This window comes from Streptomyces sp. NPDC050674 (genome assembly GCF_040654575.1).
GTDB lineage: Bacteria > Actinomycetota > Actinomycetes > Streptomycetales > Streptomycetaceae > Streptomyces.
Map to the genome: position 1 here is coordinate 455,867 of NZ_JBFAIG010000001.1, position 96,062 is coordinate 551,928.

At 72.3% G+C, this 96,062-nt stretch carries 96 protein-coding genes, 1 tRNA gene and 1 riboswitch (1 of these 98 cut by a window edge); of the genes, 33 read left to right on the forward strand and 64 right to left on the reverse strand.

All coding sequences use genetic code 11. The features are described 5' to 3' along the window. On the forward strand, positions 1-68 hold the 3' end of the coding sequence (locus AB0I06_RS01835; protein WP_363116741.1) for an MDR family MFS transporter. Its footprint begins 2,008 nt before the window's first position; the window shows 68 of its 2,076 coding nt (coding positions 2,009-2,076); the start codon falls outside the window, past its left edge; the stop codon is at positions 66-68. Between the two features lie 5 nt (positions 69-73). On the opposite strand, the gene AB0I06_RS01840 is transcribed toward AB0I06_RS01835, so the two are convergent. Then, the gene (locus tag AB0I06_RS01840; protein ID WP_363116742.1) at positions 74-814 is read right to left on the reverse strand and encodes a cobalt-precorrin-6A reductase; all 741 of its coding nucleotides are present in this window, start codon (positions 812-814) and stop codon (positions 74-76) included. An 86-nt stretch (positions 815-900) separates the two neighbouring features. On the opposite strand from AB0I06_RS01840, the gene AB0I06_RS01845 reads away from it, so the two are divergent. After that, positions 901-1,701 (forward strand): HAD-IIA family hydrolase, encoded by an 801-nt coding sequence (locus AB0I06_RS01845; RefSeq protein ID WP_363116743.1) that lies wholly within the window; start codon positions 901-903, stop codon positions 1,699-1,701. 2 nt (positions 1,702-1,703) lie between these two features. Here the strand turns inward: AB0I06_RS01845 and AB0I06_RS01850 are convergent, their stop codons facing one another. Together AB0I06_RS01850 and AB0I06_RS01855 are read right to left on the reverse strand one after the other, a co-directional pair. Then, positions 1,704-2,477: a sulfite exporter TauE/SafE family protein gene (locus AB0I06_RS01850; RefSeq protein ID WP_363116744.1), complete on the reverse strand. Its 774-nt coding sequence runs from the start codon at positions 2,475-2,477 to the stop codon at positions 1,704-1,706. A gap of 72 nt (positions 2,478-2,549) precedes the next feature. Beyond that, positions 2,550-3,737 (reverse strand): thiolase family protein, encoded by a 1,188-nt coding sequence (locus tag AB0I06_RS01855; protein WP_363116745.1) that lies wholly within the window; start codon positions 3,735-3,737, stop codon positions 2,550-2,552. 172 nt (positions 3,738-3,909) lie between these two features. On the opposite strand from AB0I06_RS01855, the gene AB0I06_RS01860 reads away from it, so the two are divergent. The 4 genes from AB0I06_RS01860 to AB0I06_RS01875 are packed head-to-tail and all read left to right on the forward strand — an operon-like array spanning position 3,910 to position 5,687. Beyond that, the gene (locus tag AB0I06_RS01860) at positions 3,910-4,167 is read left to right on the forward strand and encodes a WhiB family transcriptional regulator (RefSeq protein ID WP_363116746.1); all 258 of its coding nucleotides are present in this window, start codon (positions 3,910-3,912) and stop codon (positions 4,165-4,167) included. Further along, positions 4,164-4,640 (forward strand): DNA starvation/stationary phase protection protein, encoded by a 477-nt coding sequence (locus AB0I06_RS01865; RefSeq protein WP_363116747.1) that lies wholly within the window; start codon positions 4,164-4,166, stop codon positions 4,638-4,640. The genes AB0I06_RS01860 and AB0I06_RS01865 overlap by 4 nt, the downstream gene beginning before the upstream one ends. Before the next feature lie 51 nt (positions 4,641-4,691). Then, positions 4,692-5,036: a DUF3140 domain-containing protein gene (locus AB0I06_RS01870; protein ID WP_363116748.1), complete on the forward strand. Its 345-nt coding sequence runs from the start codon at positions 4,692-4,694 to the stop codon at positions 5,034-5,036. Between the two features lie 3 nt (positions 5,037-5,039). Next, positions 5,040-5,687: an endonuclease gene (locus AB0I06_RS01875; RefSeq protein WP_363116749.1), complete on the forward strand. Its 648-nt coding sequence runs from the start codon at positions 5,040-5,042 to the stop codon at positions 5,685-5,687. Between the two features lie 28 nt (positions 5,688-5,715). Here AB0I06_RS01875 and AB0I06_RS01880 read toward each other — a convergent pair whose 3' ends face one another. From AB0I06_RS01880 to AB0I06_RS01910, 7 genes are read right to left on the reverse strand one after another with little or no spacing between them, the layout of a single operon-like run. Next, positions 5,716-6,405: an SDR family oxidoreductase gene (locus AB0I06_RS01880; protein WP_363116750.1), complete on the reverse strand. Its 690-nt coding sequence runs from the start codon at positions 6,403-6,405 to the stop codon at positions 5,716-5,718. Beyond that, the gene (locus AB0I06_RS01885; RefSeq protein WP_363116751.1) at positions 6,402-7,283 is read right to left on the reverse strand and encodes a cupin domain-containing protein; all 882 of its coding nucleotides are present in this window, start codon (positions 7,281-7,283) and stop codon (positions 6,402-6,404) included. Before AB0I06_RS01885 ends, AB0I06_RS01880 begins: the two co-directional genes overlap by 4 nt. Next, positions 7,280-8,650: an amidohydrolase family protein gene (locus tag AB0I06_RS01890; protein ID WP_363116752.1), complete on the reverse strand. Its 1,371-nt coding sequence runs from the start codon at positions 8,648-8,650 to the stop codon at positions 7,280-7,282. The genes AB0I06_RS01885 and AB0I06_RS01890 overlap by 4 nt, the downstream gene beginning before the upstream one ends. Positions 8,651-8,691: 41 nt before the next feature. Beyond that, positions 8,692-9,672, reverse strand: coding sequence for a pyruvate dehydrogenase complex E1 component subunit beta (locus tag AB0I06_RS01895; protein ID WP_363116753.1), 981 nt, complete (start codon positions 9,670-9,672; stop codon positions 8,692-8,694). Beyond that, positions 9,660-10,637 (reverse strand): thiamine pyrophosphate-dependent dehydrogenase E1 component subunit alpha, encoded by a 978-nt coding sequence (locus AB0I06_RS01900; protein ID WP_363116754.1) that lies wholly within the window; start codon positions 10,635-10,637, stop codon positions 9,660-9,662. Before AB0I06_RS01900 ends, AB0I06_RS01895 begins: the two co-directional genes overlap by 13 nt. Beyond that, positions 10,637-11,962, reverse strand: a complete 1,326-nt coding sequence (locus AB0I06_RS01905; RefSeq protein WP_363116755.1) for a Xaa-Pro peptidase family protein — start codon at positions 11,960-11,962, stop codon at positions 10,637-10,639. The genes AB0I06_RS01900 and AB0I06_RS01905 overlap by 1 nt, the downstream gene beginning before the upstream one ends. A gap of 52 nt (positions 11,963-12,014) precedes the next feature. Beyond that, entirely contained in the window at positions 12,015-12,761 is a 747-nt protein-coding gene (locus AB0I06_RS01910; RefSeq protein WP_363116756.1) for an XRE family transcriptional regulator, read from the reverse strand. Between the two features lie 182 nt (positions 12,762-12,943). On the opposite strand from AB0I06_RS01910, the gene AB0I06_RS01915 reads away from it, so the two are divergent. The 5 genes from AB0I06_RS01915 (at position 12,944) to AB0I06_RS01935 (ending at position 17,917) form a co-directional block, all read left to right on the forward strand. After that, positions 12,944-13,762 (forward strand): hypothetical protein, encoded by an 819-nt coding sequence (locus AB0I06_RS01915; RefSeq protein ID WP_363116757.1) that lies wholly within the window; start codon positions 12,944-12,946, stop codon positions 13,760-13,762. Positions 13,763-13,913: 151 nt separating this feature from the next. Beyond that, a complete protein-coding gene (locus AB0I06_RS01920) occupies positions 13,914-14,726 on the forward strand; it encodes an SAM-dependent methyltransferase (protein ID WP_363116758.1) in 813 nt (270 codons plus the stop codon). A 45-nt stretch (positions 14,727-14,771) separates the two neighbouring features. Then, complete coding sequence (locus AB0I06_RS01925; protein WP_363116759.1) at positions 14,772-16,175, forward strand: glutamine synthetase family protein; 1,404 nt, start codon at positions 14,772-14,774, stop codon at positions 16,173-16,175. Position 16,176: 1 nt separating this feature from the next. Further along, positions 16,177-17,304, forward strand: a complete 1,128-nt coding sequence (locus AB0I06_RS01930) for an amidohydrolase family protein (RefSeq protein ID WP_363116760.1) — start codon at positions 16,177-16,179, stop codon at positions 17,302-17,304. Between the two features lie 85 nt (positions 17,305-17,389). Beyond that, the gene (locus AB0I06_RS01935; RefSeq protein WP_363117016.1) at positions 17,390-17,917 is read left to right on the forward strand and encodes an NUDIX hydrolase family protein; all 528 of its coding nucleotides are present in this window, start codon (positions 17,390-17,392) and stop codon (positions 17,915-17,917) included. Positions 17,918-18,050: 133 nt separating this feature from the next. Here AB0I06_RS01935 and AB0I06_RS01940 read toward each other — a convergent pair. Then, a tRNA-Pro gene (locus AB0I06_RS01940) sits at positions 18,051-18,124 on the reverse strand. A gap of 135 nt (positions 18,125-18,259) precedes the next feature. On the opposite strand from AB0I06_RS01940, the gene AB0I06_RS01945 reads away from it, so the two are divergent. After that, a complete protein-coding gene (locus AB0I06_RS01945; protein WP_363116761.1) occupies positions 18,260-18,964 on the forward strand; it encodes a transketolase in 705 nt (234 codons plus the stop codon). A gap of 30 nt (positions 18,965-18,994) precedes the next feature. Next, positions 18,995-19,906, forward strand: a complete 912-nt coding sequence (locus tag AB0I06_RS01950; RefSeq protein ID WP_363116762.1) for a transketolase — start codon at positions 18,995-18,997, stop codon at positions 19,904-19,906. Between the two features lie 13 nt (positions 19,907-19,919). Here AB0I06_RS01950 and AB0I06_RS01955 read toward each other — a convergent pair whose 3' ends face one another. The 11 genes from AB0I06_RS01955 to AB0I06_RS02005 form a co-directional block, all read right to left on the reverse strand. Further along, positions 19,920-20,276: an MmcQ/YjbR family DNA-binding protein gene (locus AB0I06_RS01955; RefSeq protein WP_363116763.1), complete on the reverse strand. Its 357-nt coding sequence runs from the start codon at positions 20,274-20,276 to the stop codon at positions 19,920-19,922. 30 nt (positions 20,277-20,306) lie between these two features. Then, positions 20,307-20,834, reverse strand: a complete 528-nt coding sequence (locus tag AB0I06_RS01960; protein WP_363116764.1) for a GNAT family N-acetyltransferase — start codon at positions 20,832-20,834, stop codon at positions 20,307-20,309. Continuing rightward, positions 20,831-21,403, reverse strand: coding sequence for an XRE family transcriptional regulator (locus AB0I06_RS01965; RefSeq protein ID WP_363116765.1), 573 nt, complete (start codon positions 21,401-21,403; stop codon positions 20,831-20,833). The genes AB0I06_RS01960 and AB0I06_RS01965 overlap by 4 nt, the downstream gene beginning before the upstream one ends. Before the next feature lie 46 nt (positions 21,404-21,449). Beyond that, complete coding sequence (locus tag AB0I06_RS01970) at positions 21,450-22,352, reverse strand: LysR substrate-binding domain-containing protein (protein ID WP_363116766.1); 903 nt, start codon at positions 22,350-22,352, stop codon at positions 21,450-21,452. A gap of 35 nt (positions 22,353-22,387) precedes the next feature. Beyond that, complete coding sequence (locus tag AB0I06_RS01975; RefSeq protein WP_363116767.1) at positions 22,388-23,581, reverse strand: glycine C-acetyltransferase; 1,194 nt, start codon at positions 23,579-23,581, stop codon at positions 22,388-22,390. Between the two features lie 36 nt (positions 23,582-23,617). After that, positions 23,618-24,646, reverse strand: a complete 1,029-nt coding sequence (gene tdh / locus AB0I06_RS01980) for an L-threonine 3-dehydrogenase (RefSeq protein ID WP_363116768.1) — start codon at positions 24,644-24,646, stop codon at positions 23,618-23,620. Positions 24,647-24,825: 179 nt separating this feature from the next. Next, complete coding sequence (locus tag AB0I06_RS01985; protein WP_363116769.1) at positions 24,826-25,398, reverse strand: GAF domain-containing protein; 573 nt, start codon at positions 25,396-25,398, stop codon at positions 24,826-24,828. Between the two features lie 61 nt (positions 25,399-25,459). Further along, on the reverse strand, positions 25,460-26,089 hold the full coding sequence (locus tag AB0I06_RS01990) for an ATP/GTP-binding protein (protein ID WP_363116770.1): 630 nt from the start codon (positions 26,087-26,089) through the stop codon (positions 25,460-25,462). Then, complete coding sequence (locus AB0I06_RS01995) at positions 26,067-26,438, reverse strand: DUF742 domain-containing protein (RefSeq protein ID WP_062930368.1); 372 nt, start codon at positions 26,436-26,438, stop codon at positions 26,067-26,069. The genes AB0I06_RS01990 and AB0I06_RS01995 overlap by 23 nt, the downstream gene beginning before the upstream one ends. A 2-nt stretch (positions 26,439-26,440) precedes the next feature. Then, positions 26,441-26,872, reverse strand: a complete 432-nt coding sequence (locus tag AB0I06_RS02000; protein ID WP_030840841.1) for a roadblock/LC7 domain-containing protein — start codon at positions 26,870-26,872, stop codon at positions 26,441-26,443. Positions 26,873-26,940: 68 nt separating this feature from the next. Then, positions 26,941-29,208, reverse strand: coding sequence for an ATP-binding protein (locus tag AB0I06_RS02005; RefSeq protein WP_363116771.1), 2,268 nt, complete (start codon positions 29,206-29,208; stop codon positions 26,941-26,943). 141 nt (positions 29,209-29,349) lie between these two features. Here AB0I06_RS02005 and AB0I06_RS02010 point away from each other — a divergent pair, with 141 nt between their 5' ends. After that, the gene (locus AB0I06_RS02010) at positions 29,350-29,487 is read left to right on the forward strand and encodes a hypothetical protein (RefSeq protein ID WP_363116772.1); all 138 of its coding nucleotides are present in this window, start codon (positions 29,350-29,352) and stop codon (positions 29,485-29,487) included. Positions 29,488-29,908: 421 nt separating this feature from the next. On the opposite strand, the gene AB0I06_RS02015 is transcribed toward AB0I06_RS02010, so the two are convergent. After that, positions 29,909-31,174, reverse strand: coding sequence for an MBL fold metallo-hydrolase (locus AB0I06_RS02015; protein ID WP_363116773.1), 1,266 nt, complete (start codon positions 31,172-31,174; stop codon positions 29,909-29,911). Between the two features lie 128 nt (positions 31,175-31,302). Here AB0I06_RS02015 and AB0I06_RS02020 point away from each other — a divergent pair, with 128 nt between their 5' ends. Together AB0I06_RS02020 and AB0I06_RS02025 are read left to right on the forward strand one after the other, a co-directional pair. Then, positions 31,303-32,481 carry a Glu/Leu/Phe/Val dehydrogenase dimerization domain-containing protein gene (locus AB0I06_RS02020; RefSeq protein WP_363116774.1) on the forward strand — a complete coding sequence of 393 codons (1,179 nt, stop codon included), beginning with the start codon at positions 31,303-31,305 and terminating at the stop codon, positions 32,479-32,481. Positions 32,482-32,578: 97 nt separating this feature from the next. Continuing rightward, entirely contained in the window at positions 32,579-33,193 is a 615-nt protein-coding gene (locus AB0I06_RS02025; RefSeq protein ID WP_363116775.1) for a TetR/AcrR family transcriptional regulator, read from the forward strand. Between the two features lie 157 nt (positions 33,194-33,350). On the opposite strand, the gene AB0I06_RS02030 is transcribed toward AB0I06_RS02025, so the two are convergent. From AB0I06_RS02030 to AB0I06_RS02045, 4 genes are all read right to left on the reverse strand, one after another. After that, positions 33,351-34,136: an SGNH/GDSL hydrolase family protein gene (locus tag AB0I06_RS02030; RefSeq protein WP_363117017.1), complete on the reverse strand. Its 786-nt coding sequence runs from the start codon at positions 34,134-34,136 to the stop codon at positions 33,351-33,353. Positions 34,137-34,281: 145 nt separating this feature from the next. Beyond that, on the reverse strand, positions 34,282-34,992 hold the full coding sequence (locus AB0I06_RS02035; RefSeq protein WP_363116776.1) for a DUF6250 domain-containing protein: 711 nt from the start codon (positions 34,990-34,992) through the stop codon (positions 34,282-34,284). Positions 34,993-35,181: 189 nt separating this feature from the next. Continuing rightward, positions 35,182-36,096 carry a peptidoglycan DD-metalloendopeptidase family protein gene (locus AB0I06_RS02040; RefSeq protein WP_363116777.1) on the reverse strand — a complete coding sequence of 305 codons (915 nt, stop codon included), beginning with the start codon at positions 36,094-36,096 and terminating at the stop codon, positions 35,182-35,184. A 4-nt stretch (positions 36,097-36,100) separates the two neighbouring features. Next, positions 36,101-36,262: riboswitch (cyclic di-AMP (ydaO/yuaA leader) on the reverse strand. Between the two features lie 311 nt (positions 36,263-36,573). Next, on the reverse strand, positions 36,574-38,649 hold the full coding sequence (locus AB0I06_RS02045; RefSeq protein ID WP_363117018.1) for an alpha-galactosidase: 2,076 nt from the start codon (positions 38,647-38,649) through the stop codon (positions 36,574-36,576). A 179-nt stretch (positions 38,650-38,828) separates the two neighbouring features. Between AB0I06_RS02045 and AB0I06_RS02050 the strand changes: the two genes are divergently transcribed. After that, positions 38,829-39,626, forward strand: a complete 798-nt coding sequence (locus AB0I06_RS02050) for a tyrosine-protein phosphatase (RefSeq protein ID WP_363116778.1) — start codon at positions 38,829-38,831, stop codon at positions 39,624-39,626. 19 nt (positions 39,627-39,645) lie between these two features. Here the strand turns inward: AB0I06_RS02050 and AB0I06_RS02055 are convergent, their stop codons facing one another. From AB0I06_RS02055 to AB0I06_RS02150, 20 genes are all read right to left on the reverse strand, one after another. Next, a complete protein-coding gene (locus tag AB0I06_RS02055) occupies positions 39,646-39,765 on the reverse strand; it encodes a DUF6126 family protein (RefSeq protein ID WP_361300521.1) in 120 nt (39 codons plus the stop codon). Continuing rightward, entirely contained in the window at positions 39,762-40,406 is a 645-nt protein-coding gene (locus AB0I06_RS02060; RefSeq protein ID WP_363116779.1) for an XRE family transcriptional regulator, read from the reverse strand. The genes AB0I06_RS02055 and AB0I06_RS02060 overlap by 4 nt, the downstream gene beginning before the upstream one ends. A 67-nt stretch (positions 40,407-40,473) precedes the next feature. Further along, on the reverse strand, positions 40,474-41,889 hold the full coding sequence (locus AB0I06_RS02065) for an aspartate aminotransferase family protein (RefSeq protein ID WP_363116780.1): 1,416 nt from the start codon (positions 41,887-41,889) through the stop codon (positions 40,474-40,476). Then, positions 41,886-43,781 carry a 1-deoxy-D-xylulose-5-phosphate synthase gene (gene dxs / locus AB0I06_RS02070; RefSeq protein WP_363116781.1) on the reverse strand — a complete coding sequence of 632 codons (1,896 nt, stop codon included), beginning with the start codon at positions 43,779-43,781 and terminating at the stop codon, positions 41,886-41,888. The genes AB0I06_RS02065 and dxs overlap by 4 nt, the downstream gene beginning before the upstream one ends. Before the next feature lie 29 nt (positions 43,782-43,810). Next, entirely contained in the window at positions 43,811-44,968 is a 1,158-nt protein-coding gene (ispG, locus tag AB0I06_RS02075; RefSeq protein WP_363116782.1) for a flavodoxin-dependent (E)-4-hydroxy-3-methylbut-2-enyl-diphosphate synthase, read from the reverse strand. 4 nt (positions 44,969-44,972) lie between these two features. Continuing rightward, the gene (gene hpnH, locus AB0I06_RS02080) at positions 44,973-45,995 is read right to left on the reverse strand and encodes an adenosyl-hopene transferase HpnH (protein WP_363116783.1); all 1,023 of its coding nucleotides are present in this window, start codon (positions 45,993-45,995) and stop codon (positions 44,973-44,975) included. Positions 45,996-46,000: 5 nt separating this feature from the next. Further along, a complete protein-coding gene (locus AB0I06_RS02085; protein ID WP_363116784.1) occupies positions 46,001-46,642 on the reverse strand; it encodes a 1-hydroxy-2-methyl-2-butenyl 4-diphosphate reductase in 642 nt (213 codons plus the stop codon). Next, positions 46,639-48,780, reverse strand: a complete 2,142-nt coding sequence (shc, locus tag AB0I06_RS02090; protein WP_363116785.1) for a squalene--hopene cyclase — start codon at positions 48,778-48,780, stop codon at positions 46,639-46,641. Before shc ends, AB0I06_RS02085 begins: the two co-directional genes overlap by 4 nt. A 122-nt stretch (positions 48,781-48,902) precedes the next feature. Next, positions 48,903-49,970, reverse strand: a complete 1,068-nt coding sequence (locus tag AB0I06_RS02095) for a polyprenyl synthetase family protein (RefSeq protein WP_363116786.1) — start codon at positions 49,968-49,970, stop codon at positions 48,903-48,905. Between the two features lie 65 nt (positions 49,971-50,035). Beyond that, positions 50,036-51,448 carry a hydroxysqualene dehydroxylase HpnE gene (hpnE, locus tag AB0I06_RS02100; protein WP_363116787.1) on the reverse strand — a complete coding sequence of 471 codons (1,413 nt, stop codon included), beginning with the start codon at positions 51,446-51,448 and terminating at the stop codon, positions 50,036-50,038. After that, on the reverse strand, positions 51,445-51,759 hold the full coding sequence (locus AB0I06_RS02105) for a DUF6380 family protein (RefSeq protein ID WP_363116788.1): 315 nt from the start codon (positions 51,757-51,759) through the stop codon (positions 51,445-51,447). Before AB0I06_RS02105 ends, hpnE begins: the two co-directional genes overlap by 4 nt. Beyond that, entirely contained in the window at positions 51,756-52,706 is a 951-nt protein-coding gene (gene hpnD, locus AB0I06_RS02110) for a presqualene diphosphate synthase HpnD (RefSeq protein ID WP_363116789.1), read from the reverse strand. Before hpnD ends, AB0I06_RS02105 begins: the two co-directional genes overlap by 4 nt. Further along, on the reverse strand, positions 52,703-53,605 hold the full coding sequence (gene hpnC / locus AB0I06_RS02115) for a squalene synthase HpnC (RefSeq protein WP_363116790.1): 903 nt from the start codon (positions 53,603-53,605) through the stop codon (positions 52,703-52,705). The genes hpnD and hpnC overlap by 4 nt, the downstream gene beginning before the upstream one ends. A gap of 360 nt (positions 53,606-53,965) precedes the next feature. Then, positions 53,966-54,754: an ABC transporter ATP-binding protein gene (locus AB0I06_RS02120; RefSeq protein WP_363116791.1), complete on the reverse strand. Its 789-nt coding sequence runs from the start codon at positions 54,752-54,754 to the stop codon at positions 53,966-53,968. Further along, positions 54,747-55,676: an ABC transporter permease gene (locus AB0I06_RS02125; protein ID WP_363116792.1), complete on the reverse strand. Its 930-nt coding sequence runs from the start codon at positions 55,674-55,676 to the stop codon at positions 54,747-54,749. The genes AB0I06_RS02120 and AB0I06_RS02125 overlap by 8 nt, the downstream gene beginning before the upstream one ends. A gap of 108 nt (positions 55,677-55,784) precedes the next feature. After that, entirely contained in the window at positions 55,785-56,657 is an 873-nt protein-coding gene (locus AB0I06_RS02130) for a glycosyltransferase (RefSeq protein WP_363117019.1), read from the reverse strand. A gap of 5 nt (positions 56,658-56,662) precedes the next feature. After that, positions 56,663-57,442, reverse strand: coding sequence for a CDP-alcohol phosphatidyltransferase family protein (locus tag AB0I06_RS02135; protein WP_363116793.1), 780 nt, complete (start codon positions 57,440-57,442; stop codon positions 56,663-56,665). After that, positions 57,420-58,481 carry an iron-containing alcohol dehydrogenase family protein gene (locus AB0I06_RS02140; protein WP_363116794.1) on the reverse strand — a complete coding sequence of 354 codons (1,062 nt, stop codon included), beginning with the start codon at positions 58,479-58,481 and terminating at the stop codon, positions 57,420-57,422. Before AB0I06_RS02140 ends, AB0I06_RS02135 begins: the two co-directional genes overlap by 23 nt. Then, on the reverse strand, positions 58,469-59,221 hold the full coding sequence (locus AB0I06_RS02145; protein WP_363116795.1) for a phosphocholine cytidylyltransferase family protein: 753 nt from the start codon (positions 59,219-59,221) through the stop codon (positions 58,469-58,471). The genes AB0I06_RS02140 and AB0I06_RS02145 overlap by 13 nt, the downstream gene beginning before the upstream one ends. Continuing rightward, positions 59,218-61,032, reverse strand: a complete 1,815-nt coding sequence (locus AB0I06_RS02150) for a DUF5941 domain-containing protein (RefSeq protein WP_363116796.1) — start codon at positions 61,030-61,032, stop codon at positions 59,218-59,220. Before AB0I06_RS02150 ends, AB0I06_RS02145 begins: the two co-directional genes overlap by 4 nt. A gap of 277 nt (positions 61,033-61,309) precedes the next feature. Here AB0I06_RS02150 and galE point away from each other — a divergent pair, with 277 nt between their 5' ends. The 3 genes from galE to idi all read left to right on the forward strand — a co-directional run bounded on the left by galE (position 61,310) and on the right by idi (position 64,223). Then, positions 61,310-62,281, forward strand: coding sequence for a UDP-glucose 4-epimerase GalE (gene galE / locus AB0I06_RS02155; RefSeq protein ID WP_363116797.1), 972 nt, complete (start codon positions 61,310-61,312; stop codon positions 62,279-62,281). 147 nt (positions 62,282-62,428) lie between these two features. Next, on the forward strand, positions 62,429-63,364 hold the full coding sequence (locus AB0I06_RS02160; protein WP_363116798.1) for a cation diffusion facilitator family transporter: 936 nt from the start codon (positions 62,429-62,431) through the stop codon (positions 63,362-63,364). A 265-nt stretch (positions 63,365-63,629) separates the two neighbouring features. Beyond that, positions 63,630-64,223 (forward strand): isopentenyl-diphosphate Delta-isomerase, encoded by a 594-nt coding sequence (gene idi / locus AB0I06_RS02165; RefSeq protein WP_363116799.1) that lies wholly within the window; start codon positions 63,630-63,632, stop codon positions 64,221-64,223. 21 nt (positions 64,224-64,244) lie between these two features. On the opposite strand, the gene AB0I06_RS02170 is transcribed toward idi, so the two are convergent. Then, complete coding sequence (locus AB0I06_RS02170; protein WP_363117020.1) at positions 64,245-64,748, reverse strand: ATP-binding protein; 504 nt, start codon at positions 64,746-64,748, stop codon at positions 64,245-64,247. A 218-nt stretch (positions 64,749-64,966) separates the two neighbouring features. Here AB0I06_RS02170 and AB0I06_RS02175 point away from each other — a divergent pair, with 218 nt between their 5' ends. Further along, positions 64,967-65,722, forward strand: coding sequence for an enoyl-CoA hydratase/isomerase family protein (locus tag AB0I06_RS02175; RefSeq protein WP_363116800.1), 756 nt, complete (start codon positions 64,967-64,969; stop codon positions 65,720-65,722). Here the strand turns inward: AB0I06_RS02175 and AB0I06_RS02180 are convergent. Next, a complete protein-coding gene (locus AB0I06_RS02180) occupies positions 65,709-66,344 on the reverse strand; it encodes a DJ-1/PfpI family protein (RefSeq protein WP_363116801.1) in 636 nt (211 codons plus the stop codon). The two genes, AB0I06_RS02175 and AB0I06_RS02180, sit on opposite strands and share 14 nt — an antisense overlap. A gap of 33 nt (positions 66,345-66,377) precedes the next feature. Further along, a complete protein-coding gene (locus tag AB0I06_RS02185; protein ID WP_363116802.1) occupies positions 66,378-67,337 on the reverse strand; it encodes a GlxA family transcriptional regulator in 960 nt (319 codons plus the stop codon). A gap of 114 nt (positions 67,338-67,451) precedes the next feature. Here AB0I06_RS02185 and AB0I06_RS02190 point away from each other — a divergent pair, with 114 nt between their 5' ends. From AB0I06_RS02190 to AB0I06_RS02205, 4 genes are all read left to right on the forward strand, one after another. Continuing rightward, the gene (locus tag AB0I06_RS02190; RefSeq protein ID WP_363116803.1) at positions 67,452-68,327 is read left to right on the forward strand and encodes a hypothetical protein; all 876 of its coding nucleotides are present in this window, start codon (positions 67,452-67,454) and stop codon (positions 68,325-68,327) included. Between the two features lie 66 nt (positions 68,328-68,393). Then, positions 68,394-68,519 carry an LPFR motif small protein gene (locus tag AB0I06_RS02195; protein WP_346010761.1) on the forward strand — a complete coding sequence of 42 codons (126 nt, stop codon included), beginning with the start codon at positions 68,394-68,396 and terminating at the stop codon, positions 68,517-68,519. 99 nt (positions 68,520-68,618) lie between these two features. Further along, complete coding sequence (locus AB0I06_RS02200; protein WP_363116804.1) at positions 68,619-71,027, forward strand: Tex family protein; 2,409 nt, start codon at positions 68,619-68,621, stop codon at positions 71,025-71,027. 81 nt (positions 71,028-71,108) lie between these two features. Next, on the forward strand, positions 71,109-71,657 hold the full coding sequence (locus AB0I06_RS02205) for a putative glycolipid-binding domain-containing protein (RefSeq protein WP_363116805.1): 549 nt from the start codon (positions 71,109-71,111) through the stop codon (positions 71,655-71,657). Here the strand turns inward: AB0I06_RS02205 and AB0I06_RS02210 are convergent. Beyond that, a complete protein-coding gene (locus AB0I06_RS02210) occupies positions 71,654-73,294 on the reverse strand; it encodes an ABC-F family ATP-binding cassette domain-containing protein (RefSeq protein WP_363116806.1) in 1,641 nt (546 codons plus the stop codon). The two genes, AB0I06_RS02205 and AB0I06_RS02210, sit on opposite strands and share 4 nt — an antisense overlap. A 28-nt stretch (positions 73,295-73,322) precedes the next feature. After that, on the reverse strand, positions 73,323-74,342 hold the full coding sequence (locus AB0I06_RS02215; RefSeq protein ID WP_363116807.1) for an oxidoreductase: 1,020 nt from the start codon (positions 74,340-74,342) through the stop codon (positions 73,323-73,325). Positions 74,343-74,408: 66 nt separating this feature from the next. Between AB0I06_RS02215 and AB0I06_RS02220 the strand changes: the two genes are divergently transcribed. Further along, on the forward strand, positions 74,409-75,359 hold the full coding sequence (locus tag AB0I06_RS02220) for an FAD-dependent oxidoreductase (protein ID WP_363116808.1): 951 nt from the start codon (positions 74,409-74,411) through the stop codon (positions 75,357-75,359). A gap of 72 nt (positions 75,360-75,431) precedes the next feature. Here the strand turns inward: AB0I06_RS02220 and AB0I06_RS02225 are convergent, their stop codons facing one another. Together AB0I06_RS02225 and AB0I06_RS02230 are read right to left on the reverse strand one after the other, a co-directional pair. Further along, positions 75,432-77,156, reverse strand: a complete 1,725-nt coding sequence (locus tag AB0I06_RS02225) for a BCCT family transporter (RefSeq protein ID WP_363116809.1) — start codon at positions 77,154-77,156, stop codon at positions 75,432-75,434. Between the two features lie 227 nt (positions 77,157-77,383). Next, positions 77,384-79,339 carry a Xaa-Pro dipeptidyl-peptidase gene (locus tag AB0I06_RS02230; RefSeq protein ID WP_363116810.1) on the reverse strand — a complete coding sequence of 652 codons (1,956 nt, stop codon included), beginning with the start codon at positions 79,337-79,339 and terminating at the stop codon, positions 77,384-77,386. A gap of 210 nt (positions 79,340-79,549) precedes the next feature. Between AB0I06_RS02230 and AB0I06_RS02235 the strand changes: the two genes are divergently transcribed. Both AB0I06_RS02235 and AB0I06_RS02240 read left to right on the forward strand, forming a co-directional pair. Next, complete coding sequence (locus tag AB0I06_RS02235) at positions 79,550-81,064, forward strand: M1 family metallopeptidase (protein WP_363116811.1); 1,515 nt, start codon at positions 79,550-79,552, stop codon at positions 81,062-81,064. A 159-nt stretch (positions 81,065-81,223) separates the two neighbouring features. After that, entirely contained in the window at positions 81,224-82,165 is a 942-nt protein-coding gene (locus tag AB0I06_RS02240; protein WP_363116812.1) for an arginase family protein, read from the forward strand. Positions 82,166-82,331: 166 nt separating this feature from the next. Here the strand turns inward: AB0I06_RS02240 and AB0I06_RS02245 are convergent, their stop codons facing one another. Then, positions 82,332-83,798 (reverse strand): amino acid permease, encoded by a 1,467-nt coding sequence (locus tag AB0I06_RS02245; RefSeq protein WP_363116813.1) that lies wholly within the window; start codon positions 83,796-83,798, stop codon positions 82,332-82,334. Between the two features lie 272 nt (positions 83,799-84,070). Between AB0I06_RS02245 and AB0I06_RS02250 the strand changes: the two genes are divergently transcribed. Continuing rightward, positions 84,071-84,793, forward strand: coding sequence for a MerR family transcriptional regulator (locus tag AB0I06_RS02250; RefSeq protein ID WP_363116814.1), 723 nt, complete (start codon positions 84,071-84,073; stop codon positions 84,791-84,793). Here the strand turns inward: AB0I06_RS02250 and AB0I06_RS02255 are convergent. The 4 genes from AB0I06_RS02255 to AB0I06_RS02270 all read right to left on the reverse strand — a co-directional run bounded on the left by AB0I06_RS02255 (position 84,779) and on the right by AB0I06_RS02270 (position 89,866). Further along, positions 84,779-86,965 carry a 3-hydroxyacyl-CoA dehydrogenase NAD-binding domain-containing protein gene (locus AB0I06_RS02255; RefSeq protein WP_363116815.1) on the reverse strand — a complete coding sequence of 729 codons (2,187 nt, stop codon included), beginning with the start codon at positions 86,963-86,965 and terminating at the stop codon, positions 84,779-84,781. The genes AB0I06_RS02250 and AB0I06_RS02255 overlap by 15 nt on opposite strands. A gap of 34 nt (positions 86,966-86,999) precedes the next feature. Continuing rightward, positions 87,000-88,214: an acetyl-CoA C-acetyltransferase gene (locus tag AB0I06_RS02260; RefSeq protein ID WP_363116816.1), complete on the reverse strand. Its 1,215-nt coding sequence runs from the start codon at positions 88,212-88,214 to the stop codon at positions 87,000-87,002. A gap of 11 nt (positions 88,215-88,225) precedes the next feature. Then, positions 88,226-89,371 (reverse strand): CaiB/BaiF CoA-transferase family protein, encoded by a 1,146-nt coding sequence (locus AB0I06_RS02265; RefSeq protein ID WP_363116817.1) that lies wholly within the window; start codon positions 89,369-89,371, stop codon positions 88,226-88,228. Between the two features lie 108 nt (positions 89,372-89,479). Continuing rightward, the gene (locus AB0I06_RS02270) at positions 89,480-89,866 is read right to left on the reverse strand and encodes an MmcQ/YjbR family DNA-binding protein (RefSeq protein WP_363116818.1); all 387 of its coding nucleotides are present in this window, start codon (positions 89,864-89,866) and stop codon (positions 89,480-89,482) included. A gap of 91 nt (positions 89,867-89,957) precedes the next feature. Between AB0I06_RS02270 and AB0I06_RS02275 the strand changes: the two genes are divergently transcribed. After that, a complete protein-coding gene (locus AB0I06_RS02275) occupies positions 89,958-91,136 on the forward strand; it encodes a saccharopine dehydrogenase NADP-binding domain-containing protein (protein WP_363116819.1) in 1,179 nt (392 codons plus the stop codon). Between the two features lie 15 nt (positions 91,137-91,151). On the opposite strand, the gene AB0I06_RS02280 is transcribed toward AB0I06_RS02275, so the two are convergent. After that, on the reverse strand, positions 91,152-91,298 hold the full coding sequence (locus AB0I06_RS02280) for a hypothetical protein (protein ID WP_363116820.1): 147 nt from the start codon (positions 91,296-91,298) through the stop codon (positions 91,152-91,154). A gap of 179 nt (positions 91,299-91,477) precedes the next feature. Here AB0I06_RS02280 and AB0I06_RS02285 point away from each other — a divergent pair, with 179 nt between their 5' ends. Further along, positions 91,478-91,672 (forward strand): hypothetical protein, encoded by a 195-nt coding sequence (locus AB0I06_RS02285; RefSeq protein ID WP_363116821.1) that lies wholly within the window; start codon positions 91,478-91,480, stop codon positions 91,670-91,672. On the opposite strand, the gene AB0I06_RS02290 is transcribed toward AB0I06_RS02285, so the two are convergent. After that, the gene (locus AB0I06_RS02290) at positions 91,660-92,352 is read right to left on the reverse strand and encodes an endonuclease V (protein ID WP_363116822.1); all 693 of its coding nucleotides are present in this window, start codon (positions 92,350-92,352) and stop codon (positions 91,660-91,662) included. The genes AB0I06_RS02285 and AB0I06_RS02290 overlap by 13 nt on opposite strands. Before the next feature lie 61 nt (positions 92,353-92,413). On the opposite strand from AB0I06_RS02290, the gene AB0I06_RS02295 reads away from it, so the two are divergent. Beyond that, a complete protein-coding gene (locus tag AB0I06_RS02295) occupies positions 92,414-92,707 on the forward strand; it encodes a YciI family protein (RefSeq protein ID WP_363116823.1) in 294 nt (97 codons plus the stop codon). Between the two features lie 10 nt (positions 92,708-92,717). Here AB0I06_RS02295 and AB0I06_RS02300 read toward each other — a convergent pair whose 3' ends face one another. Both AB0I06_RS02300 and AB0I06_RS02305 read right to left on the reverse strand, forming a co-directional pair. Next, positions 92,718-93,041: a plasmid stabilization protein gene (locus tag AB0I06_RS02300; protein ID WP_363116824.1), complete on the reverse strand. Its 324-nt coding sequence runs from the start codon at positions 93,039-93,041 to the stop codon at positions 92,718-92,720. 70 nt (positions 93,042-93,111) lie between these two features. Beyond that, complete coding sequence (locus tag AB0I06_RS02305; RefSeq protein WP_363116825.1) at positions 93,112-94,158, reverse strand: oxidoreductase; 1,047 nt, start codon at positions 94,156-94,158, stop codon at positions 93,112-93,114. A gap of 306 nt (positions 94,159-94,464) precedes the next feature. On the opposite strand from AB0I06_RS02305, the gene AB0I06_RS02310 reads away from it, so the two are divergent. Continuing rightward, positions 94,465-94,881 carry an SsgA family sporulation/cell division regulator gene (locus AB0I06_RS02310; RefSeq protein ID WP_031135075.1) on the forward strand — a complete coding sequence of 139 codons (417 nt, stop codon included), beginning with the start codon at positions 94,465-94,467 and terminating at the stop codon, positions 94,879-94,881. A 1-nt stretch (position 94,882) separates the two neighbouring features. Here the strand turns inward: AB0I06_RS02310 and AB0I06_RS02315 are convergent, their stop codons facing one another. Continuing rightward, a complete protein-coding gene (locus AB0I06_RS02315) occupies positions 94,883-95,713 on the reverse strand; it encodes an isocitrate lyase/phosphoenolpyruvate mutase family protein (protein ID WP_363116826.1) in 831 nt (276 codons plus the stop codon). Between the last annotated feature and the right edge of the window lie 349 nt (positions 95,714-96,062).

Here is a 96,062-nt window from a genome sequence, read left to right on the forward strand (position 1 = left end):
TGGTGGAGGACCTGAGCCACGGACTGCCGGGCAGCCCCGAGAAGTCCCTCACGGCCGGCTCGGTCTGACCGGGCTACGCCGGTGCGAGCCGTTCCAGCACACCCTCCACGTCGGGTACGGCCGTCACACCGTCCGGCAGCGGCGGCCGCCGTACGACCACGACCGGCACGCCGAGGTCCCGGGCCGCCGTCAGTTTGGCCGCCGTCGCCGCTCCCCCGCTGTCCTTGGTCACCACGACGTCGACGCGGTGCTCGCGCAGCAGGGCCGTCTCGCCGGGGACGGTGAACGGGCCGCGCGCCAGGAGCACGTGGGTGTCGGGCGGCATCGGCGGCTCGGGGGGATCCACGGACCGTACGACGAAGTGGATTCCCGCCAGGTGCGCGAAGGAGGCAAGGCCCAGGCGTCCGGTGGTGAGCAGCACCCGGTGGCCCAGCCGCGGAAGCAGGTCGGCGGCCGCGTCCAGTGAGGGGACCTCGTGCCACCGGTCCCCCGGTCCCGGCCGCCACCCGGGGCGGCGGAGCACCACCGCGGGTACGCCGGTCTCGGCCGCGGCGCGGGCCGCGTTGGCCGTGATCGACTCGGCGAAGGGGTGTGTGGCGTCGACGAGCGCGTCCACGCCCTCTGCCCGCAGCCACCCGGCCAGTCCCCGGGCCCCGCCGAAGCCCCCGACGCGCACCTCCCCCTCGAGCGACCCGGGTTCGGCGACCCGCCCCGCGAGGGAGGTCGTGACGCGGACGCCGGGGCGGGACGCCAGCACGGCGGCCAGCGCACGGGCCTCGGTCGTGCCGCCGAGGATCAGGACGTGAGGGGACACGGCGTCGAGCGTACGAGGTCCCGTTCCGCCGGGGTCCTGCCGGGTGCCGACCGGCGATCACGCCCCCCGGTCGTTATCGTCCTGCCATGGAGTCCGTGCGTGCCGTGCTCGTGGACATCGACGGAGTGCTGACCGTGTCCTGGCGGCCGTTGCCCGGGGCCGTCGAGGCGTTGCGGGAGATCCGGGAGGCCGGGCTCGGCGTCCTGCTGGTCACCAACACCACCTCCCGCACCCGGGCGTCGATCGCCCGGGCGCTGGCGGACGCGGGGTTCGCGGTGTCCGCCGAGGACATCCTCACCGCGCCCGCCGCCACCGCCGCGTACCTCGCCGAGCACTGCCCCGGCGCCCGGTGCGCGCTGCTGAACAGCGGTGACATCGCCGAGGACCTCGACGGTGTCACCGTCGTCGGGGCAGGCGACACCGGCAGCGTGCCGGACGTCGTCCTGGTCGGCGGGGCCGGTCCCGAGTTCGGTTACGAGGCGCTCGACCGGGCCTTCGGGCATCTCCAGCGCGGCGCCCGGCTGGTGGCGATGCACCGCAACCTGTACTGGCGTACGGCGGAGGGTCTGCGGCTGGACTCCGGGGCGTTCCTGGCCGGGCTGGAGCGTGCCGCCCGGGTGGAGGCGGAGATCACGGGCAAACCCGCGCGGGCGTTCTTCGCGTCGGCGCTGACCCGGCTGGGTGCGGACGCGGACCGGACGGTGATGGTGGGGGACGACGTGGAGTCCGATGTGCTGGCGGCGCAGCGGGCCGGCATCACCGGGGTGCTCGTGCGGACCGGGAAGTTCCAGCCGGAGACGCTGCGGGCCGCCGACGGCACTCCCGACCACGTGATCGACTCCTTCGCGGACCTTCCGGCGCTGCTGCGGGAGTCGGCGCGGCGGTAGTTTCAGCGCAGCAGCAGTTGCAGACCGCCCACGACGGTCGCCGCGATGACGAGCTGCTCGAACAGCCGCTGGTTGATCCGGTGCACGGCCCATGTGCCGAGCAGCGCGCCGGGCACGACGAAGGTCACCAGGGCCAGGTCCAGGAGCAGCGAGCGGCCGTCGATCAGGCCGAGGCCCGCGCTGAAGGGCAGCTTGGAGACGTTGACGATCAGAAAGAAGAAGGCCGAGGTGCCGAGGAAGCCGAGCTTGCGGAAGCCCGCGGAGAGCAGGTACATCGACATCACCGGGCCGCCCGCGTTGGCCACCATGGTGGTGAAGCCGCCCAGGACGCCGTAGGAGCGGGCCTTGAGCCGGCCCGGGCGGGTGGTGACCGACTCCGGCTCCTGTTCCTTGCCGTCGGTGCGGCGGCGCCACACCGTCACGGCCGCCATCAGCAGCAGGATCGCGCCGATCGAGGTCCGCACGACGGCGTCGTCCGCCCAGAGCAGGAACACCGTGCCGACGACGACGCCCGCGGCGACCGCCGGGAACAGCCGCCACAGCGTCGGCCAGTGGGCGTGCCGCCGGTAGGTGGCGACGGCCAGGAGGTCCCCGGCGATCAGGATGGGCAGCAGGACGCCGGTGGAGGCGCGGGCGGGCAGCACCGCGGCGAAGACGGCGAGACTGACCGTGTTGGCCCCGCTCACGGCGGTCTTCGAGAAGCCGACGAGCAGGGCCGCGAAGGCGAGGGCGGCGAACTCCCAGCCGGTGATGTGCCAGAGCGTCATGGTGTTCATGCGAACACCGATGCTATGTGCAACGAACAGGGCCCGTAAGCGCTGTCTCGCCTGGTGGGCCGCCCGGGTCCGTCAGGGCCGTTCGACGAGGATCGCGCTCCCCTGTCCCACTCCCACGCACATGGTGGCCAGTCCCCGTCCCGCTCCGGTACGCCGCATCCGGTGGAGCAGCGTCGTCAGGATGCGGGCGCCCGAGCAGCCCAGGGGGTGGCCGAGGGCGATGGCGCCGCCGCTGGGGTTGACCAGGTCGGGGTCGATGCCGAGCTGGTCCACGCAGGCCAGGGCCTGGGCGGCGAAGGCCTCGTTGAACTCGGCCTCCTCCAGGTCGCCGACGCTCCAGCCGGCGCGGGCCAGGGCCTTGCGGGTGGCGGGGACCGGGCCGATGCCCATGACGTCGGGGTGGACTCCGGCGGAGGCCCCGGCGACGTAGCGGCCCAGAGACTCCAGCCCCAGTTCGTTCAGGGCCTCCTCGCTGACCAGGAGCAGGCCGGCGGCCCCGTCGTTCATCGGCGAGGCGTTGCCGGCGGTGACCGTGCCGCCGTCGCGGAAGACCGGCTTCAGCCGGGCGAGCTTCTCGTGGGAGGTGTCCTCGCGGACGCATTCGTCGGTGTCGACGACCATGCCGTCGGGGCGTTCCACGGGGAGGAGTTCGTCGTCGAAGTGGCCGTTCTTGCGGGCCAGGGCGGCTAGCCGGTGGCTGCGCAGCGCGAAGTCGTCCTGTCGTTCACGCGGGATGCCGTACCGCGTGGCGACCTCCTCGGCCGTCTCGCCCATGGCCAGCAGGCCGTGCAGTTCGCGCATCGCCGGGTTGACCAGCCGCCAGCCGAGGCGGGTGTCGACGGTCTCCATGCGGTGCGGGAGGGCCTCGTCGGGGCGGGGCAGGACGAAGGGGGCGCGGCTCATCGACTCGGAGCCGCCCGCGATCACGACGTCGGCCTCGCCGGCGGCGATGGTGCGGGCCGCCGTGGTCACGGCCTCAAGACCCGAGGCGCACAGGCGGTTGACGGTGGCACCGGGCACGGACTCGGGCAGGCCCGCGAGCAGGGCGGCCATGCGGGCCACGTTGCGGTTGTCCTCACCGGCCTGGTTGGCGGCGCCCCAGTAGACGTCGTCGATGCGCGCCGGGTCGAGCGCGGGCACTGCGGCGACCAGGGCGCGGACGACGGTGGCGGCCAGGTCGTCGGGCCGTACCGGGGAGAGGGATCCCCGCAGCTTGCCGATGGGGGTGCGGCGGGCGGCCGCGAAGTGGACGGGACGCACGAGAGGCTCCTCACACGGCGCATTAATTAGCACTGCTAGTTTCGGACTATAGACCCTCGACCTGCCGCCTGTGAAGATTCTGCGCCTTACGGCACTCCCGGCGGATCGAATCGCAGGCCGGACGACTCATGCGTCGCGTTTGCACCAGTGCGCCCGGGGCACCCGCGCGTTCATGGAGTGGTTGCGGAGCGCCGCCTGCGTGGACGAGGACCCCGAGTTGTTCTTTCCCGTCGGCACCGCCGGCCCCGCCCTGCGCGATGTGAGCGCCGCCAAGCGGATCTGCGCGCGCTGCCCGGTGACCGACCAGTGCCTGAGCTTCGCGCTGGGCAACGGCCAGGCCTCGGGCGTGTGGGGCGGCACCTGCGAGGAGGAGCGCGACGCACTGCTCCGGACGACGAGGAACGACGCGAGAAGGAGAAGTGCCCTATGACGGCTGTGAGGAGCACACTGCCCGACGACGCCCGCAAGGTCGCCTGCGAGGCGCTCCAGGACACCCTGGTGGATCTGCTCGGGCTCTCGCTCGTCGGCAAGCAGGCGCACTGGAACGTCGTCGGACCGCGGTTCCGGTCCATCCACCTCCAGCTGGACGAGGTGGTGACCACGGCGCGGGACTTCGCCGACACCGTGGCGGAGCGGTCCGCCGCGCTGGGCGTCCCGCCGGACGGCCGCCCGGAGACCGTGGCCAAGGCCTTCACGCTGCCCGCCCCTCAGGAGGGCTGGGTGCGCGACTCGGACGCCGTGCAGGTCATGGTGGACGCGTTGCAGGAAGCCGTGGGCCGGCTGCGTGAGCGCATCGACACGACCGAGAAGGCGGACCCGGTCACCCAGGACCTGCTGATCGGCATCACCGCGGAGCTGGAGAAGCAGCGGTGGATGTTCGACGCCGAGAACTTCCCCCGCTGACCGGCGGGAGAACGGCACCGAGCATCGACGTACGCACGGAAGGGGCAGACGATGACCGACGCCCTCGAACTCGACGCGCTGTGGGAGGACTTCCACCGCGTGGTGAACATGACCTCGCAGGAGCTCGCGGCCTGGCTGCGGGTCCGTGACGCCGGCGAAGCCACCGAGCCGCTGCCGGACCAGGCGGGTTCGGCCACCGGGCAGCATGTGCTGGCCATCCTCCAGAAGCGGCGCACCGACCTGACCGAGGACGACCTGCGCGTGATGCGGAAGGTCGTGGACACGGTCACCGACCAGGTGGACCTGGAGAACGAGCCCGAGCCCGAGGTGACGGCCGAGGACACCCGCCGCCGGCACCGGCTGATGACGGTCGGGCACGACCCGCTCAAGGGATAGGCGTTGGGCCGCCAGGAGCGCGTGGTACGGGAACTCGTCGGCGCGCACGGCCGGACCTACGCCGCCGAGGCCGGCATCGAGCTGAAGGACACCCCGCAGCCGCTGTACCGGCTGCTGGTGCTGTCCCAGCTGCTCGGTGCCCGCATCCGCGGCTCGATCGCGCTGGCCACCGCCCGTGCCCTGCACGAGGCGGGGCTGCGCGATCCGCGGCGCATGGCGCGGTCCGGGCGGCGGGAACGGGTCGGCGCGCTGGGCCGGGGCGGCTACCGGCGCTACGACGAACGCACGGCCACCCAACTCGGGGAAGGCGCCGTGCTGTTGAACGAGCGGTGGGCCGGCGACCTGCGGCGGCTGCGCCGCGAGGCGGACGGCGAGGTCTCCGAACTGCGCCGTCTGCTCCAGGAGTTCCCCGGGGTGGGGCCGGCCGGAGCCGGCATCTTCCTGCGCGAGGCGCAGGGCGTCTGGCCGGAGGCGGCGCCCTACCTGGACGCCAAGGCCCTCGACGGCGCCGAACGGCTGAATCTGCCGAGGGACCCCGAGCGCCTGACCGAACTGGCCGGGGACACCGGCCCGGCCGTCCTCGCCGCCGCGTTGGTGCGGGCGGCGATGGACAGGAAAGTCGTGGAGGACACTCTGCGGCGCGCCGGGTGACAGCCGGCTTTCCCGCACCGGCAGGCCCTCACCCGAGCAACCACCCCCCGTCCACCGTCAGTTCCGCCGCGTTGACCGACCGGTTGCGCAGCAGGAAATCCACCGCGTCGACCACGTCCGCCATCGCGGCGAGCCGCCCCGTCGGTGTCTCGGTACGCAGCGCGGCGAGCACCTTCTCCGGCTTGGCCTGCCAGTACGGGCTGTCGCCCACGACACCGGGATGCACGGCGTTGACCCGGACGGGAGCGAGCTCCACGGCCAGGGAGTTCATCAGGCCGCGCACCCCCGCGTTGACCGTCGCCACCGTCGTCGCGCCCGGGTAGGGGCGCTCCTTGGCCTGGCCGCCGAACAGCACGATGGCGCTGTCCTCGTGCAGCCGGCCGCGCAGCGTGTGCACGACCTCGGTGTAGCCGACGAGTTTGAGGGTGACCAGGCGCAGGGCGGCGTCGATGTCGTACTCGCTCACCTTGTTGTCGTCGCGGGAGACGCCCGCGATGACCAGATGGTCCACGCGCCCCAGGCCGGCCAGGGCCGCCGCGATCTCCAGCGGCCGGGCCAGGTCGAGGGCGAGTCCACGGGCGCCCACCTCTTCGCCGACCGCTTCGGCCCGCCGGGTGTCGCGGCCGGTGAGAACGACGTCGTCTCCGTTCGCGGCCCGCGACCGGGCGAACTCCAGCCCGATCCCGGACGTTCCGCCGACGACGAGCACACTGCTCATGATTTTCCCTCCAGTGCCGCGCGCAGGTAGTCCCAGTCCCGCGTGAACCGGTACGAGTGCCGGGCCGGAGGTTGCGGCGCCTGGGTTTCCAGCCAGCGCAGCGGCCCCTGCCCGGCGTTGACGAAACCGTGCACGCAACCGACGCCCGCCCAGGCCAGATCGCCGGGTTCCAGCCGGTACCGCTCGCCGTCGAGACCTGCCTCGGCCACACCCTCCAGGATCAGATAGGTCTCCTCGAAGGGGTGGTCGTGGGTGCCGATGACCCCGTCGGACGCGTACTGCACCATGAACATCGTCGAGGCGACCGCGCCCAGATCGCCGTCGATCATCATCTTCACCGTGATCCCGCTGTAGACCAGCAGCGCGGTCCGCATGCTCGCGGTGACGGCCAGCAGGTCCTGCGACTGCTTGCCGGGGTCCATCTGGTCGGGCTCGAAATGGCCGAAGGAACGGGTGCGCGGGTCGCGGACGTCCACCCGGACCGGCTCGCGCGCGGGCAGGTCCGGCACGGCCCGGGTGTCGTGTCCGTAGCGGGCGCGCGGCACCGGGGCCAGCATGTCGGCCCAGCGGCCGCCGGTGCCCCCGGCTCCGCGCCAGGAGTGCGGAACACCGGTCGGCAGCAGGCCGTAGTCGCCTTCCACCAGCAGGTACGAGCCCTCGGGCACATCGAGGACCACGGCTCCGTCGAGGACCAGGAAGGTCTCCTCGTAGGAGTGCACATGGGCGGGTATCCGGCCGTCCGGGAGCAGTTCGCACAGGCCGAAGCCGGTGTGGACGCTGCCGTCCTCCTCGCCGACCAGGGCCCGGCGCCGGTGCCCCCGGCCGTCGTGGGGCGTCTCCGGCAGCTCGGCCGCGTGGCGCACCAGGTGATGCGTCATGCCGGTGCCTTCGCTCCCTCGGCCCCCTTGGCCTCCTTCGCCGCGAGGAGCCGGTCGCGGGACTCCCCGACGAGCCGCAGGGCGCGTGCGGTGTCACCGAGGAGCCTGCCGTCGCGCTTGCGGATGACGCCGTCGACGAGGACGGTGTCCACGTTGGACACGTCGGCGCACAGGGTCACGGCGGCCGTCGCGTCGTGCACGGGGGTGACGTTCGGGGCGGTGGCGTCGATCGCGACGACGTCGGCGCGCTTGCCGGGGGTGAGGGAGCCGGTGCGGTCCTCGAGACCGGCGACGTGGGCGCCGTTGACCGTGGCCATCTCCAGCATCTGACGTGCCGTCAGCATGGTGTCGGGGGCCGGCATGTTGGCCTGCCAGCAGTCGGCGTTGAGGCGGGCGCGTTCGGCACCGAAGGCCGCGCGGATCTGGGTGAACATGTCGCCGGGCACCGTGGTGACGACATCGACGCTGAGCGAGGGCCGCAGTCCGTGCTCGATCGCCTCCATCACGGGCGGCCAGCCGTGTCCCATCTGGAGTTCCACCTGCGGCGCGACCGACACCGTGCCACCGCTGTCGGCGACCATCCGCCACTCCTCGCCGCTGAGGTAGCAGCTGTGGACGTAAGTGGTGTCCGGGCCGAGCAGCCCCAGGTCGTGCAGTCGCCGCACCATGCCGAAGCGGCCGGCCAGCCGTCCCATGGCCACGTGCACGGTGATCGGCAGGCCCAGCTCGCGCGCCATGGCCCACTCCGCCGTGACGACCTCGTCGACGCAGAAGCCGGGTCCGCGGGTGGCCAGCCCCATGGTCAACAGCCCGTCGTCGGAGGCGAAGTGCGCCGACCTGATCCGCCGTACGTCGTCCGCCGGAAGGGCGATCGTGCTGTCGAACCAGTAGTCCGCCAGTGAGGTGTTGGCGCTGCCGTACGCGTACCGCGCCCGGATGCCGGACTCCGCCAGGCCCTGGATCGCCGCGTCGGGGTGTTCGGGGGTGTTGTTGATGTGCGACCAGTCGACGAGGGTGGTGATGCCGGCGTTCAGGCACTCCAGCGCGCCCGCGAGGTTGCCGGCGTAGACGTCCTCGGGTGTGTACAGCGGGGCGAAGGTGTCGAGGATGTCGACGAAGTAGTCGTCGAGGGTGGCGTCGGGGGCGACGCCCCTGATGGGGGCCTCCCAGGTGTGGCGGTGGGTGTCGACGAAGCCGGGGATCACGATGTGGCCGGTCATGTCGAGGATCTCGGCGTCGGCGCTGATCTCGGGCTCGACGGCCGCGATCCTGCCGTCCTCGACGAGGACGTCCCCCTGGGGCAGGTCCCCGATGTCCGGGTCCATCGAGATCACGTGACCGGAGCGCAGCAGTGTCCTGGTGGTCATCGCGCTTCCTCCCATGGGGTGTGCGGTGGCGGGTGTGCGGCTCAGTAGGCGGCGAGGCGGCGGACCTCCGCGACGAGCTTGTCGACGGTGGGGACGACCTGCTCCTCCAGCGCGTCGGCGAAGGGCAGCGGCACGCACTCCCCCGCCACCCGCCGCACGGGCGCGTCCAGCAGGCCGAATCCCTCGTCGGCGACGACCGAGACGACGGTGGCGCCCCAGCCGCCCTGGTACGGGTTCTCCTCGACGGTGACGAGCCGGGACGTCCTGCGCAGCGAACCGAGGACGGTCGCGGCGTCCAGCGGGACCAGACAGCGCAGGTCGACCACCTCCGCCTCGATGCCCTCCTCCGCCAGCACCCCGGCGGCCGTCAGGGCCAGGGGGACCGTCGAGGCGAGCGCGACGAGCGTGACGTCACCGCCCTCACGGACGACCGCGGCCCGGCCCAGTTCGACGAGGTGACCGGGCGGCGGCGGTGGGCCCTTGGTCGCGAGCAGTGCCTTGTGCTCGAAGAAGACCACCGGGTCGTCGCTGCGGATCGCCGCCGCCATCATGCCGATGACGTCGGCGGGTGTCGCCGGCGCCGCGATCTTCAGCCCCGGGACGGTCAGCGCCCAGTTCTCGGTGGCCTGACTGTGCTGCGCGCCGAAGCCGAGCCCGCCGCCGTTGGCGGTGCGCACGACGAGGGGCACGGTCACCTGGCCGCCGGTCATGTAGCGGACCTTGGGGATCTCGTTGGCGAGGTAGTCCCAGCAGCAGGCCAGGAAGTCGGAGAACATGATCTCCGCGACGGGCCGCATGCCGGTCATGGCGGCGCCCATCGCGGCGCCCATGATGGCCTGTTCGGAGATGGGCGTGTCCCGGACGCGCTCGGGACCGAACTCCTCCCAGAGCCCGGTGGTGGTCTTGAACACCCCGCCGGCCGCCCCGATGTCCTCGCCCAGGCACACCACCGACGCGTCCCGCCGCATCTCGCGCGCGATGCCCTCGGCGACCGCTTCCCGGTAGGTGATCACGTCCGCCATGTGGCACCTCCGTCCGCCCACACGTCGGTCAGTGCCGAGCGCGGATCCGGCGGCGGCGCCGCCTTCGCCGCCTCCACGGCCCGCTCCACCACGGCCCGGGCCCGCTCGTCGGCCTCGGCGAGCGTCTCCTCGGCCACGCCCAGTTCGGCCAGGCGTCCCCGCGCGAGGTCCAACGGGTCGTGCTTGAGCCACCGTTCGACCTCCTCGGCCGGACGGTAGGCCGCCGGGTCGGCGCGGCTGTGCCCGAAGTGCCGGTAGGTCTCGGCCTCCAGCACGGCGGGCCCGTCTCCGGCCCGGGCCCGCCGCGCGAGCCGGCCCACCGCCTCCTCGACCGCCACGACGTCGTTGCCGTCGACGACCTCGCCCGGGATGCCGTGCGCGGGGGCCCGGTCGGCGGCCGGACGGGGCACGGAGGTGACGTCGGCGATCGGCGTGTATTCCATGTACAGGTTGTTCTCGCACACGAACAGCACCGGCAGTCTCCACACGGCGGCCAGGTTGAGCGACTCGTGGAAGGCGCCGATGTTGGTCGCGCCGTCACCGAAGAAGGCCACCGCGAGTTGCCCGGTGCCGCGCAGCCGGGCCGACCAGGCCGCTCCCACCGCCATCGGCAGGTGCGAGCCGACGATGGCGTACGAGCCGAGCATGTGGGTCGTCGCCTTGGTCAGGTGCATGGAGCCGCCCTTGGCCTTGCACAGGCCGGTCGCCCGGCTCATCAGCTCGGCGAGGCACTCCTCGGGCGTGGCGCCCCGGGCCAGGGCGTGGTGGTGGCCCCTGTAGGTGGCGAACACATAGTCGTCCGGGCGCAGCGCGGCACTCGCGCCCACGGCGATCGCCTCCTGCCCGGCGGCCAGATGCGTGGTGCCCTTCACGAGGCCTCGCAGGAACAGGTCGTGGGCGGCCTTCTCCGTCCGGCGGATGACGTTCATCCGCTCGTACCGGTCGAGAAGGGCGGTGGCGTCCATCAGCGGTCCTTGGTGTTGAGGTGGGACTGCGCCTCGCGCCGCGTGTTCAGCTCGCCGCCCACGGTCCAGTACTTGCGGCCCGCGACGAGCAGTTCCTCCGCCGGGAACTTGGTGATGACCTCGCACCCGTCGGCGGTGACGACCAGCTCCTCCTCGATGCGGGCGGCGGACCAGCCGTCGGCGGCCGGCCAGTACGTCTCCAGGGCGAACACCATGCCCTCTTCGAGGACTTCGGGGTGGTCGAGGGAGACCAGGCGGCTGAAGATCGGCTTCTCCCAGATGGACAGGCCCACGCCGTGGCCGTACTGGAGGGCGAAGGCGGCGGTCTCGTCGGCGAAGCCGAACTCCTCGGCGCGCGGCCAGACCCGCACGATGTCGGCGGTGGTGGCGCCCGGCCGGACCAGCGCGATCGCCTCGTCCATGTACTCCCGGCAGCGCACGTAGGCGTCCCACTGCGCGGGCGAGGCGCTGCCCACGGCGAAGGTGCGGTAGTAGCAGGTGCGGTAGCCGAGGTGGCTGTGCAGGATGTCGAAGAAGGCCGGGTCGCCGGGGCGGATCAACCGGTCGCTGTAGACGTGCGGGTGTGGTGAACAGCGCTCGCCCGAGATGGCGTTGACGCCTTCGACGTACTCGCTGCCGAGGTCGTACAGCACCTTGCTGACCAGGCCGACGCACTCGTTCTCCCGCACCCCCGGGCGCAGATGCCCGTACAGCTCCTCATAGGCCGCGTCGACCATGGCGCAGGCCTGGGTGAGCAGGGCGATCTCGTCGCCGGTCTTGACGCGGCGGGCTTCCAGGAAGACCTGCTGCCCGTCGACGACGTCGATGCCCTCGGCGCGCAGCGCTGCCAGGACCGGCATCTCGGCGACGTCGACCCCGAGGGGTTCGTCCGCCAGGCCGTGCTCGCGCAGCTCGGCGGCGATCTTGGCGGCCACGTCCTCGGCGATGCCCGCCTCCGGGTGGAAGGCCCCGCGCAGGGTGGAGATGCCGGCGCGGGCGCCGGTGGGCGGGCCGCCCTTGCCGTCGCTGTAGTCGAGCCACGGGTTGTACAGCTGGTGGTGGCGGGCGGCGGAACCGAAGTCCCAGACGACCGGTTCGCCGTCGCGCACCAGCAGGGCGAAGCGGATCAGCTTGTCCATCGCCCAGGTGCCGATGTGCGTGGCCGTCATGTAGCGGATGTTGGCGAAGTCGAAGCCGAGCACCGCGCCGAGCTCCGAACGGTTCAGCGACTCGTGCAGCCGGGCCAGCCGCTGTCCGCGCAGCCGGTCCAGGTCGACGCGCTCTTCCCAGTCGACGGCGTTGGGTCCATATGTGCGGATCGCCATGGCGACCACCCCCACTTCGGAGTGAACGCCCGAGTGCGGTGGGTGTCAAGTGTCACTGAACATCATGGGAGACGAACCAGACGCCCACGGCCGGTACCTCTCCATCGTTGCGGTAACGGTGGGGGGTCGTCGACTCGAAGCAGACGGCATCGCCCGGCCGCAGCGTGTACTCCTCGAAGGCGAGGGTGAGGATCAGCTCGCCGGCGGTCAGATAGCCGTACTCGGTGCCGGGGTGCCGCATCAGCGCGCCCGAGCCGGAGGACGAGCCGCCGGGCCGGTACGTCACCAGCAGGAAGTCGGCCTCCGCGCCCGGAACCCGCCCGAGCCGCTCCCACACGACCCCCGAGTCCAGCTCCAGCGTCTCGCGCCCGCCGGCGCCGACCAGGGGCCCGATCCGCCGCCCCGGATCGGCGGCGAAGGCGGCCAAGGCGTGCGGCACGGGGGCGGGGACGTGCCGCAGGGCGACGGGGGACGCGCCGGCGGGAGAGGCCCCGGCTCCCGCCCGGACCGGCTCGGCGGCCCTCTGGCCTACTCGCTCACCGGCTGCCTGGCCGGCACCGTCCCCGGCGGCGTCCCCGGCATCCTCGTGGGCATCGAAGAGCGACTCCACGGAGATCCCCAGCGCCGTGGTGATCGCATACAGCGTGCTGACGGACGGCTGGCTCTTGCCGGTCTCGATCTGCGACACCAGACTCGCCGACACACCGACCTCACGGGCCAGCGCGCGCAGACTCGTACCGCGCTCCAGGCGCGCCTGCCGGATGCGCGCGCCGACGGGCGGCACGACTGCGGACGACACGGGCGGCTCCTCTGCTCGGGCGACTGTGCAGCTCCATTGAACAGCGCGCGTGAGCGCTTGCGCCAGGAGCCGGTGGGATCCGTGCCGTGGCGACCTCACCCGAACGGTCCGACGCCGGTGGTGGGCCATGGGCGGCGGTGATGCCCTGAGGGCACGCGTCACGCTCTCAGGAGGCACTCCCGATGACCCGTCGTCCGGCCAGGCTCGTCCGCGTTCTCTCCTCCACCCTGGCGGCAGGCACGCTGCTCTCCACCGCCGCCTGCTCGGACGACGCGGGGGCGGAGGGCACGCGCGTCCAGGGCGTCACCGCGTCCCGGGCCGCCGCGCAGCGGCAGACCCCCTCCCCCACCGCCACGCTCTCCACGGACGGCGCCCGGACCGCGCTGATCACCGAGGCGGACATCGAGGACGACTGGACGCAGGTGAAGGACACGGAGGCCAAGAGCTGGCACGACAGCCTGCTCATCGGCACGGTCGACGTCTCCGACTTCCTCACCGCCAAGGCCCAGGCCTCCGACTGCCAGCGGCTCCTCGACTCCCTGTTCGACGACGATCTGCTGGGAAGGCCGTCGGGCGCGTCCGAGCTGCGCGGCTTCCGGCAGGGCGACTCGCGCCTGCTGTACCAGGTGGCCTCCTACGACCGGACCGACCCGCAGGACTCCCTGAACTGGATGGCGACCCTGCCGGAGAAGTGCGACCAGTTCACCGTGACCGACGGCAAGGAGCGGCGCACCGTCCAGGTCGTCGAGATCTCGCTGCCCCAGGTGGGCGACGCCCGTCAGGGCCTGCGCGTGACGGTGCAGGGCTCGACCGGTGGTGACGAGGCCACGCTGACCCTGGACGTCGCAGCCGTCCGGGTCGGCGACGACGCGATCACCGTCACGGCGGGCGGACTCGACGGCGACGAGAACGACTCGGCCCAGCAGGCGGTGCGGCAGGGCACCCAGCGTCTGAAGGACGTCCTGGCCGGGAAGTCGCCCGCCGCGAGCCCCACCGACTGAAGCGGCTGGAACGGCAAGGCACCTTTCCCGCACCCGCACCGACCTCCGGGTCCGCTCCGCCGATTCGCGGGACAGCGTGATCAATGGAGCGGCACAATGGCGGCGATGACCGGTTTCGGTCGTTCGTGCGAGTGCGAGGAGAGGACGAGTCGTGAGTGATGGCCACACCCCTTCAGGCGGGTCGGCGAGGCTGAACACCGGTGTGGCGCACAACGCGCGCGTGTGGAACTACTGGATCGGCGGCAAGGACAACTACGAGGTCGACCAGCGGATCGGCGAGCAGGTCGCCGGCATGTTCCCGATCATCCGGGACATCGCCCGCGCCGACCGGGACTTCCTCGGCCGGGCCGTGTCGTTCCTCGCCGGTGAACGCGGTGTGCGGCAGTTCCTCGACATCGGCACGGGACTGCCGACGGCGGACAACACCCACGAGATCGCCCAGCGCCTCGCCCCCGACTCGCGCATCGTCTACGTGGACAACGACCCCATCGTGCTGGTGCACGCCCGCACCCTGCTGACCGGCACCCACGACGGCGTCACCTCCTACATCGACGCCGATGTGCACGACCCCGAAGCCATCCTCGAACGGGCGGGGAAAACTCTCGACTTCACGCAGCCCGTCGCCGTGATGATGCTGGGCATCCTCAACTTCGTCCTGGACGCCGACAAGGCCCGTGACATCGTGCGCCGGTTGATGGCCGCGGTGCCCTCCGGCAGCTTCCTGGTCCTCACCCATCCGACCTTCGACGACGAGCTGGGCGGCGCGGGCCAGATCCCGGCCATGAAGTTCTGGAACGAGAACGCCACTCCCCCGATCACCGCCCGCTCCGGCACGGACATCGCCGCCTTCTTCGAGGGGCTGGAGGTGCTGGAGCCGGGCATGGTGTCGTGCGGGCAGTGGCGCGCCGAGCCCGGCTCGGCCGTGCTGGTGCCGCAGTACGGAGCGGTGGCCGTGAAGCCCTGACGCGCGCCGCCCCCACCGCAGGACCAGGAGAACCGCGGAGGACGCATGACCACCCTGGCCGATCCCGTGCCCGGCGGCAGGCCCGGCGACGTCGAGCGTGCCACCGCGCTCGGCGGCGAACTGGCCGGCCGGGGTGTGCACGGCGTCGTCCTGGCCTACGTCGACACCGCGGGCATCGGCCGGGTGAAGACCGTCCCGACGGCCCGGCTGGCCTCCACCGCGGCCTGGGGCGTCGGCATGTCACCGGTGTTCGACACCTTCCTGGCGAACGACTCCGTCGCCACCACCGACGTCCTCGGCTCGCCCGACGGCGACCTGCGCCTCTACCCGGACCTGGACCGGCTCGTCGTCCTGGCCGGGCAGCCCGGCTGGGCGTGGGCGCCGGTGGACCGGATCACCCAGGACGGCGCGCGGCACCCCGGCTGCTCCCGCACGTTCCTGCGCCGGATCGTCGCCGAGGCGGCCGAGCGGCACGGCCTCACCTTCAAGGCCGCCGTCGAGGTCGAGTGGACCGTGGCCCGGGGCGACGCCCCCGGCGACACGTTCGTGCCCGCCGCGACCGGACCCGCGTACGGGGCGGCCCGGCAGATCGAGCTCGGCGATTTCACCGCCGGTCTGCTGGCGGCGTGCGCGGCCCAGGGCATCGACGTCGAGCAGGTCCATCCCGAGTACGCGGCCGGGCAGTTCGAGATCTCGGTGGGTGCCCTCGATCCGGTGGCGGCGGCCGACCTCAGCGTGCTGGTCCGGCAGACCGTCCGGGCGGTCGCGGGCCGGCACGGGCTGAAGGTCTCCTTCGCCCCGGCCGTCGTGGGCCAAGGCGTCGGGAACGGCGGGCACGTCCATCTGTCCGCCTGGCATGCCGGGGTCAATCTGCACTCCGGCGGCGCGGGCCGGCACGGCATGACGGCCCGGGCGGAGTCGTTCACGGCCGGCGTCCTCGCCCACCTGCCCGCCCTCACCGCCGTCACCGCCCCGAGCCCCGCCAGTTACCTGCGGCTCAGGCCCTCGCAGTGGGCCGGGGTGTTCACGGCCTGGGGCCTGGAGACGCGGGAGACCGCGCTGCGCGTCGTCAAGGGCACCGCCGGCCTGCGCGACCGGGCGGCCAACCTGGAGATCAAGCCCGTCGACCTGGCCGCCAACCCCTATCTCGCCATCGGCTCACTGATCGTCGCCGGGCTGGACGGTCTGACGTCGTCCGCCGCCCTGCCCGAGGAGACCACCGGGGACCCGGCGCGCCTGGGTGAGGTGGAGGCGGCGGCCCGGGGCGTGCGGCGGCTGCCGGACTCCCTGGAGCGGGCCGTCGAGGAGTTCCGCGCGGACGACGTCCTGCGGACGGCCCTCGGCCCGGTCCTAGCCGACGCGGTGATCGCCGTCCGCCTGGCAGAAGCGGCGTCCGTCGCCGGGCTGGACGACGACCGGGTGGCGGCGGCGTACCGCTGGAAGTACTGAGATGAGTACCGTCCGCGAGGCGCTCGACTCGCTGCGGCTGGTCGACCACCACTGCCACGGCACGGTGACGGCCGACCTCGGCCGGGAGGCCTTCGAGTCCCTCCTCACGGAGGGCGAGGCGTGGCCGGGCGTCTCGCCCTTCGACAGCCCCGTGGGCGTGGCCGTGCGCCGCCACTGCGCTCCCCTGCTGGACCTGCCCCGGCACGCCCCCGCCGAGGAGTACCTCGCCCGGCGCCGGGACCTCGGCTGGCGCGAGGTGCAGCGCCGCTTCCTGCGGGCCTCGGGCACAGGCGTCTTCTGCGTCGACACGGGCTACGCCCCCGAGCGCATCACCACGCCGCGGGAGATCTCCGAGGCGGCGGGCGGGACGTCGTACGAGGTCGTGCGGCTGGAAGGCGTCGCGGAGTCGGTGCGGGCCGCGGGCGTCGAACCGGACGCGTACGCGGAGGCGTTCCGCGCGGCCGCGCAGGACGCCGTGCGGCGGCCCGGCGTGGTGGCTGTGAAGTCGGTGGCGGCCTACCGCACCGGCTTCGACCTGGACCCGGCCCGTCCTTCGCGGGCGGACGTCGCCGGGGCGGCGCGGTCCTGGCTCGCGCGCGGCGGCCGCCTGGACGACCCGGTCCTCATGCGGCACCTGCTGTGGACCGCCGTCGACCTCGGCCTGCCGCTCCAGCTGCACACCGGGTTCGGCGACAACGACATCCGGCTGCACCGGGCCGACCCGGCCCACCTCACGGACTGGCTGCACCTCACCGCCGGCACGATCCCGGTCCTGCTCCTGCACTGCTGGCCCTACCAGCGGCAGGCGGCCTATCTCGCGGCGGTCTTCGAGCAGGTGTACCTCGACGTCGGCCTCACCCTCCACCACGTGGGCCCCGCCCGGGCCGGTGCGGTCCTCGCCGAGGCCCTGGAGATCACACCGTTCCGCAAACTCCTGTACAGCTCCGACGCCTACGGTGTGCCCGAGTTCCACCACCTCGGGGCGCTCGCGTTCCGGCAGGGGCTGGCCGAGCTGCTCCAGCAGCGGGTGGACGCCGACGAGCTGGCCCCGGCCGACGCACTGCGCATCGTGCGCTGGACCGGGCGGGAGAACGCCCTGCGGCTCTACGGACTGCCCAAGGACGATTGAACGGGCGTGTGGCCGGTCACAGTTCTCCTGAAGCGGCTACCCAGGAAGTCCGAACGGCTGAAAGTATGATCAAGCAATGTCAGACATGACCGAAACCACGCCCGGCTGGCTGTCCTCCGACGAACTGGAGATGACACGCGCCCGCATGCCGATCCTGTACGTCGAGGCCGTCCCGGTCCGCGTCGACGACAGCGGCGAAGTCACCAGCGTCGGCCTGCTGCTGCGCATCGGCCCCGACGGCACGGTCAGCCGGACACTCGTCTCCGGCCGTGTGCTGCACCACGAACGCGTCCGCGACGCCCTCCTGCGCCACCTGGAGAAGGACCTCGGCCCGGTCGCGCTGCCCCGCGTCCCGGCGTCGCTCCAGCCGTTCACGGTCGCGGAGTACTTCCCGACGCAGGGCATCACTCCGTACCACGACCCCCGCCAGCACGCGGTGTCCCTCGCCTACATCGTGCCGGTCACGGGCGACTGCCGGCCCCGGCAGGACGCGCTCGACCTGGTGTGGTTCAGCCCGCAGGAGGCCGTCTCGGAAGCGGTGCAGAGCGAGATGCCGGGCGGGCACGGAGTCCTGCTGAAGCAGGCGCTGGCGCACGCGGGCTGCGTGGGCTGACCCGCCACACCTGACGCTGATCGTCCACCGGCCCTTCGACAACGCCCGGGGCAGGCTGGACGAGATGCGTCTCGAGCGCCCGGAACGCAATCAGCGGGTCTGCCGATATCGGCAGACCCGCTGGTCGACACTGTCGGGACGACAGGATTTGAACCTGCGACCCCTTGACCCCCAGTCAAGTGCGCTACCAAGCTGCGCCACGTCCCGTTGCCCGTCTGACCTGGGGATTCCCCCGGCCGAACGCGCAGGGAAACAATACCGCACTCGCGCCGGTGATCGCGCACCCGTTTTCCGGCGGCGCCGCTTGACCTCAAGTTTGGTCGAGGTTGCACGCTCGTCGTCATGACCGACGCGACGCTGACACCGACGTACACGTACGCCGATCTGCCGGGGCTGATGGGCCTGATGACCGGTGACGAGAAGCACGGCCCGGCCGCCACGTCCACGCTGGACGTGCTGTGGGTGCTCTACGACCGGGTGCTGCGGGTGAGCCCCGAGGGGAGGGACGACCCGGGGCGGGACCGGTTCCTGCTGTCGAAGGGGCACGGGCCGATGGCGTACTACGCCGTGCTGGCCGCCAAGGGGTTCGTGCCCGTGGAGTGGCTGCCGGAATTCGGCTCGTACGACTCCCCGCTCGGCCACCACCCGGACCGGACCCTGGTGCCGGGGGCCGAGATCGGCAGCGGATCACTGGGACACGGACTGCCCATCGCCGTCGGCACGGCGCTGGGGCTGCGCGCCCAGGGACTCGGCGAACCGCGGGTGTGGGCGCTGGTCGGGGACGCCGAGCTGGACGAGGGCAGCAACCACGAGGCGATCGCCTTCGCGGGGCCCGCCGGGCTCGACCGGCTGCACACCGTCGTCGTCGACAACGCCTCGGCGACCTACGCGCGACCCGGCGGAATCGCCGCCCGTTTCGAGGCGGCGGGCTGGTCGGCGCTGACCGTCGACGGCCGCGATCACGAGGCGCTGTACGCCGCCTTCACGGCGCCGCATCCGGGCCGTCCGCACGTGGTCGTGGCCCGGGTCGAGCCGAAGTCCGCCTGAGAAGCCGCACCGGAAAGGAACCTCATCCCGATGGACACCATGCGTGAACGTTTCGCCCCTGTCGTCTCCCGGCTGCTCGACGAGGACCCGCGGGTCGCCGTCGTCCTCGCCGCGATCGGGACGGACGGCTTCGCCGGGGCCGCGCGGCGCCATCCAGGCCGGGTCGTGGACGTCGGCATCCGCGAGCAGCTCCTGGTGGGGGCGGCGGCGGGGATGGCGCTGACCGGGCTGCGGCCCGTCGTGCACACCTTCGCAAGCTTCCTCGTGGAGCGGCCCTTCGAGCAGATCAAGCTGGACCTGGGCCACCAGGGGGTGGGCGCGGTGCTGGTGAGCGCCGCCGCCTCCTTCGACTGGCCGGCCGGTGGCTACACCCACATGGCACCGGGTGACGTGGCGCTGCTGGACACCCTGGACGGCTGGACCGTCCATGTGCCGGGCCACCCGGACGAGGCCGAGACACTGCTGCGGCACGCGGTCGGCGCGGGCGACGACAAGGTGTACGTCCGGCTGTCCCTCCAGGCCAACGAGCGGGCCCTGCCCGTCGACGGGGAGCGGTTCCGCACGGTGCGCGAGGGGCGCAGCGGTGTGGTGGTCGCCGTGGGGCCGATGCTCGACGCGGTGCTCGCCGCCACCGAGGGGCTGGACGTCACCGTCCTGTACGCCACCACCGTCCGCCCGTTCGACGCGGCCGCCCTGCGCCGGGCCACCGAGGCGGCCGGGACGGACGTCGTCCTGGTCGAGCCCTACCTGGCGGGGACGTCGACGGCCGCCGCCGGGGACGCGCTGTCGGATGTGCCGCACCGGGTCCTCGGGCTGGGCGTGGGCCGTCGCGAACTGCGGCGCTACGGACGGCTGGAGGAGCATGTCGCCGCCCACGGTCTCGACGCCCGGTCGCTGCGGGAGCGCATCGGGAGCTTCGTCGGGGCGGCGGCCCGGGGGTGAGGGCGCGAGGACGTCACCGGGCCGGCACACCGAGCCGGGGATGGGCCGCCAGGAGCCGGGTCGGGGCCGCCTGGCGCCAGGAGTCGGCGAGGATGTCGCGCAGTTCCGCCTCGTCCTCGATGGCGTCGATGCGGGCCCGCACCCAGGCGAACTGCGACTCGTGGTCGGCGATCCAGAACTTGTCCGGCTCGGCGAGCACCAGTTCGTTCCGCTCCTCCTTGGGACAGCGCACGGCGAGGGAGGTCTCGTCCTCCGGCAGCGTGGCGAACATCTTGCCCGCGACCCGGAACGTGGGCATGTTCCAGGCGATCTTCTCCGTGGTGTCCGGCAGGGACAGGGCGATCCGTCGTACGTCTTCGGCATCCGGCATGGCAGGCACCGTATCGGCTCCCGCTGACATTCACCTGGTGGGAGCGGTCGCCGGGAGGCGCTTGTAGTAGATCGTCGTGGGCCGCAGCTCCCCGTCGGGGGTCGACGCGTAGTCGGGGATCGCGCCGATCGGGGTCCAGCCGGTGGACCGGTACAGACGCTCGGCGGGGCTGCCGGTCTCGGTGTCCAGGTGCAGGAGGGTGATCCCGGCCGCCGCTGCCGCGGCCTCAGCCGTGGCCAGCAGCTCGCGGGCCAGACCGCGTCCACGGGCGTCCGGGTGGACCATGAGTTTCACGAGCTCGGCGCGGTGCCGGCTGTTGGCCTTGCCGGGGAAGGCCAGGCTCACGGTGCCGAGCACGCGCTCCCCGTCGTGGGCCGCCCATACGGCGAGCCGGCCCGCGGCGACGTCGGCGGCCCGCTCCTCCCACCAGGCCAGGGCCTGCGCATGGCCGAGCGGGGCGAGGAAGCCGACGGAGGCGCCCGCGTCGACGGTGGCGACCAGCAGCTCCGCCAACCCGGAGGCGCGCGCCGCCAGCCGGGCGGCGTCGAGGCGGATCACGGCCGCACCACCGCCAGCAGATACCGGACGCCCTCGGCGGCCGTGCACCGGAACCGGGTCGGCCCCCACACCCGCATCCGCAGGCAGTCACCGGCGTCCAGACGGTGCCGGGTGTCCTGCGACGTCACCTCCAGGGCACCCTCCAGGACCCAGATGTGCTGTTCCAGGCCGGTCACGGGTGGACGGTCGTAGGCGAGGTCGGCGCCGGACGGCAGACGGGCCTCGACGAGTTCGCCGCGCAGGGCGGGATGCGGAGGCGACACGGACCGGCGTACGAAGCCGGAGGACCGGTCCTGCCAGACGGGCTGGGCGGCGGAGCGGACGACGGCCTCCGGTTCGGCCTCGACCTCGCTGAGGAGCTGGGACATCGTGCGCCCGTAGACGGCGCACAGACGGTTCAGAAGGGCCGCCGTGGGGCTGATCTCGGCCCGCTCGGCCCGGGACAGGGTGGACCGGCTCACCCCGCTGTGGTCGGCCAACTCACCCAGGGACCAGCCGTGTTCGGCCCGCAGCTCGGCCAGGCGCGCGCCCAGCCGGGCGTCGACCGGGTCCACCTCGTCGCGTCTCATATACGGGACGCTATCCCGGATATGAGACGTCCGTGTTACCGACCGCTCACACCCGGGCCGCCGCGGCGAGTGCCTCCAGCACCGGGCGGATCAGAGGGTGCTCCTCGGCGCCCCGCCGTACGGCGGCGAAGACCCGGCGGGTGGGTGCCGTCCCGTCCACGGGGCGGACGACCACCCCGGTGAGGTCCATGCCGCGCAGCGCCGAGCGCGGCACCAGGGCGACGCCCGCGTCGGCCGAGGCGAGGGCGACGACCGCGCGGAAGTCGTCCGAGGAGTGCTCCACGCGGGGCTGGAAACCGGCGCTCTCGCAGGCCAGGACCACCACGTCGTGGCAGGGGTTGCCGGGGTACGGGCCGATCCACACGTCCTTGGCCAGTTCGGCGAGCGGCACCTCGGCGGCGTCGGCCAGACGGTGGGTGACCGGCACGACCGCGTCGAAGGGCTCGGCGTACAGCGGTACGTGGGCCAGGCGGGGATCGTCGGCGGGCGGCGCCCCGCGGTACTCGACGGCGACCGCGACATCGACCTGCCGGTCCAGGACCATCGGCAGGCTGGCGTCGCCCTCGGCGTCCTGGACGCGGATGCGGATCCCGGGCGAGGACCGGGCCAGACCGGCCACGGCCGGCGCCACGACCAGGGCGATACCGGTCGCGAAGGAGGCGACCGTGACGGTGCCGGCGGCTCCCGAGCTGTAGGCGGCGAGTTCGGCCTCCGCCCGCTCCAGTTGGGCGAGGACCGCGTTGGTGTGGTTCAGCAGGATCTCGCCGGCGGGGGTGAGCCGTACCCCCTTGGCGCCGCGTTCGACGAGCCGGTGTCCGGTCTCCTGCTCCAGGGCGGCGAGCTGCTGGGAGACGGCCGACGGGGTGAGGTACAGCGCGGCGGCAGCCGCCGTCACCGTACGGTGGTCGGCCACCGCCCGGAGGATGTGGAGCCGCCGCGCTTCGATCATGCGATCGATTGTCTCAAATGCGCCGGTGCCCGCGGTCAGCCCTCCAGCTCGGCCCGTGCCGCGACGAAGGCGTCGACCGCGCGGTTGACGTCGTCCGTGGAGTGCGCGGCCGACAGCTGGACGCGGATCCGGGCCTGGCCCTGCGGCACCACCGGGTACGAGAAGCCGATCACGTAGACGCCGCGCTCCAGCAACAGCTCCGCCATGCGGCCGGCGACCGCCGCGTCGCCGATCATCACGGGGGCGATGGCGTGGTCGCCGGGGAGGACGTCGAAGCCCTCCTCGGTCATCCGGCCGCGGAAGAGGGCGGTGTTCTCGGCCAGCCGGATCCGCAGGTCGTCCGCCGACTCCAGCAGGTCGAGGACCTTGAGCGAGGCCGCCGCGATCACCGGGGCGAGCGTGTTCGAGAACAGGTACGGCCGGGAGCGCTGGCGCAGCAGGGCGACGATCTCGGCGCGGGCCGCCACATAGCCGCCGGACGCGCCACCGAGGGCCTTGCCGAGGGTGCCGGTGATGATGTCGACGCGGTCCATCACACCGTGCAGCTCGGGTGTGCCCCTGCCGCCGGGGCCGACGAAGCCGACCGCGTGGGAGTCGTCGACCATGACCATCGCGTCGTAGCGGTCCGCCAGGTCGCAGATCTCGCGCAGCGGGGCGACGTAGCCGTCCATGGAGAAGACGCCGTCGGTGACGATCAGACGGCGGCGTGCGTCGGAGGCCTCCTTGAGCCGGGCCTCCAGCTCAGCCAGGTCGCGGTTGGCGTAGCGCAGGCGGCGGGCCTTGGACAGCCGGATGCCGTCGATGATCGACGCGTGGTTGAGCGCGTCGGAGATGACCGCGTCCTCCGGGCCGAGCAGCGTCTCGAACACGCCGCCGTTGGCGTCGAAGCAGGAGGAGTACAGGATCGTGTCCTCCTGGCCGAGGAACGCGGACAGGCGTGCCTCCAGCTCCTTGTGGACTTCCTGGGTGCCGCAGATGAAACGGACGGAGGCCATGCCGTAGCCCCAGCGGTCCAGGGCCTCGTGGGCGGCCGCGACGACCTCGGGGTGGTCGGCGAGGCCGAGGTAGTTGTTGGCGCAGAAGTTGAGGACCTCGCCGGGGCGGCCGCCCGCGGTGACGTTCACGGTGGCGGACTGCGGGGTGCCGATCACGCGCTCGGGCTTGTGCAGACCGGCGGCGCGGATTTCGTCGAGGGTGACGCGCAGGTCGTCGCGCACGGAGTCGAACATCGGGAAAGCTCCTAAGGTGCTCGCGGAGAAGGGGGGTTACGCGGTCCAGTCGAGGATGACCTTGCCGCCACGGCCGCTCGCCGCGTCCTCGAACGCCGCCTCGAAGTCGCGGTGGCCGTACCGGCCGGTGATGACGGGCGCGAGGTCGAGGCCGGCCTCCAGCAGGACCGACATGGCGTACCAGGTCTCGAACATCTCGCGGCCGTAGATGCCCTTGATGGTGATCATCGAGGTGACGACGCGGGCCCAGTCGACGGGGAACTCCTGCGCGGGCAGGCCGAGCATCGCGATCCGGCCGCCGTGCGTCATGTTGGCGATCATGTCGCGCATGGCCTCGGGGCGGCCGGACATCTCCAGGCCGATGTCGAAGCCCTCGCGCAGTCCGAGGGTGCGCTGGCCTTCGGCGATGGTGGCGCCGGAGACGTTCAGCGCCAGGCTGACACCGATCTTGCGGGCCAGCTCCAGCCGCTCCTCGCTGACGTCGGTGATCACGACGTTGCGGGCGCCTGCGTGCTTGGCCACGGCGGCGGCCATCAGTCCGATCGGGCCGGCGCCGGTGATCAGGACGTCTTCGCCGACCAGCGGGAACGACAGGGCGGTGTGCACGGCGTTGCCGAACGGGTCGAAGATCGCGGCCACGTCGAGGTCGACGGGGACCCGGTGCACCCAGACGTTGGCCGCGGGCAGCGCGACGTACTCGGCGAACGCCCCGTCCCGGCCCACCCCGAGTCCCACGGTGGCCCGGCACAGGTGGCGGCGGCCGGCCAGACAGTTGCGGCACTTGCCGCACACCAGGTGGCCCTCGCCGCTGACCCGGTCGCCGATGGCGATGTCGGTGACGTCGCGCCCGGTCTCGACGACCTCGCCGACGAACTCGTGCCCGAGCACGAGCGGAGCGCTGATCGACTGCTGCGCCCAGCCGTCCCAGGCCCGGATGTGCAGGTCGGTGCCGCAGATTCCGGTGCGCAGCACCTTGATGAGCACGTCGCCGGGCCCGACGGTGGGCTCGGGGACGTCCGCGAGCCACAGCCCGGGTTCCGCCTTCTGCTTGACCAGCGCCTTCACCGCTACGGCTCCTGAGGATGAGTCCCGGCTCCGGGCATGCCGAAGGAACCCCTGGACCGGGAGAGGAGTGGGATCGCACTGCAATCTGCCGTACGACGGGCGGGCCGGTCCATCGAGGTTTTCTTAAGCGCCGCCTCAGCTTTCCTTCACGCCCTCAGGGTCCGAAGCGATCGGGGGCGTCAATAGGGCGGCAGGCCGTCCCGGGACTCCAGCTCGATGACGAGCCGCGCGGCGTGCTCCTTGATCGCCGTCAGGCCGGGCTTCCCCCACGGGCGCGGCTGGACGTCGGCGACACTGACGGTGCCCAGCACCAGTCCCGTGCCGTCGATGAGCGGGGCCCCCAGGTAGGAGCGGATGCCGAACTCGTCGACCACCGGGTTGCCCGCGAACCGCGGGTAGTCGCCGACGTCCTCCAGGGCGAGGGCCTTACGACGTGCCACCACATGGGGGCAGAAACCGTGGTCGCGGGGCAGGACACGCCCGAGGCGCGGGCTGGTGCCGTCGCTGCGCACGACCGGGGCGACCGCCGGCACATACAGGCCCGCGTAGAACTGCCCCTGCTCGTCCGGGAGGTTGACCATGGCGTACGGCGTCCCGGTGAGCTCGGCGAGGTGGTGTGCGAAGGCGTCGAGTCCGGGTTCGGGGCGATCCCCCAGGCCCAGTCGGCGCAGTCGGCGGGTTCGGGCGGGTGCCTCCTTGTCCTCGGGTGTGAGCAGCAGACGACCGGCCGGACGCGGCGGGTCGTAGGTCATGGGCATGCTCCTGGGCTGTGGACTCGCGTCATATACGGGCTCCCGGGCGGGTGTGAGGGGGTCACATGTGGGCGCCGTACCCCGTCGCGGGGGCCGGCGTGTGGGCGATGAGATGACGCACCAGGGTCAGCAGGGTCTGGACTCCGGAGCTGGAGATCCGCGCGTCGCAGCGCACGACGGGGACGTCGTCGGACAGGTCGAGCGCCCCTCGCACCTCCTCGGGGTCGTAGCGGTAGGCGCCGTCGAACTCGTTGACGGCGATGATGAATCCGAGGCCGCGCTGTTCGAAGAAGTCGACGGCGGCGAAACACTCCTGGAGTCTGCGGGTGTCGGCGAGGATGACCGCGCCGAGCGCGCCCTCGCACAACTCGTCCCACATGAACCAGAACCGCTCCTGTCCGGGCGTGCCGAACAGGTACAGCACGTGTTCCGGGTCCAGGGTGATGCGGCCGAAGTCCATCGCCACGGTCGTCTCGACCTTGTTCTCGATGCCGTCGAGGTTGTCGGTCGCCGCGCTCACGGTGGTGAGCAGTTCCTCCGTGCTGAGCGGGGCGATCTCGCTGACCGCGCCGACGAAGGTGGTCTTGCCCACGCCGAACCCGCCCGCGACCAGGATCTTGAGCGCGGTGGGGAACGGGTCGGCGCCGAGGCCCGGTCCGTCGGTGTAGTCAGAGCTGTCGTCGTAGTCCATCGAGCACTGCCTCCAGAAGGGCCCGGTCCGTCGGGTTGTGGTGGAACGCGGGGGGCTTGGTGGTCAGCGCCCCGCAGTCGACGAGGTCCGCCAGCAGCACCTTGGTGACGGCCACCGGCAGTTTGAGATGGGCGGCGACCTCGGCGACGGCGACGGGCACCCGGCACCGCTCGAGCGCCTGCGCGTGTTCGGGGCCGAGATAGCCGAGGGGGGTCGCCCCGGTGGCCATCACCTGCGACACGAGGTCGAGCGCGACGGTGGGACGGGTGCGGCCGTTGCTGACCGTGAACGGCCGCACCAGCCGCCCGGCCGCGTCGTCGAGCCAGGGCCCGTCACCGGCCGCCGTCACGCTCAAGGCCTCATCGCCGGGGATTCGACGGACTGCCGGGGAGCGGTGACCAGGTAGGGGCGGACGCTCTTGACCAGCATCGCCATCTCGTAGCCCAGCACGGCCGCGTCGGCCTCCCGGCCGGCCAGCACGGCCAGACAGGTGCCGGAGCCCGCGGTGGTGACGAACAGCAGGGTGGAGGCGAGTTCGACGACGACCTGCCGCACGTCGCCGCCGTCACCGAAGCGGACACCGGCGCTGCGGCCGAGGGAGTACAGGCCGGAGGCCAGGGCGGCCATGTGGTCGGCGCTGTCCGGGTCGAGGCCGTGCACGGATTTCACGAGCCCGTCGCAGGACAGCAGCACCGCGGCGGTCGTGTGCGGCACACGTTGCACGAGGCCGCTCATCAGCCAGTCGAGGTCGGAAACATGGGCGGTCGGCGCATCGCTCGCCATGGTGGATCGACTCCTTGGGGTACGAAGGTCTGCGGGAACGCTGGGGGTGGGGGTGGAGAGGGGGGTGGTCATCCGGCGGGTGCGCTCCCGTCCTGCCGGGTGGTGGGGTGGTCGGTGGAGGCCGAGGGCCCGGCGGGGCCCGTGTGGCCTGGTTCGGAGGAGGGGGAGGACCCGGGGGTGGAGAACGAGTCGAGGTGCACCGGCCGCATGGCGGTGGGGCCCGGGTAGGCGGACTCCATGGGGGCTGACTCCATGTGAGCTGACCCCATGTCAGGGCGGTGCGGGGACTCCATGGATGTCGCGTCCGTGTGCTGCGGCTCCACGTGTCGTGGCTCCATGTGCCGTGGCTGCATGTGCCGGGCTTCCATGCGCTGCGGCCTCATGGCCAACGGCTCCATGCGAGCCGTCTCCTCCATGCGAGCCGCCTCCTCCGTGTGGGCCGCCTCCATAGGGGCCGCCCCCGTGTCGTCCCACTCCGTGGTGCCCGCCTCCAGGTGCTGTTGGGCCTCGGCGAGGCTGATGCCGCGCTGGAAGGCCGCCATCAGACCGGGGTCGTGGCCCACAAGGTGCTCGGAATCCTGGCGCGGCGCCGGGCCGTCGCGCAGTTGGGGAGCGATGTGCTCCTGCGCGCGGCGGCGGGGCAGTTGAGGCTTGCCCATGGTGCCGCGCACGGCGCCGTTGCGGGGGGTGGGCGGCGCGGTCCCGTTCTCGGCCAGGACGCGCCGGTCTTCGGGAGTGATACCGGGCCGCGCCTCGGCCGGGGTGGGACGCTCCCTTCGTGTCCCTCGCACGGGCAGGGGCGCGGGTCGGCCGCCCTGCGGGCTTCCGTCCGGGGCCGTTCGGGCTTCCTGGCCATGCCCTTGACGCGTGGCCTCGTACCCCTGAGCCGCGGCGGCTGGGGTGAGCGGCGGGACCGACGGTCCTGACCCGGACGCGGGCAGCGGCTCGGAGGAGACCCCGAACGCACCGTCCGCGAGCGAGGAACGCTCCACCGCCACGCCGTCGACACCAACACCGGCCATGGCACCACCGGCACCGGCACCGGCACCGAGGCCGACCTGTCCGTTCTGTCCAGCCGCGCCCTCCGCCTGCTCCGCGCCCCCGGGCGCCCCGGCCCCCGGCTCCGCTCCCAGCAGCGCCTGCGGCACGACGAGCACCGCCTGCACTCCGCCGTAGATGTTGGACTGGAGGCGGACGGTGATGCCGTGCCGCCGGGCCAGCTGGGAGACGACGAACAGGCCGATCCGGCCGTCCGCGAGAAGGCGGGCGACGTTCACCTGGTCGGGGTCGGCGAGCAGCGCGTTCATCCGCGTCTGCTCCTCCAGGGGCATGCCGAGTCCGCGGTCCTCGACCTCGACGGCGAGCCCGGAGGTGACGAGGTTGGCACGCAGCAGCACCTGGGTGTGCGGGGCGGAGAAGACCGTGGCGTTCTCGACGAGTTCGGCCAGGAGGTGGATGACGTCGGCGACGGCGTGGCCGCGCAGTTGCCCGTCGATCGGCGGCACGAGCTTGACCCGTGAGTACTGCTCGACCTCGGCGATGGCCGAGCGCAGTACCTCGGTCATGGAGACCGGGTTGCTCCACTGGCGGCGGGAGACGGCCCCGCCGAGCACGGCGAGGTTCTCGGCGTGACGGCGGATGCGGGTGGCGAGGTGGTCGACGTGGAAGAGCCCCTTGAGCAGGTCGGGGTCCTCCATCTCGTTCTCCAGCTCGTCGAGGATGGAGATCTCGCGGTGCACCAGCGACTGCAGACGCCGGGCGAGGTTGACGAACACCTCGAGCTTCTGTTCACTCCCGGCCTGGCTGGACAGCTGGGAGGCCTGCACGACGGCGGTGACGGCGCCGTCGTGCGCACGGGACAGGTCCGCGGCCAGGAGGTCGAAGTCGTCGGCGCCCTCGGCGGGGCCACCGGCCCGGCTCTGCGGAGCGAGCTGCGGCGGGCCGTCGCCACGGCGCAGTGTCTCGACGAGGGTGCGCAGGTCGGCCTCGCGCCGCGCTGTGCTGCGGCGCAGCATGCCGATGCGGTCGTTCACGGACCGGGCGGCCCGGCCGGCGGCGATCGCGGCGACGGCGATACCGACGAGCGCCACGAATACCGCGCCGCCGAGCACGGCCCACAGCGTGGGACCCGGCCGCGCTCCGGTGGAGCGGACGGTGAAGAGGACGGCGGCGCAGCCGCTGAGGGCGACGGCGACGGGCGGCAGCACCGCGATGCGCAGCAGCTGGGGCCGTATGTGGGTCTCGGGCAACGCGGGTGCGGTGCGGACGGCGGGCCGTCCGTGCCGCCCGCCCTCACGGCGGTCTGCGCGTGCGGCCGGGACGCGGAGGTGAGACATCGGTGTCCTCGTGCTGGTCCGTCGGGCCTGGGTTCCAGGGGCGCTTGCGGGGGTGCGACCGGGTTCGCGTGGCCGCTTGTGCGCGCTCCGGCTCGCGCGCCCGGCTGCCGCCGGATTGCGCACGCCCCCGCCGGGACCCGCGTGCCGGGCGAGACCGGACACCCCGGCGACACCGGCACCGTCACCGGCATGGGCACCTTCACCGGCCCCGGCGTGGGCGCCATCACCGGCACCGGCATGCGCACCCGCACCCGACCCGGGACGCGAACCCGCACGTGAACCCGGACTCGAAGCCGGGCTCGAAGTCGGACTCGAAGCCGGACGCGAGCCCGCTCCGGCGGCCGCCCCCGGGCCGGCGTCGGTGGTGCGCGGGCAGCGGGGATCCCCGTCGCGTCGACTCCCTCGTCCGCCCTGCGCCTGCACGTCCCGGTCCCCCGCTCCCCTGATCCGTCGTGTTTCCCGACGGCCACTGACAGTAGTCGTCACCGCATCATGTGCGGTGGGCAGTTGACAAACTCATACGGTGAGCGTCCCGCTCTGGTATGAGGTCTCGTACGACAGACCGATAACCCCCCTCCGCATCCGACCATGGACGGCAAGACTTCGATCCGACCTGGTCAGAAGCGGTCACGCAGAGACGGCGAGGGCCGGGGAGCCTCTCGCTCCCCGGCCCTCGCCGTCCGTCCGCCGCAGTCCCCGATCAGCCCGCCGGGAGCGTCTCGGGGTCCTCGGTGCCCTTGCCGACCCGACGGCCGTCGTCACTCACCGTGTCAGCCTGGGCCACGGCTGCGGCGTCCGACGCCACCTTGATGCCGGCTCCGGTGAGGGCCTCCGCGGCCGGACGGCCGCCCCTCGGAACGAGCGCCACCCCACGCCACCACGGCTCGGACGGGACACTCTCGGCCGTGGGCTCGAAGGGCTCCCCGGGCCGGGGCAGGGCGACACCGGCGCCCACGGCGCGGGCGGCCGCGAGTGTCCCCTCACCGGGGTCCTCCCACGGGTGGGTCGCCAGATTGAAGGTCGCCCAGTGGATCGGCAGCATCGGGCCGTGCTCCGGACCGCCCTGAAGATCGAGGTGGGCGCGCACGCCTTCCTCGGGGGTCATGTGGATGTCGGGCCAGAAGTCGGAGTACGCGCCGATCTGGATCATCGTGGCGTCGAACGGCCCGTGCCCGGCGCCGATCTCCTTGAAGCCGTCGAAGTAACCGGTGTCACCGCTGTGGTAGATCCGGTGCTCCTCGCCGGCGACGACCCAGGAGGCCCACAGCGTGTGCTGGGTGTTGCGCAGACCGCGGCCGCAGAAGTGCCGGGCGGGGGTGGCGGTCAGGGTCAGGCCGCCGACCTCGGTGGACTCGTGCCAGTCCAGCTCGCGCAGACGGCCGGGGGACACACCCCAGTGCTCCAGATGCGCGCCGACGCCCAGGGGCACCGCGAACAGCGTGTCCGTACCGGCGAGCGCCTTGATGGTGGGCATGTCGAGGTGGTCGTAGTGGTCGTGCGAGATGACCACCACGTCGACCGGGCCGAGCGCGGCCAGCGGCAGGGGCACGGGGTGCAGCCGCTTGGGGCCGGCGAAGGGGAAAGGGGAGCAGCGCTCGCCCCACACCGGGTCGAACAGGACGCGCCGGCCGCCGATCTCGGCGAGCACGCTGGAGTGCCCCATCCAGGTCAGCCGCAGCCCGGTGGCCGGGGGCCGGGCGATGTCGGCCAGGGTCGTGGCGTGCACCGGGACGGTGCCCCCCGGGGCGCGGCGGGGCCGGGTGTCCTTGTCGAAGAAGACCTTCGCGAAATCCAGGGCCGAACCCGAGGGCCGGGTCCGCGCGGGGCCACCGGGATTCTGGAACACCCCGTCCTCGAAGTGCGGGGATCTGCGGATGCGCGCCATGCGCTCACCGCTCGGGTCCGCGCCGAACGCCCCGGGGCGCAGCGCGCGGAGCCCGGAGCTCAGGGTACGGAAACCGGCCACGGTACCTCCAGGTGGAGTCGGTCAGGCTTTCCATTATGGTCGGCCCCTCCGGCATCACCGGGGCACACAGGTCCCACCGAAGGGGATACTGACCGATGATTCAGTAACCCTCCGGTGAAGGAGCCCGTATGGCCGCCCCCCTGCTGTCCCTGACCTGGACCGATCACCTCACGGGACGGCAGGGCTTCCTGGTCGTCGACCGGCTGGTGCGCGGGGTCGCCAGCGGCGGACTGCGGATGCGCGCGGGCTGCACCCTGGCGGAGGTCGAGGGCCTCGCCCGCGGCATGACCATGAAGGAGGCCCTGCACTACGACCCGGAGAGCCGCTACGTCCCGCTCGGCGGCGCCAAGGGCGGCATCGACTGCGACCCCCGTGATCCGGAGGCGTACCCGCTGCTGGTGCGGTACCTGCGCGCCATGCGGCCGTACATAGAGAGCTGCTGGACGACGGGCGAGGATCTGGGGCTCACCCAGGACCTGGTGGACCGGGCCGTCGTCGAGGCGGGGCTGGTCTCCTCGATCCAGGCCGTGTATCCGCTGCTGGACGACGAGGCCGGGGCACGCCGGCGGCTGCGGGACGCGTTCGCGGTCGAGGTCGACGGCATCGGGCTGGACGAGCTGGCTGGCGGCTGCGGCGTGGCGGAGGCGACCCTGACCGCCCTGGACCGGGCCGGTGTGGCGTACGCGGGAACGCGGGTCGCGCTCCAGGGGCTGGGCACCATGGGCGGGGCCACCGCGCGGTTCCTCGCACGGGCGGGATGCACGGTCGTGGCCGTCGCCGACCTCAAGGGCACGATCGTCAACCCGTCGGGCCTCGACGTCGAAGCACTCCTCGTCGCGCGGGACGCCCACGGCACGGTGGACCGCTCGGCACTGCGGCCCGGCGACCGCGAACTGCCGGGCGACGCCTGGCTGTCGGCCGACGCGGACGTCCTGGTGCCGGCGGCGGTGTCGTACGCGATCGACACCGGCAACCAGGGGCGGATCACCGCCCGCTGGGTCGTCGAGGCGGCCAACATGCCCGTGCGGCCCGAGGCGGAGCTGCTGCTCGCCGAGCGCGGGGTGAGCGTGCTGCCGGACGTCGTGGTCAACTCGGGCACGAACGCCTGGTGGTGGTGGACGCTGTTCGGGGACATCGGCGCCGACGCCGAGGAAGCGTTCGCGTACACGCGCCGCTCGATGCGGGCGCTGGTCGAGCGGATGCTGTCCCGCGCGCAGGCGGACGGGACGACGCCGCGGGCCGCCGCCCACGCGATCGCGGCCGACCGGCTGCCGCTGATCGCCGAGCGGTTCGGCTGGTACCGGTGAGGCGGCCGCCGGCCCCTCGGCGACCGTCTCCCGGCCCGGCCCGGACAGGCCGAAAGGCGACGTCGAGGGGGCACGGGCACCTGGGTAGGGTGACGGCGTGACGAGAGTCCGGTTGAGCGTGGCGGAGCGGCGCGGGGATCTGCTGCGGGCGGCCATCGAGCAGATCGAGGCACGGGGCGTGGCGGCGGTCAGGATCGCCGACATCGCCTCGGCGCTCGGCGTGAGCAACGCCCTGGTCCTCTACCACTTCTCCTCGAAGGAACAGTTGGTCGCCGCCGCGTTCCGGCACGCGGCGGAGGGCGACCTCGCGCATCTGCGCAAGCTGACCGGCCGCCGCTCCCCCGCGCTGCGCCGGCTGCGGTCGGCCGTACGGTGGTACGCCCCGACCGGGCAGGCCAAGGGCTGGCGGCTGTGGATCGAGGGCTGGGCGGCGGCGCTGCGCGACCCGGTGCTGCGGGAGGTCGCCCAGGATCTCGACCGGCAGTGGAAGGCGGCCCTCGTCGAGGTCATCGCCGAGGGCGTGGCGGCCGGTGAGTTCCGCTGCCCGGACCCGCAGGGCACGGCCCTGCGCCTCACCGCCCTCCTCGACGGCCTGGCCATTCAGCTGACGTCGTACGCCGGCGCGGTGCCGCGGGTCCGGGCCCAGGAGTGGGTGGAGGAGGCGCTGACCCGCGAGTTGGGCCTGGCGGAGGTGGAGCGGACGGCGCCCTGACGCCCGCTGCGACGCCTGCCCCCCCGACAACACCCCCGCCGCGCACCCCGCCCCCACGACGGCCCACCGCGCCTGCGCCCGCTCGATCGCTCCCACGAACGCCCGCGGGCCGCGCCGGTGTTCCACCCGGCACGGCCCGCACGCGCAGGAGCCGCTCTCACGCCACCGGGGCGATTCGCATCCTGATGTCGTCCGGCGACAGCGCCCCCTTGGCCGTCACGTGGTCGCCCGAGGACTCCCCGCGCAACCGGCGCCCGATCCACGGCACCAGGAACTCGCGCGCCCAGGCGACGTTGTCCCGCCGCACATCGAGAACGCCGCGCGGGGGCAGCGGAGGCCACGCCTGCTCGGGGTCGGCCGGCACGTCGAGGCCGAGCACCTGGCCGGCGCGCAGCGCCACCCGCGTGTGGCCCTCCGGAGACAGGTGCAGCCGGTCGGCGTCCCAGGCCCTGCGGTCCTGCACACTGCGCAGGGACCACAGGTCGAGCACCGGGCAGCCGTACCGGTCGGCGATGGCCCGGACATGGCCGTTGTAGGTGGCGATCTTGCCGCGCAGGTGCTTGAGCACCGGCACGCCACGGGTGTCGAACCCGGTCGTCACCATCACCGTGCCGGACACGGCGATGAGCTGGACCAGGGCACGCTCGAAACGCTCGGCCACCTCGTCGGGGTCGGTGCCCGGCCGGATGATGTCATTGCCCCCGGCACAGAAGGAGACGAGGTCCGGGGCCATGTCGACGGCCCGCGGAACCTGGTCCGCCACGATCTGGTCGAGGAGCTTCCCGCGTACGGCGAGATTGGTGTACCGGAAGTCGCCCTCGGGCCTGCGGTCGGCGAGCAGGACGGCGAACCGGTCGGCCCAGCCGACGAAGGCCCCGTCGGGGCCGGGGTCGCCGACGCCCTCGGTGAAGCTGTCCCCCAGCGCCACGTACGACCCGATCACTGCTCTGCTGTCACTCTTCGAATCGTCTGCCACAACGGTCCATGATTCACCCTTGAATGTGACTTACGCGACCGTAGGAAGGGGTTGACTGGCGGTGAGATAAGCCACTCCCAAAGTGTTCGCCAACTCCGGAATACACCGCTTGTCAGGGATGTTTCGGGGTGAACCGCCAGACCCGGAATCCGCTGATCCGGAAATGGCTCCAGACGGTCCGGAAGGCGAAGTGCCCGCCCGTGTAGGGCTGCGGGTCGGTGTGGTCGAAGACGAGCCGCCCGTTGTTCCACCATTGGACCGTGGAGCCGTCGGAGACGATCCGGACCCGGTTCGGCTCGTTCGCGGCCAGCAGCGGCTCGGTGCAGTCGAGGACCAGGGGCCGCACGCCGGGCTGGCCGACGTAACGGCGCAGCCGGGTCGTGGTGTTGTAGTTGGCGCCGTAGCCCGCGTAGTAGGTCGTGAGGTGGTCGTACTCGTCGAGGGCGCCGCCGCGCGGAGTCGCGAAGAGGTCGCCCGGAGAGCGGACGTCGGTCGCGTTCCAGAAGTTGTTGAGGTCCGAGACCCGGTCGTTGGCCCCGCCCTCGGAGACCGGGGTGGCGGTGTACTCCAGCAGGTACGGCCCTTCGAGTCGCCGCCTGAACCACACGGTGGCACCGCTCGGCACGTCGATCTCCAGGACGCCGCGGGAGGCGGTGACGGTGCCGCCGTCCTGGAGTTCGGTCGCCCACTGCCCGAGGCCGTGGCAGAAGTCGTCGCGGGCGACGAGGCGGCGGGGCGCGGCGTGCGCGGGCGCCGTCGGCGAGAGGACCGCGTACGCGGCTCCGGCGGCCAGGGCTGCGAACGCTCTGCGGGTGGTCGGCACGGGACACAGCTCCTCGGGATCCGCCGGGAAGGCTCTGGAAAGCGCTTGCACTCCGGACGGGATCACTCTGTCCCAACTGCCGCCGCCTGTCGATCCCTTGATGCGCCATCGGCCGCACACGCCGAAGGCCGGACCCGGGGTCGGGGTCCGGCCTTCACAGGCGTGTCAGGCGGGTGGTCGTGCGGTCGGTCAGCCGACGGAGACGCCGTGCGAGCGCAGGTAGGCGACCGGGTCCACGTCCGAGCCGTAGTCCGGCGTGGTGCGGATCTCGAAGTGCAGGTGCGGTCCGGTCACGTTGCCGGTCGCACCCGACAGGCCGACCTGCTGCCCGGCGGTCACGGTCTGGCCGGCCGAGACGGACAGCTGGGACAGGTGGGCGTACTGGGCGTAGAAGCCGTCGGCGAGCTTGATGACGACCTGGTTGCCGTAGGCGCCGCCCCAGCCGGCGGAGACGACCGTGCCCGCGCCGACGGCCTTGAGGGAGGTGCCGGTCGGGACGACGAAGTCGACACCGGTGTGGTAGCCGCTGGACCACATGCTGCCGGACATGTGGTACGGGGTGCCGATGGTGGCGCCGTTCACCGGGAGGGTGTAGCCGCTGGAGTTGCTCTGCGCGGCGGGCTCGGCGGCGGCCGGCTTGGCGGCGGTCTCCGCCTTCGGTGCCGGGTCGGCGGCGGACTGCTCGGGGGCCGAGGCCTTGGGCGTCGAAGGGGCGGACGGCTTCGGCGCGCTCGCCGCCTTCTTGCCGATCGACAGCTTCAGGCCCGGGTGGATCAGCGACGGGTCGGAACCGACGGCGTCACGGTTGTCGGCGTAGAGCTTCTTCCAGCCGCCGCTGACGTGCTGGTCGGCCGCGATCTTCGCGAGGTAGTCGCCGGCCTTCACGGTGTAGACGCGGGAGCCGGTGGCGTTTTCGGCGGCCTTCTTCTCAGCGGCCGGGGCCGACTGGACGGCCTTTTCCGGAGCCGACTGCGGGGTGGCGGCGTGGGCGCCGGCGGCCCCCATGAGCGGGAGGGCGAGGGCGGCCCCGCCGGTTCCGGCGACGGCGATGGAGCGGGTGAAACGCTGGGTCTTGGGGCGGCGGTGCTTACCCTTCGCGGGCATGGCGAATTCCTCTCCGTCGCCTGCGAGGTGAGCTGTCGGGTGCGAGCTGGAGATGCCCGGCCGCGCCGAGGCGTGGCTTAACCCCAAGCCGTTCCGGGAACCGGAACAGGCGTCTTACCTGTGGGTCCCCCGCTCCTGCCGTACGTCGGGTCAGTGTGTGCGGGCTCCGGGCGGCGGCAGGATTAGGCGTCCGTCCGGATTGGTGTGGAACGTAAGCGACCAAGACGCAATAGGACAAGCTTGCGGTTGCCCGCGACGGTGCTCCCCTCACCGCGCCGACACATTCCGCCGTCACCGAGCGTGGATTACCGATCTCCCGCTTTGCTCAATAACCCTGCGCATTGCCGGAATTACGTGAACATGGCGACAACACATCGTCACGAATATGACGATGGTCACGCGCCCCGACCTCATCTCCTTTACGATCGGGGCACGTTATCCCCTTAACTACCTAAGCGCCCTATTCGGACAGAAGGGCTACTTCCGCTTAAGGCGGACGACGGTGGCGTCGAGATCCCCGCCCAGGCCGACCCGGAGTCCGTGATGGAGCAGCAGGGCACCTCGGTGAACTTCGCCCGTTTCGAGGCATTCGTACTCCGCTGCCGGATCGAGGCCGCGCAGCCGGAGTGCCGGGACGGGCTCGCCGTAGCGCTGCGCCTGGAGCCAGGCGAGCACGACGGTCTCCTCGCCGAGGACGTACTGCACGGCGCTCAGTCCGCCCTCCGGGGGGCGCAGCCGGTACAGGTCGCCGCGTTGCACCACGGGCCGGATCTCCTTGTAGAGCCCGACCCACTCCGCCGCCTCGGCCAGCTCCTCGGCCGTCCACTTCGTGAGGTCGCCGCCGACCCCGAGCACCCCGGCCATGGCACTGACGAACCGGAACCGCAGCGAGCTGGCCCGGTGGTTGAGCATGGCGTTCGGACTGTCGGTGACCCAGGCGGCCATGACCCGGGGCGGATGGATCTGGCTGAAGCCGTGCTGGATGGCGAGCCGGTCCAGGGGGTCGGTGTTGTCGGAGGTCCACACCTGGTCCGTGCGGCCCAGCACGCCGAGGTCGATCCGGCCGCCGCCACCCGAGCAGGACTCGAAGGCCACACCCGGGTGGGCGGCCCGCAGCCGGTCCAGCAGGGCGTACAGGCCGCGCACGTGGTCGACCCACAGCCGCTGCGGGTAGGGGTCGTCGGGCCAGCCGGCATCGGTGAAGCAGCGGTTGAAGTCCCACTTCACGTAGTCGATCGGCGCGCTGGAGAGGAGCCCGTCGAGCTGCTCCCACAGGTACTCCCGGACATCCTCTCGCGCGAGGTTGAGGACGAGCTGATTGCGGAACTCCGTCCGCTTTCGCCCTGTTTGGTACTGCACCCAGTCGGGGTGCGCGCGGTACAGATCGCTGTCCGGGTTGACCATCTCGGGCTCGACCCAGATGCCGAACCGCATGCCGAGTCCGCGCACATGATCGGCGAGCGGCTTCAGCCCGCCCGGGAAGCGGTCGGGGTTGGGAGTCCAGTCGCCGAGCCCGGCCCGGTCACTGGTGCGCGCCCCGAACCAGCCGTCGTCGACCACGAACAGCTCGACGCCCATGGCGGCGGCCCGCTCGGCGAGCGCCCGCTGCTGCTCCTCGGAGATGTCGAACTCGGTGGCCTCCCAGGAGTTGAACAGCACCGGCCGGTCCTGCCCGGCGTCCGGGATCACATAGGCGCGCTGGTAGGCGTGCCAGGCCCGGCTCGCCCCGCCGAAACCACCGTCGCTCCAGAGGCCGGCGAAGACGGGGGTGGTGTACGACTCACCCGCGTCCAGCGTCAGCAGGCCCGAGTCGTCGTAGCCGGCGCCGCCGGTGATCTGCACGCGCGCGTCGGGGAGCTGGGCCACGGCGATCCGCCAGGAGCCGGACCAGCCGAGGGCGCAGCCGTACACCTCGCCGTGCTCCTCGGTGGCGTCGGTGTCGAGGGCGACCCAGGGCAGGTGCTGGTGGGAGGTGTGGCCGCGGCGGCTGCCGATGACCTTCTCGCCGTGGGTGAGGGCCGAGCGCGTCAGCCGGGACTCGGCACCCCATCGGCCGTGCAGCTGGGAGAGCCGCCAGGCGTCACGGTCGGGCAGCGTCCAGGTCGCGGAGTCGGCGCGCAGCAGCTCCAGTGCCGGTCCCCGGTTGTCCAGGGTCACCCAGCGCTCGACGACGTCCGTCGAGGCACGCATCCGGTAGTGCAGCGTCACGGTCAGGCCGTCGTCGCGGAACCGGAGTCTCAGCTCGTCGTCCTGGGTGTCGTGTCCGTCGAAGGTCCACTCGGTGCCGCGGCGCCCGGCCGTGCGCACGGACAGGGCGGGGCGCACGAAACGGGGGCCGCCCTCGACCGGGTACTCCTCCCGTCCGTCGAGCGGGGACTCGAAGGGCCAGTACTCGGGCAGCGGCCGCACGGTGAGGGCCTCGGCGTCGGCGAGGCCGATCCTGGGGCCCCAGTGCAGGTGCAGCAGCTCGTCCCGGTCGGTGACATGGACGGCATAGCTGCTGGCCGGCCCGGAGAGTACCCATGTACGACCGTCTTCGGAAGTGTCCAGCATCATGGCCTCACAGATTCGAACAAGCCCGACCAGAGGCGACCAGGCGGCAACATCATCGAGTGCCGCGGGGGCTCCGGGCAACGCTTGTGGACAACTCATTGCCCCAGGCAGGCATGTCGTATCGTCGAGTGACGCCCGTCGACGAGCCGCGCCGGCGGCGCCGAAGGGGAGGAGCCCTCGTGACACAGCAGGTCCCGTCGACCGAGCCCGAGCTGGCCGGAGTGCGCAACTTCCGTGATCTGGGCGGCCTTCCGACCGTGGACGGCCGGCGGGTGCGGCAGGGCGTGCTGTTCCGCAGCGGCCATCTCGCCCACGCGACCGGGGAGGACGCCGCCTTCCTGGCCACTCTGGGCCTGCACACGATCTTCGACTTCCGCAACGCCGCCGACCAGAAGCTCGAGGGGCCGGACGTCGAGCTGCCCGGCGTGCGCAATGTGAACCTGCCGCTGAGCGACCCGGCCGACGGCGCCGAGTTCTGGAAGATGGTGCGCGACGGCGACCTGGAGCAGCTGCGCGCGATCCTCGCGGACGGCAAGGGCGCGGACCGGATGATCGCCTCGTACCGCATGATCATCAAGGAGCGCACGGGCGAGCACGCGCAGGTGCTGCACGCGCTCGCGCAGGACAGCGTGCCCGCGCTGATGCACTGCGCGGCCGGCAAGGACCGCGCGGGTCTGTCCGTCGCGGTGACGCTGCTGGCGGTGGGCGTGGAGCGCGAGGCGATCGTCGACGACTACCTGAAGTCGAACGCCAAGCACCGCCGCTACAAGGTGCACCGCAGCAGCTCCGCCGCCTCGGCCTACTCCCCGGAGGTCATGGAGCTGCTCAGCCCCCTCTTCGACGCGCGCGCCGAGTACCTGACGGCGGCCTTCGACACCATCGAGGAGACCTGGGGCGGTGTCGAGGCCTATCTGGAGAAGGGGCTGAGCCTCACCCCGGAGATCCGGGAGCGGCTGCGCGAGCGGCTCCTCGACTGAGGCGCCGCCCGGCCCGGGGCTACTTCGCCCCGACCTCGAACAGCAGGTACACGAACGCGGCGAAGATGTGGCCGGCGATGAGGTAGACGAACAGCCTCACCCACAGGGCGCGGGGGAACTTCTCCTCCATGTCGCTCATGACGCGTCTCCAGAGGTGGGGCCCAGGCACAGGGCGGCCGTGGGGCTCTGCAACAGGGTGTGGACGAAGAGCAGGTCGACGCCGTCGTGGTCCTCGGCGGCGATCCGGTGCGGGGTGAGCGAGTCGAAGTGGGCGCTGTCGCCGGCCGCCAGCCGGTGGGTGGTGTCCCCGAGGCGCAGCCGCAGCCGGCCGCGCAGCACGTGCAGCCATTCCTCACCGGGGTGGACGCGCACGACGTCGCCCTGGGATCCGTGGGGCACGTGGACCCGCAGGGCCTGCATCCCGCGGCCGGGGGCACCGGCCTGCCAGTACGTCCAGCCGCCCGCCGCGGTCGGTTCCATGTCGGCCGCGCGGATGACGGAGTCCCGTTCGGCGACCGTCTCGCCGAGCAGTTCGGAGACCGTCGTACCGTAGATGCGGGCGAGGGCCAGCAGCATCGGCAGCGAGGGCTGGCGCTGCCCGGTCTCCAGTCGGGAGAGGTGGGCCGGCGACAGCCCGGCGGAGCGGGCCGCGGCCTCCAGGGTGAGTGAGGCCCGGCGCCTCAGGGCCCGCAGCTGGGGGGCGACGGCGGGCAGCGCTTCGGCCGCCGGTTCGCCCGGAGAGCCGGCCCCGTGGGGCCGCTCGGTCTCGGAGGAGCTCATGCCTCCATTCAGCCGAAGCTTTGCCTCAGCGGCAAATTTCTTGCCTCTCAGGCAAAAAGCTTCGGTGTCAGCGGTTGGCGACCGCCTGCTTGACGAGAGTCTTGCCGAAGTCCCACACCAGTCCGCCGTCGTGCGCGTCGTCCATCACGGCCGTGAAGGCGTCGACGAACCGGTCCACCTCCCGCTCGCCGACGATCAGCGGCGGGATCAGCTTGATCACTTCCATGTGGTCGCCGGAGACCTGGGTGAGGATCCGGTGCTTCTGGAGCAGCGGCACCACGACCATCTGCGCGAAGAGTCCCTTGCGCGCGGCCTGGAGCATGGTCCAGCGGCTGCGCAGTTTCAGCGACTTCGGCCGGCCGAACTCGATGCCGATCATCAGCCCCCGGCCGCGCACATCGGCGAGCATCTCGTACCGGTCCGTCAGCGCCGCGAGCCGGGAGCGGAGCTGTTCCCCGGTGGCCCGGACGTTCGCGACGATCTGCTCGTTCTCCATGACCGACAGCACCGCGAGCCCCGCCGCCATGGCCTGGGCGTTGGACCCGAAGCTCGCCGAGTGGACCAGCACCCGGTCCATGGACGAGTAGACCTTCTTGAAGATCCAGTCCTTGCCGATGGTGGCGCCGACGGGCACGTAACCGCCCGAGAGCGCCTTGGCGACGCACACCAGGTCGGGCTCCACACCGTCCTCGTGCTGGTAGCCGTAGAAGTCGCCGGTGCGGCCGAGGCCCGTCTGCACCTCGTCGGCGATGAGCAGGGCCTTGTGCCGGTGCAGCAGGTCCTGCGCGGCCCGCATCCAGCCGGGCGGGCCCTCCAGCACGCCCTTGCCCTGGATCGGCTCCACGATCAGGGCGGCGACGTCGCCCTTCTTCAGCTCCTTCTCCAGCGCGTCGAGGTCGCCGAGCGGGACGGCCGTGTCGGGCAGCAGCGGGGCGAAGCCGTCGCGGAAGGCGGACTCGCCGTTCACGGACAGGGAGCCGGTGGTCAGTCCGTGGAAGGCGTGCACGCAGTACAGGACCCTGGGCCTGCCGGTGACGAACCGGGCGAACTTCAGCGCCCCTTCGACCGCCTCGGTGCCGCTGTTGCCGAAGAACACCCGGTCCAGGTGCGGGCTGTGCGCGAGCAGCTTCTCGGCCAGCAGCCCGGGCAGTGGCTGGCAGTCGAAGCGGGTGAGGTCGGCGAGGGAGGCGTCCATGACGTCGTGCAGCGCCTTGCGGACCACGGGGTGGTGGCGGCCCAGCCCCATCACCCCGAACCCGGCGAGCATGTCCAGGTAGTCGTTGCCGTCCTCGTCCCAGAAGTAGGCGCCCTCGGCGCGCTCGTAGACCTTGTCGAAGCCGATGGTGTGCAGCATGCGCGGGAGCTGGTGGTTGAGGTACCGGGTGTGCAGCTCGTAGCGCTCGGCTCCGCGCTCGGCCAGCAGCCTGCCGAGGTCGAACTCCCCGGCCTGCGACGACTCCGGCGCGGACTCGGCGGTTGTCATTCCTGTGGCTCCTTGGACAGCTCTTCCTTGACGGTCAGGCTCGCGCTGATCCGTCCGGCGATCTCGACGGGTGTCAGGCCGATGTCGGCGAGCACCTCGGCGCGCTTGCCGTGCGCGAGGAACTGCTCGGGGATGCCGAACCGCCGTACCGGTACGTCGACTTCGGCGTCGCCCAGGGCGAGCGCCACGGCCGATCCGACCCCGGCGGCGCGGCTGTTGTCCTCGACGACGGCGACCAGGCGGTGCTCGGCGGCGAGACCGGGCAGCGCCGGGTCGACGGGCTTGACCCAGCGGGGGTCGACGACGGTGCAGCCGATGCCGCGCGCCTCGAGCAGCTCGGCGGCCTGGAGGCAGACCGGCGCCATCACGCCGACGGCCACCAGGAGAACCCGCGGCTTCGAGGCACGGTGCAGGACGTCCAGTCCACCCACCCGGTCGATCGCGGGGATCCGTGGCCCCACCGACTCCTTGGGGAAGCGGACCAGGGTCGGCGCGTCGTCGACGGCGACGGCCTCGCGCAGCTGGGCGCGCAGCTGGTCGGCGTCCCGGGGCGCGGCGATCCGCAGACCGGGCACGACCTGAAGGACGGACAGGTCCCACATGCCGTTGTGGGAGGCCCCGTCGACACCGGTGACACCGGCCCGGTCCAGGACGAAGGTCGCCCCGCAGCGGTGCAGGGCCACGTCCATGAGGAGCTGGTCGAAGGCGCGGTTGAGGAAGGTGGCGTAGACGGCGACGACCGGGTGCAGGCCGCCCGTCGCCAGTCCCGCCGCCGACACGGCCGCGTGCTGCTCTGCGATGCCGACGTCCCACACCCGGTCCGGGAACCGCTCGGCGAAGGCGCCGAGGCCGACCGGGTGCAGCATGGCGGCGGTGATCGCCACCACGTCGTCGCGTTCCTCGCCGATCCGCACGATCTCCTCGCCGAACACGGAGGTCCAGGAGGGGCCGCCCGCCGGGGACAGCGGTGCGCAGGTCAGCGGGTCCATGACGCCGACGGTGTGGAAGTGGTCCTCCTCGTGGGCGAGGGCGGGCTCGTAGCCGCGGCCCTTCTCCGTGAGGCAGTGCACGAGGACCGGCCCGTGGAAGCGTTTCGCGCGCCGCAGCGCGGACTCCACGGCCCCGATGTCGTGCCCGTCGATCGGGCCGACGTACTTGAGGCCCAGGTCTTCGAAGAGCCCCTGCGGGGCGAACGCGTCCTTGAAGCCCTTCTTGGCGCCGTGCAGGGCCTCGTAGAGGGTGTTGCCGACCAGGGGCGTGCCCTGGAGCAGGTCCTTGCCCCAGGCCAGGACCCGCTCGTAGCCGTCGGTCGTGCGCAGCGTGGCGAGGTGGTTGGCGAGGCCGCCGATGGTGGGGGCGTAGGAGCGTTCGTTGTCGTTGACGACGATGATCAGCGGCCGGTCCTTGGCGGCGGCGATGTTGTTCAGGGCCTCCCAGGCCATGCCGCCGGTGAGGGCGCCGTCGCCGATGACCGCGACGACGTGGCCCTCCTCCCCCCGCACCTGGCGGGCCTTGGCGAGCCCGTCGGCCCAGCCGAGCGCCGTGGAGGCGTGGCTGTTCTCGATGACGTCGTGCTCGGACTCCGCGCGTGAGGGGTAGCCCGACAGGCCGCCCTTGCCGCGCAGCTTGGAGAAGTCCTGGCGCCCGGTCAGCAGTTTGTGGACGTAGCTCTGATGGCCGGTGTCCCACAGGATGCGGTCGGCCGGCGACTCGAAGACCCGGTGCAGGGCGACGGTCAGCTCCACCACGCCCAGGTTGGGTCCCAGATGGCCCCCGGTCCTGGCGACCGCGTGCACCAGGAACTCCCGGATCTCTTCGGACAGTTCCCCCAGTTCCGTCTCGGACAGCGCCTTCAGGTCACGTGGTCCCCGGATGCTCTCCAGAATCGTCACGCTCGGGCCCCCTTCGCATTGCGTGCTGCTCAGCTCACGGTGACGGCGGGTTCCCCCGGCCCCACGCCGTCCTGCTCCATCTGCTCGGCGATCTTCATCGCCTCTTCGATCAGCGTCTCGACGATCCTGGACTCGGGGACGGTCTTGACGACCTCGCCCTTGACGAAGATCTGCCCCTTGCCGTTGCCGGAGGCGACCCCCAGATCGGCCTCCCGTGCCTCACCGGGGCCGTTGACCACGCACCCCATGACGGCGACCCGCAGCGGCACCTCCATGCCGTCCAGACCCGCCGTGACCTCCTCGGCCAGCTTGTAGACGTCGACCTGGGCACGACCGCAGGACGGGCACGAGACGATCTCCAGCCGGCGTTCCTTGAGCCCGAGGGACCGGAGGATCTGGATGCCGACCTTGACCTCCTCGGCGGGCGGCGCGCTCAGCGACACCCGGATCGTGTCGCCGATGCCCTGGGAGAGGAGCGCCCCGAACGCCACCGCCGACTTGATCGTGCCCTGGAAGGCCGGGCCCGCCTCCGTCACGCCCAGGTGCAGCGGGTAGTCGCACTGCTCGGCAAGCTGCCGGTAGGCCTCGATCATCACGACCGGGTCGTTGTGCTTGACGGAGATCTTGATGTCGCGGAAGCCGTGCTCCTCGAACAGGGACGCCTCCCACAGGGCCGACTCGACCAGGGCCTCCGGGGTGGCCTTGCCGTACTTCTGGAGCAGCCGCCGGTCCAGCGACCCCGCGTTGACACCGATGCGGATAGGGGTGCCGTGGTCCTTCGCCGCCCGGGCGATCTCCTTGACCCGGTCGTCGAACTGCTTGATGTTGCCGGGGTTGACGCGGACGGCCGCGCAGCCCGCCTCGATCGCGGCGAACACGTACTTGGGCTGGAAGTGGATGTCCGCGATCACCGGGATCTGCGACTTGCGGGCGATGGTCGCCAGCGCGTCCGCGTCGTCCTGCGTGGGGCAGGCGACCCGGACGATCTGGCAGCCGGACGCGGTCAGCTCCGCGATCTGCTGCAAGGTGGCGCCGATGTCCGACGTGCGGGTCGTCGTCATCGACTGCACCGACACCGGGGCCCCGCCCCCGACCGTCACCGGACCGACCTGGATCCGGCGCGAGACGCGCCGCCGCGCGACCGGCCGGACCGGCACCTCGGGGACACCCAGCGGGACAGCGGTCATGACCTCACTCCCGGTTCCCGGAGACCGTCTCGCGCATGGCGCGCAGGGACTCCTTCAGCGACCCCATGGTGGCGAGGACGGCGGTGGGCTCGTAGCCGCAGTGCGCCATGCAGTTGGCGCAGCGCGGGTCCTTGCCGCGGCCGTACTTGTCCCAGTCGGTGTCCTCGACGAGCTCCCGGTACGTCGGCACGTACCCGTCGCTCATCAGGTAGCAGGGGCGCTGCCAGCCGAAGAGCGAGTAGTTCGGGATCGCCCACGCCGTGCAGGGGAAGTCGACCTTGCCCTCCAGGAAGTCCAGGAAGAGCGGGGAGTGGTTGAGCCGCCAGCGCCGCCGGTTGCCGCCCGCGAAGGCCTTCTTGAACAGCTCGCGGGTCTGCTCGACGCCGAGGAAGTGCTCCTGGTCGGGGGCCTTCTCGTAGGCGTAGGCGGGCGAGATCATCATCTCGTCGACCTCGAGGTCGTCGTTGAGGAAGTTCAGCACCTCGATGATGGTCTGCGGGGTGTCGGTGTTGAAGAAGGTCGAGTTGGTGGTGACGCGGAAGCCGCGCCGCTTGGCCTCCTTGATCGCCTCCACGGCCTCGTCGAACACGCCCTCCTTGGCCACCGACTCGTCGTGGCGCTCACGCAGTCCGTCGATGTGCACCGCGAAGGCGAAGTAGGGCGACGGCGTGAACTTGTCCATCTTCTTGCGCAGCAGCATGGCGTTGGTGCAGAGGAAGACGTATTTGCGCTTGGCCACGAGCTGACGCACGATCTCGTCGATCTGCGGGTGCATCAGCGGCTCGCCGCCGGCGATGGACACCATCGGGGCGCCGGACTCCATGACGGCGCCCACGGCCTGGGCGACCGGCATCCGCTGTTTGAGCACCCCGGCCGGATGCTGGATCTTGCCGCAGCCCTCGCACTTGAGGTTGCAGGCGAACAGCGGCTCCAGCTCGACGATCAGCGGGAACTTGTCGCGACGGCGGATTTTCTGTTCGGCCAAGTATGTAGCGACCTTGATGGACTGTCGGAGCGGCATGGCCATCTGGCTCACCTCCTGGGGAGCAGCAAGGAACGGTGCCATTCGAAAAAAGCGGGAAGGACGGAACGAAGAACACGGAAAGCCGATATTCCACCGCGCACCGTGCCGATCCGGACGAGTTCATGTTCAGGAGCGTCCACGACCACCCGGACGGCCGCAACCGGGCGCTCGCCCGCACGCACGGCGCTCAGGAGCGTGACGGCGGACTCCATGTCGACCGCGATCGCGCCGGTGGCGCGCAGGGCGGTCCGCTCGGGGCCGCGTACGACGTGGTCGGAGCCGGTCAGCGGCCCGGTGTGCACGGTCCGGCCGGGCAGCGCGCGGGCCAGCTCCTCGACCAGCAGTTCGGTTCCGACGCAAGGCGTCGTGCCGTGCGGGTCGCGGGTCTCCTCGGCGACGACCAGATCACCGGGGTGCATGCCCGGCGCGAGCCCGGCGCAGAAGCCGGTGGCCAGCACGGCCGCGTCGCGCAGGGCCGGGTCGGCGAGCACGCGCGTGACGGCCCGCTCGGCCGCCGCCGGCCCCATGCCCGTCCGCAGCACCGTGACCGGCCCGTCGGCCCCGCCCCGGCCGCCCGCGCGCAGGGCGAACTGCTCGATGCCGAGCGCGCAGGCGATCAGCAGCGGGGCGGGGGCGGGCTGTGCGCTCATCCGCTCCCCTTGGCCCCGGCGAGCGGCTCGCCTTCCCCGCTCCCCGGAAGCCCGGCGGCCTTGCCGGCGCCCCGCGGCTGTCCGGCCCGTGCGCTCCCCGGACGGTGTTCCGCCTCTCCGCGGCCCCGGAGCTCACCGGCCTTCCCGCCCCCGTGGAGCCTTTCGGCGAACGGCTCCCCGTGCAGATACCTGCCGAGCGCGGTGAGCGGGAACACCTGCCGGTAAAGGTGGTAGTTGATCGAGAAGTCCCACGGGAAGCCCGTCCCCGTGAAGTACGGCTCGTCCCAGGAGCCGTCCTCCCGCTGCGTCGCGGCGAGCCACTCGACCCCGCGTTCGACGGCCTTGGAGTCCCGTTCCCCCGCGGCGAGCAGGGCCATCAGCGCCCATGCCGTCTGCGAGGCGGTCGAGGCGCCCCGGCCGCTCCATCGCCTGACGTACTTGTAGGAGCGCAGGTCCTCGCCCCAGCCGCCGTCGTCGTTCTGGACCGACTCCAGCCAGGCCACGGCCCGCCGGATCGCCGGGTGCGCGGCGGGGATGCCGGCGGCGGTCAGGGCGGGCACCACGGACCCGGTGCCGTACACGTAGTTGACGCCCCAGCGCCCGAACCACGAGCCGTCCGGCTCCTGCTCGGCGAGCAGCCACTCGATGCCGCGACGGGTGCGCGGGTCGTGCGCGAGGCCCTCGACGGCCAGCATCTCCACGACGTGCGCGGTGACGTCGGCGGAGGGCGGGTCGATGACCTCGCCGAAGTCGCAGAACGGCAGCCGGTTCGGGAAGGGGCTGGTGTTGTCGACGTCGAAGGCGGCCCAGGCGCCGTTCTTCGACTGCATGCCGAGGGTCCAGCGGACACCGCGCCCGATGGCCCCGTCGACCCGCTCCGGGTCGTGATGGGCGATCCGGCGCAGGGCCAGGATCACCTCGGCGGTGTCGTCGATGTCGGGGTAGTTGTCGTTGTGGAACTCGAACGCCCATCCCCCGGGCGGCAGTTGGGGCCGCTTCACGGACCAGTCACCGGGCCGGACGATCTCCTCGCCCAGCATCCAGTCGGCCGCCTTCACCAACTGCGGGTGATCGGCGGGCAGTCCGGCGTCGACGAGGGCGATGGCGGCCAGGCAGGTGTCCCACACCGGCGACTGGCAGGCCTCGATCATCCGGGCCCCGTCCTCGCGCCACACGGCGAACCGGTCCAGGGACGCGAGTCCCTCGCGCATCACGGGGTGTTCCAGGTCGTAGCCGAGCAGGTGCAGGGCGATGATCGAGTACACGGCCGGGGGCTGGATGCCGCCCCAGCAGCCGTCGTTCTCCTGCCGTTCGATGATCCAGCGGGCGGCGCTGTTCATGGCGGCTCTGCGCAGTGCGCGCGGGGCGACCTTCCGCAGGGCGTGCAGGCCCTTGTCCATCCGCTGGAAGGCCCCGTCCCAACTGAACGGCGGGGCGAGGGGCTTGGCCGGGTTCGGATCGGCGGGGTCGGTGTGCAGCTCGTCGAGCGGGAAGGGCGCGGGGCGTACCGGCCGCTTCGCGGAGACGATCGTCAGCGGGACGATGGTCTGCCGCGCCCAGCAACCGAAGTCGTAGATGTTGAGCGGCACCCACTTCGGGAGGAACACGAGCTCCGGCGGGAGTTCGGGCAGGTCCTCCCACTTCCACCAGCCGAACAGGGCCAGCCAGATCCGGGTGAAGACCCGGGCGGCGGCGATGCCGCCCTGCGCGCGGATCCAGGCGGAGGCCTTCGCCATGTGCGGGGCGTCGGGCGCGTCACCGGCCAGGCGCAGGGCGACGTACGCCTCGATGGTGGCGGACAGTTCGCTCGGCCCGCCGTAGAAGGTGGCCCACGTGCCGTCCTCGCCCTGCTCGCCGCGGATGAAGAGGGCGGCGGCCCGGGTGGTCTTCTCGTCGCGGATGCCGAGGAACTGACGGAGCAGCAGGTCCTCGGCGTCCATCGTGACGTTGGTCTCGAGGTCGCCCTTCCACCAGCCCTGGGCGTCCTGGCGGGAGAGCAGGTGGTCGGTGGCGCGCCGGGCGGCGCGGGCGGCGGCTTGCGGTACCCCGGCCGCCGCGGGGATGTCGGTGTCGGTGTCGCTGGCCGCGGCGGCCCGGGGTGACAGGGCCCCGGTGCTTCCGTCGGTCGTCGCTGTCATGGCTTCCCCTTCGTGCAGTGGTGCAAGGTGTGCAGCTGCTGTGGGTCCGCCGTCGGCCGGTGCTCCGTGCTGGCTCGCGGCACCGGCCGGCGACTACGCGAGGGTTATTCGGCCGATAGTGATCATCTCTTTCGTACGACGACGAAGTCCGCGAGCGCCGTGAACTGCTCCCGCACCCGGTCGGGCATGTCGACGGAGTCGAGGGCTTCGATGGCGATGGTGTGCTGACGGCGTGCCTCGTCGGCGGTCCACTCGCGGCCGCCGGCCTCTTCGATGAGGGCGGCGCGGGCCGCGAACTCCTCCTCCGAGAAGTTCTCCACGTCGCTGCTCTTGGCGTCGGCCGCGAGGATCTCGCCGAGCCGCTCGGAGGCGGAGCCGCCCGCGGCGAGGGCGGCCACGACCGGCAGGGACTTCTTGCGCTGGCGCAGGTCGCTCCAGGTCTGCTTGCCGGTGGAGACCGGGTCGCCCCAGATGCCGAGCAGGTCGTCGACCGCCTGGAAGGCCAGACCCAGGTGGTAGCCGTACTTCTCCAGGGTGTCGGCGGTGCGGTCGTCGGCGCCGCCGAGCACCGCGCCGATGGAGCTGGCGCAGGCGAGCAGGGCGCCGGTCTTGTTGCCCTCCATCTCCAGGCACTCCTCCACGCTGACGCGGTCGCGGTGCTCGTAGGAGATGTCCTGGGCCTGGCCGTCGATCAGGGCGCGGCTGGCGGTGGTCAGACGGCGGGTGGCGCGGCCGGCCTCGACGGTGCCGAGTTCGAGGAGCACCTCGTTGGCGAGGGCGAACAGGGCGTCCCCGACCAGGATGGCCTGGGCGGGGCCGTGCACCTTCCAGACGGTGTCGCGGTGACGGCGCTGTTCGTCGCCGTCCATGAGGTCGTCGTGCAGGAGGGAGAAGTTGTGGACGAGTTCCACGGCGACGGCGCCGGGGACGCCGGTCTCGGGGGCGGCGGACATCACCTCGGCGGACATGACCGCGAGGGCGGGGCGCACGGCCTTGCCGCCGTCTCCCTCCGCGGGCCTGCCCTGGGCGTCGATCCAGCCGAAGTGGTAGGCGGCAACAGTGTCCATGGGAGGTGCCAGGCGGTCGATCGCCGCCCGCAGTACCGGTGTGGCCAGGGTTCGGCCGCGCTCCAGCAGCGCGGTCACGTCCACCGCCTCGGCAGTCTTCGAGGCCGGGGGCACAGTGGGCACAGTCTCTCCTCTTGTCGCGGTACCGGGGGTGCGGGGGCCGTCTGCCGCTTCGGCCTGAGCAGGCATCATGCCGCCTCCTCGAAGGCGAAGAGGTGCTGCGGACGGGGCCGGCCCAGGGCGCCCAGCACGGCGTCCGCCGCGCTCACACCACTGCGGACCGCACTCTCCATGGTCGCGGGCCACCCGGTGGCGGTCCACGCTCCGGCCAGGTAGAGGCCGGATGCCTTGGTGCGGGCGCCGGGCCTGAGGCGCCCGACGCCGGGGGTGGGAGCGAACGTCGCGGTGCGCTCCCTGGTGACGAAGAAGTCCTTCACTTCGGCGCCGCGGGCCGGCGGCAGCAGCCGCTCCAGCTCGGGCAGGTACCGCTCGCGCAGCACGGCCACGGGCACGTCGATCTCGTCCTGCGCGACCGACTGCGACAGGGCGAGGTACTGGCCCTGGCGCAGCCCGGAGGCGTCGGTGCGGTCGAAGACCCACTGCACGGGGCTGCCCAGGGCGGCGAAGAACGGCCGTGCGAGGACCTTGCGGTCGTACACCACATGGACGTTGAGGATCGGCGCGGTGCCGATCTCCAGGAGCCGCTCGGGTGCGTCGAGGGCGCCCGCCGGCAGCAGGGCGTGCGCCTCGCGCTGGGGTACGGCGAGAACCACCGCGTCGGCCTCCAGCGTCTCGCCGGGGACCTCGACGCTCCACCGCCCGTCCCCGTGCGGGGAGACGGAGGTGACGCGGGTGCGGACCTCGGTGCGCACGCCCGCGGAGTCGAGGGCCGTGCGGGCCAGCCGGTCGTGCAGATCGCCCAGCGGGACGCGGGCCCAGCCGATGTCGGCCGCGCCGGGCTCGGACAGCAGACCGGTCTTGAACACCATCGCGGCGAGTGCCAGGGAGGCGTCCGAGGCGACCGCGTTGAGGGTCGCGATCCCGACCAGGTCCCACAGGGCCTCGACGGCACGCGCCGACTGGCCGTGCGCGGCGAGCCAGCTGCCGAAGTCCTGCGTGTCCAGCGCCGGGTCGGTGAGGTCGAGTCCCTTGAGCGCGAGCGCCGCCCGGCCGACCTTGGCCCGGTCGGCGAGCGACAGGTGAGGGTAGGTGGCGAGGCTGCGCCCCAGGTGCAGCGGCACGGGCAGGGCGTCCCGCCGCAGCCTGCCCAGCCGGCGTCCCTCGGGCCGGGCGAGGTCCACCACGGGTACGTCGAGCCGGTCCTGGAGCGGGGCGAGCGCCGCGCCCTCGATGCGGTCCAGGAACCAGCGGTAGGCGGTGCAGCAACGCAGGTAGACGTGCTGGCCGTTGTCGACGGTGAGGTCACCGCGCCGGAAGGAGAAGGCGAGACCGCCGAGCCGCGGCCTGCCCTCCAGCAGGGTGACGCGTACCCCGGCGTCGGCGAGCGCGAGCGCGGTGGTGACACCGGCGAGCCCGCCGCCCACCACGACGGCGTGCCGCCCCGGTGTGACCGGTCCCCTGGACCGTGTGCCGTGGGTCATCGCGCACCCTCCCCTGCGGCCGGGTCCCGGTGCTCGAACGGTGCACGGCCGGCCGTCTGTGTCAGGGACGCGACGCCGGGCCGGAGGGTTGCTCGCCGGTGGTCCGCCACGGTGTGTCCGGGAGGGGCGTCGTGGCCGTGCCCGGCCGGGGAGATGGTGCGAGTGGGGCGGCCCGGCCGTCCGCCGGCGACCGCGGCCCGCTCGCGTAGAAGCACGGGGGTGCGCGCCGGCTCGGTGTCACGGCAGGCCTGCGCGGCGCGCGGCGCTGTGCACCGCACCGCACTCCGTCCGTCAGGCGGCCGGGCCGTCACGCACGCCTCCTGACGGTCCGTCGGCTCACGTGCCGGGCGTCGAGGCCGGACAGGCCGCGCACGGCGACGTAGGCCTTCTCCCGGCCGGGCAGGGAGACCCGGCCGCGCAGCACGGCCTCCGGGTCGCGTTCGATGCGGTCGAGGAGACGGCGGTAGATGCCGGCCATGGCGGCGACGCAGGCGCCGCTGCGCCGGTCGAGCATGGGCAGCAGCCGGTAGCCCTCGGCGAACAGAGCGCGGGCCCGTCGCACTTCGAAGTGCACGAGGCCCGCGAAGTCGGAGCCCTCCGGTGGCCGTGTCCCGCTGAAGCCGGCCGAGCAGCCGAACTTGGCGAGGTCGTCGGCGGGCAGATAGGTCCGGCCGCCCACGGCGTCCTCGCGGACGTCTCTGAGGATGTTGGTCAACTGGAGCGCGAGACCGAGTGTGTCCGCATACTCCGGCGCGCGGTCGACGCCGCGCGCCCCGGGTTCCGTGCCGAACACGCCGAGCGAGAGTCGCCCGATCGCCCCCGCCACGCAGCGGCAGTAGACCTTCAGGTCGTCCCAGGTCTCGTACGTCTCACCGCGCACGTCCATCTGGACGCCGTCGATCAGTTCGTCCAGGCCGCCGAGCGGGATCGGGAAGTGCCCGGCCGCGTGCGAGAGGGCGACGGCGACCGGGTCGGTGTCGTCCTCGTCGACCTCGTCCCGGCGGATCCGGGTGAGCAGCGACCGGGTCTCCTCCAGCCGGGCCACCTTGACGTCGTCGGCGAGAGCGCCGTCGCCGATGTCGTCGACCCGCCGCGAGAACGCGTACAACGCCGACATCGCACGGCGCTGCGGCGTCGGCAGCAGCCGGATGCCGTAGGCGAAGTTACGGGCCTGCCGCCCGGTGACGGCCTCGCAGTAGCTGTAGGCGGCGAGTACCGGTGGGGACGCGTGCGGTTCCGGCTCCACGGTCCGGATCACCCCTCTCCTCGCAGAGTCACGCCCGCCTCACGCAGCAACCGGACCTTGCCGGGCTTGGGCGGACCGGGAAGTACGTCGAATTCGGCGGCGGCGATCGCGTGGAGGGCCGCCCTTCCCCCCGCCACGAACCCTGCGAGCAGCAGCTTCAGCCTGCCGTGGACGCTACCCACCAAAGGGGCGCCTTCATTCAGCAGATCCCGGGCCCTTTGCGCTTCGTACGCGATAAGCGCGCGGACCGACGCCCCGGCCGACCCGGCGGCGAGATCGGCTTCCTGGACGTGGAAGCGCTTCATGTCGGCCGCGGGCAGGTACACCCGGTCGCGGGCGAGGTCCTCGGCCACGTCCTGGAGGTGCTCGACGATCTGGAGGGCCGTGCAGATCATGTCGGAGCGGCGGACGCGCTCGGGCGTCGAGGCGCCCGTGACGGCGAGGACGAGACGGCCGACGGGGTTGGCGGACAGCTCGCAGTACGCGAGCAGGTCCTCGTAGGTCTCGTAGCGGCCGACGAGCTGGTCCTGGCGGTTGGCGGCGATCAGGCCGAGGAACGGCTCGGGGGTCAGCGAGCGGCGGCGCACGGTCGGCTGGAGACGGCGCAGCAGGGGGTGGCGCGGCGTCGAGTCGAAGACCCGGCGCAGGTCGGCCTCGAAGGCGTCCAGCAGGACCAGCCGGTCCTCGGCTTCCTCCGGGGACAGCCCGAGCAGGCGGGCGTCGGCGCCGCCGGGGGCCAGGTCGCCGTCGCCGATGTCGTCGACCAGGCGGGCGAAGCCGTAGACGGCCATGAGGTCGGTGCGCCAGGCGCGGGGCAGGAAGAAGGGAGCCACCGGGAAGTTCTCGCCGGCGGCCTTGTCGAGCGTGCCGCGCTCCGGATCGAGTGCGCGCGCCGTGCCGGTTCCCGTCACCGCCGGCTGCCCTGCGCGGGGACGGCACGTGCTGCGTGGAGCTGGGGGATTTCCGTAGCCATCGCCGTCACATCTCCCGTTCTACACTGCCGACCCAATACACACTATTTCGGACACGCCGCCCGGCCGTCCGCACGGTGGTCCGACGGGCGGTGTCGCGCATTATCACCCTGATTGCCGTGTTTCGGGACCGGTACAGCTTACGTTGTACAACGCGACACGGTTCGTCAGGGTGTCCCGCGCATCACGAGAACGCACCGATTGGCCCCAAGATTCCTGCCACGGGCCGGAGTTGACGCTTCCTTTGCAGACGCCGGGCCCCGCCGGAACAGTTCCGCCGGGGCCCGGTCCGCTGCGGCGCTACTTGCCCGTGAACTTCTCGTACTCCTTGAGCACCTCGTCGGTCGGGCCGTCCATGCGCAGCTCGCCGCGTTCCAGCCACAGGACGCGGTTGCAGGTGTCGCGGATGGACTTGTTGTTGTGGCTGACCAGAAACACCGTGCCGGCTTCCTTGCGCAGCTCCCGGATGCGGTCCTCGGAGCGCTTCTGGAACTTGCGGTCGCCGGTGGCGAGGGCCTCGTCGATCATCAGGACGTCGTGGTCCTTGGCCGCGGCGATGGAGAAGCGGAGCCGGGCCGCCATGCCGGAGGAGTAGGTGCGCATGGGCAGGGTGATGAAGTCGCCCTTCTCGTTGATCCCGGAGAAGTCGACGATGTCCTGGTAGCGCTCCTTGATCTCCTCGCGGGACATCCCCATGGCGAGCCCGCCCAATATGACGTTCCGTTCGCCCGTGAGGTCGTTCATCAGGGCCGCGTTGACGCCGAGGAGCGAGGGCTGGCCGTCGGTGTAGACCTTGCCCTGCTCGGCGGGGAGCAGACCGGCGATGGCGCGCAGCAGGGTCGACTTGCCGGAGCCGTTGGAACCGATCAGGCCGACGGCCTCGCCGCGGTAGGCGACGAAGGAGACTCCGCGCACCGCGTGCACCTTGCGCACGCCCCGCTCCGCGTCGTCGGAGCCCCTCTTGAGGATGCGGCTGAGGGCGGCGGTGGCACTGCCCTTGCCGGACTTGGCGCCGTTGACGCGGTAGACGATGTGCAGGTCGTCCGCGATGACGGTCGGGATCCGCTCGTCCTGCTTCTGCTCAGCCACGGCCGTACCTCTCCTCCGCCTTCCAGAAGTACACGAAACCGCCGATGGCGAACAGCACGGCCCAGGCGCCCGCGGCCGCCCAGACGTGGTCGGGCAGATACTTCGCGTCGTACTCGTCGATGAGCGAGAAGCGCATCAGGTCCATGTAGATCGCGGCCGGGTTCCACTGCAGGACGTTCGCGATCCAGGACGGCTTGTCCGCCAGGAAGATCGGGATGGAGAACATCACGCCCGACGCGTACATCCAGGTCCGCATCACGAACGGCATCAGCTGCGCGAGGTCCGGGGTCTTGGCGCCCGCCCTGGCCATGATCATCGCCAGGCCGGTGTTGAAGCAGAACTGCAGGGCGAGCACCGGCACGATCAGCAGCCAGGACAGATCCGGGTAGTGGCCGAAGCCGATCGTGACCGCGAACAGCACGATCATCGAGAAGAGCAGCTGCTGGAGCTGCTGGAGCGCGAAGGAGATCGGCAGCGAGGCGCGCGGGAAGTGCAGGGCGCGCACCAGGCCGAGGTTGCCGGAGATCGCGCGCACGCCCGCCATCACCGAGCTCTGCGTGAAGGTGAACACGAACACGCCGGTGACCAGGAACGGGATGTACACCTCGCGGGGGAGACCGCGGTCGGCCTCCAGGAGCAGGCCGAAGATGAAGAAGTACACGGCCGCGTTCAGCAGCGGTGTGGCCACCTGCCACAGCTGGCCGAGCTTGGCCTGGCTGTACTGGGCGGTCAGCTTCGCCCGGGAGAAGGCGAGGATGAAGTGCCGCCGGTCCCAGAGCTGACGGACGTACTCGATGAGGGATGGCCGGGCGCCGCTCACGCTCAGCCCGTGCTTGGCGGCGAGTTCACTCGCCGTGAGGCCCTCGTCGGGCGCCGCGGGCGCGCTCACCGCGACCGTGGCGTCGTGCGTTGTCTCACTCACTAGTGGAAACTTTCGTCTTCGAGATGCGCGGCCTGTGCCGGCCTGGCATGAACCGGGGCCAGGGTACGGCCCGGAGGGCTCCCCGGGGGGTTCCCGGATACGAGCTTGTCAGATGACGGGGGGCCGGCCCAGCCGGGTCAGCCGCCACACGGTACGCCACTTCATGGGCCGTCGAGGTCCGCAGGAGGTGGTCCAGCCCTCGCGGAATCCGCCGAACCAGGCCCGCAGCGCACTGCGGGAGGGGCGGCGCAGGAGAGTGAGCAGCAGCCACACGCCGAGGTAGACGGGGACGAGCGGCATGGGCAGGTTGCGGCGGGCCAGCCAGACGCGGTTGCGGGCGACCATGCGGTGGTAGACCGCGTGCCGCGAGGGGGCGGTCGTCGGGTGGTGGAGCACCATGTCGGACCGGTAGTCGATCATCCAGCCGGCGTCGAGGGCCCGCCAGGCCAGGTCGGTCTCCTCGTGGGCGTAGAAGAACTCGTCGGGGAGTCCGCCGACGTCGGCGAAGACGCGGGTGCGCACGGCGTTGGCGCCGCCGAGGAAGGTGGTGACCCGGGAGGAGCGCATCGGGTCGGCGGCGCGCAGCCGGGGCACGTGACGGCGCTGGGTGACGCCCGTCTCGGGGTCGGCTATGCGGAAACTCACGATGCCGAGCTTCGGATCGGCCTCGAACGCCTTGCGGCACAGCTCGGCGGTGTCGTGGCCCGCGAGCAGCCCGTCGTCGTCCAGGAAGAGCAGGATGTCGACGTCCCGGCCGGCCGGTCCGAAGGCCTCGATGCCGACGTTGCGGCCACCGGGGATGCCGAGGTTCTCGGGCAGCTCGATGGTGCGGACGCCCTCGGGGACGTCCGGGACGGGCGAGCCGTTGCCGACGACGACCACCTCGACCGGGTCGCCGTCCTGCTTGGCGACGGAGTCGAGCAGGGCGCGCAGCTCCTCGGGCCGGTTGCCCATGGTGATGATGACGGCGCCGACCTTCATGCCGCTCACTTGAGCCTGCTCGACGCGAGGATGGACACGAGGTGCAGCAGGGTCTGCACCAGGGCGATGCCGGCCATCACCGCCACGCCGAGCCGGGAGAAGAACAGGTCGCCGCGGGCCTGGTCGACGATCGCCAGCACCAGGATCACCAGGGACGCCTCGATGCCGAGGATCAGCCGGTGGAACTTCAGGGCGGCGGCGGCCTTGCGGGCCAGCGCCATGCCGGAGGAGCGCATCTCGGCGGCGGCCTCCTTGACCGGCGGCTTGCCGGCCTGGTGCCGGGCGACACCGACGAGGTCGGTCTCCGCCTTGATCAGGATGGCGCCGAGGGCGGCCAGGGTGCCGAGGAAGGCCCACAGCCAGTCGATCCGGCCGCTGCCCCACAGGTCGGCGGCGCGCAGGCCGAAGCCGGTGAGCACCGCGGCGTCGGTGAGGTAGGCACCGACCCGGTCCAGGTAGACGCCGTTGAGGGAGTACTGCTTCTTCCAGCGCGCGATCTCGCCGTCGACGCAGTCCAGCAGCAGGTAGAGCTGGACGCACACCACGCCCAGCACGGCGCCCGCGATCCCCGGCACGAGCAGTGCCGGGGCCGCGAGCACACCGAAGACGGTCATCAGGTACGTGAGCTGGTTGGGCGTGACCCTGGTGTTGACCAGGTAGCGGTCGACCCGCAGGGACACCTCGCGCATGTAGAGGCGTCCCATCCAGTGCTCACCGCTGCGCCGGTCCTTCACCCCTGCGGGGTGAACGACGGGGCGTAGTTCAGCTACCGATGGCCTTGACATAGTCGGTGTAGGTGTCCTTGATCTGTTCGGTGTTCAGGTCGAGGTGTTCGAGGATGGTGTAGCGGCCGGGGCGGGTCTCGGGGGCGAACTCGACGGCCTTGACGAACTCGTCCGTCGTGAAGCCGATCTCGTCCGGCAGGACCGGCAGACCGTGGCGGCGCAAGACCTCCGCCATGTACGCCGACTCCTCGTGCGCTCCGCGCAGCCACATGGCGAAGGCCGCGCCGAGACCGCACTGCTCGCCGTGGGCGGCGGCCCGCTTCGGGTAGAGCAGGTCGAAGGCGTGGTTGATCTCGTGGCACGCCCCGGAGGACGGCCGCGAGTCACCCGACACCGACATGGCGATGCCGCTGAGGACCAGTGCCTCGGCCAGCACCTGGAGGAAGTCGTTGTCCCCGATGCCGCCCGGGTGCCGCAGCACGGCCTCGCCCGCCTGGCGGGCCATGGCCGCGGCGAGGCCGTCGATCCGCTCGCCCTTGACCCGGTTGGCCAGCTCCCAGTCGGCGATCGCCGAGATGTTGGAGACGGCGTCGCCGATGCCGGCGCGGACGTAACGGACCGGGGCCTCGCGGATGACGTCCAGGTCGATGACGACCGCGATCGGGTTCGGCACACCGTAGGAGCCGCGGCCCGCGTCGTTGTCGAGGGTGGCGACCGGCGAGCACAGGCCGTCGTGCGCGAGGTTCGTGGGCACGGCGACCAGGGGCAGGCCGACGCGCGCCGCGGCGAACTTGGCGCAGTCGATGATCTTGCCGCCGCCGAGGCCGACGACCGCGTCGAAGTGGCCGGCCTTTATGTCGCTCGCCAGCCGGACCGCGTCGTCGAGGGTGCCGCCGCCGACCTCGTACCAGGTGGCGCCGGGCATGCTCGGGGAGATGCGCTCACGCAGCTTGGCGCCGGAGCCGCCGCTGACGGCGACGGCGAGGCGGCCGGAGTGCGAGATGCGCTCGTCGGCCAGGACGCACGCCAGGTCGTCGAGGGCACCCGGGCGGATGTCGACGACGAGCGGCGAGGGGATGAGCCGGGTCAGTACTGGCACGCGATCTCCCGTCCACGGGCGAGGTCGTCGTGGTTGTCGATCTCCACCCACTTGACGTCGCCGATCGGCGCCACGTCGATGCGGAAGCCGCGGTTGACCAGCTCCTGGTAGCCGTGCTCGTAGAACTGCTGCGGGTCGGTCTCCCACACGGCCTTGAGCGCGTCGGCGAGCTCCGGGGCGGCGTCGCCCTCGATCAGGGTGACGCCGATGTACTCGCCGGTGGCCTCGGCGGGGTCCATCAGCTTGGTGATCTTCGTCATGCCCTTCTCGGGGTCGACGACGACCTTCATCTCCTCGTCCGCGAGCTGCTTGACCGTGTCGAGGGCGAGGATGATCTTCTTGCCCTCGCCGCGGGCGGCGAGCAGCGTCTTCTCGACGGAGACCGGGTGGACGGTGTCGCCGTTGGCGAGGATCACCCCGTCCTTGAGGGCGTCACGCCCGCACCACAGGGAGTAGGCGTTGTTCCACTCCTCGGCCTTGTCGTTGTCGATGAGGGTCAACTTGAGGCCGTACTTCTGCTCAAGGGCTTCCTTGCGCGCGTACACGGCCTCCTTGCGGTAGCCGACGATGACCGCGACCTCGGTCAGACCGATCTCGGCGAAGTTGCCGAGGGTCAGGTCGAGAACCGTGGGCTCGCCTTCTATGCCCGCGGGGCCCACCGGAACCAGCGCCTTGGGGAGGCTGTCGGTGTAGGGGCGCAGACGCCGTCCGGCGCCGGCCGCGAGCACGAGGCCGATCATGCGGTTTCTCCTTCATCGTGTACGGCGGGTGCGCCGCCCTGATGGGCGCCGACCCAGTAGCGGATGCTCTCGACGAGCACCACCAGGGCCACGACCACGGCCAGTGCCGTGAGCGCGACCTTGAACTGCGAGGCGGTGAGCAGCGCGGCGAGGACGGTGACGAGCAGCGTCCGCCCGTCGTGCCCCCCGATGGAGCGCACGAGCCAGGCCGGAGGCGCTCCAGCGTCCCCGCGGATGCGGTAGACCGTGTCGTAGTGATGGTAGGCGACCGCGGCCACCAGCCCGAAGGCCGCCGGAAGGGCTCCGTCCACGTCGGCCTTGGCTGCCAGGACGAGGACGGTGCCGTACTCGGCGGCGCGGAACATCGGCGGGACGAGCCAGTCCAGGGCGCCCTTGAGGGGCTGCGCCACGGCGGCGGCCGAGGTGAGGACGTAGAGGACGGCCAGGGCGATGGGGAGCACACTGCCGTACGGCTCCAGCCCGGCGGCGGCGAGCAGGAGCGCGGCGCCCGGCAGCGCCACCAGGGCGCGCGAACCGAGCGGCCCCCGGGCGGGCAGCTTCCGCAGGAACCGTGCGAGACCCTCCGCCGACGGCCCGCTGTCGGTGAGGTCGGCCAGCGCCTGCGCGGCCCGGTCGGTGCGGCGCGCCTTGCGCGTCAGCGACCGCAGCACCCGCCCCGCCGTGGTGTACGCCGCGGCGAAGGCGCAGCCGATGAGCAGGACGTAGAAGGTGATCCGCGGGGTCGTCACGGCCGTGAGCACGGCGATCATCGCCCAGCGCTCGCCGATGGGCAGGACGATCATCCGCCGGACCCAGACCGTCCAGCCGACGCTGTCGAGCTTGTCGGAGAGGGCGGCGGTGGGGCTGGTGTTGGCGGTGGCATCGTGGTTGGCCTCGTTGAAGGAGAAGTCCACGACGTGCCGGCAGGTCTGCAGGACCATGGCGCCGAGGGCCAGCGCCCAGACGTCGTCGCCGCCGCGGGCTGCTCCGAGCGCGAGGCCGGCGTAGTAGGCGTACTCCTTGGCCCGGTCGAAGGTGGCGTCCAGCCAGGCGCCGAGCGTGGAGTACTGGAGGGAGTAGCGGGCGAGCTGGCCGTCGGTACAGTCCAGCACGAAGGACGCGATCAGCAGGACGCCGGCCGCGACGAAGCCGCCGCGGGTGCCGGTGGCCGCGCAGGCCGCCGCTATGAGGGCGGTCAGCAGGGAGGCGGTGGTGACCTGGTTCGGGGTCAGCCCCCGGCGGGCGCACCAGCGGGCGATGTAGCGGGAGTAGGGGCTGACGCAGTACGTGGTGAAGAAGCCGTCGCGGGCCTTCACGGCGGACTTCAGGCGGATGGCCTCGTCGTCGATGTCGGCCACCGCCTGCCGTGCCTCGTTGCGGGCCTGCGGGTCGGCGGGGACGGCGGCGACGAGGCTGCCCAGCTCGGGGCGGTGCACGGCGGTGCCGTCGGCGTCGAGGGCGGTGAGGATGCGGTCGGCGAGGCTGCCGACCAGGGTGGTGCCGCCGCCGGCGGAGTTCTCGCGGGCCATCGCCCGGGTCAGGGCCTGGCGCCCGGCGGGCTGTGCCGTGACGGCGCCGGGAATCGCCGCGAGCGGGAAGCGGGGGTCGGTGAGGCCGAGGCGCAGCGCGTGCACGTGGCCCACGAACCGGGCGTCGACCAGGGCGACCCGCTCGTCGCCCGGCACCTCGGCGAGCAGCGTCTCGGCCTCGGCGGCGTCACTCGCGGTCCGCAGGTCGAACCCGAGGGATCGCAGGTCGGCCTCGATCGACGATCCGGGGACCGGCTGGCCGGTGAGGATGGCGGTCGACAACCGAATTCACTCCCTGGGTACCGACGCGTCCGCGCGGTGACGTACGTGATGGGGGCGCCCTCTCCGGTGGCTCCCGGGCGGCGTGTCGGCAGAGGCTATCGGATGCCGGGAAGGCCGCGTTCACCGCCCGTTCGGCGGATGGATCGACGCGGTTCGCCCAGGCCCCTGCCTCGATCATCATCGTGGATCCGGGGCCCGCCCCACAAACCGCGCATGCCAGACCGGACATCGGGGACATTGCGCTGGGCGCGGCCGGGTCCGCATAGGGTGGGCGACCATGACGTGGCTGATCACCGGCGGTGCCGGCTATATCGGAGCACATGTGGCCAGGGCCATGACCGAGGCCGGGGAACGCGTCCTCGCCCTGGACGACCTCTCGGCAGGAGTGCCCGCCCGGCTCCCGGCGGGCGTCCCGCTGGTGCGGGGTTCGTCGCTGGACGGGGACCTGCTGAAGCGGGTCCTCGCCGAGCACGAGGTGACCGGGGTGGTGCATCTCGCGGCGCGCAAGCAGGTCGCCGAGTCCGTGGCGCAGCCCACGCGCTACTACCGGGAGAACGTCGGTGGCCTGGTGACCTTGCTGGACGCGGTCGCCGAAGCCGGGATCGGGCGTTTCGTGTTCTCCTCGTCGGCCGCCGTCTACGGCGACCCGGGGGTGGACCTGATCACGGAGGACACCCCGTGCGCGCCGGTGAACCCGTACGGCGAGACCAAGCTCGCCGGGGAGTGGCTGGTGCGGGCGGCGGGACGGGCCCACGGGATCTCCACCGTATGTCTGCGCTATTTCAACGTGGCGGGCGCCGCCGCGCCGGAGCTGGCGGACACCGGTGTCTTCAACATCGTCCCGATGGTCTTCGACCGGCTGACGCGCGACGAGGCGCCAAGGATCTTCGGCGACGACTACCCGACCCCGGACGGCACCTGCGTCCGGGACTACATCCACGTGGCCGACCTGGCCGAGGCCCATCTGGCGGCGGCCCGGCGGCTGGCCGAGGGCGGCATCGCCGGCGACCTGACGGTCAACATCGGCCGCGGCGAGGGTGTCTCGGTGCGTGAACTCATCACGGTCATCGGCGAGGTCACCGGGGACCGCCGGCCCCCGCTCGTGGAGGACCGCCGTCCCGGGGACGCCCCGCGGGCGGTGGCGTCGGCCGCCCGGGCGGCCGACGAACTCGGCTGGCGGGCCCGGCGCGGAGTGCGCGAGATGACCGAGTCGGCCTGGCGGGGCTGGCAGCTGCACCACGGCTCCTGACCGCTACGGCACGCCCTGACCTGCGTATCGTTTGTGCAGGTCAGGGCACATGACAACGGTGTTCAGTGCCGCGTTGCGCATACCCCCTCCCCGTAGTTCACTGGGGTGCCCGAGCACGATCGGACGGACACGGGAGGCTGACTTCTCATGGGGGCTGGGCACGATCACGGCCACGCGCACGGCGCGGCCGGCGGTACGGCGACCTCGGCGTACCGCGGCAGACTGCGCATCGCGCTGGGCATCACGCTCGGCATCGTGGTCGTGCAGATCGTCGGGGGCGCCCTGGCCGACTCGCTCGCCCTGGTCGCGGACTCGGCGCACATGGCGACGGACGCCCTGGGCCTCGGCATGGCGCTGCTCGCGATCCACTTCGCCAACCGCCCGCCCAGCGAGCGGGCCACCTTCGGCTACGCCCGGGCCGAGATCCTCGCCGCCCTGGCGAACTGCCTGCTCCTGCTCGGGGCCGGCGGGTACGTCGTGTACGAGTCGGTCCAGCGTTTCCTGACGCCGGCGCAGACCGAGGGCCGGCTGGCGCTGCTGTTCGGTGTGATCGGCCTGGTCGCGAACCTGGTGTCGCTGTCCCTGCTGATGCGCGGGCAGAAGGAGAGCCTGAACGTGCGCGGCGCGTTCCTGGAGGTGGCGGCGGACGCCCTGGGGTCGGTCACGGTGATCGTCTCCTCCGTGGTGATCATGCTCACGGGCTGGCAGGCCGCCGACCCGATCGCCTCGCTCGTCATCGCGCTGATGATCGCGCCCCGCACGTGGAAGCTGCTGAGCGAGACGCTCTCGGTGCTGCTGGAGGCCGCTCCCAAGGGCGTCGACATGGCGGAGGTGCGGTCGCACATCCTGGCGACGGAGGGTGTGGAGGACGTCCACGACCTGCACGCGTGGACGATCACGTCCGGCATGCCGGTGCTGTCGGCGCACGTGGTCGTCAGCTCGGAGGCGCTGAACGCGATAGGGCACGAGAAGATGCTGCACGAGCTCCAGGACTGCCTCGGTGACCACTTCGACGTGGAGCACTGCACCTTCCAGCTGGAACCCAGCGGGCACGCGGAACACGAGGCGCGGCTCTGCCACTGAGGGGGGCGCGTTCCACCGCGAGCGCGCCGGGTGACGCAACCCTGCGCCACCTGTCCGCGTCCTGAGCCCCATATCGGGCAGAGGGACGATTTTCCGTCTGCCTGTCCGGGCACGATCATCTCCCGGGTCCCTTTTCCCCGGCGTCCGACCGGTGCCGGTCGCGGTCCGCGCCGCCGCGCGGGACATGCGGGCGTGCCGCGAAGTGCCGGGAGTGCCGGATTCGTACGGCAGACTTGGGGCGCGAAGACCGATGTGAAGGATGGGTATGCCGATCACACCTGCCACCGCGACGCACACCCCGTCGAACGGCACCGCAGACGCGATTTTGCTGGAACTGGTCGACGAGGACGGCGTGACGATCGGCACCGCGGAGAAGCTCGCCGCCCACCAGCCGCCCGGCCGGCTGCACCGGGCGTTCTCGGTGTTCCTCTTCGACGAGTACGGGCGGCTGCTGCTCCAGCAGCGCGCGCTGGGCAAGTACCACTCCCCCGGTGTGTGGTCCAACACCTGCTGCGGCCACCCCTACCCGGGTGAGGCGCCCTTCGCCGCGGCGGCGCGGCGCACGTTCGAGGAGCTCGGCGCCTCCCCGTCCCTGCTGGCCGAGGCGGGCACGGTCCGCTACAACCACCCCGACCCGGAGTCCGGGCTGGTGGAGCAGGAGTACAACCACCTCTTCGTCGGCATGGTGCAGGCCGTGGTGCGGCCCGACCCGCAGGAGGTGGCGTCGACGGTCTTCGTGACCCCGCCGGAGCTGGCGGAGCGGCACGCCAAGGACACCTTCTCGGCCTGGTTCATGACCGTCCTGGACGCGGCCCGGCCCGCCATCAGGGAACTGACGGGCCCGTCGGCCGGCTGGTGACCGGGGCCCCGGCGACGGGGCCTAGAAGCGCGCGGGTTTGAGCGGCAGGGCGGCCCAGATCACCTTGCCGCCGCTCGCCGTGTGATCCACCTCGCACACCCCGCCCGCCTCCCGGGTCACCTCGCGCACCAGCAGCAGCCCGCGCCCGCCGGTCCTGCCATGGTCGGTCTCCAGGGCGGTGGGCCGGTAGGGGTGGTTGTCCTCCACGGACACCCGCAGCCACTCGGCGCCGACGGCCAGCTCGACGGCGATCGTCGGCGACAGCACCGCCGCGTGCTTCACGGCGTTCGTCACCAGCTCCGAGACGATCAGCAGCAGTCCCTGGGCCAGGTCGTCCGAGACGGGCACCCCCTGACGCAGCAGCAGGTCCCGTACGGCGTGCCGCGCCTGGGGGACCGAGGCCTCGACCGCCGGTGCGGTGAACCTCCAGACCCCTTCGTACGGCAGCGGATCCGCGGGCCCGGGGCCGAGGGGCGCCGCGCCGCCCTCTGGGCGCGGACCGAACCCACGCCCGTCGTTGTCCATCGTCCGGTCGCCACCCTCGCGCTCGATTGTCGCCACACCCCGAGTGTTGGTAACGCTGCGCCTCCTACCCCGGGACTGAACACAAGTCAGCAACTATCGAGCACTTCTGACCGTTGGCGTATGACACGGTCAGTTGTGGGACTGGTCCTGTCCCTGTTGTGCCGTCTCGGCGAACTATTCGGGTTGTACGGGTTTGCTCTCCGGATAGCATCCGGCGCATGGAGCCGCAGCTGGAGCACCGCGTGACCGACTCGGTCGCGACGGTCGTCATCCGTCATCCCGAGAAGCGCAACGCCATGACTGCCGCGATGTGGCGCTCCGTGCCCACCCTGCTGGAGGGGCTCGCGGGGGACCCCGCGGTGCGGGCGCTGGTGCTGACCGGTGAGGGCGGGACGTTCTGCGCCGGGGCCGACATCTCGACGCTGCGGAGTTCCGCCGAGGAGGCGCAGGGGCTGGCCGTGCGGGCCGAGGAGGCGCTGGCCGCGTTCCCGAAGCCGACGCTGGCCGCGATCCGGGGGCACTGCGTGGGCGGCGGGGCGCAGCTGGCGGCCGCCTGTGATCTGCGGTTCGCCGAGGAGGGGGCGCTGTTCGGTGTGACGCCCGCGAAGCTCGGCATCGTCTACCCGGCGTCCTCGACCCGGCGGCTGGTGTCGCTGGTCGGGCCGGCCACCGCCAAGTACCTGCTGTTCTCCGGTGAGTTGATCGACGCGCCACGGGCGCTGCGCACCGGGCTGGTGGACGAGGTGCTGCCCGGGGGCGAACTCGGCAAGCGGGTCACCGAGTTCACCAGGATCCTGGCGTCCCGTTCGCAGCTGACCCAGGCGGCGGCCAAGGAGTTCGCGGACGGGCGCACGGACCGGGACGCGCACTGGGCCGGGCAGGCGCGCGGGAGCGGCGACACCGCGGAGGGCGTCGCCGCGTTCCTGGAGCGCCGCCGGCCGCGCTTCGGCTGGAGCGTGCCTACGTCAGGATGACGCCGGAGTGCGCGCGGACGAGTTCGACGAGGTGGGCGGGGGCCTTCTCGGGCGATCCGGCGTCGTAGGGCGGCTGCGGGTCGTACTCGGTGGCGAGCTGGACGATCCGGGCGTGGTCGTCGCCCGCGATCCGGCCGAGCAGGGTCAGTCCCATGTCGATGCCGGAGGAGACGCCGGCCGCGGTGACGTACTTGCCGTCGGTGACGACCCGCTCCCCCGTCGGCTCGGCGCCGTGGCGCTTCAGCTCCTCCAGGGCCAGCCAGTGGGACGTGGCGCGGCGGCCCCTGAGGAGTCCGGCGGCGGCGAGCAGCAGGGAACCGGTGCACACGGACGTCGTCCAGGTGCTGGTCTCGTCGGCGGTGCGCAGCCAGGTGAGCAGGGGGCCGTCCGGCTCCAGCGGGAGGGGGCCCGGGCCGCCCGGGACCACGATGATGTCCGGGTGGGGCACGTCGGCCAGCGCGCGGTCGGCGGTGATCGCGAGGTTCCCCGAGTCGTTCCGTACTGGGCCGGGCTGCGCCGCGACGAAGACGGTCTCCGCGTCCGGGAGCCGGCCGAGGGTCTCGTAGGGGCCGACGGCGTCGAGGGCGGTGAAGCGGTCGTAGAGGACGATGGCGATCTGCATGGGGTCCCTTCGGTCGGCTGATGTGCGGGTCGGTCAGGGTGTGGTGGCGGGGCGGAAGCGGCGGCGGTACTCGGCCGGGGGCGTTCCCAGGGTCCTGACGAAGGCCCGGCGCATGGCCTCGGGCGTGCCGTAGCCGCTGGCGCGGGCGATCTCCTCGATGCCGTCGGCGGTGTCCTCCAGGAGGCGCCGGGCGTGCTCCAGGCGGACGCGGTCCACGTAGCGGCCCGGTGTCATGCCGGTCTCGGCGCGGAAGGCCCGGGCGAAGTGGCGGGGCGAGAGACGGGCGCGGGCGGCGAGGGTGTCGACGCAGAGGTCCGCGTCCGGGTGGTCGGTGATCCAGCGCTGGACGTCCCGCAGGGGCTCACGGTGTGCGGTCTGGGCCGCGAGCTGCGCGCTGAACTGGGCCTGGTTTCCCGGCCGGCGCAGGAACACCACCAGATGACGGGCGATGGTCAGGGCGGCGTCCCGGCCGAGGTCCTCCTCGACCAGGGCGAGGGCGAGGTCGATGCCGGCGGTGACACCGGCCGAGGTGGCGATGTGCCCGTCGCGTACGTAGACGGGGTCGGGGTCGATCTCGACGGCCGGGTGGTCGCGGGCGAGCCGGTCGCAGTACGCCCAGTGGGTCGTGGCGCGGCGGCCGTCCAGGAGACCGGCCCGGGCGAGCACGGCCGCGCCGGTGCAGACCGAGACCAGGCGCCCGGCGCGCGGTCCGTGCTCGCGCACCCAGTCGACCAGCCGGGCGTCCGGGCGCAGGCCGCCCGTCCCGCCGGGGACGAGCAGGATGTCCGGGTCGGGGGCGGTGGCCAGCGACTCGTCGGGGACGAGGGTCAGGCCGCTGGTGCTCCGCACGGGAGCACCGTCCAGGGAGGCGGTGCGGATGCGGTACGCGCCCGGGGAGAGCAGTTCCGCGCCCGCGAAGACCTCCACGGGCCCGGTGACGTCGAGACTTTGCAGGCCGTCGAAGAGGACGACGAGAACCGTGCGCTGGGCCATGCCGCCGATTGTTCTCGGGGCCCTCGTGTGGCCACAAGGTCGAGTACCCCACCTTTCCTGCCATGGGGCGCAGGCCCCTGGAGGGCATACCAAGCGGTTGGTAACCTGCCGGGCATGACGACTGCCGCCCTGGAGCCGCGCGCCGGCCGACGCTGCCACAACATGCTCAACTCCCTGCACGCGACGCACTACTTCTCCCCCGACCTCGGGCGTGAACTGGGCGCCGTCGGGGTCACCGATCCGCGAGCCGTGAACTTCGCCGTGCGCTCCGCCGCCCTCGGAGCCGTCGGGGCCGGGGTCGTGACGGCCGCCTTCTACAACTACAAGCACGAGCTCGTCGCCCGGCACGTGCCGGGCGTGTGGGAGACCGCCTCCCCCGGGCAGGTCCTGGCCGCACGCGCGCGTGCCGTCGACGCGACGCTGCGCCGCCTGCTCGGCGAGGAGGTCTGCGCCTCCGCCGAGATGGCCGAGGCGGCGCGCCTCGCCCTGCGCGCCGCCGAGGCCTGCTCGCGCGAGGCACGGCCGCTGTACGCGGCCCACGCCGACCTGCCCGTCCCCGAGGAGCCGCATCTCGCCTACTGGCACGCGGCGACCCTGCTGCGCGAGCACCGGGGCGACGGGCACCTGGCCGTCCTGATGTCCGCGGGTCTGAACGGGCTGGAGGCGTTGGTGACCCACACCGCGACGGGCAAGGGCATGAGCCCGAAGTGGGTGTTCGGCACCCGGGGCTGGAACCGGGAGGAGTGGGACGCGGCCGCCCAGCGGCTGCGGGAGCGCGGGCTGCTGGAGGCGTCCGGCGACCTCACCGAGCGGGGTGTCGCGCTGCGCCGGGAGATCGAGCAGGAGACGGACCGTCTGGACCGCGCCCCCTACGCGCACCTGGGCCCGGAAGGAGTGGCCCGTCTGACGGAGCTGGGCGGGGCGTTCGCGCACGCGGCGCTCGTGGCCGGGGCGTTCCCGGCGGACCTGATCGGCAAGGGTGACGCATAGTGACGCGTCGATGAGGTACCCGCTCTCCACCGGCCGGCGCGGCCGGGAGTGAGAAAGGGGAATTCCGTGTTCCGTGCTATCGCAGACGTGCTGCGCCAGATCGGCGGGGCCATCGCCACCGTCGTGACGCTGCCCTTCCGGGCACTCGCCCGGCTCTTCGGCGGCGCCTCGTCCTCCGCCCGCAGGGCCTGACCGGAATTCCGGCCCGCCGGGCCAAGCCCTGATCCCCGGGAGTCCGTGCCACCTGCCACAATTGCCGCGCAACCTCAGCGGAGAAGGCGGTACGGGATCGTGACGACACCCGGGTCCAACGGGTCCATCAGCCCAGGGTCCATCGAAGGCAGGATCGCCGAGGAACTCGGCGTACGGGAGCGGCAGGTCAGGGCCGCCGTGGAACTGCTCGACGGCGGTTCCACGGTGCCCTTCATCGCCCGCTACCGCAAGGAAGCGACCGAGATGCTCGACGACACGCAGCTGCGCACCGTCGAGGAGCGGCTGCGCTATCTGCGGGAGCTGGAGGAGCGGCGCACGGCGATCCTGGAGTCGGTGCGCGAGCAGGGCAAGCTCACCGGGGAGCTCGAGGCGAGCATCCGGGGCGCCGAGACGAAGGCGCGCCTGGAGGACATCTACCTCCCGTACAAGCCCAAGCGGCGCACCAAGGCGCAGATCGCCCGCGAGGCGGGGCTGGAGCCGCTGGCGGAGGGGCTGCTCGGCGATCCTTCCGTCGAGCCCCTCACCGCGGGGGCCGCGTTCGTCGACGCCGACAAGGGCGTCGCCGATCCGCAGGCCGCGCTGGACGGTGCCCGCGCCATCCTCACCGAGCGTTTCGCGGAGGACGCCGACCTGATCGGCGAACTGCGCGAGCGCATGTGGGTGCGCGGGCGGCTCGCCGCCAAGGTGCGGGAGGGCAAGGAGGAGGCGGGCGCGAAGTTCGCCGACTACTTCGACTTCGCCGAGCCGTTCACGGAGCTGCCCTCCCACCGCGTCCTCGCGATGCTGCGCGGCGAGAAGGAGGAGGTCCTCGACCTCGTTCTGGAGCCCGAGGAGCAGACGGACGGCCCCTCCTCCTACGAGGGGATCGTCGCCCACAAGTTCGGCATCGCCGACCGGGGCCGCCCCGGCGACAAGTGGCTCAAGGACACGGTCCGCTGGGCGTGGCGCACCCGCATCCTCGTCCACCTCGGCATCGACCTCAGGCTGCGGCTGCGCACGGCCGCCGAGGACGAGGCGGTGCGGGTCTTCGCGGCGAACCTGCGCGACCTGCTGCTCGCCGCCCCGGCGGGCACGCGCGCGACGCTCGGCCTGGACCCCGGCTTCCGTACGGGCGTGAAGGTCGCCGTGGTCGACGCCACCGGCAAGGTCGTCGCCACGGACGTCATCCACCCGCACGTCCCGGCCAACCGCTGGGACGAGGCCATCGCCAAGCTGGCCCGGCTGGCGAAGCAGCACGCGGTCGAGCTGATCGCCATCGGCAACGGCACGGCCTCCCGCGAGACGGACAAGCTCGCCGGGGAACTCATCGCCAAGCACCCGGAGTTGAACCTCACGAAGGTGATGGTCTCCGAGGCCGGCGCTTCCGTGTACTCGGCGTCCGCCTTCGCCTCGCAGGAGCTGCCCGACATGGACGTGTCGCTGCGCGGCGCCGTGTCGATCGCCCGGCGGCTCCAGGACCCGCTGGCCGAGCTGGTCAAGATCGACCCGAAGTCGATCGGCGTCGGCCAGTACCAGCACGACCTGTCCGAGGTGAAGCTGTCGCGTTCGCTGGACGCGGTGGTGGAGGACTGTGTGAACGGCGTGGGCGTGGACGTCAACACGGCCTCGGCCCCGCTGCTGGCCCGGGTCTCCGGCATCACCTCCGGGCTCGCCGAGAACATCGTGGCGCACCGCGACCAGAACGGGCCGTTCAAGGCCCGCGGCGAGCTGAAGAAGGTGGCGCGGCTCGGGCCCAAGGCGTACGAGCAGTGCGCGGGCTTCCTGCGCATCCGCGGCGGCGACGACCCGCTGGACGCCTCCAGCGTGCACCCCGAGGCGTACCCGGTGGTCCGGCGCATGGTGAAGACCGCCGGGCAGGAGGTCGCCTCGCTCATCGGCAACACCGCGGTGCTGCGCTCGCTGAGGCCGCAGGACTTCGTGGACGAGACGTTCGGTCTGCCGACGGTCACCGACATCCTGAAGGAGCTGGAGAAGCCCGGCCGCGACCCGCGGCCCGCCTTCAGGACGGCCGCCTTCAAGGAGGGCGTGGAGAAGATCTCCGACCTGTCGTCCGGCATGATCCTGGAGGGCGTGGTCACCAACGTCGCCGCGTTCGGGGCGTTCGTGGACATCGGTGTCCACCAGGACGGCCTGGTGCACGTCTCCGCGATGTCGAAGACGTTCGTCAAGGACCCGCGGGAGGTCGTCAAGCCCGGCGACATCGTGAAGGTGAAGGTCCTCGACATCGACATCCCGCGCAAGCGGATCTCGCTGACGCTGCGGCTGGACGACGAGGCGGCCCGGCCGGGCCAGCAGGGCGGCGGCCAGGGTGAGCGCCGGCAGCGTGGTGGGCGTCCGCCGCAGCAGCGCCAGGGTGGTGGCCGTGGGGGCCAGGGCGGCGGCGGTCGCGGCGGTCAGCAGCGGCAGGCTCCGGCACCGGCCAACAGCGCGATGGCCGACGCCTTGCGTCGGGCGGGGCTGGCCGATCCGAAGAACGGGCGTCGCTGACGGCCTGTGTCGTGGGGAGCTGCGGGTCCGTTGTGGCTGGTCGCGCAGCTCCCCACGCCCCTTCGGGCCTACAGTGAGGGTATGTCCGCCATCACCTGGGAAGTGTGTGCCGGCCGGGGGTTCGAGACCGTCTGGCCCGAGCGCGGGGAAGGCGTGTTGCGGGCCCGCGGACGAGCCGTCGGGACCGAACCCGAGCCGTACTGGGTCACGTACGAACTCGACACGGCCGACGGGTTCGTGACCCGTCGGCTGCGGGTGACGACCGAGACCGGGGCCGGGACCCGCACCCTCGACCTGCGGCACGACGGCCACGGCCGGTGGGCCGCGGACGGCGAGCCGCTGCCCGCGGTCGACGGAGCGCTCGACTGCGATCTCGGGCTGTGCCCGCTCACCAACACCATGCCGGTGCTCCGGCACGGGCTGCACCGGACGCCCGGTGAGCGGGACTTCCTGATGGCCTGGGTGTCGGTGCCGGACCTGACGGTGCGGCCGTCGCTGCAGACGTACACGCATCTGCGGCCCGGACACGTCCGCTACTCCTCCGGCGACTTCCGCAGCGACCTGGAGTTCGACGAGGACGGGTACGTCCTCGACTACCCGCGCCTGGCCTCGCGCCTGACGGGCCGTTAGCGCTCGGTCACCTTGCCGTCCGCCACCTCCAGGCGGCGGGTGACGTGCACGGCGTCGAGCATGCGGCGGTCGTGGGTGACCAGCAGCAGGGTGCCCTCGTAGGCGTCGAGGGCCGACTCCAGCTGCTCGATGGCGGGCAGGTCGAGGTGGTTGGTCGGCTCGTCGAGGACCAGCAGGTTGACGCCCCGGCCCTGGAGCAGCGCCAGGGCGGCCCGGGTGCGCTCGCCCGGGGAGAGGCTCCCCGCGGGGCGCAGGACGTGGTCTCTCTTGAGGCCGAACTTGGCCAGCAGGGTACGGATCTCGACCGGTTCGGTGTCCGGGACGGCGGTGCGGAAGGCGTCGAGCAGGGGCTCCTCGCCGTGGAACAGCTCGCGGGCCTGGTCGACCTCGCCGAGCAGGACGCCGGAGCCGAGCGTGGCGTGCCCGGCGTCCAGCGGGACACGGCCGAGGAGGGCGGCGAGCAGGGTGGACTTCCCGGCGCCGTTCGCGCCCGTCACGGCCACCCGGTCCGCCCAGTCGATCTGGAGGGACACCGGGCCGAGGACGAAGCCGCCGCGGCGCACCTCGGCGTCCCGCAGGGTCGCGACGACGGCACCCGAGCGCGGGGCCGACGCGATCTCCATGCGCAGTTCCCACTCCTTGCGGGGCTCCTCCACGACGTCCAGGCGCTCGATCATGCGCTGGGTCTGGCGGGCCTTCGCCGCCTGCTTCTCGCTGGCCTCGCTGCGGAACTTGCGGCCGATCTTGTCGTTGTCGTTGTTCGCCTTGCGGCGCGCGTTCTTCACGCCCTTGTCCATCCAGGAGCGCTGCATCTGCGCGCGGTCCTGGAGGGCCGCCTTCTTGTCGGCGTACTCCTCGAAATCGTCGCGGGCGTGCCGGCGGGCGACCTCGCGTTCCTCCAGGTAGGCCTCGTAGCCGCCGCCGAAGAGGTTGATCTGCCGCTGGGCGAGGTCGAGTTCGAGGACCTTGGTGACGGTGCGGGTGAGGAACTCGCGGTCGTGGCTGACGACCACCGTCCCGGCGCGCAGACCGCCGACGAAGCGTTCGAGGCGCTCCAGGCCGTCCAGGTCGAGGTCGTTGGTCGGCTCGTCGAGGAGGAAGACGTCGTAGCGGGACAGCAGCAGGGAGGCGAGTCCGGCGCGAGCCGCCTGGCCGCCGGACAGGGACGTCATCGGCTGGTCCAGGTCGACCGCGAGGCCGAGGGAGTCGGCGACCTCCTCGGCGCGCTCGTCGAGGTCGGCGCCACCCAGGCCGAGCCAGCGCTCAAGGGCGGTGGCGTAGGCGTCGTCGGCACCGGGCGCCGCGTCGACCAGGGCCTGGGTCGCCTCGTCCATGGCCCGCTGGGCCTCGGCGACGCCGGTGCGGCGGGCGAGGAACTCCCGCACGGTCTCGCCGGGGCGGCGGTCCGGCTCCTGCGGGAGGTGGCCGACGGTGGCGGTCGGCGGGGACAGGCGCAGTTCGCCCTGCTCGGGTGCGGTCAGTCCGGCGAGCATCCTGAGCAGGGTGGACTTGCCGGCGCCGTTGGCGCCGACCAGACCGATCACGTCGCCGGGCGCGACGACGAGGTCGAGGCCGGTGAACAGGGAGCGGTCGCCGTGGCCGGCGGCGAGGTTCTTGGCGACGAGGGTGGCAGTCATCAGAGCGCCGATCCTAACGGCGGGCCGCTCAGTGGTGCACGGCCGTCACCAGGACGCTTCCGGAGGTGCGTGCCACGATGAACGACCGGCCCCTGACCGCTTTCGGGTCGAGGGCGACGCGGTGGCGGCCCGCTTCGAGGACGCCGTCGAAGATCTCACGGGTGTGGGGCCGGGAGAGCCGGTCGAGGCGGTAGGCGGTGAGGGTGACGCGGCAGGCGGAGGTGACCTCGACGTCGGCTCCTTCGCCGGTGGCGGCGAGGCCGGTGAGGCGGCGCTGTTCGACGGGGCTGCGGTCGAGGGCGTGTTCGATCTGGGCGACGAGGAGCGGCACGATCGGGGCGAGGCCGTCGACGTGGGCGACCGGGACCCCGGCGTGTGCGAAGGCACGGCGGACGGCGGCACGTTCCTGCTCGGTCGCCGCGTGGCCGAGGACGACGGCGCCGTAGCCGCGCAGTTCGTCGGGAGGGACACCGTGGGCGTCGTGGGCGATGTCGGCGCCCACGCCGATGGTGCGCAGGGCCGCGGCCAGTCTGGCGAGGACGGCGACGCGGGCGCCGATCAGCAGGACGCGGCGGGGGCCGGGCACGCGGCCCTCGAGCAGGGCGTTCAGCGCCGTCCGGTACTCGGCGCCGCGGAAGCGGAACGGGCCGATGCCGTGATAGCCGTTGAGCTCCAGGTCGGCGTGTTCGTCGGTCTGCCAGGCGAAGTCCCGCCAGATGAAGTCCTCGCCGTCGCCGCGGATGACCGCGGTGACGGCGCCGCAGGCCAGGTCCTCGCACTCCGGGCAGCCGTAGACGACGTACCGGCCGCCGGGTAACGGGGCAGCGCTCTCCAGGAGCAGGCTGCGCACCTGTGCGGTGAAGATCGCGGGTGGGACGTCGGAGGCGAGCGGGGAGACCGCGTCGAGGTCGGAGAGCTGGAACAGCAGGGGGCGTCCGTCGACGATGAAGTCCACGAAGTCCCGGTGAACCTGGTAACCGCCGTCGTTGAGGACTCCCCCGGCCCGCATCGCGGGTGCCAGGCCGAAGGTCGCGTACTCGGCACACATGCTGTGAGTATCCCCACACTGCGGGTGATGTGAGCACGGCATGGCGCATTCCGCTACGGTCCGGGCATGGTGAGCGAGTCGAGTGGCGAAGTCGTGGTGGTCGGCGGCGGAGTGGTGGGGCTGACGACCGCACTGGTTCTCGCGGAGCGGGGCCGTCGGGTGCGGGTGTGGACGCGGGACCCCGTGGAGGCGACCACCTCGGTCGTCGCGGGGGCCCTGTGGTGGCCGTACCGGATCGAGCCGGTCGCGACGGCGCGTGTGTGGGCGCTGCGGTCGCTGGAGGTGTACGAGAAGCTCGCGGCGCGAGCCGGGCACACGGGCGTACGCATGGTCGAAGGGGTACAGGGCGAAACCCCGCTCGACGAGGCCGAGGGGTGGCTGGCGGGCCGGGTGCCGGGGCTGCGGGCGGCCACGGCCCGGGAGTACGCGGGCACGGGCGTCGTGGCACGGCTGCCGCTCATCGACATGCCGGCTCACCTGCCGTGGCTGCGGGAGCGGTTCCTTGCGGCGGGCGGCGTGATCGAGACGCGTACGGTGTCCGCCTTCGCGGAGGTGGACGCGCCGGTCGTGGTCAACTGCACCGGGCTCGCCGCGCGGGAGCTCGTGCCGGACCCCTCCGTACGGCCGGTGCGCGGGCAGCTGGTCGTCGTGCAGAACCCGGGGATCGACACCTGGCTGGTCTCCACCGACGCGGCGGGCGAGCACACGTACATGTTCCCGCAGCCGGGCGGGCTCGTCCTCGGCGGCACCTCCGAGGAGGACGTCTGGTCACTGGAGCCCGACCCGGCGACGGCCGAGGCGATCGTGCGCCGCTGCGCCGCCCTGCGGCCCGAGATCGAGGGGGCCCGGGTGCTGGCGCACCGGGTCGGGCTGCGGCCCACCCGGCCGTCGGTCCGGCTGGAGCGCGAGACCCTGCCGGACGGCCGGCCGCTGGTGCACAACTACGGCCACGGCGGCGCGGGTGTCACCGTGGCCTGGGGGTGCGCGCACGAGGCGGCCCGGCTGGTCGCCGGCTGAGGACGTTCGCCGCCGTCCGCACAGCGAGGGCGGCCCGGGTCACGCACCCCGGGCCGCCCGCCACCGTTGCGGTCAGTGCTTGCCGATCGGGTCTCCCTCGACGTCCGGGCCGCGGCCCGGACCGACGCGGAACTCGAACTCCCCGTCGTACTTCTTGTGGCCTTCCATCACGGCCATCTCCACGGCCTCGGAGCCCATCTGCTCACGCACGATGACCGGGTCGCGGCGGAGGTCGCGCATGAGGGCGACGCACATGAAGATCATCACGATCACGAACGGCGCCGCCGCGAGGATCGTGAGGTTCTGCAGACCGGTCAGCGCGTCGCCCTGGCCGCTGCCGACGAGCAGCATGATCGCGGCCACCGCGCCGGTGACCACGCCCCAGAACACCACCACGAAGCGGCCCGGTTCGAGGGCGCCCTTCTGCGACAGGGTGCCCATGACGATCGAGGCAGCGTCGGCGCCCGAGACGAAGAAGATGCCGACGAGGACCATCACGAGCAGGCTCGTGACGGTGGCGATGGGGAACTGCTGGAGCACGCCGAAGAGCTGGCCCTCCGGAGTGGCTTCCTTGGCGAGCTGCCCCTGTTCCTGCATCTTCATCGCGGAGCCGCCGAAGATCGCGAACCAGATCAGGCTGACCGTGCTGGGCACGAGGATCACACCGCCGACGAACTGGCGGATCGTGCGGCCCCGGCTGATGCGGGCGATGAACATGCCGACGAACGGCGTCCAGGAGATCCACCACGCCCAGTAGAAGACCGTCCAGCTGCCCAGCCAGTCGGCGACGCCCTCGCCGCCGCTGGCCTCGGTCCGGCCGGCCAGCTGGGGCAGGTCGCCGAGGTAGGCGAAGACGGACGTGGGCAGCAGGTCGAGGACGATGATGGTCGGGCCCGCCACGAAGACGAACAGGGCGAGGATCAGCGCCAGCACCATGTTGGTGTTGGACAGCCACTGGATGCCCTTCTCCACACCGGAGATCGCGGACGCGACGAAGGCCAGGGTCAGCACCGCGATGATCGTGACGAGCAGCCCGGTGCTCACCTTGTCCATCCACTTCAGCTCCTGCACACCGGAGCCGATCTGGAGCGCGCCGAGCCCCAGGGAGGCGGCGGAGCCGAAGACGGTCGCGATGATCGCGAGGACGTCGATGGCCCGGCCGATGCCGCCGTTGGCGTTCTTCTTGCCGATCAGCGGGGTGAAGACGGCGCTGATGGTCTGCCGGCGCCGCCTGCGGAAGGTGCTGTAGGCGATGGCCAGGCCCACCACGGCGTAGATCGCCCAGGGGTGCAGCGTCCAGTGGAACAGCGTGGTGGCCATGGCCGTCTCCATGCGTTCGCCGGAGTCGGCCGGGTTCGAGCCCGGCGGGGGCGTGCCGTAGTGCGACAGCGGCTCGCTCACGCCGTAGAACATCAGGCCGATGCCCATGCCCGCGCTGAACATCATCGCGACCCAGGACACCGTGCGGAACTCGGGCTCCTCGCCCTCCGCGCCCAGGTGGATACGGCCGTAGCGGCTGATGGCGAGCCACAGGGCGAAGACGACGAAGCCGGAGGCGGCGAGCATGAACGCCCAGCCGCCGTTGTGCATCAGCCCGCCGAGCAAGGTGGTGGAGACGTCTTCGAGCGAGTCGGTCGCCGCCGCGCCCCAGACCACGAAGGCGAGGGTGAGCACCGCCGTGACGCCGAAGACGATGCGGTCGGTCTGCGGCCGGTCCTGACCGGGCAGGCCCGCTTCCGACCCCGGCAGCGCGGCTCCCTCCGGGGAGTCCTTGTCGCTTGGTCGTTCTTGCGTCACAGGCGGCACCTTTCATGGGACAGCGGGGGAGGCGGTGGACCTCCGTAAAACGCTGCTACCACGTGTGGCGGAATTTCACCCCTCTCAACATGCGGTTTCGGGTGAACCTCCGGTCACGTGGTTACCCGGCCCGGTCGTCGAGCGGCAGCGGCATGCCGCCCGGGCCGGTGCGGCGATCAGCAAGGCCGTGAGGGCCGCGGCGGTCGGGATCGGGGCGCCGGCGCGGGTCACCGGGTCTCTCCCGGGACGCGGTGCGTGGTGCGCGGCTCCCGTACGCCGTCCAGGTAGGTGGCGTCGGGGCCGGGGGACGCGGCATGCGGGGTGGCGCGCGCGAAGGCGGTGGCCCCGCCGACGAACGGGACGCGCGCCGAGGTGCGGGCCAGGTCGAGCGTGAGCGTGGGCTTGTCGGCGGGAGGCTCGATCAGGCCCTGGTCGGTGCCGGCGACGATCAGCGCCAGGCGGTGCCCCGCGGGGACCACGTGGTCGGTGGCCGCGAGGTCGACGGTGATGGTGTACCGCTTGCCCGGGGTGAGCGGGCCGCCCCGGTGACCGGAGGCGTGGTTGCCGAGGTCGGCCCAGCCGCGGCTGACGACCGTGTGCTCGACATCGGCGGTCTTGGCCTTCGTCTCCTTGAAGCAGGAGCTGTCCGCCGGGGTGCTCGCGCCCCAGCAGGTGCGGTTCGTGAGGGTGGTGATGCCTTCGCCGGTGTCGCCGTAGTCGCGGACGGTGGCGGGGCCGACGTCCACGAGGACGGCTGAGAGGTGGGCCGTGGGGGTGCTGGGGGTCGCGGTGACCGTGACCTCGGAGGAGCCGGACAGGCGCAGGTCGCGCGTGAGCGGCCCGGTGACGAACCCGGCCTTCTCCGGTGTCGGCGCGTCGATCCGCGCGGCCCAGTCGGTCTCGCTCAGCTTCGGGTCGTCGGTGAAGGTCTCGGTGCCGTGGCCGCGGTGCAGCCCGAGGGTGCCGACTCCGGCCTGGGTGCCACGGCCGGGGCGCAGGGTGGCAGCCCGGGTGCCGCTCGGCGGCCAGGTCCGGGAGGTCTCCCACCGGTCGGGCGCGCGCTCGATGTCGGCCATGGGCTCACGGTCGATGCCGTTGTCGATGCCCATGAGTTCGTGGTCGAACCAGCGGTGCAGCGTCTCGACCCAGGCGCCGCGCCGGAAGTCGAAGGGATCGACGTGGCCGGTCTGCGACAGCCAGATCTTGCGCTCGACGCCGTTCTTCGCGAGGGCGTCCCACCACGGGCCGACGTGCTTCATGCGGACGTTGAGGTCCTGCATGCCGTGGACGAGGAACACGCTGGCCTTCACCTTGCGCGCGGCCTTCACGTAGTCGCGCTCGCTCCACAGCGGGGTCCAGTCGCCGGTGCGCGGGGCGCCGTCGACGAGCTTCTGCTGGACGGCACCGCACTTGGCGCGGGCGTCGGGGCTGTCGACGTAGTCCGACAGCCACTCGGGGCCGGAGTCGTAGAGGGGCGCTCCCTGCTGGAAGTAGTAGTCGTACCAGGAGGAGATGGCGCTGATCGGGACGATGGTCTTCAGGCCCTTGACGCCGGTCGCGGCGACGCCGTTGGCGATGGTGCCGTCCCAGCTCTTGCCGATCATGCCGGTGCGGCCGTTGGTCCAGCCTGCCTCGGCACGGGTCGTGCCGGTACGGGTCGTGTAGGCCTTGGCGCGGCCGTTCAGCCAGTCGACGACGGCCTTCGCGGACTGGATGTCGGAACGCCCGCCGACGTCGACACAGCCGTCGGACCGATTGGTTCCGGCCAGGTCCACGCCGACGAAGGCATAGCCGCGCGGGACGAAGTAGTTGTCGTAGAAGAGCGGCATCCGGGCCACACGGCCCTGCGCGTCGTAGGTCTTCTTCTGGCTCTCGTTGCCGCGCCCGCAGCAGGAGTAGTACGGGCTGGCGTCCATGATGACGGGCACCTTGCGGCCCTGCCGGGCGGTTTCGCGGGGGCGGACGATGTCGACGGCGACCCGGTCGGTCCTGCCGTCGCGGTCACCGTCCAGTCCCGTGTCCACCCAGACGGCCTCGCGGATGGCGTTCTCGTAGGAGTGGACGGGTTCGCTCCCGCGCGGTGCGGCCTGCGCGGTGGCCGGGGTGAGCAGGGTGGCCATGAGGGCGGCCGTGGCCGCCGTCGCGAGCGGTCTCCAGGTCGTGAAGCGCGTGCGTTTCGGCATGGGCCGGACGGTACATCGGTGAACTCCCGTCCAGAAGGGGGCATCTGACGGACCGGCGTGTCCCGGGGAGCCGTCGCTACGGGTGTTCCATGTCGGCCGAATGGCGATCGTGTGACAGCGGGGGCCATGGACATGATCAGGGGCACAGGGAGTGAATAGGCTCCGCACAGATTCCACAAGACCTCGGGACCCTACGACTTGGAGCCTTGCGTGCACCGCAGAATCATCGCGCCGGGAGCCCTGGCAGCGGCCTCTCTCCTGCTGGCGATCCCGGCATCGGCCGCTCCCCGCTCCCCCGGCGCGCCGGGCATCGGCGATCCCTATTACCCGGCCTACGGCAACGGCGGATACGACGTCTCCCACTACGACCTGCGGCTGAAGTACCAGCCGTCCAGCGACGAACTGGAGGGCACCGCGACCCTGCTGGCCCGCGCCAAGCAGGACCTGACGAGCTTCAGCCTGGACTTCCTGCTGGACGTCGACGAGGTGCGCGTCAACGGGGCCAAGGCGTCGTTCCGGACCTCGGGCGAGCAGGAGCTGGAGATCACGCCGAAGACGCCGTTGGCCAAGGGCGCGCCCGTCACGGTGGTCGTGCGCTACCGCGGGGTGCCGTCGTCGAAGCAGGCGTTCGGCTTCACCAGCTGGCACCGCACCCCCGACGGAGGCGTCGCGGCGAACGAGCCCGAGGCGGCGGCGTGGTGGTTCCCGAGCAACGACCATCCGCTGGACAAGGCGACCTACGACGTGTCCGTGCTGGTCCCGGACGGCACCCAGGCCATCTCCAACGGCACGCTGCGGTCGACGAGTTCGAAGCTCGGCTGGACGCGCTGGAACTGGAGGTCCGACAAGCCCCAGGCCACGTACCTCGCCACGCTCGCGGTCGGGAAGTTCGACATCACGACGGGCACGACCGAGAGCGGCGTCCCGGTCCTCAACGCCTACAGCGAGGATCTGGGCGCCGATGCCGGGGCGGCGCGGGCGAGCGTCGAACGGACCGGGGAGATCGCGGACTGGCTGGCCGGGTACTTCGGTCCGTACCCGTACGACGCGCTCGGCGGATACGTGCCGAACACGAACACCGGATACGCGCTGGAGACCCAGACCCGGCCGTTCTACAGCCCGCGGCAGTTCGCGAACGGGTCGAACGTGTCGGTCGTCGTCCATGAGCTGGCCCACCAGTGGTACGGCGACGCGGTGTCGCTCAAGGGCTGGAAGGACATCTGGATCAACGAGGGCTTCGCACGGTACGCGCAGTGGCTGTGGTCGGAGCACGAGGGCGAGGGCACGGCTCAGGAACTCGCCGACTACGTGTACGCCTCGCATCCCGCCGACGATCCGTTCTGGACGGTCAAGCCCGGGGATCCCGGCCCCGACCACCAGTTCGACATCGCGGTCTACGACCGGGGCGCGCTGGCCGTCCAGGCGTTGCGCAACGCGATCGGCGACGAGGCGTTCTTCGCGATCCTGAAGGGCTGGCCCGCGAAGTACGCCCACGGCAACGCGTCGGTGGCGGACTTCCAGCGGTACGCGGAGGAGGTCTCGGGCAAGCCCCTGGCCGCGCTCTTCGACACATGGCTGTTCCAGCCGTCGAAGCCGGCGGCGCCCGCGGCCCGGGCCGCGGCGGTCGCCGAGGCGGGCAAGGGCGTGGCGCAGCCCAGGTCGTGGAAGAGGATCGCGGCGACCAACGGGGTGCACGGGCACGGCGACCACGAGCACAGCCACTGACCGACCGGGCCGGGCGGGCCGACCGGGGATCTTCGATCGCCGGGGGGGCAGCGGCCGGCAGGGTCTCTGCCCCCGCCCCGCCCCGTCCCTACGCCCGATCGCCCGCCCGATCGCCCGCGCGAGCGCGCCACCCGCTGGTCCTCGCACTACCGTGGGTCCGTGTGCCGGACGCGTCGGTCCGGCGGCGTTGTCGGGCTGACCTGGGAGCCGGACGTGCGGAAGCTGGCGATCGTCGAGGCACCGTCCGTCCTCGGACTGCGCCCTACGGGGGTCGAGGAACTGCCGGCGGCGCTCCTCGGGGCCGGGCTGGCCGAAGGGCTCGGGGCGTGGCACGCGGGGCGGGTGGAGCCGCCGCCGTACGACCCGGAACGGGACCCGGCGACTGGCCTGCTGAACGCGGGCGGCATCGCCGCGTACTCCGTGGCGCTGGCCGACGCCGTGGGCGAGGTCCTCGGCCGGGGCCGGTTTCCCGTCGTGCTCGGCGGCGATTGCAGCGTGCTGCTCGGCCCCCTGCTGGCCCTGCGCCGTCGCGACCGGCACGGTCTGCTCTTCCTCGACGGGCACAGCGACTTCTACCAGCCGGCGGCGGAACCGGCCGGCGAGGTGGCCTCGATGGAACTCGCCCTGGCCACCGGGCGCGGCCCACGCGTGCTGGCCGATCTGGAGGGCCGGGGTCCCCTCGTGAGGGACGAGGACGTCGTCGCCCTGGGATTCCGGGACGCCGAGGAGTCCGCGGCGTACGGGATGCAGCCGCTGCCGTCCGCGCTGCACGCGATGGAGCTGGACATGGTGCGCGCCCTGGGGGCGGCCGAGGCGGCCCGGCGCGCCGTGCGGCTGCTGGACGGGGACCGGGCGGGCGTCGGGTACTGGGTGCATCTCGACGTCGACGTGCTGGACGACGCGCTCATGCCCGCCGTCGACTACCGGCAGCCGGACGGTCTGACCTGGCAGGAGCTGGAGAGTGTGCTGCGCACGGCGCTGGCCGGCGACGGTGCCGCCGGTCTCACCGTCGCGATCTTCAACCCCCGGCTGGACCCGGACGGCTCCCTCGCGCGGGACCTCGCCGGCTGTCTGGTGCGGGCCTTCGACAGCGAGGGCTGAGCCGATGGCCGGGCCGGGGTCACCGCGCGTGGTCGTACACCGTCACCCGTATCCCCGATGACCTTGACGCCCTGCACCGGCGGAACGGTGGCGTCACCCCGGGGATGCGTGATCCCCGACATGACGCCACCGTGGACGCGGCCCCTGACAACGGCCCCGGCCGGCCTTACTTCGTCAGCCGCGACAGCTCCTGGTCCGCGGTCTGCGAGACCCTGCGGCGCACGCCGAACCAGCCGGCCACCAGCATGAGGGCGATCAGCGGGATCAGCAGCAGGGTCTTGCGGCCGACCTCGGGGTCGTTCCACATCATGCCGAGGCAGGCCAGCAGGAAGACGACCGTGGTGATCTCCGTGACCGGGCTGAAGGGGAGACGGAAGGACGGGCGGGTCAGGAGGCCCGCCTTGGCCCGGCGGACGAACACCAGGTGGCAGATCATGATGATCACCCAGGTGCTGATGATGCCCAGGGAGGCCACGTTCAGCACGATCTCGAAGGCCTGCGCCGGCACGAGGAAGTTCAGGCCGACGCCGAGCACGCACACCCCGCACGTCAGCAGGATGCCGCCGTAGGGCACCTGGCTGCGGTTCATGCGGGCGGTGAACTTCGGGGCGGAGCCCGCCATCGCCATGGAGCGCAGGATGCGGCCCGTGGAGTACAGGCCGGAGTTCAGGGAGGACATGGCGGCCGTCAGGACGACCAGGTTCATCACGTCGCCCGCGGCCGGGACGCCGATCTTCGACAGCACCGTGACGAACGGGCTCTGGTCGGCCGAGTAGACCGACCCCGGCAGCAGCAGGGCCAGCAGGACGACCGAGCCGACGTAGAAGAGGCCGACGCGCCACATGATGGAGTTCACCGCGCGCGGGACGACCTTCTCCGGCTCGGCGGTCTCGCCGGCGGCGACGCCGACCAGCTCCAGCGCGGCGTAGGCGAAGATCACGCCCTGCATCACCAGGACCACGGGCATCATGCCGTGCGGGAAGACGCCGCCGTTGTCGGTGATGACGCTCATGCCGGGCGTCTGGCCGCCCACCTCGTGCTGGGTGGCGAGCAGGAAGATGCCGATGAGCATGAAGCCGACCAGCGTCGCGACCTTGATGATCGCGAACCAGAACTCCATCTCGCCGAAGTACTTCACCGAGATCAGGTTCACGGCCAGCACCACCGCGAGGGCGACCAGCGCGAGCACCCACTGCGGGATGTCGGTGAACATGCTCCAGTAGTGCGTGTAGAGCGCGATCGCGGTGATGTCGGCGATGCCGGTGGTCGACCAGTTCAGGAAGTACATCCAGCCGGCGACGTACGCGCCCTTCTCACCGAGGAACTCGCGCGCGTACGACACGAAGGAACCCGACGAGGGGCGGTAGAGCACGAGCTCACCGAGGGCCCGGACCACGAAGAAGGCGAAGATGCCGCAGACCAGGTAGGCGATGGCCAGCGCCGGGCCCGCGTTGTGCAGGCGCCCGCCCGCACCCAGGAAGAGTCCGGTGCCGATCGCGCCTCCGATGGCGATCATGTTGACGTGGCGGGCCTTGAGGTCCTTGCTGTAGCCGGCGTCGCCCGCGTCCGCGGGCGCTGCGGCCGCATCGGTACGCGGCGTGGCCGCAGCCGTGTTCACGGCGTCCTTGCTCACGGGTGGTTCCACTCTCTGGATCGCCCCGGACATCGTGGGTCCGGGGTCCGTACAGTGCGCTGGCCCGCACCACCCTTGTGACGCGGCACAGACCAAGGCAGCACCTTCCCACACGGATCCCGGCCCATACGGTGGCCCACGTCACAGAGCGTCACTTCTCACAAGGTCCACCGCCGCCGTGCACAGCGGCCACGACCCGTTCACCGCACAGCCACACGGAGGTGGTGCGGGTGCGGTGTCACAGCACTGGTGAGACAGCGATACTGCTGCACATGACGACCGACACCGAGGAGCCGACCCTCACGATCGACGAGCTGGCCGCCCGAGCCGGTGTCACGGTGCGCACGGTCCGCTTCTACGGCACGAAGGGGCTGCTGCCCCCGCCGGCGCTCGGTCCGCGACGGGTGGGGCACTACGGCCGCGGGCATCTGGCCCGGCTGGCCCTGATCGAGGAGTTGCGGCAGCAGGGCATGACGCTGGCCGGCATCGAGCGCTACCTGCGGCAGCTGCCGCCGGACCTGAGCGCGCACGACCTCGCCATCCACCGGGCCGTGGTGGCGTCCTGGGCGCCGGAGTCCGTCGAGACGGTCACGCGCGCGGAGCTGGAGCGGCGGGCCGGACGGCCGCTGGGCGAGGAGGACGTCGAGCGGCTCGTCGCCATGGGCGTGGTCCGGCCCGCGGACGGCGGGTACGAGGCCGACCTGGGTCTGCTGCGGCTCGGCGCCGGGCTGCTGGACGTGCCGCTGTCGCAGGAGGCGATCTTCGCGGCGCGCAAGGTCCTCATCGAGCACACGCGCGCCGCGGCCCGGGAGCTGTCCCAGCTCTTCCGCGGTGAGGTGGCGGAGCGTGACGCGCGGGACGTGCGGTCCCTGTCGGCGCACATGCACCCGCTGGTGGTGCAGGCGCTCCTCACCGCCTTTCAGCGGTCGCTGAAGGAAGAGCTGGGCGAGTGGCTCACCGGGCCTTCGGGCTCCGGCGGGTCAGACGCGGGGTGAGTCGCCGAACCGCTCCCCCTTGTCCGCCTTCTCCACCAGCAGCGCGGGCGGGGCGAAGCGCTCCCCGTACCGCTCGGCGAGTTCCCGGGCGCGGGCCACGAAGCCGGGCAGGCCGCCCTCGTAGCCGTTGATGTACTGGAGCACACCGCCGGTCCAGCCGGGGAAGCCGATGCCGAAGATCGAGCCGATGTTGGCGTCGGCGACGGAGGTCAGCACGCCCTCCTGAAGCAGCCGGACGGTGTCCAGCGCCTCGGAGAACAGCATCCGCTCCTGCATGTCCCGGAACGGGATGCGGTACCCCGGCTTCGTGTAGTGCTCGCGCAGTCCCGGCCAGAGGCCGGTGCGCTTTCCGTCGTCGCCGTAGTCGTAGAAGCCGGCGCCGCCGCTGCGGCCGGTGCGGCCGAACTCGTCGACCATGCGGTCGATGACGGCCTCGGCAGGGTGGGCCGTCCAGGTGCCGCCGGCCTCCTCGACCGCGCGCTTGGACTCGGCCCGGATCTTGCGGGGCAGGGTCAGCGTCAGTTCGTCCATCAGGGACAGCACCTTGGCCGGGTAGCCCGCCTGGGCCGCGGCCTGTTCGACCGACGCGGGCTCGATGCCCTCGCCCACCATTGCGACGCCCTCGTTGATGAAGTGGCCGATGACGCGCGAGGTGAAGAAGCCGCGCGAGTCGTTGACGACGATCGGCGTCTTGTTGATCTGCCGGACCAGGTCGAAGGCGCGGGCGAGGGCGTCCTCGCCGGTGCGCTCGCCCTTGATGATCTCGACGAGCGGCATCTTGTCGACCGGCGAGAAGAAGTGCAGGCCGATGAAGTCGCCCTGGCGCTCCACGCCTTCGGCGAGCGCGGTGATGGGCAGGGTGGAGGTGTTGGAGCACAGCAGCGCGTCGGGCTCGACGACGTGCTGGATCTCCTGGAACACCTTGTGCTTGAGGGAGGTGTCCTCGAAGACGGCCTCGATGACGGCGTCGCAGCCGGCCAGGTCCTGGACCTCGGCGGTGGGGGTGATGCGGGCGAGCAGCGCGTCGGCCTTCTCCTGGGTCGTACGCCCCTTGGCGACGGCCTTGGCGCACAGCTTCTCGGAGTAGCCCCTGCCCTTGAGGGCCGCCTCCAGGGACACGTCCTTGAGGACGACCTCGATGCCGGCGCGGGCGCAGGAGTAGGCGATGCCGGCACCCATCATCCCGGCGCCGAGCACGGCGACCTTGCGGACCTGGCGGGGCTCGATGCCCTTCGGGCGGTTGGCGCCGGAGTTGACGGCCTGGAGGTCGAAGAAGAATGCCTGGATCATGTTCTTCGAGGTCTGGCCGGCGGCCAGTTCGACGAAGTAGCGGGCCTCGATGACCTGGGCGGTCTCGAAGTCGACCTGGGAGCCCTCGACGGCGGCGGCCAGGATGTTGCGCGGCGCCGGGTAGGGGGCGCCGCCTGTCTGCTTGCGCAGGCTGGCGGGGAAGGCCGGGAGGTTCGCGGCGAACTTGGGGTTGGCCGGTGTGCCGCCCGGGATGCGGTAGCCGGGCCTGTCCCAGGGCTGCCGCGACTCGGGGTTGGCGTCGATGAAGGCGCGTGCCTTGGCGAGCATGTCCTCGTGGCTGTCGGCGACCTCGTCGACGAGGCCGTTGTCCAGGGCGCGGCGCGGGCTGTACTGGGTGCCCTGGAGGAGGACCTTGAGCAGGGCGTCGGCGATGCCCAGCAGGCGGACGGTGCGGACGACGCCGCCGCCTCCGGGCAGCAGGCCGAGGGTGACCTCGGGGCAGCCGATCTTCGAGCCGGGCGCGTCCAGGGCGACGCGGTGGTGGCAGGCCAGGGCGATCTCGTAACCGCCGCCCAGGGCAGCGCCGTTGAGGGCGGCGACGACGGGCTTGCCGAGGGTCTCGATGCGGCGCAGGTTCCGCTTGATGGCCATGCCGCCGTCGAACAGCTCCTGGGCCGTCTCGGTCGTGACGCGGATGAGGTCGCGCAGGTCGCCGCCGGCGAAGAAGGTCTTCTTGGCGGAGGTGATGATGACGCCCCGGATGGAGTCCTTCTCGGCCTCCAGCCGGTCGGCGACGGCGGCGAGGGAGTCGCGGAACGCCTGGTTCATGGTGTTCGCGGACTGGTTCGGGTCGTCGATGACCAGGGTGACGAGGCCGGTGCGGTCCTGTTCCCAGCGGATGGTGGTGGGCTCAGTGCTCATGTGGAGGTGCTCCGTGTGATCCGTCGGGAGGGGGTCAGATGCGCTCGACGATGGTGGCGACGCCCATGCCGCCGCCGACGCACAGCGTGGCGAGGCCGTAGCGCTTGTCCTGGCGCTCCAGTTCGTCGACGAGGGTGCCGAGGATCATCGCGCCGGTGGCGCCGAGGGGGTGGCCGAGCGCGATCGCGCCGCCGTTGACGTTGACCTTGTCCAGGGACAGGCCCATGTCCTTGACGAAGCGCAGCACGACCGCCGCGAACGCCTCGTTGATCTCGACGAGGTCGATGTCGTCGATGGTCAGCCCGGCCTTGGCGAGGGCCTTGCGGGTGGCCGGGGCGGGGCCGGTGAGCATGATGGTCGGCTCGGAGCCGGAGACGGCGGCGGAGACGATGCGCGCGCGGGGGGTGAGGCCGTAGCGCTCGCCGACGTCCCTGGAGCCGATCGCGACGAGCGAGGCGCCGTCCACGATGCCGGAGGAGTTGCCCGCGTGGTGGACGTGGTCGATCTTCTCGACCCAGTGGTACTGCTGGAGCGCCACGGCGTCGAAGCCGCCGAGTTCGCCGATGTCCGCGAAGGACGGCTTGAGTTTGGCAAGAGAGTCGGCGGTGGTGCCGGGGCGGGGGAACTCGTCGTGGTCGAGGACGACGAGCCCGCTGCGGTCCTTCACGGGGACGACGGACCTCTCGAAGCGGCCGTCCTTCATGGCGGTGGCGGCCCGCTCCTGGGAGAGCGCCGCGTACTCGTCGACGTCGCGCCGGGAGAAGCCCTCGATGGTGGCGATGAGGTCGGCGCCGATGCCCTGCGGAACGAAGTTGACCTGGAGGTTGGTCATCGGGTCGTTGAACCAGGCGCCGCCGTCGGAGGCCATCGGCACGCGGGACATCGACTCGACGCCACCGGCCAGGACGAGGTCCTCCCAGCCCGAACGGACCTTCGCGGCGGCCAGGTTGACGGCCTCCAGACCCGAGGCACAGAAGCGGTTCTCCTGCACGCCCGCGACGGTGTCGGGCAGCCCGGCGGCGATGGCCGCGATGCGCGCGATGTCGGAGCCCTGGTCGCCGACCGGGCCGACGACGCCGAGGACGATGTCGTCGACGGCGGCCGGGTCGAGGTCCGGGAAGCGGGCGCGGATCTCGTGGATGAGTCCGACCACCAGGTCGATGGGCTTGGTGCCGTGCAGGGCGCCACTGGCCTTGCCGCGCCCGCGCGGGGTGCGGATCGCGTCGTACACGTACGCTTCGGTGCTCACGAGGAGGCCTTTCACTGAGGGTTTCGGGACGACGGGAGCAGCCCGGGGACGTCCCAGTCCCGGGCGACCTCCGCCGTGTCGGCACCCGGCCGGGCCGGGCCGCTGCGGACGGTGGTCGGGGTCGCGGAGAAGCGGGGGGCGGGGGCTGGCTGGGTGATGCCGCCGTGGTCGGTGAAGGTGCCGCGGGCGGCCAGGTGCGGGTGGTGCGGGGCCTCGCGCAGTGACAGCACGGGGGCCACGCACGCGTCGGTGCCGTCGAAGACGGCCGTCCACTCGTCCCGGGTACGGCTCTTGAAGCGGGCGGCGACCTCTTCGCGCAGGGCGTCCCAGCGGGTGACGTCCTTGCGGGCCCCGGCCCGGTCGCCGAGGCCGAGGAGGGCGAGGAACTCCGCGTAGAACTGTGGCTCCAGGGCGCCGACGGCCATGTGGCGGCCGTCGGCCGTCTCGTACGTGCCGTAGTAGGGGCAGCCGCCGTCCAGGAGGTTCGCGCCGCGGCGGTCCTGCCAGCCGCCCGCGGCGAGCATGCCGTGGATCATCGTGGCGAGATGGGCGGTGCCGTCGACGATGGCCGCGTCGACGACCTGGCCGGTGCCGGTCGCGCGCGCGTGGTGGAGGGCGGCGAGGACGCCGACGACCAGGTAGAGGGAGCCGCCCGCGTAGTCGCCGAGCAGATTGGCCGGCACGGCGGGCGGCCGGTCCGGGTCGCCGATCATGCCGAGGATGCCGGTGGGGGCGATGTACGCGATGTCGTGCCCGGCGCGCCGGGCGAGCGGGCCGTCCTGACCCCAGCCGGTCATCCGGCCGTAGACGAGCCGCGGATTGCGGGCGTGGCAGGCCTCGGGGCCGACGCCCAGGCGCTCCGCGACGCCGGGGCGGTAGCCCTCGACCAGGACGTCGGCGCGGGCCACGAGGCCGAGCACCCGCTCCGGGCCGTCCGGGTCCTTCAGGTCGACGACCACCGAGCGCTTGTTGCGGTTGGTGACGTCGCAGGCGGGGTCGATCGCGAGCCCGGGGCCGCCCGGACGGTCCACCCGTACGACGTCGGCGCCGAGGTCGGCCAGGAGCATGGCGGCGAACGGGCCGGGCCCGATGCCGGCCAGCTCGACGACCCGCACACCGGCGAGCGGGCCGTGCCCTGGCGTCCTTGCCGTGGTCATCCAGCCCCCAGTGCTGTGACACAACTGATGTAACACCAGTGATGCTAAGAACGTGTTCCACTCCGCACAAGCCTGAACGAGCAAGCGCTTGGCAATCTGCCGTACGGGTCAACTCGCGTCCAGTTCCGCCGTGAGCCGCTTCGGCGCGATCACCCGGTAGCTCTCCTCCACCCAGTCGCACAGCAGCTCCGCCGCCGGGGCGCCCTGCTCCTCCAGCGGAATGCTCACCCAGCCCGCCTTGCCCAGTCCGTAGCCGGCGGGCTCGGCTCCGGGGCAGGCCAGCGCGTGCGCGTGGGCCGTCTCGTCGGTGAGCTTCACCGTCACTCCCAGGGGGTAACTGCCGTCGCCGACGCCGACGCCGAGGAAGACGAACACCTTCTTGTTGACCTTCGCGACGGACTCGCCCCACGGGAACTCCTCGACGGCGCCCGGCAGTCCCAGCGCGAACGCGCGCACCTTCTCCCGCTTCTTCAGGGCATATCTGGGCACGGCCATCGCGTTCCTCCGGGCTCGTCGTCGGGCTCCGCACCCCTCACGCTAGCCTCGGCCACCGACAGCGGCACGGGCTGCGCGACCAAGGGGTGTCATGAGCAGGCAAAGCAGGACGGACCGTCCGTACGACATCGTGCTCTTCGGAGCCACGAGTTTCGCCGGTGTGCTCACCGCCGAGTACCTCGCCGCGCACGCGCCCGAGGGGCTGCGCTGGGCGATCGCCGGCCGCAGCGCCGAGAAGCTGGAGCGCCTGCGCGAGCGGCTGCCCGCCGACGCGGAGATCGGTGTGCTGCGGGCGGACGTCTCCGACGCGGCCTCGCTGCGCGCCCTGGCGGAGCAGACGCGCGTGGTGGCCACGACGGTCGGCCCGTACGTGACGTACGGCGAGGAACTCGTCGCCGCCTGCGCGGACGCCGGGACCGACTACCTGGACCTGTGCGGCGAGCCCGAGTTCGTGGACCTGATGTACGTCCGGCACGACGCGCGGGCGCGGGAGACCGGGGCCCGGCTGGTGCACGCCGCCGGGTTCGACTCGATCCCGCACGACCTGGGCGTGTACTTCACCGTCCAGCAGTTGCCCGAGGACGTGCCGCTGACCGTAGAGGGCTTCGTCACCGCGGACGCGGCCTTCTCCGGCGGCACCTTCGCCTCCGCGCTGGGCCAGTTCGCGCGGCAGCGGGAGATGGCGGCTGCCGCGCGGGACCGGCGGCGGCACGAACCGCGGCTGGTCGGCCGGCGGGTGTCGGCGCCGCTGGGCGGTCCGCGGTTCGCCAAGGAGGTCGGCGCCTGGGCGCTGCCCATGCCGACCATCGACCCGCAGATCGTGCGGCGCTCGGCATCGGCGCTCGACCGGTACGGGCCCGACTTCCGCTACCGGCAGTACGCGGCCGTCCGGCACCTGCCCGTCGCGGTGGGCGGGGTCGCGGCCGTCGGCGCGCTGGTCGCGGCGGCCCAGGTGCCGCCGGCGCGCCGCTGGTTGTCGGACCGGCTCAAGCCCGGTGACGGGCCCAGCCCCGAGAAGCGGGCGAAGAGCTGGTTCTCCGTGCGCTTCGTGGGCGAGGGCGGCGGCAGACGGGTGTGCACGGAGGTCTCCGGCGGGGACCCGGGCTACGACGAGACGGCCAAGATGCTGGCCGAGTCGGCACTGTGCCTGGCCCTCGACGACCTTCCGAAGACGGCGGGTCAGGTCACCACGGCCGTGGCGATGGGCGACGCCCTGATCGGCCGGCTGCGCGCGGCGGGCATCCGCTTCCGCGTTGCGTCGGCCCGCTGATAGCCCGTCGGGGGCCTACAGCGGCCACTCGGCGATGGTGTAGATCATCCCGGCTATCCAGCCGAGTCCCGCCAGCACGGCGAGGATCAGCCCTAGGGTGACGGCCCGCTCGACGCTCTGGGTCGGGCCGGCGACAGGCTTGGGGGCGCGGTGCGTTGTCATGCGCCCCAGCCTGTCGGCCCGGCCACCGCCGGGCATCCGTACGGGTACTCAGGGCCGGTACTCAGATTCGCTCGCCCCGCCGGCCCGCGCCTGTTCCCCCCGCTTGAGACTTTCGGCGTTCCCTCCACGGTGAAGGCTCGGAAAGTCCCAACAAGGAGTTCAATGAAACCCTTGAAGGCATGAGATTCCTTCTGGAAGTTTCCCTGGATGACGCGGCGTTGACGAAGGACCCGGCGGGCGAGCTGGGCCGGATCCTCAGGTACTGGGCCGGCAATCTGCGCCACTACGAACTCGCCCCCGGGGACGAAGCGGCGATCTACGACTCGGAGTACCGCGAGGTGGGCCGCTGGCGGGTGGAGGGTCAGGCCGAGTAGGTGTCCCGCAGCGCCTCGCGGCACAGCGCGTCCGCCCTGCGGGTGGTCTCCGGAAGACGGTAGGCGGGGGTCAGCGCGAGGGTGTGCGCGCAGGCCTGGTCAAGTGTCACCCGGTGGCCCACGGAGACGAAGACCGGCTTGACGCCGTCTCTGGTGCGCAGGGCGCGGCCGACCTCCTCGGCCCCGGCGAGCAGCGGCGCGCTGCTGCCGCGCGGGGTGTCCGGGTCGTCGTAGGAGAAGGTGAACGGGTTCTTCGCGACGCCGATGGTGGGCAGGCCGGTCAGGACGCCGAGGTGGCTGGCCAGGCCGAAGCGGCGGGGGTGGGCGAGGCCGTAGCCGTCGCAGACGACCAGGCCGGGCGGGCGGGGCAGGGCCTCCAGGGCGGCGAGGACCGTGGGGATCTCACGGAAGGCGAGCAGCCCCGGCACGTAGGGAAAGGAGATCCGGCCCACCGCGGTGGCCTCCGCGACCACGTCGAGGCTCGACGCGTCCAGCACCACCGCCGCGGCCGCGACGACGTCCCGTTCGTCGTCGTACGCGACGTCGACCCCCGTCACATGTCCCGTGCCGGGCGGCGGCCCGGGTTCGTCGAGGATCACGCGTGCGCGCAGTGCGTCCTGGACGGCGCGGGCCTGTTCCTCGGTGGTGGGCCAGTCCTCGGGGATGTGTACGGTCGTCATGGTGCCCAGAGCCTACGGCCGCCCGGCGGCCTGACGGGGGCCCGGGGGTACGCTGCCGATCATGTTCGTGCTGGAACTGACCTACACCGCCCCGCTGGAAGCCGTCGACGCCGTGCTGGAGGAGCACGTGGCCTGGCTCGACGAGCAGTACCGGCAGGGACTCTTCCTCGCGTCCGGACGCAAGAACCCCCGCGACGGCGGGGTGATCATCGCCGTCGCGGGGGACCGCGCGCGGATCGAGGCGATCACCGCACAGGACCCGTTCGTCCTCGCGGGCGTGTGCGCGTACCGCGTCACCGAGTTCACGGCGACGAAGACCGCGCCCGCGCTGGAGGCCTACCGGGAGAGCCTGTGAGGCGTCCGCCTCACTTGCCCAGGGCGCTCTGCAACTGGCTCTTGTTCATGCTGGAGCGGCCCTCGACGCCCTTGCGCCTGGCCTCCTGGTAGAGCTGGTCGTAGGTCGGGCCCTGCGAGCCCTGCCCCGACCGCTGACCGCCCCGCTTGCCGGAGGACATGTCCTTGGTGGAGGTGCGGCTGGCGGTCTTGGACTCACCGGAGCGGGCGCGTTCCTTGTTCACCGTCCGGGCGGCGATCTCCTTGGCGCGGCCGGTGCTTTCGCCCCGGTCCTTCGCGCTCTCCTTGATGTGCTCGTACTGACGCTCCCGCTTGGAGCTCGAACCGCGTGGCATTCTCGCTCACTTCCTTTCACGATCAGTGAACGAGTACCCACCCTGCCAACGATCACGGCATGCCGCATGCTCAGTGCTCCAGGCGGGCAACCCGGCCCTTCTCTCCGGCGGCCCAGCACCCGTGATCCGGGGTGCAGTCGACCGTGTCGTAGGAGCCGGTGTCGACGGTCCGCCAGGTGCGGCCGGCGTCCGTGGTGAGGTCGGTGCCGGTCGGGCCGACGGCCAGGGCGGCGGTGCGGCTGTGCGGGAGCCAGGCGACGCCTGAGCGGTAGGCGGGCGGGGCGGTGGCGGCCGGGCGCCAGGTGCGGCCGCCGTCGGAGGTGCGCGCCGCGGCTCTCGGTGAGGGCTGGTCGGGGCGGTAGTCGCCCCCCACGGCGAGGCCTCGGGCCCGGTCGCGGAAGGCGAGCGCGAACACGCCGCGGGCCGGGTCGCCGGCCGGCAGGGGTGTGTCGGCCGCCGTCCAGGTGAGGCCCCGGTCGGCGGAGTGCAGCACCCGTGCGCGTGCCGCCCCGCCGGTGGCGAGCCAGACGTCCTTCGACCCGGACGTCACCAGGCACTGGCCGCTCGCCGCGAATCCGGCCTCTCCCTCCTGTGCGGCCGGCATGCCCCGGTCCGGCAGCACCTTCCAGGTCCGGCCGCCGTCGCCGGTCGACAGGATGCGGAACCTGCCGTCCACCGGGTCGCTCATCGCGAGGCCGTGGCGGTGGTCGAAGAAGGCCATGCAGTCGTAGAAGGCCTTCGGGTCGGTGTTGCGGAAGGACTCCGTCCAGGTGGCTCCGCCGTCGTCGGTGCGGTAGACGCGGGAGGCCTCTCCCTCGCCGATGGCCAGGACCACGGCCCGGCGCCCGTCGAACGCCTCGACGTCCCGGAACTGCAACTCCCCCGCGCCGGGCGGAGAGACGTTCCGCCAGTTCGCCCCGCCGTCGGTGGTGCGCAGCACGGTGCCGCCGGTCCCGGCGACCCAGGCGGTGTTCCGGCCGACCGCCGCGAGGCCCCGAAAACGGGCCTGTGGAGCGCCGGTGTCCTTGAGCTCCCAGTGCGGCGCCCGGTGCTGCGGCTGGTGCGCCTGCGCCGGTACGGCGGTCAGGGCCGCCAGCGCCGCCACGCAGGCCGCCATCGCGGTCGCCCTGCCCCGAGTTCGTCCCGTCCGTCGCGTGCTCCCCATGCGCCTCATGGCCGGGGAAGCTAGCCCACCGCCCGGATGCCGTCCAGATGGCCTCCCGGCGGTCCGGGTGAGGGCCGGGAGGCACCACAAGTGCCCTTCTGGGCACGGGAGGAGAGTCACGTCACTCGGGTGCATGAACGCGGTGACAGAGGTCACTCGCAATTCGTGTGCACGGAATGGCTGATTCCGTCGTCTCTTCCAGTGCCCGGCCTCACCCGCCCGGAAGTGTCCGTCCAGCCGTCACAAGGGAGCAAGGCGTTGTCCATCGTCATCGAGCAGCCCGTGGAGGCCCGCCTCGTCGCCGCCGCGCCGCGTATGCCGAGCATTCCCGCGACGCTGCACTACGACCGGCGTGATCCCTTCGCCGTCCGCATGACCTTCCCCGCCCCGGCCACGCTGGAGGGCGTCGAGGTCTGCTGGACCTTCTCCCGCGAACTGCTCGCCGCGGGCCAGAAGAACGCCGAGGGCCACGGCGACGTGCGCGTGCGGCCCTACGGCTACGACCGCACCGTCCTGGAGTTCCACGCCCCCGAGGGCACGGCCGTCGTGCACGTCCGGTCGAGCGAGATCCGCAGGTTCCTGGAGGCGACGAGCGAACTCGTGCCGGTCGGTCTGGAGCATCTCCAGCTGGATCTGGACCACGGTCTCGCCGAGCTGATGCGCGACGCGTGCTGAGCTAACGGGCGCGGTCGAGGAGGGCGTTGACCTCGCCGTAGCCGAGCGCGTCGGTCAGTGCCCCGTAGGTCCCCCGGTCCAGCAGCTCCCGCGCGGCCCGGCGGACCAGGGCGTGGGCGGCCTGGGCGATGCCCGAGCCGACGCTGATCCGGGCGACGCCCAGGGCGGCCAGTTCGGCGACCGAGGGTGCGCCGGGTCCGGCCATGACGTTCAGCGGTCCGTCGACGCCTTCCACGAGTTCCTTCACGGTCCCCGGGTCGACGGCCCCGGGGACGAAGATCCCGTCGGCGCCCGCGGCGCGGAAGGCCGCCGCCCGCTCCAGGGTGAGGTCCACTCCCCCGGCGCCGCCGAGGTAGGTGTCGATCCGGGCGTTGACGAACAGCGGCACGCCCGCCGCGTCGGCCGCCTCCCGGGCGGCGGCGATCCGCTCGGCCTGCTCGGCGACGTCCCGCAGCGGGCCACCGGGCCCGGCGTCGTGCGGCGTGTCCTCGATGTTCACGCCCACCGCTCCCGCGGCGAGGAAGGCCCGGACGGTCCCGGCGACGCCCTCGGCGTCCTCGGCGTAGCCGCCCTCGATGTCCGCGGCCACGGGGACGGTCACGGCGTCCGCGATCCGCGCGACGGCGGCGACGACCGCGTCGCGGCCTGCCCGCTCGCCGTCCGGCGCGCCGAGCGCCCAGACGAGCCCGGCACTGGTGGTGGCCACGGCGCCGGCGCCCGCGTCCTCGACGACCCGGGCGCTCACTGCGTCCCAGGCGTTCGGCAGGACCAGCGGGGTGCCGGGGAGGTGAAGGGCACGGAAGGCCGAGGCGAGGTCGCTCTGCTGGGTCATGCGGGCTACTGAAGCAGGGGCCGGGGCGGTGGGTCCGGCGGAAATCCGACGTGACGGTGGAACGGGCGGCGGGCCCGAGAGGGTCACGAGGCGGGACGGCGGGGCTGGGCGCGGTAGTCATGGAACCGGCGCCGGCCCGGGTGACACGACGCCCTCATCAGGCGGGGGCGGGCTGAACGTCCTGCCGTCGGCACCGGGCCGGGCTCAACGTCCCGCCCGCGGCACCGCGCCGGGCTCAACGTCCCGCCCCCGCCACCGCGCCGGGCTCAACGTCCCGCCCCCGCCACCGCGCCGGGCTCAACGTCCCGCCCCCGCCACCGCGCCGGGCTCAACGTCCCGCCCCCGCCAC

Coding starts and splice junctions, on each gene's coding strand:
- AB0I06_RS01845 (WP_363116743.1), top strand. CDS start 901: ATGGAGTCCGTGCGTGCCGTGCTCGTGGACATCGACGGAGTGCTGACC.
- AB0I06_RS01850 (WP_363116744.1), bottom strand. CDS start 2,477: ATGAACACCATGACGCTCTGGCACATCACCGGCTGGGAGTTCGCCGCC.
- AB0I06_RS01860 (WP_363116746.1), top strand. CDS start 3,910: ATGGAGTGGTTGCGGAGCGCCGCCTGCGTGGACGAGGACCCCGAGTTG.
- AB0I06_RS01865 (WP_363116747.1), top strand. CDS start 4,164: ATGACGGCTGTGAGGAGCACACTGCCCGACGACGCCCGCAAGGTCGCC.
- AB0I06_RS01870 (WP_363116748.1), top strand. CDS start 4,692: ATGACCGACGCCCTCGAACTCGACGCGCTGTGGGAGGACTTCCACCGC.
- AB0I06_RS01880 (WP_363116750.1), bottom strand. CDS start 6,405: ATGAGCAGTGTGCTCGTCGTCGGCGGAACGTCCGGGATCGGGCTGGAG.
- AB0I06_RS01885 (WP_363116751.1), bottom strand. CDS start 7,283: ATGACGCATCACCTGGTGCGCCACGCGGCCGAGCTGCCGGAGACGCCC.
- AB0I06_RS01890 (WP_363116752.1), bottom strand. CDS start 8,650: ATGACCACCAGGACACTGCTGCGCTCCGGTCACGTGATCTCGATGGAC.
- AB0I06_RS01895 (WP_363116753.1), bottom strand. CDS start 9,672: ATGGCGGACGTGATCACCTACCGGGAAGCGGTCGCCGAGGGCATCGCG.
- AB0I06_RS01900 (WP_363116754.1), bottom strand. CDS start 10,637: ATGGACGCCACCGCCCTTCTCGACCGGTACGAGCGGATGAACGTCATC.
- AB0I06_RS01905 (WP_363116755.1), bottom strand. CDS start 11,962: ATGGCGATCCGCACATATGGACCCAACGCCGTCGACTGGGAAGAGCGC.
- AB0I06_RS01915 (WP_363116757.1), top strand. CDS start 12,944: ATGACCCGTCGTCCGGCCAGGCTCGTCCGCGTTCTCTCCTCCACCCTG.
- AB0I06_RS01925 (WP_363116759.1), top strand. CDS start 14,772: ATGACCACCCTGGCCGATCCCGTGCCCGGCGGCAGGCCCGGCGACGTC.
- AB0I06_RS01930 (WP_363116760.1), top strand. CDS start 16,177: ATGAGTACCGTCCGCGAGGCGCTCGACTCGCTGCGGCTGGTCGACCAC.
- AB0I06_RS01935 (WP_363117016.1), top strand. CDS start 17,390: ATGACCGAAACCACGCCCGGCTGGCTGTCCTCCGACGAACTGGAGATG.
- AB0I06_RS01945 (WP_363116761.1), top strand. CDS start 18,260: ATGACCGACGCGACGCTGACACCGACGTACACGTACGCCGATCTGCCG.
- AB0I06_RS01950 (WP_363116762.1), top strand. CDS start 18,995: ATGGACACCATGCGTGAACGTTTCGCCCCTGTCGTCTCCCGGCTGCTC.
- AB0I06_RS01955 (WP_363116763.1), bottom strand. CDS start 20,276: ATGCCGGATGCCGAAGACGTACGACGGATCGCCCTGTCCCTGCCGGAC.
- AB0I06_RS01965 (WP_363116765.1), bottom strand. CDS start 21,403: ATGAGACGCGACGAGGTGGACCCGGTCGACGCCCGGCTGGGCGCGCGC.
- AB0I06_RS01970 (WP_363116766.1), bottom strand. CDS start 22,352: ATGATCGAAGCGCGGCGGCTCCACATCCTCCGGGCGGTGGCCGACCAC.
- AB0I06_RS01975 (WP_363116767.1), bottom strand. CDS start 23,581: ATGTTCGACTCCGTGCGCGACGACCTGCGCGTCACCCTCGACGAAATC.
- AB0I06_RS01985 (WP_363116769.1), bottom strand. CDS start 25,398: ATGACCTACGACCCGCCGCGTCCGGCCGGTCGTCTGCTGCTCACACCC.
- AB0I06_RS01990 (WP_363116770.1), bottom strand. CDS start 26,089: ATGGACTACGACGACAGCTCTGACTACACCGACGGACCGGGCCTCGGC.
- AB0I06_RS02000 (WP_030840841.1), bottom strand. CDS start 26,872: ATGGCGAGCGATGCGCCGACCGCCCATGTTTCCGACCTCGACTGGCTG.
- AB0I06_RS02005 (WP_363116771.1), bottom strand. CDS start 29,208: ATGTCTCACCTCCGCGTCCCGGCCGCACGCGCAGACCGCCGTGAGGGC.
- AB0I06_RS02020 (WP_363116774.1), top strand. CDS start 31,303: ATGGCCGCCCCCCTGCTGTCCCTGACCTGGACCGATCACCTCACGGGA.
- AB0I06_RS02040 (WP_363116777.1), bottom strand. CDS start 36,096: ATGCCCGCGAAGGGTAAGCACCGCCGCCCCAAGACCCAGCGTTTCACC.
- AB0I06_RS02045 (WP_363117018.1), bottom strand. CDS start 38,649: ATGCTGGACACTTCCGAAGACGGTCGTACATGGGTACTCTCCGGGCCG.
- AB0I06_RS02055 (WP_361300521.1), bottom strand. CDS start 39,765: ATGAGCGACATGGAGGAGAAGTTCCCCCGCGCCCTGTGGGTGAGGCTG.
- AB0I06_RS02060 (WP_363116779.1), bottom strand. CDS start 40,406: ATGAGCTCCTCCGAGACCGAGCGGCCCCACGGGGCCGGCTCTCCGGGC.
- AB0I06_RS02065 (WP_363116780.1), bottom strand. CDS start 41,889: ATGACAACCGCCGAGTCCGCGCCGGAGTCGTCGCAGGCCGGGGAGTTC.
- ispG (WP_363116782.1), bottom strand. CDS start 44,968: ATGACCGCTGTCCCGCTGGGTGTCCCCGAGGTGCCGGTCCGGCCGGTC.
- hpnH (WP_363116783.1), bottom strand. CDS start 45,995: ATGGCCATGCCGCTCCGACAGTCCATCAAGGTCGCTACATACTTGGCC.
- AB0I06_RS02085 (WP_363116784.1), bottom strand. CDS start 46,642: ATGAGCGCACAGCCCGCCCCCGCCCCGCTGCTGATCGCCTGCGCGCTC.
- shc (WP_363116785.1), bottom strand. CDS start 48,780: ATGACAGCGACGACCGACGGAAGCACCGGGGCCCTGTCACCCCGGGCC.
- hpnE (WP_363116787.1), bottom strand. CDS start 51,448: ATGACCCACGGCACACGGTCCAGGGGACCGGTCACACCGGGGCGGCAC.
- AB0I06_RS02130 (WP_363117019.1), bottom strand. CDS start 56,657: ATGAAGGTCGGCGCCGTCATCATCACCATGGGCAACCGGCCCGAGGAG.
- AB0I06_RS02135 (WP_363116793.1), bottom strand. CDS start 57,442: ATGTCAAGGCCATCGGTAGCTGAACTACGCCCCGTCGTTCACCCCGCA.
- AB0I06_RS02145 (WP_363116795.1), bottom strand. CDS start 59,221: ATGATCGGCCTCGTGCTCGCGGCCGGCGCCGGACGGCGTCTGCGCCCC.
- galE (WP_363116797.1), top strand. CDS start 61,310: ATGACGTGGCTGATCACCGGCGGTGCCGGCTATATCGGAGCACATGTG.
- AB0I06_RS02160 (WP_363116798.1), top strand. CDS start 62,429: ATGGGGGCTGGGCACGATCACGGCCACGCGCACGGCGCGGCCGGCGGT.
- idi (WP_363116799.1), top strand. CDS start 63,630: ATGCCGATCACACCTGCCACCGCGACGCACACCCCGTCGAACGGCACC.
- AB0I06_RS02170 (WP_363117020.1), bottom strand. CDS start 64,748: ATGGACAACGACGGGCGTGGGTTCGGTCCGCGCCCAGAGGGCGGCGCG.
- AB0I06_RS02175 (WP_363116800.1), top strand. CDS start 64,967: ATGGAGCCGCAGCTGGAGCACCGCGTGACCGACTCGGTCGCGACGGTC.
- AB0I06_RS02180 (WP_363116801.1), bottom strand. CDS start 66,344: ATGCAGATCGCCATCGTCCTCTACGACCGCTTCACCGCCCTCGACGCC.
- AB0I06_RS02185 (WP_363116802.1), bottom strand. CDS start 67,337: ATGGCCCAGCGCACGGTTCTCGTCGTCCTCTTCGACGGCCTGCAAAGT.
- AB0I06_RS02190 (WP_363116803.1), top strand. CDS start 67,452: ATGACGACTGCCGCCCTGGAGCCGCGCGCCGGCCGACGCTGCCACAAC.
- AB0I06_RS02205 (WP_363116805.1), top strand. CDS start 71,109: ATGTCCGCCATCACCTGGGAAGTGTGTGCCGGCCGGGGGTTCGAGACC.
- AB0I06_RS02210 (WP_363116806.1), bottom strand. CDS start 73,294: ATGACTGCCACCCTCGTCGCCAAGAACCTCGCCGCCGGCCACGGCGAC.
- AB0I06_RS02215 (WP_363116807.1), bottom strand. CDS start 74,342: ATGTGTGCCGAGTACGCGACCTTCGGCCTGGCACCCGCGATGCGGGCC.
- AB0I06_RS02220 (WP_363116808.1), top strand. CDS start 74,409: ATGGTGAGCGAGTCGAGTGGCGAAGTCGTGGTGGTCGGCGGCGGAGTG.
- AB0I06_RS02230 (WP_363116810.1), bottom strand. CDS start 79,339: ATGCCGAAACGCACGCGCTTCACGACCTGGAGACCGCTCGCGACGGCG.
- AB0I06_RS02250 (WP_363116814.1), top strand. CDS start 84,071: ATGACGACCGACACCGAGGAGCCGACCCTCACGATCGACGAGCTGGCC.
- AB0I06_RS02255 (WP_363116815.1), bottom strand. CDS start 86,965: ATGAGCACTGAGCCCACCACCATCCGCTGGGAACAGGACCGCACCGGC.
- AB0I06_RS02265 (WP_363116817.1), bottom strand. CDS start 89,371: ATGACCACGGCAAGGACGCCAGGGCACGGCCCGCTCGCCGGTGTGCGG.
- AB0I06_RS02270 (WP_363116818.1), bottom strand. CDS start 89,866: ATGGCCGTGCCCAGATATGCCCTGAAGAAGCGGGAGAAGGTGCGCGCG.
- AB0I06_RS02275 (WP_363116819.1), top strand. CDS start 89,958: ATGAGCAGGCAAAGCAGGACGGACCGTCCGTACGACATCGTGCTCTTC.
- AB0I06_RS02280 (WP_363116820.1), bottom strand. CDS start 91,298: ATGACAACGCACCGCGCCCCCAAGCCTGTCGCCGGCCCGACCCAGAGC.
- AB0I06_RS02285 (WP_363116821.1), top strand. CDS start 91,478: ATGAGATTCCTTCTGGAAGTTTCCCTGGATGACGCGGCGTTGACGAAG.
- AB0I06_RS02290 (WP_363116822.1), bottom strand. CDS start 92,352: ATGACGACCGTACACATCCCCGAGGACTGGCCCACCACCGAGGAACAG.
- AB0I06_RS02295 (WP_363116823.1), top strand. CDS start 92,414: ATGTTCGTGCTGGAACTGACCTACACCGCCCCGCTGGAAGCCGTCGAC.
- AB0I06_RS02300 (WP_363116824.1), bottom strand. CDS start 93,041: ATGCCACGCGGTTCGAGCTCCAAGCGGGAGCGTCAGTACGAGCACATC.
- AB0I06_RS02305 (WP_363116825.1), bottom strand. CDS start 94,158: ATGGCGGCCTGCGTGGCGGCGCTGGCGGCCCTGACCGCCGTACCGGCG.
- AB0I06_RS02315 (WP_363116826.1), bottom strand. CDS start 95,713: ATGACCCAGCAGAGCGACCTCGCCTCGGCCTTCCGTGCCCTTCACCTC.